This window comes from Janthinobacterium sp. BJB301, assembly GCF_002735685.1.
Lineage (GTDB): Bacteria > Pseudomonadota > Gammaproteobacteria > Burkholderiales > Burkholderiaceae_D > Janthinobacterium > Janthinobacterium lividum.
Map to the genome: position 1 here is coordinate 115,344 of NZ_PDZJ01000002.1, position 115,343 is coordinate 230,686.

General features: G+C 63.1%; 93 protein-coding genes (2 of these 93 cut by a window edge). 38 read left to right on the plus strand and 55 right to left on the minus strand.

Going from position 1 to position 115,343, the window contains the following annotated elements; all coding sequences use genetic code 11:
• The 7 genes from truA to leuC form a co-directional block, all read right to left on the minus strand.
• Positions 1-535, minus strand: the 5' portion of a protein-coding gene (gene truA, locus CSQ91_RS13865) for a tRNA pseudouridine(38-40) synthase TruA (protein ID WP_099388743.1). 269 nt of this gene lie to the left of the window's left edge; only the first 535 of its 804 coding nucleotides appear in the window; the start codon lies at positions 533-535; its stop codon lies off the left edge, out of view.
• Between the two features lie 173 nt (positions 536-708).
• Positions 709-3,192, minus strand: a complete 2,484-nt coding sequence (locus CSQ91_RS13870; RefSeq protein WP_257217343.1) for a FimV/HubP family polar landmark protein — start codon at positions 3,190-3,192, stop codon at positions 709-711.
• Between the two features lie 244 nt (positions 3,193-3,436).
• Positions 3,437-4,564, minus strand: a complete 1,128-nt coding sequence (gene asd, locus CSQ91_RS13875) for an aspartate-semialdehyde dehydrogenase (RefSeq protein WP_071653756.1) — start codon at positions 4,562-4,564, stop codon at positions 3,437-3,439.
• 45 nt (positions 4,565-4,609) lie between these two features.
• On the minus strand, positions 4,610-5,680 hold the full coding sequence (gene leuB / locus CSQ91_RS13880; protein WP_099388745.1) for a 3-isopropylmalate dehydrogenase: 1,071 nt from the start codon (positions 5,678-5,680) through the stop codon (positions 4,610-4,612).
• A gap of 11 nt (positions 5,681-5,691) precedes the next feature.
• A complete protein-coding gene (leuD, locus tag CSQ91_RS13885; RefSeq protein WP_034783435.1) occupies positions 5,692-6,339 on the minus strand; it encodes a 3-isopropylmalate dehydratase small subunit in 648 nt (215 codons plus the stop codon).
• Between the two features lie 51 nt (positions 6,340-6,390).
• Positions 6,391-6,513: a lipoprotein gene (locus CSQ91_RS13890; protein ID WP_010400408.1), complete on the minus strand. Its 123-nt coding sequence runs from the start codon at positions 6,511-6,513 to the stop codon at positions 6,391-6,393.
• A gap of 68 nt (positions 6,514-6,581) precedes the next feature.
• Positions 6,582-7,985 carry a 3-isopropylmalate dehydratase large subunit gene (gene leuC, locus CSQ91_RS13895; protein ID WP_099388746.1) on the minus strand — a complete coding sequence of 468 codons (1,404 nt, stop codon included), beginning with the start codon at positions 7,983-7,985 and terminating at the stop codon, positions 6,582-6,584.
• Between the two features lie 328 nt (positions 7,986-8,313).
• On the opposite strand from leuC, the gene CSQ91_RS13900 reads away from it, so the two are divergent.
• The gene (locus tag CSQ91_RS13900; RefSeq protein WP_099388747.1) at positions 8,314-9,444 is read left to right on the plus strand and encodes a S41 family peptidase; all 1,131 of its coding nucleotides are present in this window, start codon (positions 8,314-8,316) and stop codon (positions 9,442-9,444) included.
• Between the two features lie 186 nt (positions 9,445-9,630).
• On the opposite strand, the gene CSQ91_RS13905 is transcribed toward CSQ91_RS13900, so the two are convergent.
• Entirely contained in the window at positions 9,631-11,520 is a 1,890-nt protein-coding gene (locus CSQ91_RS13905; protein WP_099388748.1) for a chemotaxis protein CheA, read from the minus strand.
• A complete protein-coding gene (locus CSQ91_RS13910) occupies positions 11,520-12,386 on the minus strand; it encodes a protein phosphatase CheZ (RefSeq protein WP_099388749.1) in 867 nt (288 codons plus the stop codon). Before CSQ91_RS13910 ends, CSQ91_RS13905 begins: the two co-directional genes overlap by 1 nt.
• 478 nt (positions 12,387-12,864) lie before the next feature.
• Between CSQ91_RS13910 and CSQ91_RS13915 the strand changes: the two genes are divergently transcribed.
• The 6 genes from CSQ91_RS13915 to CSQ91_RS13940 all read left to right on the plus strand — a co-directional run bounded on the left by CSQ91_RS13915 (position 12,865) and on the right by CSQ91_RS13940 (position 17,406).
• The gene (locus CSQ91_RS13915; protein WP_070260284.1) at positions 12,865-13,332 is read left to right on the plus strand and encodes a universal stress protein; all 468 of its coding nucleotides are present in this window, start codon (positions 12,865-12,867) and stop codon (positions 13,330-13,332) included.
• 155 nt (positions 13,333-13,487) lie between these two features.
• Complete coding sequence (locus tag CSQ91_RS13920) at positions 13,488-14,132, plus strand: response regulator (protein ID WP_034783426.1); 645 nt, start codon at positions 13,488-13,490, stop codon at positions 14,130-14,132.
• Positions 14,133-14,472: 340 nt separating this feature from the next.
• Entirely contained in the window at positions 14,473-15,279 is an 807-nt protein-coding gene (locus tag CSQ91_RS13925; RefSeq protein WP_034783488.1) for a Crp/Fnr family transcriptional regulator, read from the plus strand.
• A gap of 251 nt (positions 15,280-15,530) precedes the next feature.
• The gene (gene hemP, locus CSQ91_RS13930) at positions 15,531-15,728 is read left to right on the plus strand and encodes a hemin uptake protein HemP (RefSeq protein WP_034750559.1); all 198 of its coding nucleotides are present in this window, start codon (positions 15,531-15,533) and stop codon (positions 15,726-15,728) included.
• Positions 15,729-15,813: 85 nt separating this feature from the next.
• The gene (locus CSQ91_RS13935) at positions 15,814-16,140 is read left to right on the plus strand and encodes a hypothetical protein (protein ID WP_099388750.1); all 327 of its coding nucleotides are present in this window, start codon (positions 15,814-15,816) and stop codon (positions 16,138-16,140) included.
• A gap of 39 nt (positions 16,141-16,179) precedes the next feature.
• Positions 16,180-17,406: a DUF2325 domain-containing protein gene (locus CSQ91_RS13940; RefSeq protein ID WP_099388751.1), complete on the plus strand. Its 1,227-nt coding sequence runs from the start codon at positions 16,180-16,182 to the stop codon at positions 17,404-17,406.
• A gap of 3 nt (positions 17,407-17,409) precedes the next feature.
• Here the strand turns inward: CSQ91_RS13940 and CSQ91_RS13945 are convergent, their stop codons facing one another.
• The 6 genes from CSQ91_RS13945 to CSQ91_RS13970 form a co-directional block, all read right to left on the minus strand.
• Positions 17,410-17,961 (minus strand): glutathione peroxidase, encoded by a 552-nt coding sequence (locus tag CSQ91_RS13945; protein WP_099388752.1) that lies wholly within the window; start codon positions 17,959-17,961, stop codon positions 17,410-17,412.
• Positions 17,962-18,030: 69 nt separating this feature from the next.
• Complete coding sequence (locus CSQ91_RS13950) at positions 18,031-19,395, minus strand: sulfite reductase subunit alpha (protein ID WP_099388753.1); 1,365 nt, start codon at positions 19,393-19,395, stop codon at positions 18,031-18,033.
• Positions 19,396-19,407: 12 nt separating this feature from the next.
• Entirely contained in the window at positions 19,408-20,448 is a 1,041-nt protein-coding gene (locus tag CSQ91_RS13955) for an FAD:protein FMN transferase (RefSeq protein WP_099388754.1), read from the minus strand.
• A gap of 30 nt (positions 20,449-20,478) precedes the next feature.
• Positions 20,479-21,303 (minus strand): DUF4198 domain-containing protein, encoded by an 825-nt coding sequence (locus tag CSQ91_RS13960; protein ID WP_034783418.1) that lies wholly within the window; start codon positions 21,301-21,303, stop codon positions 20,479-20,481.
• 10 nt (positions 21,304-21,313) lie between these two features.
• The gene (locus tag CSQ91_RS13965; protein WP_034783417.1) at positions 21,314-21,829 is read right to left on the minus strand and encodes a DUF2271 domain-containing protein; all 516 of its coding nucleotides are present in this window, start codon (positions 21,827-21,829) and stop codon (positions 21,314-21,316) included.
• A gap of 32 nt (positions 21,830-21,861) precedes the next feature.
• On the minus strand, positions 21,862-22,515 hold the full coding sequence (locus CSQ91_RS13970) for a PepSY-associated TM helix domain-containing protein (RefSeq protein WP_070281139.1): 654 nt from the start codon (positions 22,513-22,515) through the stop codon (positions 21,862-21,864).
• A 280-nt stretch (positions 22,516-22,795) separates the two neighbouring features.
• Here CSQ91_RS13970 and CSQ91_RS13975 point away from each other — a divergent pair, with 280 nt between their 5' ends.
• Positions 22,796-23,293, plus strand: a complete 498-nt coding sequence (locus CSQ91_RS13975) for a pyridoxamine 5'-phosphate oxidase family protein (RefSeq protein ID WP_070260468.1) — start codon at positions 22,796-22,798, stop codon at positions 23,291-23,293.
• Between the two features lie 133 nt (positions 23,294-23,426).
• Here CSQ91_RS13975 and CSQ91_RS13980 read toward each other — a convergent pair whose 3' ends face one another.
• From CSQ91_RS13980 to CSQ91_RS14040, 13 genes are all read right to left on the minus strand, one after another.
• On the minus strand, positions 23,427-23,690 hold the full coding sequence (locus CSQ91_RS13980; RefSeq protein ID WP_034783412.1) for a hypothetical protein: 264 nt from the start codon (positions 23,688-23,690) through the stop codon (positions 23,427-23,429).
• 206 nt (positions 23,691-23,896) lie between these two features.
• Positions 23,897-24,259 carry a KGG domain-containing protein gene (locus CSQ91_RS13985; RefSeq protein ID WP_070260302.1) on the minus strand — a complete coding sequence of 121 codons (363 nt, stop codon included), beginning with the start codon at positions 24,257-24,259 and terminating at the stop codon, positions 23,897-23,899.
• A 193-nt stretch (positions 24,260-24,452) separates the two neighbouring features.
• The gene (gene pdeM, locus CSQ91_RS13990; RefSeq protein ID WP_099388755.1) at positions 24,453-25,127 is read right to left on the minus strand and encodes a ligase-associated DNA damage response endonuclease PdeM; all 675 of its coding nucleotides are present in this window, start codon (positions 25,125-25,127) and stop codon (positions 24,453-24,455) included.
• Complete coding sequence (locus CSQ91_RS13995; RefSeq protein WP_099388756.1) at positions 25,124-27,583, minus strand: ligase-associated DNA damage response DEXH box helicase; 2,460 nt, start codon at positions 27,581-27,583, stop codon at positions 25,124-25,126. Before CSQ91_RS13995 ends, pdeM begins: the two co-directional genes overlap by 4 nt.
• A gap of 7 nt (positions 27,584-27,590) precedes the next feature.
• Positions 27,591-29,222: an ATP-dependent DNA ligase gene (locus CSQ91_RS14000; RefSeq protein ID WP_099388757.1), complete on the minus strand. Its 1,632-nt coding sequence runs from the start codon at positions 29,220-29,222 to the stop codon at positions 27,591-27,593.
• Complete coding sequence (locus tag CSQ91_RS14005) at positions 29,215-30,255, minus strand: ligase-associated DNA damage response exonuclease (RefSeq protein ID WP_099388758.1); 1,041 nt, start codon at positions 30,253-30,255, stop codon at positions 29,215-29,217. The genes CSQ91_RS14000 and CSQ91_RS14005 overlap by 8 nt, the downstream gene beginning before the upstream one ends.
• A gap of 89 nt (positions 30,256-30,344) precedes the next feature.
• Positions 30,345-32,036, minus strand: coding sequence for a RecQ family ATP-dependent DNA helicase (locus CSQ91_RS14010; protein ID WP_373630492.1), 1,692 nt, complete (start codon positions 32,034-32,036; stop codon positions 30,345-30,347).
• A 113-nt stretch (positions 32,037-32,149) separates the two neighbouring features.
• Positions 32,150-32,548 carry an MAPEG family protein gene (locus CSQ91_RS14015; protein WP_099388760.1) on the minus strand — a complete coding sequence of 133 codons (399 nt, stop codon included), beginning with the start codon at positions 32,546-32,548 and terminating at the stop codon, positions 32,150-32,152.
• 48 nt (positions 32,549-32,596) lie between these two features.
• Positions 32,597-35,980, minus strand: a complete 3,384-nt coding sequence (locus CSQ91_RS14020; protein WP_099388761.1) for a hybrid sensor histidine kinase/response regulator — start codon at positions 35,978-35,980, stop codon at positions 32,597-32,599.
• Entirely contained in the window at positions 35,977-37,101 is a 1,125-nt protein-coding gene (locus tag CSQ91_RS14025) for a hybrid sensor histidine kinase/response regulator (protein WP_070281153.1), read from the minus strand. Before CSQ91_RS14025 ends, CSQ91_RS14020 begins: the two co-directional genes overlap by 4 nt.
• A gap of 108 nt (positions 37,102-37,209) precedes the next feature.
• On the minus strand, positions 37,210-37,818 hold the full coding sequence (locus CSQ91_RS14030) for a chemotaxis protein CheB (protein ID WP_099388762.1): 609 nt from the start codon (positions 37,816-37,818) through the stop codon (positions 37,210-37,212).
• 1 nt (position 37,819) lies between these two features.
• Positions 37,820-38,644: a CheR family methyltransferase gene (locus CSQ91_RS14035; RefSeq protein ID WP_200880276.1), complete on the minus strand. Its 825-nt coding sequence runs from the start codon at positions 38,642-38,644 to the stop codon at positions 37,820-37,822.
• A gap of 138 nt (positions 38,645-38,782) precedes the next feature.
• Complete coding sequence (locus CSQ91_RS14040) at positions 38,783-39,769, minus strand: aldo/keto reductase (protein WP_099389266.1); 987 nt, start codon at positions 39,767-39,769, stop codon at positions 38,783-38,785.
• A 94-nt stretch (positions 39,770-39,863) separates the two neighbouring features.
• On the opposite strand from CSQ91_RS14040, the gene CSQ91_RS14045 reads away from it, so the two are divergent.
• Both CSQ91_RS14045 and CSQ91_RS14050 read left to right on the plus strand, forming a co-directional pair.
• Entirely contained in the window at positions 39,864-40,754 is an 891-nt protein-coding gene (locus CSQ91_RS14045) for a LysR family transcriptional regulator (protein ID WP_257217347.1), read from the plus strand.
• 68 nt (positions 40,755-40,822) lie between these two features.
• Entirely contained in the window at positions 40,823-41,332 is a 510-nt protein-coding gene (locus CSQ91_RS14050; RefSeq protein ID WP_070281162.1) for a GAF domain-containing protein, read from the plus strand.
• 4 nt (positions 41,333-41,336) lie between these two features.
• Here CSQ91_RS14050 and CSQ91_RS14055 read toward each other — a convergent pair whose 3' ends face one another.
• Together CSQ91_RS14055 and CSQ91_RS14060 are read right to left on the minus strand one after the other, a co-directional pair.
• On the minus strand, positions 41,337-41,933 hold the full coding sequence (locus tag CSQ91_RS14055; RefSeq protein WP_180278435.1) for an O-methyltransferase: 597 nt from the start codon (positions 41,931-41,933) through the stop codon (positions 41,337-41,339).
• A 38-nt stretch (positions 41,934-41,971) separates the two neighbouring features.
• A complete protein-coding gene (locus CSQ91_RS14060) occupies positions 41,972-42,862 on the minus strand; it encodes a DMT family transporter (RefSeq protein WP_099388764.1) in 891 nt (296 codons plus the stop codon).
• Between the two features lie 101 nt (positions 42,863-42,963).
• On the opposite strand from CSQ91_RS14060, the gene CSQ91_RS14065 reads away from it, so the two are divergent.
• On the plus strand, positions 42,964-43,743 hold the full coding sequence (locus CSQ91_RS14065) for an AraC family transcriptional regulator (RefSeq protein ID WP_034783391.1): 780 nt from the start codon (positions 42,964-42,966) through the stop codon (positions 43,741-43,743).
• Between the two features lie 80 nt (positions 43,744-43,823).
• The gene (locus tag CSQ91_RS14070; RefSeq protein ID WP_099388765.1) at positions 43,824-46,286 is read left to right on the plus strand and encodes a tetratricopeptide repeat protein; all 2,463 of its coding nucleotides are present in this window, start codon (positions 43,824-43,826) and stop codon (positions 46,284-46,286) included.
• Between the two features lie 138 nt (positions 46,287-46,424).
• Here CSQ91_RS14070 and CSQ91_RS14075 read toward each other — a convergent pair whose 3' ends face one another.
• The 4 genes from CSQ91_RS14075 to CSQ91_RS14090 all read right to left on the minus strand — a co-directional run bounded on the left by CSQ91_RS14075 (position 46,425) and on the right by CSQ91_RS14090 (position 49,089).
• A complete protein-coding gene (locus CSQ91_RS14075; protein WP_070260323.1) occupies positions 46,425-47,069 on the minus strand; it encodes an FABP family protein in 645 nt (214 codons plus the stop codon).
• A 78-nt stretch (positions 47,070-47,147) separates the two neighbouring features.
• Positions 47,148-47,672: a hypothetical protein gene (locus CSQ91_RS14080; RefSeq protein WP_099388766.1), complete on the minus strand. Its 525-nt coding sequence runs from the start codon at positions 47,670-47,672 to the stop codon at positions 47,148-47,150.
• Between the two features lie 2 nt (positions 47,673-47,674).
• Positions 47,675-48,478 (minus strand): type I methionyl aminopeptidase, encoded by an 804-nt coding sequence (map, locus tag CSQ91_RS14085; protein WP_052140206.1) that lies wholly within the window; start codon positions 48,476-48,478, stop codon positions 47,675-47,677.
• A 14-nt stretch (positions 48,479-48,492) separates the two neighbouring features.
• Positions 48,493-49,089: a TetR/AcrR family transcriptional regulator gene (locus CSQ91_RS14090; protein WP_034783384.1), complete on the minus strand. Its 597-nt coding sequence runs from the start codon at positions 49,087-49,089 to the stop codon at positions 48,493-48,495.
• Between the two features lie 122 nt (positions 49,090-49,211).
• Between CSQ91_RS14090 and CSQ91_RS14095 the strand changes: the two genes are divergently transcribed.
• Positions 49,212-50,726, plus strand: a complete 1,515-nt coding sequence (locus CSQ91_RS14095) for an AMP nucleosidase (protein ID WP_034750639.1) — start codon at positions 49,212-49,214, stop codon at positions 50,724-50,726.
• 507 nt (positions 50,727-51,233) lie between these two features.
• The gene (locus tag CSQ91_RS14100; RefSeq protein WP_180278436.1) at positions 51,234-53,687 is read left to right on the plus strand and encodes a TonB-dependent receptor; all 2,454 of its coding nucleotides are present in this window, start codon (positions 51,234-51,236) and stop codon (positions 53,685-53,687) included.
• A 135-nt stretch (positions 53,688-53,822) separates the two neighbouring features.
• On the opposite strand, the gene CSQ91_RS14105 is transcribed toward CSQ91_RS14100, so the two are convergent.
• Together CSQ91_RS14105 and CSQ91_RS14110 are read right to left on the minus strand one after the other, a co-directional pair.
• Positions 53,823-54,293 carry a cyanophycin metabolism-associated DUF1854 family protein gene (locus CSQ91_RS14105; protein WP_099388768.1) on the minus strand — a complete coding sequence of 157 codons (471 nt, stop codon included), beginning with the start codon at positions 54,291-54,293 and terminating at the stop codon, positions 53,823-53,825.
• Between the two features lie 2 nt (positions 54,294-54,295).
• Positions 54,296-56,566, minus strand: a complete 2,271-nt coding sequence (locus tag CSQ91_RS14110; RefSeq protein WP_081345909.1) for a cyanophycin metabolism-associated ABC transporter — start codon at positions 56,564-56,566, stop codon at positions 54,296-54,298.
• A 467-nt stretch (positions 56,567-57,033) separates the two neighbouring features.
• Here CSQ91_RS14110 and CSQ91_RS14115 point away from each other — a divergent pair, with 467 nt between their 5' ends.
• From CSQ91_RS14115 to CSQ91_RS14165, 11 genes are all read left to right on the plus strand, one after another.
• Complete coding sequence (locus CSQ91_RS14115; RefSeq protein WP_099388769.1) at positions 57,034-59,211, plus strand: cyanophycin synthetase; 2,178 nt, start codon at positions 57,034-57,036, stop codon at positions 59,209-59,211.
• Positions 59,212-59,288: 77 nt separating this feature from the next.
• Entirely contained in the window at positions 59,289-61,859 is a 2,571-nt protein-coding gene (cphA, locus tag CSQ91_RS14120; protein WP_099388770.1) for a cyanophycin synthetase, read from the plus strand.
• Positions 61,860-62,053: 194 nt separating this feature from the next.
• Positions 62,054-65,200, plus strand: coding sequence for an EAL domain-containing protein (locus tag CSQ91_RS14125; RefSeq protein ID WP_257217348.1), 3,147 nt, complete (start codon positions 62,054-62,056; stop codon positions 65,198-65,200).
• 226 nt (positions 65,201-65,426) lie between these two features.
• A complete protein-coding gene (locus CSQ91_RS14130) occupies positions 65,427-68,090 on the plus strand; it encodes a TonB-dependent receptor (RefSeq protein ID WP_257217349.1) in 2,664 nt (887 codons plus the stop codon).
• Positions 68,091-68,394: 304 nt separating this feature from the next.
• Positions 68,395-68,706, plus strand: coding sequence for a hypothetical protein (locus CSQ91_RS14135; protein WP_180278437.1), 312 nt, complete (start codon positions 68,395-68,397; stop codon positions 68,704-68,706).
• Positions 68,707-68,750: 44 nt separating this feature from the next.
• Positions 68,751-69,638 (plus strand): MurR/RpiR family transcriptional regulator, encoded by an 888-nt coding sequence (locus CSQ91_RS14140; protein WP_099388772.1) that lies wholly within the window; start codon positions 68,751-68,753, stop codon positions 69,636-69,638.
• Positions 69,639-69,718: 80 nt separating this feature from the next.
• The gene (locus CSQ91_RS14145) at positions 69,719-71,041 is read left to right on the plus strand and encodes an aspartate aminotransferase family protein (protein ID WP_099388773.1); all 1,323 of its coding nucleotides are present in this window, start codon (positions 69,719-69,721) and stop codon (positions 71,039-71,041) included.
• Between the two features lie 200 nt (positions 71,042-71,241).
• Entirely contained in the window at positions 71,242-73,479 is a 2,238-nt protein-coding gene (locus tag CSQ91_RS14150) for a serine/threonine-protein kinase (protein WP_099388774.1), read from the plus strand.
• A 29-nt stretch (positions 73,480-73,508) separates the two neighbouring features.
• Complete coding sequence (locus CSQ91_RS14155; protein ID WP_143450364.1) at positions 73,509-74,033, plus strand: hypothetical protein; 525 nt, start codon at positions 73,509-73,511, stop codon at positions 74,031-74,033.
• Positions 74,034-74,383: 350 nt separating this feature from the next.
• Entirely contained in the window at positions 74,384-77,086 is a 2,703-nt protein-coding gene (mutS, locus tag CSQ91_RS14160) for a DNA mismatch repair protein MutS (protein WP_099388775.1), read from the plus strand.
• The gene (locus CSQ91_RS14165; RefSeq protein ID WP_099388776.1) at positions 77,083-78,120 is read left to right on the plus strand and encodes a hypothetical protein; all 1,038 of its coding nucleotides are present in this window, start codon (positions 77,083-77,085) and stop codon (positions 78,118-78,120) included. The genes mutS and CSQ91_RS14165 overlap by 4 nt, the downstream gene beginning before the upstream one ends.
• Positions 78,121-78,310: 190 nt before the next feature.
• On the opposite strand, the gene CSQ91_RS14170 is transcribed toward CSQ91_RS14165, so the two are convergent.
• A complete protein-coding gene (locus CSQ91_RS14170) occupies positions 78,311-78,856 on the minus strand; it encodes an FKBP-type peptidyl-prolyl cis-trans isomerase (protein ID WP_034783360.1) in 546 nt (181 codons plus the stop codon).
• A 93-nt stretch (positions 78,857-78,949) separates the two neighbouring features.
• Here CSQ91_RS14170 and CSQ91_RS14175 point away from each other — a divergent pair, with 93 nt between their 5' ends.
• On the plus strand, positions 78,950-80,071 hold the full coding sequence (locus CSQ91_RS14175) for a cupin domain-containing protein (protein WP_034783359.1): 1,122 nt from the start codon (positions 78,950-78,952) through the stop codon (positions 80,069-80,071).
• Between the two features lie 354 nt (positions 80,072-80,425).
• Complete coding sequence (locus tag CSQ91_RS14180; RefSeq protein WP_034783358.1) at positions 80,426-80,680, plus strand: hypothetical protein; 255 nt, start codon at positions 80,426-80,428, stop codon at positions 80,678-80,680.
• A gap of 279 nt (positions 80,681-80,959) precedes the next feature.
• Here CSQ91_RS14180 and bamC read toward each other — a convergent pair whose 3' ends face one another.
• The 8 genes from bamC to CSQ91_RS14220 all read right to left on the minus strand — a co-directional run bounded on the left by bamC (position 80,960) and on the right by CSQ91_RS14220 (position 88,142).
• Entirely contained in the window at positions 80,960-82,153 is a 1,194-nt protein-coding gene (gene bamC, locus CSQ91_RS14185; protein ID WP_099388777.1) for an outer membrane protein assembly factor BamC, read from the minus strand.
• 80 nt (positions 82,154-82,233) lie between these two features.
• Positions 82,234-83,112 (minus strand): 4-hydroxy-tetrahydrodipicolinate synthase, encoded by an 879-nt coding sequence (gene dapA / locus CSQ91_RS14190; protein WP_099388778.1) that lies wholly within the window; start codon positions 83,110-83,112, stop codon positions 82,234-82,236.
• An 84-nt stretch (positions 83,113-83,196) separates the two neighbouring features.
• A complete protein-coding gene (locus CSQ91_RS14195) occupies positions 83,197-83,769 on the minus strand; it encodes a class I SAM-dependent methyltransferase (protein WP_070281200.1) in 573 nt (190 codons plus the stop codon).
• A 42-nt stretch (positions 83,770-83,811) separates the two neighbouring features.
• Complete coding sequence (locus CSQ91_RS14200; protein WP_034783349.1) at positions 83,812-84,489, minus strand: site-2 protease family protein; 678 nt, start codon at positions 84,487-84,489, stop codon at positions 83,812-83,814.
• A 93-nt stretch (positions 84,490-84,582) separates the two neighbouring features.
• Positions 84,583-85,206 (minus strand): L-threonylcarbamoyladenylate synthase, encoded by a 624-nt coding sequence (locus CSQ91_RS14205; RefSeq protein WP_099388779.1) that lies wholly within the window; start codon positions 85,204-85,206, stop codon positions 84,583-84,585.
• A 38-nt stretch (positions 85,207-85,244) separates the two neighbouring features.
• Complete coding sequence (gene htpX / locus CSQ91_RS14210) at positions 85,245-86,129, minus strand: protease HtpX (RefSeq protein ID WP_035821167.1); 885 nt, start codon at positions 86,127-86,129, stop codon at positions 85,245-85,247.
• A 213-nt stretch (positions 86,130-86,342) separates the two neighbouring features.
• Entirely contained in the window at positions 86,343-87,176 is an 834-nt protein-coding gene (locus CSQ91_RS14215) for a 3',5'-nucleoside bisphosphate phosphatase (RefSeq protein WP_070281204.1), read from the minus strand.
• Positions 87,177-87,266: 90 nt separating this feature from the next.
• Complete coding sequence (locus tag CSQ91_RS14220; RefSeq protein WP_099388780.1) at positions 87,267-88,142, minus strand: alpha/beta fold hydrolase; 876 nt, start codon at positions 88,140-88,142, stop codon at positions 87,267-87,269.
• A 206-nt stretch (positions 88,143-88,348) separates the two neighbouring features.
• Between CSQ91_RS14220 and CSQ91_RS14225 the strand changes: the two genes are divergently transcribed.
• From CSQ91_RS14225 to CSQ91_RS14245, 5 genes are all read left to right on the plus strand, one after another.
• Entirely contained in the window at positions 88,349-88,873 is a 525-nt protein-coding gene (locus CSQ91_RS14225; RefSeq protein WP_099388781.1) for a gamma carbonic anhydrase family protein, read from the plus strand.
• A gap of 4 nt (positions 88,874-88,877) precedes the next feature.
• Complete coding sequence (gene hslO, locus CSQ91_RS14230) at positions 88,878-89,858, plus strand: Hsp33 family molecular chaperone HslO (RefSeq protein WP_099388782.1); 981 nt, start codon at positions 88,878-88,880, stop codon at positions 89,856-89,858.
• A gap of 138 nt (positions 89,859-89,996) precedes the next feature.
• On the plus strand, positions 89,997-92,411 hold the full coding sequence (locus CSQ91_RS14235; protein ID WP_257217352.1) for a TonB-dependent receptor: 2,415 nt from the start codon (positions 89,997-89,999) through the stop codon (positions 92,409-92,411).
• Positions 92,411-93,541, plus strand: coding sequence for a glycerophosphodiester phosphodiesterase (locus CSQ91_RS14240; RefSeq protein WP_099388783.1), 1,131 nt, complete (start codon positions 92,411-92,413; stop codon positions 93,539-93,541). Before CSQ91_RS14235 ends, CSQ91_RS14240 begins: the two co-directional genes overlap by 1 nt.
• 152 nt (positions 93,542-93,693) lie before the next feature.
• On the plus strand, positions 93,694-93,972 hold the full coding sequence (locus tag CSQ91_RS14245) for a hypothetical protein (protein ID WP_034783329.1): 279 nt from the start codon (positions 93,694-93,696) through the stop codon (positions 93,970-93,972).
• Positions 93,973-94,311: 339 nt separating this feature from the next.
• Here the strand turns inward: CSQ91_RS14245 and ftsB are convergent, their stop codons facing one another.
• The 3 genes from ftsB to CSQ91_RS14260 all read right to left on the minus strand — a co-directional run bounded on the left by ftsB (position 94,312) and on the right by CSQ91_RS14260 (position 97,775).
• Positions 94,312-94,635, minus strand: coding sequence for a cell division protein FtsB (gene ftsB / locus CSQ91_RS14250; RefSeq protein ID WP_010400534.1), 324 nt, complete (start codon positions 94,633-94,635; stop codon positions 94,312-94,314).
• 62 nt (positions 94,636-94,697) lie between these two features.
• Complete coding sequence (eno, locus tag CSQ91_RS14255) at positions 94,698-95,981, minus strand: phosphopyruvate hydratase (RefSeq protein ID WP_034750709.1); 1,284 nt, start codon at positions 95,979-95,981, stop codon at positions 94,698-94,700.
• Between the two features lie 141 nt (positions 95,982-96,122).
• Positions 96,123-97,775: a CTP synthase gene (locus CSQ91_RS14260; protein ID WP_034783327.1), complete on the minus strand. Its 1,653-nt coding sequence runs from the start codon at positions 97,773-97,775 to the stop codon at positions 96,123-96,125.
• 246 nt (positions 97,776-98,021) lie between these two features.
• On the opposite strand from CSQ91_RS14260, the gene CSQ91_RS14265 reads away from it, so the two are divergent.
• Positions 98,022-98,429 (plus strand): PRC-barrel domain-containing protein, encoded by a 408-nt coding sequence (locus CSQ91_RS14265; protein ID WP_035821190.1) that lies wholly within the window; start codon positions 98,022-98,024, stop codon positions 98,427-98,429.
• Positions 98,430-98,499: 70 nt separating this feature from the next.
• Here the strand turns inward: CSQ91_RS14265 and CSQ91_RS14270 are convergent, their stop codons facing one another.
• From CSQ91_RS14270 to CSQ91_RS14290, 5 genes are all read right to left on the minus strand, one after another.
• Positions 98,500-100,758: a TonB-dependent receptor domain-containing protein gene (locus CSQ91_RS14270; RefSeq protein WP_099388784.1), complete on the minus strand. Its 2,259-nt coding sequence runs from the start codon at positions 100,756-100,758 to the stop codon at positions 98,500-98,502.
• Between the two features lie 52 nt (positions 100,759-100,810).
• Positions 100,811-101,584 (minus strand): energy transducer TonB family protein, encoded by a 774-nt coding sequence (locus CSQ91_RS14275; RefSeq protein ID WP_099388785.1) that lies wholly within the window; start codon positions 101,582-101,584, stop codon positions 100,811-100,813.
• Positions 101,581-102,006, minus strand: coding sequence for a TonB system transport protein ExbD (gene exbD / locus CSQ91_RS14280; RefSeq protein ID WP_052140202.1), 426 nt, complete (start codon positions 102,004-102,006; stop codon positions 101,581-101,583). Before exbD ends, CSQ91_RS14275 begins: the two co-directional genes overlap by 4 nt.
• A 3-nt stretch (positions 102,007-102,009) precedes the next feature.
• A complete protein-coding gene (gene exbB / locus CSQ91_RS14285; RefSeq protein ID WP_099388786.1) occupies positions 102,010-102,771 on the minus strand; it encodes a tonB-system energizer ExbB in 762 nt (253 codons plus the stop codon).
• Positions 102,772-102,914: 143 nt separating this feature from the next.
• Positions 102,915-103,832: a ChaN family lipoprotein gene (locus tag CSQ91_RS14290; RefSeq protein WP_034783320.1), complete on the minus strand. Its 918-nt coding sequence runs from the start codon at positions 103,830-103,832 to the stop codon at positions 102,915-102,917.
• A gap of 189 nt (positions 103,833-104,021) precedes the next feature.
• Here CSQ91_RS14290 and CSQ91_RS14295 point away from each other — a divergent pair, with 189 nt between their 5' ends.
• Positions 104,022-105,431: an FAD-binding oxidoreductase gene (locus tag CSQ91_RS14295; RefSeq protein ID WP_092606577.1), complete on the plus strand. Its 1,410-nt coding sequence runs from the start codon at positions 104,022-104,024 to the stop codon at positions 105,429-105,431.
• On the opposite strand, the gene CSQ91_RS14300 is transcribed toward CSQ91_RS14295, so the two are convergent.
• Entirely contained in the window at positions 105,432-105,905 is a 474-nt protein-coding gene (locus tag CSQ91_RS14300; RefSeq protein ID WP_071653754.1) for a GNAT family N-acetyltransferase, read from the minus strand. It abuts the gene before it with no gap.
• A gap of 39 nt (positions 105,906-105,944) precedes the next feature.
• On the minus strand, positions 105,945-109,091 hold the full coding sequence (locus CSQ91_RS14305) for an error-prone DNA polymerase (protein ID WP_099388787.1): 3,147 nt from the start codon (positions 109,089-109,091) through the stop codon (positions 105,945-105,947).
• Between the two features lie 96 nt (positions 109,092-109,187).
• Between CSQ91_RS14305 and CSQ91_RS14310 the strand changes: the two genes are divergently transcribed.
• The 4 genes from CSQ91_RS14310 to CSQ91_RS14325 all read left to right on the plus strand — a co-directional run.
• Positions 109,188-109,973 (plus strand): PhzF family phenazine biosynthesis protein, encoded by a 786-nt coding sequence (locus CSQ91_RS14310; protein ID WP_099388788.1) that lies wholly within the window; start codon positions 109,188-109,190, stop codon positions 109,971-109,973.
• Between the two features lie 177 nt (positions 109,974-110,150).
• A complete protein-coding gene (locus CSQ91_RS14315; RefSeq protein WP_034783316.1) occupies positions 110,151-112,553 on the plus strand; it encodes a TonB-dependent receptor plug domain-containing protein in 2,403 nt (800 codons plus the stop codon).
• 456 nt (positions 112,554-113,009) lie between these two features.
• Entirely contained in the window at positions 113,010-115,208 is a 2,199-nt protein-coding gene (locus CSQ91_RS14320; protein ID WP_099388789.1) for an OsmC domain/YcaO domain-containing protein, read from the plus strand.
• An 86-nt stretch (positions 115,209-115,294) separates the two neighbouring features.
• Positions 115,295-115,343, plus strand: the 5' end (the start) of a protein-coding gene (locus tag CSQ91_RS14325; RefSeq protein WP_099388790.1) for a 2-hydroxychromene-2-carboxylate isomerase. The gene runs 551 nt beyond the window's last position; 49 of the gene's 600 nt are visible here — the first part of the coding sequence; its start codon is at positions 115,295-115,297; its stop codon lies beyond the right edge, outside the window.

Here is a 115,343-nt window from a genome sequence, read left to right on the forward strand (position 1 = left end):
TGTCATGCATCAGCTTGACGGGCGACTTGGCCTGGCATTGCGCGGCGCGGAAAGCCGTGAAATCGTGCCAGCCCAGCAGCGGCTGCACGGCTTGCCGCATCAGTTCCACGTCCAGCGGACGGAAAAAGAAGCCGGCGCGCCCTTCCACCAGCGGCGAACGGGTGGCGTTGTTGTACAACACATAATGATAGGTACGCGCGCGGGCGCTGAAGCGGGCGTGGAAGAAGTCATTGACCGTCGGATCGCCTTCAAGTTCCTTGGCCCAGCGCACGGCGATGGATTTCGGCAGGAAGGCGTTGACGCCGCGCACCCACGAGTGCACGTCGCGGTTCAATTCCGTATCGAAATGCACGACTTGCTCGAGCGCATGCACGCCCGTATCCGTGCGGCCGGCGCACGTGGTGGCCAGGCGCACGCGGGCAAACTGTTCCAGCGCGTTTTCCAGCTGGTCCTGCACCGTTTGCCCGTCTTCCTGTTTCTGGTATCCATGCCAGGCCGTGCCGTCGTACTGCAGGCCGAGGACGATACGCTTCAATGGCGTTGCTGTCGTAATATTTTGCATCGAAGCATTATACCGGCGCGCAGACGGCCCCGCCTCCCGACGACGCAAGCGCCTGAGACGGCGTTCAGGGCAAGGCGCACGGTCGAAGACAGTACGACCAGTTCGGCGAGACCGTGCAACGCAGCCATGGACGTCGTATCAGGTGCTTAGCTCAGCAAAGCTCTCATGGTATTCGCTTTCTTCACCTGCTCTTCGCTGCCGCCCTTGATGACCTCATCGATCAGCTCGCGCGCGCCTTCCTTGTCGCCGATTTCCTGGTAAGCGATCGCCAGGTCCAGCTTGGTATCCATTTCCATGTGGATGGCCGACAGCGGGTCGTCCACGCCCACGCTGGCCGTCTTGCCGTCGTTGAGGTCCAGGTCGATGCCGGACAGGTCGAATTCCTGTGCCGGCGGTATGGCTTCCGGCAAGGTGGCGGGCGTTTGCGCGTCGTCGAACAGGCTGTCGAGGGAAGGCTCGGCCGCCGCGACCGGCGCGGCAGCGGGCGCCACGGGCTCGTCGAGGTCGAAATGGGCCAGATCGACATCCTTCAATGGATCAGGCAAAGGCGTCAAGCCGGCGCCCACGCCATTTACGGGACCGGCTGGCGGCTCCAGATCCAGGCCGAAATCCATGCTGGCGTCATACTGCGCATCCTGCGCGGCGGAGACCGGCTTGCTGTCCGGTCCCGGCATGACGATCGGGTCGCTGGTGGAAACGGGCTCGAAATCGAGGCTGTCGAGGTCGAAGTCGAGGGGCGCGCGCGTATCGCGGGCCGTCACGGAGGACACGGGCTCGGCGGGCGCCAGGTCGGCCGCCGGCGCTGACTCAGGAGCAGACAGATCGTCGGACAAGTCCATGCTCTGGCCATGCAAGTCGTCGCCCGCAGCCTTGCTCAGGCTAACGACAGCATCGTCTTCCGTATCGCCATACAGGGGATTGGTGGGATCGAGCGCCAGGCCCAGCGCGGCCGCCTGCGGCCACTCTTCGCCCTGGCCACGCGTCAAGCTGTACAGCTCGCTGGCCTGGTCTTCAAATGCGCGCACGTCGTTGCGGGCCGAATAGATTTCCAGCAGCTTCAGGCGGGCCGCATGGCGCTCCGGGTGGATACGCAAGGCTTCCTTGAGGATATCTTCCGCCTGGCCATCGCGGCCGTAGGCGATATACACGTCCGCTTCGGCGACCGGGTCCGTTTCATTCGCATCGAGCATGCTGGCGCCCGCTACGGCGGCGACGCCAGCAGCGGCGGCACCCGTGCCGAACAGGTGGTTGCTCGCTTCGGACTGCTGGTCTTCCGGCGCCAGGCCGGCCGGCGGCGTCACAGGCGCTTCCGGCTCGAACACGGGGGCGACATTGTCGGCGGGCGGCGGCGTCTCCTTGCGGCGGCGCGCGATCACCAGCGCGGCCACGGCGGCCAGCAGCGCGGCCAGGCCGATGCCGATGGCACCCAGATGGTCATTGAACTTGTCGGCGAAGGTCGGTTCCAGCGGCGACGGTTTTTTCACCAGCGGCACCGGTTTCGCCTTCGGCACGGGCGGCTGCGCCTCGGCGGCCGGGGCAGGAACGCTGGCCGGTGCGCTGGCAGCGGTCTCGGCCGGCTTGGCGGGCGCCGGGGCGCTCTTGTCCGCCATGGCCTTGCTCTTGACCGCCATCAGCTTTTCCAGGTCGCTGACGTTTTTTTCCAGCTCTTTGACGCGTGCGGCAGCTTCATCGACCTGCTTCGCCTTGGCGATCTTGTCTTCCTCGCTGGCGACGGTGCTCTTGCCGGCCGACTTGGCCGCCGGCTCCGCCTTCGACAGTTTCAGCTTGTCTTGCGACTCGCTCACGGCCGTCGGCTTTTCCTGCACCTTCGTCGCGCCGATCTTGCCAGCCGTGCTTTGCGTCGCTTGCGCCGCCTTGGCCGGCTTGCTTTGCGACACCTGGCCCGCCAGCTTGTTGCGGTAGGCTTCGAAATCGATGGCGTGCGCCGTCACGATGCCCTTCGCTTCAGCCGCGCCCGTGGCGCGCACGGTATCCGCGCCCGGCACGGCCAGGATGCGTCCGGCCTGCATGCGGTTCATGTTCTCGCCCTTGAAGGCATCGGGATTGGCGCGGTACAGGGCGACGAGCATCATGTCGAGCGAAACGCCCGAAGGCTTCAGCTCGCTGGCGATGCGGCTCAGGGTATCGCCCGCCTTGACCTTGTATTCGCCTGCCGCCTTTTTCGCGGCCGGTGGCGCAGCATCGGCCGCGGCGGCAGCCGGCTTGGCCTTGCCTGGCTCGACTGGCGCCGTCACTTGCGCGCCGCGCGTCTGGCGCGCTTCGGGCGTGTCGAGCACAAACGCATATTCGCGCACCTGGCGACCGCTCTTGCTGCTCAGCTCCAGCAAAAGATCCACCATGGGTTCGGCCACCGGTTGCGCCGAGCTGATGCGGATGAAGGGCTTGCCATTGCGGTTTTCCACGGCAAACGTCAGCGCGTTCAGGGCGGGATTGAATTCCACGTTGGCCTGGCGGTAGGCGTCCGGCGGCGCCAGCTTGGCCAGCAGGTTCGCGGCCTCGCCTGGCTTGACGGCCGATAATTCGACCTCGGCGCGCAGCGGCTGGCCGGCGGCGGACAGCACCGTGATCTTGCCCAGCTCGGCTGCGGATGCCGCCGGTGACAATAACACCGCACAGGCGACAGCGCTGCTGAGTGTTTTAATGGCAAGGGAGGCGACCCGGGGACGAGTGTGTACAGGCATAGTTGGCGGCATCTTAGTTGACATGGGAAAACTGTTACTTTTCCAGAGGTATCAACATATCATCATGCCCAGAGCTATGCAAGCTCCGCATGGTTGAGCCTTGAGGGGCTCAGGACGAAAAAAAAGCCGGGAAAACAGCCCCGGCTTGATCTGGATCAGCAATTTATTGCCATTACGCGTCCAGCAGGATGCGCAGCATGCGGCGCAGCGGCTCGGCCGCGCCCCACAGCAACTGGTCGCCCACGGTGAATGCGGACAGGTATTCGCCGCCCATGCTCATCTTGCGCACGCGGCCGACAGGAATCGTCAGGCTGCCCGTGACGGCCGCCGGCGACAGGTCGCGCACGGACGCTTCGCGCGTGTTCGGCACGAATTTCACCCATTGATTGTTGCTGGCGATGATGTCGTTGATTTCATCGAGCGGCACGTCTTTTTTCAGCTTGATGGTCAAGGCTTGCGAATGGCAGCGCATGGCGCCGATGCGCACGCACAGGCCGTCCACCGGAATTTCCTTGGTGCCAAAGTCGATGCCGCGGCCCAGGATCTTGTTCGTTTCCGCGCCCGCTTTCCACTCTTCCTTCGACTGGCCGTTGCCCAGGTCCTTGTCGATCCACGGGATCAGGTTGCCGGCCAGCGGCGCGCCGAATTGCTTGATTTCATCCGGGGAATAGCCGTGCTGGGTGGCCAGCACCTGGCGGTCGATTTCCAGGATGGCGGAAGCCGGGTTGTCCAGCAGCGCCTTGACGGAACCGTTGATGGTGCCAAATTGCGTCAGCAGTTCGCGCATGTGCTGCGCGCCGCCGCCCGATGCCGCCTGGTAGGTCATCGACGTCATCCAGTCGATCAAATCGTGCTGGAACAGGCCGCCCAGGCCCATCATCATGCACGATACCGTGCAGTTGCCGCCGATGTAATTCTTGACGCCCTTGCCCAGCGCATCCTTGATGACGTGCAGGTTGACGGGGTCGAGCACGATGACGGCGTCTTTTTCCATGCGCAAGGTCGATGCCGCATCGATCCAGTAGCCATTCCAGCCCGCTGCGCGCAGCTGCGGGAAGACAGCGCTCGTGTAGTCGCCGCCCTGGCAGGAAATGATGATGTCGCACTTGGACAGTTCGGCGATGTTGTTGGCATCCTTGAGGATGGTTTCATTCTTCGCCATGGCCGGCGCCGCGCCGCCCGTGTTCGAAGTGGTGAAAAACACCGGTTCGATATGGGCGAAATCGCCCTCTTCCTGCATGCGCTGCATCAGGACCGAACCGACCATACCGCGCCAACCTACCAAGCCAACTAATTTCATTACCATTCCTCAAGATGAGACGGCGACTGCCGTCATTAGACTATTTTATCCCAGCGCTTTTACAACTGCATCACCCATCGCCTCGGTACCGACCAAAGTCGTGCCCGCTTCATGGATGTCGGCCGTGCGCAGGCCCTGCGCCAGCACTTGCTTGACAGCAGCCTCGATGCGGCTTGCCTGCTCTTCGCGGTTGAGCGAATAGCGCAGCATCATGGCGGCCGACAAGATCGTCGCCAGCGGATTGGCGATGCCCTTGCCCGCGATATCGGGCGCGGAGCCGTGCGACGGTTCGTACAGACCCTTGTTGTTGGCGTCGAGCGAAGCCGACGGCAGCATGCCGATCGAGCCCGTCAGCATGGCGGCCGCATCCGACAGAATGTCGCCGAACATGTTGCCGGTCACCATGACGTCGAATTTCTTCGGCGCCCGCACCAGCTGCATGGCCGCGTTGTCGACATACATGTGATCGAGCGCCACATCCGGGTATTCCTTGTGCACGTCGGTGACGATGTCTTTCCAGAACTGGAAGGTTTCCAGCACGTTCGCCTTGTCCACGCTGGTGAGGCGCTTGTCGCGCTTTTGCGCGGCCTGGAAAGCCACGTGGGCGATGCGGCGGATTTCCCCTTCCGCATAGCGCATGGTGTCAAAACCTTCGCGCTGGCCCTTGAACGGACCATCCGGGCACTCGCGCACGCCGCGGGGCTGGCCGAAATAGATGTCGCCCGTCAGTTCACGGATGATCAAAATGTCCAGGCCGGACACCACTTCCGGCTTCAGGGTCGAGGCGCCCGCCAGCTCCGGATACAGAATGGCCGGACGCAGGTTGGCGAACAGGCCCAGGTTCTTGCGCAAGCCCAGGATCGCCTGCTCGGGACGGAACTGGCGTTCCAGATTGTCGTACTGGTAGTCGCCGACAGCGCCGAACAGCACGGCATCGGCCGCTTTCGCCAAGGCCAGGGTGCCTTCCGGCAAAGGGTGGCCATGGGCCGCATAGCCGGCGCCGCCCACGGGCGCCGTTTCCAGCTCGAACGATTCGCCCAGCACATTCAAGACCTTGACGGCTTGCGCGACGATTTCAGGACCGATGCCGTCGCCGGGTAAGATTGCAATTTTCATATTTTAATCGTTTAAATGACGTTGGCCAGCCAGGGCTGAGCAGAAAGATGGCGTTCTTCGAAGGCGCGGATATCGTCGGCGTGGCGCAGGGTCAGGCCGATATCGTCGAGGCCATTCATCAGGCAATATTTGCGGAAGGCGTCGATCTCGAACGGATACGAGACGGAACCGTTGCTGGTGCGCACGCATTGCTGCTCCAGGTCCACCACCAGCTTGAAGCCGGGGAAAGCCTTGACTTCATTGAACAGGTGCTCGACCTGGCTTTCCGACAGCACGATGGGCAGCAAGCCGTTCTTGTAGCAGTTATTGAAGAAGATATCGGCAAACGATGGCGCGATGATGGCGCGGAAGCCATATTGATCCAGCGCCCACGGCGCGTGTTCGCGCGAGGAGCCGCAACCGAAGTTCTTGCGCGTAAGCAAGATCGAAGCGCCCTGGTAGCGTGGCTCGTTGAGCACGAACTCCGGATTCAGCGGACGGCGGCTGTTGTCCTGCCCAGGCTCGCCATGGTCGAGGTAGCGCCATTCATCGAACAGGTTGGGGCCGAAGCCGCTGCGGTGGATCGATTTCAGGAATTGCTTCGGGATAATCGCGTCGGTGTCGACGTTGGCGCGGTCCAGCGGGGCGACCAGGCCTTCGTAAATCGTAAATTTATCCATGCTGTTTCTACTCGGTAGGACGCGCGGCGCGGGGCGCCGGCACGTCGCGGTTTATTTTCCGCCGGCGCCAGTGACGACCTGGCCGACTTTCTGCACATCGCGGCCGATGCCGGAGACGGTGTTGCAGCCAGACAGGATGACGGTGGCGATGAGGAGGGCGAAGAGTTTTTTCATGATGATTTCTTGATAGTAAGTAAGGGACCGGGAACGCTAGTGTAAACCAGCGGCGCCGGTCCCTGCCGTCATCGCAATCCCCGCACGTCGACAAAGTGGCCGGCGATGCCTGCCGCCGCCGCCATCGCGGGCGACACCAGGTGGGTACGGCCGCCCTGCCCTTGCCGGCCTTCGAAGTTGCGGTTCGACGTAGACGCGCAGCGTTCGCCCGGCTCCAGGCGGTCCGCATTCATGGCCAGGCACATGGAGCAGCCCGGCTCGCGCCATTCGAAGCCGGCATCCTTGAAGATGCGGTCCAGTCCCTCGCGCTCGGCCAGGTCCTTGACGAGGCCGGAACCTGGCACCACCAGCGCCAGGGTGACGTTCGAGGCGCGGTACTTGCCGCGCACCACGGCGGCGGCCGCGCGCAAATCCTCGATGCGCGAATTGGTGCAGGAACCGATGAATACCTTGTCGATGCGGATGTCTTCGATGGCCGTGTTGGGCTTGAGGTTCATGTAAACCAGCGCCTTTTCCATCGCATCGCGCTTGACGCTGTCTTTTTCCAGGTCGGGGTCCGGCACGCGGCCATCGACGCCGATCACCATCTCGGGCGAGGTGCCCCAGGTCACCTGCGGCACGATTTCTGCCGCGTTGAGCGTGACGACCAGGTCGAAGCGGGCGCCAGGGTCCGAATGCAGGGTGCGCCAATAGGCCACGGCGCGCTCCCAGTGCGGACCGGCCGGGGAAAACGGACGGCCCTTGACGTAATTGATGGTGGTGTCATCCACGCCGATGATGCCGGCCCGTGCGCCCGCCTCGATGGCCATGTTGCACACCGTCATGCGGCCTTCCATCGACAGCGCGCGGATGGCCGAGCCGCCGAACTCGATACAGTAGCCCGTGCCGCCGGCCGTGCCGATCTTGCCGATGATGGCCAGCACGATATCCTTGGCCGTCACGCCGGCAGGCAAGGCGCCGTCGACTTGCACCAGCATGGATTTGGATTTCTTTTGCAGCAAGGTTTGCGTGGCCAGCACGTGTTCCACTTCGGACGTGCCGATGCCGTGCGCCAGCGCGCCGAAGGCGCCGTGCGTGGACGTGTGCGAGTCGCCGCAGACGACCGTCATGCCGGGCAGGGTCGCGCCCTGTTCGGGGCCGATCACGTGCACGATACCCTGGCGCTTGTCGTTCATGTTGAAGTAGGTCAAGCCATAATGCTTGGCGTTCTTGTCCAGCGTTTCCACCTGCAGGCGCGAGACCGGGTCGGCAATGCCATCGACGCGGCTGGTGGTGGGCACGTTATGGTCGGCCACGGCCAGGTTGGCGGAAATGCGCCACGGCTGGCGGCCCGCCACGCTGAGGCCATCGAAGGCTTGCGGGCTGGTGACTTCGTGCAGCAGGTGCCGGTCGATGTACAGAATTGTCGTGCCATCATCTTCGGCCCGAACAACGTGGGATTCCCAAAGTTTGTCGTAAAGCGTCTTCATCATGATTTATGCAGCGTTGCCACAGCCTGTTTAAGTGATCAAGTGATACCAGGTCATACGGTGATCCACAAGGATTATGCCATATATTGGGGAATACAGAACCGAAACAGGCAAAAGCGTGGGATTGGCGATACAAAGTTTGGCCGCATTGTTCGATATGAGCTGGAAATTGCCGATATCGGCTTATCAGCGCCATCACAAGCCCATCCGCACGCGGCTTGCCGAAGGACTGACGGCGGCGGCAGAAAGGCATGTTTTTTTCCTCAATCTTTCGTGTATTGTGTTTCGACAATAATGACCGGCGCACGCGCGCCACCACACTGGGACTTCGATGAAACTGAACTTGTTGGCACTAGCCGCCCTGACCCTGGCCGGCGCCCATGCGGCGGCCGCCACGCCGGGAGAAACATGCGTACAGGACTTGCGCGCCATTGCGCCCTTCCTGCTGGAAAATGACACGGGCGCGCGCCAGCACCTGGAACAAAAGGGACAGGCGTATTTCGACCTGGCGCTGGCCACGGCCACCACGGCGGCGGCCGGCGCGGCCGATGGCCAGGCCTGCGATGCGGTCCTGGAAAACTATGCGCGCATGTGGCGCAAGGGCCACCTGCATGTGAAGCCGGGCAGCGCGCTCGATATCGCCAAACCGGCGCCGGCACGGCCCGCCGCGCCGGGACAGGCGGCAGCATCGAAGGAACCGGCGCTGCGGATATTGTCGGACTCGACTTTGCTGCTGACCTTGCCCAGCTTTCACGGCAGCTACCGCGCCGCCATGGCCGCCCTGCTCGATACGCATCGCGCGGCACTGGCGGCGCGCCCCAACTGGATCCTCGACGTGCGCCGCAACGGCGGCGGCAGCGACAGCACGTATGCGCCGCTGCTATCCTGGATCAGTTCGGGAGAGATCGTCCGCATGGGCGCCGAATGGCTGTCCACGCCGGCCAATATCGCAGGCCAGGAAAACGTCTGCGCGCTGCTGGCGCCCGGCGACCAGGCATGCGCCGCCTTTGCGGCCCAGGCCGTGACGCAGATGCGCAGCGTCAAGCCGGGCCAATACGCGCCGCAGCACGGTAGCGGCACCATCAACTATGTGCGCGCGGACACGCCGGAACCGCGCCGGCCGGCGCGCGTGGCCGTGCTGGTCGACCGCGACTGCGCCAGCTCCTGCGAAGAATTCCTGCTGGCGGCGCGGCAAAGTTTTCATGTGAAATTAATCGGCCGCAACAGTTACGGTGCACTCGACTATTCCAACCTGCGCCTGCACGCCCTGCCATCGGGACAGCGCCACCTGCAATACGCCACCTCGCGCTCGGCCCGCTTGCCGCAGCTGCAGGTGGATCTCGATGGCATCATGCCCGATATCTACCTGCCGCCACCGAAGGACGAGGCGGAGCGCGCTCAGGAAGTGCTGCGCGTGCAGCGCTGGCTTGAAGGGGGAACTTTACGCCCCGGCGGCGTTTGATTACCCAATGAAAAAGCCCACTACGCATAGTGGGCTTTCAATGAATAAAGCAAATACTTACTTACGGAGCCTGACAAAACCGTAGCGAGCGGAAGGGAGAGGTGGCTAAGAAGCGCAACCGTACTCTAGTACGGTGAGCATCGCAGGCCGCCTATACCGACGCGCAGTAGGTTTGGTCAGGTGCTCTCATGCAGCCAAACGCACGCTCCCCCGGCACCCATCCATCAGGAACGACAGGCCGACAACCAGCACCAGCTCGCCCTCGGCCGAGCGGGCCGTACCCGTGATGCCTTCCACGGTGATGGCCGTCATCGGCTTGATCACCAGGTCGGCCGTGCCATCGACGGCTTCCACGGCCAGAATGTAAGGCTGTGGCGCGGCGACCACGATGCCGACGCGCTCGCTGCACGATTCGTAACCCAGGGAGCCGGCCAGCGACCGCACGGGCAATGGACGGCCCTGGTCTTTCAGCACAGGCGCGCCGCCCACTTCCATGAAGGTTTCCGGCAATTCGACGACGCGTTGCACCACCGCCATCGGCAGCGCCAGCGCGGCACCCGACGTTGACACCAGCATGGTCGGCACGATCGACAGTTCGATCGGCAGGCGGATGGCAAATTTCGTGCCCTTGCCCAGCGCCGACTCAATATGGATGGCGCCGCGGTTTTTCTCCACGGCCGTTTTCACCACGTCCATGCCCACGCCACGGCCGGAGACGCTGGACGCGACTTCCTTGGTCGAGAAGCCCGGCAGGAACACCAGCTGGAAGCATTCGTCGTTGCTCAATTGCGCGTTTTCGCTGATCAAACCCTTTTGCTGGGCCTTGCTGCGCAGGAAGGCCGGATCCATGCCCTTGCCGTCATCCTGCAGCACGATCATGACACTGTTGGCTTCCTGCCATGCCTTCAGTGAAATATACGATTTGGCAGGCTTGCCGGCAGCCAGGCGCGCTTCCGGCGATTCGACGCCATGGTCGAGCGAGTTGCGCAGCATGTGCACGAGCGGATCGTACAAGCTGTCGACCACCACGCGATCGACTTCCGTCTCCGCGCCCTCGATGGTCAGCTCGACATCCTTGCCCAGGTCTTTCGCCAGCTCGCGCACCAGGCGCGGGAATTTCTGGAACAGACGGCCCACGGGCTGCATGCGCGTGGCCAGGGTGGCCCGCTGCAGTTCCGTCGAGTAGCGCGAAGCGCGTTCCAGGGTTTCCGCCAGAGTCGCCATCAGGGTAGCGGCCTGGCCTTCGAATTTGAATTGCAGCAAGCGCTCAAGCAACACGGCAGCCTGGTTGGCGGCCTGCACGGATTCGCCGGCCACTTCCAGCAGGGCGTCGAGCTTGACGGCGTCGACGCGGATGCTGTCTTCCTTGACGGGCGCGGCATGGCGCACTTCCGGACGCTCTTCGCGTCGTTCGGCGCCATCCCAATTCTTGGCGGCCGGCTTGGCGGCAGCGGCAGCGGCCGGCGCGGCGGCCACGACGGCAGGGGCAGCGGCGACGGCGGACACCGGCGCGGCAGCGACGCGGCTGCCCTCGGGCACGACGGCGTTATACATGCCTTCCCAGTCCAGGCCATCGGCGCCGGCGGTGGAAACGGCGGCGGCGGGCGCGACCACGGCAACTTCTGCGACCTCGGCAACGACCACGGCCGCTTCCGCCACCACGGCGGCGGCCGGCGCAGGCGCGTCCATGCCCTTGCCTTCGATGGCGTTCGTCAGGATATGTTCCAGCTCTTCCGGCATGGCCGGCAAGCTTTCCGGCGCGGCGCCATTCGCCAGTTCCGTCAGCTGGTCGGCGACGAAACCGGACGCTTGCAGCGCCGCCTCGATGGCGATGGGGGTTACCGGCGCGGCGCCCGTGCGCAAGGCGTCAAACAGGTTTTCCGTCAGATGGCAGGCCGCCACCAGCGCGGGCAAGCCCATGAAGCCGGCACCGCCCTTGATGGTGTGGAAAGAACGAAACACGGCATTCAGTGTTTCCTTGTTGTCAGGATCACGCTCGAGGCGCAATAAGTGCTCTTCAACATTAACCGCAAGATCCATCGCCTCAACGACGAAATCCTTGAGCATATCGTCCATTAGAATCCCAAATCCGCAAGAAGGTCGTCTACATTATCCTGGTCCAGCGCCACCGACGGCACGGACGGGCCCTGCATCAGCGGCACCGGCTTTTGCGCCAGCTTTTCGCGCACCTCGGCCGGCGCGTTGTCGCGCAGCAGCTGAGCCAACTCGTGCTCCACCGTCTTGGTGATGTTGACCACTTTTTTGATCAGCTGGCCCGTGATGTCCTGGAAGTCCTGGGCCATCATGATTTCCAGCAAGCGTGCTTTTTCCGCTTCCGTTGCTTCGGCAACGGCTTGCGCGAACTGGCGTGAATCGCCGGCCAGGGCCTTGAATTCTTCCAGGCTCAGCTTGCCATCGAACAAGGCTGTCCAGCGGCTGTCCATGTCCTTGGCTTTCTTCGACAGCACGTCTTGCGCCGGCATGCCTTCGTCGAGCGTATTCAGGACCTTGTTGGCGGCCTGCTCCGTCAGGGTGGCGACATATTCCAGGCGGTCCTGGGCGTCGACGATCTGCGACGACGCTTCCGTCAATGCCTTGTCGTAGCCCAGTTCGCGCAGCGAGTCGTGCAGCAGGCGCACGATGCCGCCCAGGCGCTCGAACATCGGCTTGTCGGACTGGTCGACCGGATCGGCCGCTTCGCCAGGCGCGTCGGCGCCGGCCACGGGGGCCGCTTCCGCTGCGGCTGGCGCGGCAGCCACCGGCGCCGCTGCGGCTGCCGGTGCGGCGGCACTGGCCGACACGGAGTCGAACAGCGCGTCAAAATCGTCATCCGCGATCACGGCGGGAGCGGGCGCGGCGGCAGGCGCCGGCGTGGCTGCGGCCGCGCTTTGCGCGGATACTTCATCGAATAATGCATCGAAATCATCAGCGGCGTTGGTCATATCCCTGCTTCTCCATAATTTGTCAAAATTCCGCCTGAACTGTGCGTTTTACAGACTGATACCCACAATTTCTCGATTAAGATGATTTGAGGCAATACCGCTGCGATGGTGCGAGTGTAGCAGGGCGCCGCCCTGTTGGTAAATCTCAAAACGCGCTTCCCGGTGCAAAGCTGGCCCACAAGAGCTTTTCCGCCAGGAAATAAGTGTTCCTGCTGTTGTATTTTGAAATACTACCATTGGCGTGCGTGCAAGACCACGCGCCGCACAAGAAATCCTGCCCGCGGGCGCCTGCGCAACAGCGCCATATGGATATCGCTGGGACATCGTTGCACCTTAAACACGATCTTTCTGCCAATGTTGTCTATACTGAAGGTGCAGTAGTATTGACAATTATCAAGTCTTTACATGAATACAATGCTGCCGCCACGTCTACAATAAGAGGCGTTGCGCGCGCTGAGTCATCGCCAAAGGACCTGCCATGTATAAGAAAATTCTGATCGCCACGGACGGCTCCACCGTCTCCAACTTGACGGCCTGCGCCGGCGTTGCCTTTGCCGAACAGATGCACGCCGACATCCTTGCCGTGTACGTGGCACCCGAGTACCAGTACCCGGTGTATATCGAAATCATTCCGCCAAGCTATCCCAGCGAAGAGGAATACCGCATCGCCATGCGCAAGGCGGGCGCCGACCACTGGCAGCCCATCCTCGACGCGGCTGCCAAGCGGGGCCTGCAGGCGACGGGCTTGACGGCCTTTTCCGACAGCCCGGCCCTGAAAATCGTGGAAGTGGCGCAATTGCAGCAATGCGACCTGATCTTCATGGGCTCGCATGGCCGCAGCGGCTGGGGCCAGTTGCTGCTGGGTAGCGTCACCAACAAGGTGCTGTCGCACTCGAAATTGCCCGTGCTCGTGCATAGGCTGATCAAGGAACCCCCGGCAAAATAAGGGGTCACATGGCCACGGAGGCCGCCGTTGCCGGCACAGCAAGAAAAAGGCAAACGTGCGGCCACTTCAGTTAAAATGACAACATTTCTCGTTTCTTAACATTTGATTGTCCGGTAACGGACACAGCAGATTACACGCCACCAGATTGCCCGCCTATGATACGTATTGTGATTGCCGACGACCACACCATCATGCGTGAAGGATTAAAGCGCATCCTTGACGGCGCGCCGGATATCGACATCGTGGGTGAGGCCATCGACGGGTTTGAAGTCCTCAACCACGTGCGCCAGGGCGGCTTCGACCTGCTGCTGCTCGACCTGTCGATGCCGGGCCGCAGCGGCGTCGACCTGATCCGGCAAATCCGCAGCGAGGCGCCCAAGCTGTCCATCCTGATCCTCACCATGCACGAGGAAGAGCAATATGCGGTGCGCGCCATCCGCGCCGGCGCGCAAGGCTATCTGACCAAGGAAAGCGCGGGCACCCAGCTCGTGGGCGCCATCCACAAGGTGGCGTCGGGACGCCCCTACATCAGCGCCGAGGTGGCGGAGCAGCTCGTGCTCAACATCATGATGCCGAATGAAAGCTTGCTGCATAAACAGTTGTCGGACCGCGAGTTCGAAGTCTTTTCCCTGCTGGTGGCCGGCAAATCGATCACGGAAATTGCCAACAACCTGCATCTGAGCGTGAAGACGGTGAGTACGCACAAGACGCGCATCATGCAAAAGATGGGCATGAGTTCCCTATCGGAAATGGTCCAGTATGCCGTCGCGCACCGCCTGCTATCGCCCTTCAAGACGTGATCCTCCTGGCGCGCGCCCGCGCGCCAACTGTAGGAACAATCCTACCTCACCTACCGCAGCTCCTACTGCCATATTCAGCCACTGCTGATATTAATTGCATACGCTTGTTGGCATACTGAAACCAGTCATCAAGTTGCTGGAAAGTTATTTCATCACACAGCAAGTCTTCAGCGAATTGAGCATTACCTGCCTGGACGCGCGCCGCCGACCCTTGCCCGCCCGCCGCCCCGAGCACCCCGTCATTCAACTCTGAACTACCTGTCACCAGGAGATGAACATGCTGTCCACGCAAACGCCCGACACCCGCGCTGCCTCACCGTCGCTGGCCCCCTCCTCCCCGATGGAAGCGGGACGCCAGCGCCAGGGCCGGCTCTGGTCGAACCTGAAGGAGGTGTGCGACCTGCTGCATATCTCCAGCGCCTGCACCATCGCCGCTGACGAACTGCTGTTCCAGCACGTGCAATTCAAGACGGGCCAGCGCGTGCATACCATCGGCCAACCGTTCGACACCCTGTACATCGTCAATTCGGGCTTCCTGAAAACCGTGCTCATCGATGAATTCGGCAATGAGCAGGTACTCAGCTTCCCCATGAAGGGCGACATGCTGGGCGTCGACGGGATCCACTCGCGCCATTACTCCTCGGAAGCGGTGGCCCTGTCCGACTGCGACCTGATCCTGCTGCCGTTCAAGAAGCTGACGGCGCTGGGCAGGGTGCACCTGGAACTGGAAAACGTCATGTATGGCGTGATGAGCCGCGAACTCGTGCGCGAGCAAGCCATGATCGGCATGCTGGGCGCCCTCAGCGCCGAAGCCCGCGTGGCGCGCTTCCTCGTCTCGCTGGCCGACCGCTTCGCGCAGATGGGCTATTCGAGCAAGCTGTTCAACCTGCGCATGACGCGCCATGAAATCGGCAGCTACCTGGGCCTGACCCTGGAAACGGTCAGCCGCACCTTGTCCGCATTCAATGAAATTGGCCTCATCACGGTTGACCAGCGCACCATCGGCATCAAGGATCCGGACGCCCTGAAAACCCTGCGCCGCCTGCCGCCGTCGCGCTCGCGCGCCAAGCAGCTGGCCGCCGCCAAACTCAAGGCCGATACCACCGCGGCCGCCACCGCCTCGGCGCAATTGCTGGCCACCATTTAGCGCCATCCCGATTTCTTCAAGCTTGGCACAGGCTTGGCCCGGCCAAGGCGCGCAACGCCTTGCCGGGTCTTTTTTGCGGCCACTCCCCTTCCGCGCCGCGCCAGCGGCCACCTTTGCGCAGCAGCATCTTCCACGCTGCCATCTCGCCGCAAAAAAGCGCGGATTCCACACAAATAAGCCTTGCTTTTCGGGCCACATTCAACAATAATGCAAATACGAATCATTCTCAACTGAGATAAAGAAAGCCCAACATGCAAAGCTCAAAACCAGCCTTGATCCAGGATGCCGCTACCGCCCACGTCCGTCCTCCCGTCAGCATGGCCCAGCCGGCGCGCCGCATCACCAGCGAAGCGCTGCTGCAGCAGGGCCGCGAAGTGGAGATTGAGCACAGCGGCAAGATCTATCGCCTGCGCGTCACCCAGTTGAACAAGCTGATCCTGACTGCCTGAAGCAGCACGGCAGCCAGTCACCACACTCGCCAGCCAGTCGCGCTCCGTGCGCGCAGCCAGCCAAACCACCGCACAGGAGTGTTTGATGGCGAACGACCGACCTTCCACGACGTTTCCTTCCCCGCAAGGCCAACAGCCTGAATTGCTGCTGTCGGCCGTGCTGCATCTGATGTCGCACTACCATGCGGGCAGTCCCTGCGAGAAACTGGCCGGTGTCATCGAACGCCATCTGCAAGTGCTGTCGAATTCGCCCGGCCTGGGCCCCGTGCTGCAAGCGACGTGCCAGCAACTGTCGCAGCAGTGGGCCGCCGTGGTGGCGCTGCACCGGCCCGCGCCGCCGAAGACCACATTGCTCGAGCGCCTGGCACGCATGCTGAGCGCCAAGCGCCCTGCCTCGCCCCTGCCACAATAATTTCTCTTCAACACTGCCACCGCCCAACAGGATACCGCCATGTGTGACAAAGACCAGTCCTTGCCCGTCATCAGCAATTGTTCCAGCGACGGAGCCGAAACGGCCGCGCTCGCTTCGCGCCGCCGCCGGCTGTGGGAACTGTCGCATACCTGCCATTGTCCTCTGGTCGGCGTGGGCTTGCCATTGGGCTACCTGCGCAAGCTGGTGGGCAAGATGACGGGCGGGCGCGTGCTGGCAGACGACTACGAAGTGCACGTGGGCGCCGTGACGGAATGCGGCGCGCGCAACCGCCTGTCCGAAGCGCTGCAAAAGGAACTCGAACGCCGCTACGCTCCCGTCATCCTGCGCTTTCGCGGCGCCAAGACCACGGAGCAGGTAGCGCAACTGTGGCGCACGGCCGTCGCCAACGGCGACGTGTCGGGCGCCTTCTGGGCTGGCCTGACGCACCCGCGCTGCGATGCCGAGCTGGAAGAGCAGATGTGCAGAGACTTGCACATGATCCAGCACCAGGCCGGCGCCTGCGTGCGCGCCGACATGGGCAAATTTACGGCCTTGCAGGAAGAAAACGCGCGCCTGGCGCACGAACTGGCCAAGCTGCAACAGCGCAGCCAGGCCGCACTGATGGAAAAAACGGGCGAGCTGGAGCGCCAGGAAGCCATGCTGCTGCGCACGCGTGCCGAGGCCATCGGCAAGGATAGCGTGATCGATGGCTTGCGCGCGGAACTGGCGCAATTGCAGGCCGCCATCCCGGCGCTGGAATCGCGCACGCGCCTGGTCGAGCGCCTGGCGCAAATGGATGAGCGCGAAAAGGAATTGCGCCAGCAAATCGCGGAATTGAAACAGGCTCAGCCACGCCCAAGCGCGGCCGTGCCGCCACCGGCGCCGAAGCTGGAAGTACCGACCGGCGGCAAGCTGAAAATGCCGATCCGCCTGGTCGACCAAAGCGTGCTGTGCGTAGGTGGGCGCAGCGGCAATGTCGCCACCTACCGCGCCCTGATCGAGCGGGTCGGCGCACAGTTCGCCCACCACGACGGCGGCCTGGAAGACAATGCCAACCTGCTCGATTCGAGCCTGGCAGCGGCCGACCTGGTGATTTGCCAGACGGGCTGCATCAGCCACAGCGCCTACTGGCGCGTCAAGGATTATTGCAAGCGCACGGGCAAGCGCTGCGTCTTCATCGACAACCCCAGCATTTCCAGCCTGGCGCGCGGCTTGCAGGAAGTCAGTGGCGAGATGGAGCCAGCCGCACTGGACGCCTCCGACTAAAACCTAGGCCTGCAACTCGCGCGCGATGGCTTCGCGCAAGAGCGCATCATCTACCGTGGTGTCGGGCGCAAAACGCCCCACCACCTTGCCGTCCTTGCTGATCAAAAACTTCTCGAAATTCCACAGCACGTCGCTCGGCTGCTCCTGCGTGATGCCGTAACCGGCCAGCTTGGCGCGGAAATCGCTGCCCGGCTTTTCCTGCGCCCGCGGCTGCTCTTGCACCAGGCGCTGGTACAGCGGATGCTGGCCCGGCCCCTTGACGACGATTTTCTCAAACATGGGAAATTGCACGCCAAACGTGCCACGGCAAAAGTCCGCGATCTCGGCATTGGTGCCCGGCTCCTGCGCACCGAATTCATTGGCGGGAAAACCGGCCACCACCAGGCCCTCGGCCTGCTTGTCGGCGTAGAGTTTTTCCAGTCCTTCGTACTGCGGCGTCAAGCCGCAGGCGGAGGCCACATTGACCACCAGCACGACCTTGCCGCGATAAGCGTCCAGGCTGGTGGGTTCGCCATTGATGCGGCGCAAGGGAATGTCGTAAATGCTGTCGCTCATGATGTGTCTCCTCGGATGAAACAATCATGATAGCCGTGTGTGCGCGAACGCGCTGGCGGCGTCAAAAACTCAATACACGTCGCGCCGGTAGCGCCCTTCGGCCGCCAGCGCGTCGAGCGCGGGCCGGCCCAGCATTTCCTGCAGGGCCTGGTCGACGCCGCCCGCCATGCCAGCCAGGCTGCCGCAAACGTAGATGGCGGCACCCTGCTCCAGCCACAGTTTCACCTCGTCGGCATTGCCGCGCAGGCGGTCCTGCACGTAGGTCCGCTCCGCCTGGTCGCGCGAAAACGCCAGATCCAGGCGCGGCAAGTCGCCGCTGGCGTGCCACTGTTCAATTTCATCGCGATAATGGAAATCGTGGGCCAGGTTGCGCTCGCCAAAGATCAGCCAGTTGCGCCGCTGCCCCGCCATCACGCGGCTCTTCAGGTGGCCGCGCAAGCCGGCGATGCCGCTGCCGTTGCCGATCAGAATTAATGGCCGCCGGGCATTGTCTTCCAGGCGGAAGCGTTTGTGCTGGCGCAGGCGCAACTGCACCACGTCGCCGACCTTGGCCTGCGCCGTGAGCCAGCCCGAGGCCAGGCCCAGGCTGCCATCGGGATGCGCATGCTGGCGCACCAGCAAGTGCACGCTGCCATCATGCGGAATCGAAGCGATCGAGTATTCGCGCGGCTGCGACGGGTCGGCCGGGGCGGTCACCTGCACCAGGTCGCCCGATTGCCAGTCAGGCAAGCTGCCCGCCACCGGCGCCAGTTCCACGTGGTAGATGGCGCCGCCGGCGCTGCCAGGGTTGAGGTGACGCCGCTGCGTCAAACGCCAGTCGCCGAAGGCGGGCGCGCTCCAGTCGGGCGCGTCGCTGGTGCCGGCCAGGTGGCTCAGGTGCTGGAACCATTGCTCGATGGCGGCGCTGGCACTGCGGTCGACTTCGATGCGCTCGAACAGGCGCAACCCGCCCTGCGCCGCCAGCCAGGCATCGAGCGCGCGGCCGAAGCCGCAATAATGGCCATAGCTGCGGTCGCCCAGGGCCAGCACGGCGTAATGCAATTGCGGCAGCGCCAGCTCGCCCGTCATCAGGCGGCCCATGAAGGCGGCCGCATTGTCAGGAGCGTCGCCTTCGCCATACGTGCTGACCAAAAACAGGGCCCGCTCGGCTTGTTGCAGATCAATGGCCGTGAGGTCGGCCAGCGCACACAGGCGCACGGGGATGCCGGCCAGTTGCAGGCTCTGCGCCGTTTGCGTGGCCAGTTCCTCGGCATTGCCCGTCTGGCTCGCATACGCCACCAGCCAGGCAGGATTGTTGGCCAGCGCCGCCCTGGCGGCATCGGACGCGCGGCGCTTGGCGCGCGCGCGCAGCCAGGGCGCCAGGCACACGCCCGCATAACTGAGGGACAGGGCCGCCAGCAAGGCCAGCCGCGTCGTATCGTGCGTAAAAATCATGAAATCAATCGTTCATTCGTCGAGCATGGCCAGCATGTGGCTGCTCAGCGTTTCGTGGTAGCCCTCGCCGTCGCGCTGCAGGAAGCGCGCGGCCAGGCCCTGCTCTTCGGCCAGCGCCATGCCGGCTTCCGGCCCCAGCACGGTCAGGGCCGTCGACCAGGCATCGGCCGCCATGCATTCGGCATGCACGACGGTGACGGAAGCGAGTTGGTTGGCGATCGGCATGCCGCTGCGCGGATCGATGGTGTGTGAGAAGCGAACTGTGCCGTCCTGGAAGAAACGCCGGTAGTCGCCCGAGGTCGCCACGGACAAGCCGTGCAGCGCCAGCAGCATTTCCGCCGGATGCTGTGCATTATCGGCACTATCGGCGGCGCCATCGGCCTGCTCCAGCATGACCCACCACGGCTGGCCATCGGGCTTGCTGCCGGCGCCGCGCAGCTCGCCACCCACTTCCACCAGGTAATGGTGGATGCCTTGGCTTTCCAGGTAGCGGGCCAGGCGGTCCACACCGTAACCCTTGGCCACGGCGGACAAATCGAGCTGCAAGCCGCCCGGCTGGCGCGCGCGGCGGGCCGGCAAGTCCAGCTCCAGGCGACGGCGCTGGCGCTGCGCCAGCAGCAGCGCCACGGTATCGTCTTTTGGCGGCAGGAAGCCAGGCTCGTCATAACGGTTGCGGGGGCCGAAGCCCCACAGGTTGACGAGCGCGCCCGCACACGGGTCGTACGCGCCGCCGGACGCTTGCGACACGTGCATGGCAAAGCCCAGCACCTCGCAAAACGCGGCGGGCAGGCTGTGCCAGCTGCCAGGCTCGGCCCGGTTGAAGCGGCCCAGGTCGGACTCGTCGCTCCAGTGGCTCATTTGCGCTACAACAAGATCCAGCTGCTGTTGCAAGCCCTGCTGCAAGTCGGCGCTGCCCGCGCGTCCCGGCATGGCGGACTCGAGCAAGCGCACCGACCAGCTGGTGCCCATCGACAGGCCGCGCAAGTCCCGGAGCGCGGCGCCGGGCGGCGCGACCTGATCGGAAATATGCTGCGGCAGCAGGACCCGGCGCATCGGCGCTCTCGCTCGCGAAGATGCCGCCGCTTACTGCGGCAACACTTCCACGGTGGCCGCGTACGTCATGCGGCGCTCGGGCATGGCTGGCGGCTGGCCGGCCACGGCCGGTGCGGCCGCTGGCCAGGTGCTGCTCAGGTAGTACATGCCGGCCGCCGGGACCGTAAACGTGATTTCGCCCTTGGCGTCCGTGCTCTGGCGGATTTCACCGAGCACGCCACGGTAGCGCACGCCGCCTGGCACCAGGCTGAAGGCCTGGTTCGCCGCCGGCTTGCCGTCGACCAGGAAGCGCCAGGTGGCTTTCTCGCCGGCGCGCAAGTCGTTCGGGTGCGTCACCGGCACGAATTCCAGGCCCACGCCTGTCGGCTTGAACACTTCCGTGCTGGTTTCGCCATTGCTGAAGAAGGTTTCCAGGCGCGCTGCCGTGCGCGTGATTTTCAGTTCTTGCGCGTCAGCCGGCACTTCCTTCTTGAACGTTTCCTCGTTGCCACGGAAACGCTTCTGCTCGCCATTGAGCTTGTAGCTGCCCATCACATTTTGCGACACGATGGCCGCTTTATACGTGCCAGGCTTTTCCATTTTCACATCGAAGACGCTGCGCAAACGGCCCGTGACCGTGTTCGCCGGCGTGACTTTGGCGCCGTCCGGACCGGTGACTTGCAGCGCGTCCAGGCGCAGCGGCTGGTGGTCGATCTCGAACAGGCCGTCGGAGACGGCTGCGTCCACCGTCACCCAGGCGTCCTTGCTTTCCACCATCGTGCTCGATGGCACCATCCAGCCGCGGTGGGCGTGGGCGTTCATGGCCAGGCCGGCCAGGGCCAGGGCGATCAGGGATTGGTTGAATCGATTGAACATGATGTGCGCCTTATGGTTTGAGTTGGACGACGACATTGCCGAGTTCTTCCTTGCCTTTGGCAGGCACGGACTGGGCCGACTTCAGCGGCCACTGGAACGGTACGCGCACCAGCTCGCGTCCACCCGCTTCACGCGCCGCTTCCACCACCACCTGGTATTCGCCGGCCGGCAGCTTGTCGAGCAAGGCCTTGGCACCGGGGAAAGTCAGGGTATGTTCGCCCGGCGCACGCGTGGCGCCGCTGACGCCGTCAACGGGCATGGCCAGGTCGCGGCCACTCTTGCGCCACCATTGACGCATGTCCTTCAGCCATTTTTCGCCGGCCTTGTCCTTCTTTTTCACGTCATACAGCACCGTCAGATTGCCGACGACCTTTTGATCGGCCGTTTCCAGCCATGCCGCCACGTAGGGACGGTGGTACTCCGCCACGTTCAGTTGCGGGATTTCAATCTTGAGGGCCAGGTCGGCCGCCATCGCCGAAGTGCCGATCAGGGGAAGGCCAAGCGCCAGGGAGTAGCGTAATTTCATGGTGTGCCTGTAAAAAGGAAAAATAAAAACGATCAGTGAATAAACAGCAAGGCGATCGCGCAAGGTATCAAGATACCGAGACCAACCATCGGCCAGGTAAATGGCCGGTTGGCCGCGTGGAACTTCAAAATCAATAGCCCCGTCAGGCAAAACACGATGCAGGCGCCGGCAAAGATGTCGATGAACCAGCTCCAGGCCACGCCCGTGTTGCGGCCCTTGTGGACATCGTTGAGCCAGGATACCCAGCCCCGGTCCGTCAATTCATATTCGGCGGCCCCGTCTTCCAGGCCGATGCGCACCCAGGCATCGCCGCCCGCCTTGGGCAGCGGCAGATACACTTCGTCGAGCGACCATTCGGCGGGACGGCCGCCCGCATTGAGCGACCATTGCTGCTTGAGCCAGTCTTCGGCGGCGGCCGGCATGGGCGCATTGGCGCCATCATGCTTGGCGGCATACGCGGCCAGTTCCGTGACGAGGGGTGCCGGCAACGCCGCCTTCTGGCGCGTGATCGCCGGCTTGGATTCGATCTGGCCAGCGTGGTTCAGGGTGATGCCGGTGATGGCGAACAAAAACATGCCCAGCAGGCAAAGCGCTGAGCTGATCCAGTGCCATTGATGCAAGTTCTTCAGCCAGACGGCGCGGCTGGCGTTGTTCTTGGCCTTGTCTGCGGCGCCCGCATTACCCATAGCCCGCTCCCGGCAAGGAGCGTGCCAGGTGGCGCGACAAGTCAGTGTGCTTCATTCCCATCCTTCAATCAAAGTTCATGCCGACATTTTCAAACAAATGATAATGATTATCATTTATTAAGTCAATACATGGGGCGCCCCGCCGGGCCAGCGTTTTGTAACAGCTTTGAAACATGCACAACACGACAGGGCCATGCGCGCCGCTACGTAAGCTGCCGTACAGAGCCGCGAGCCATGCCCGCCTATGCTGTTGTTCAGGACAATCAAACAGGAGCACAACATGCAAGCGTATTCCAGCGAACAACTGGCCAGCATCGCGGCCAAGATCAAGGATGTCAAATTCGGCATGCTGACCACCAGCGACGACATGCGCACCCTCACCAGCCGGCCGCTGACGCAGCAGCAGGTCGACAAGGAAGGGCAAATCTGGTTCTTTGTCTCGGATGAGGCCGCCTACACGCGCGACTTGCTGAACAATCCACAAGTCAATGTCAGCTTTGTCGACACGGGCGACAGCCTGTATGTATCCGTCTGCGGCCACGCGCAGCTGTTGAAGGACCGCGCCAAGGCGGAGGAATTGTGGAACCCTCTGGTCAAAGCCTGGTTCCCGGGCGGACTCGACGATCCGAAGCTGTCGCTGATCAAGGTGACGATCCAGTCGGCAGAATACTGGGATAGCAGCGCCAGCAAGATGATGCAATTCTATGAAATGGCCAAGGCCGCCATTACGGGCGAGCCGCCGAAGGACTTGGGCGAACACGGCAGGGTCGATCTGTAGCCGAGTCGCCAATGTTACCCGCGCCGGCAAGCAGCCGGCGTTACTCCCCGTATGGAGGAATGGCCAGCCGGCGTGCGCGAACACGTCCAACGGCTGGCCCTGCGGGGATTACCAGACAGTCAAGAAGGGAAGCTCAGACGCCGGTACTGCCCGTGGTATCCGGCCCATCGTCGGCACTCTGCCTGCTTTGCCCGGCGGAACCGGACTGGTGATGGGGCAAGCGGTCGGCGCGCCGCACTTCGCCGATGGAAAACAGATCGTCGCCGATATCGAGACCTTGCTCGCTATCGACCAGCACAAAGTTTTCAGCCGAGTCGGCCGTGCTTTGCTTGCTGCCCGCCGTGGATGGCGTGCCGCCCTGGCTATTGCCCGGTTGCGGCGTATTCGAGTTGCCCATTATCTTCTCCCTGATCATCGATGCGGTTGACTGCGAGGTGATTGCCAGGTGATCGCACATTGCCGGCGCAGCTCATTCATCATAGTCCATGCCTGCTGCATTGCATCAAAATTTTGCGGCTGCCGGACAGATGCGGCCATGGCCAGCGGCGTGCCTGCCTGCCGCTGGCCATGATCACTTGCTACTGCTCATGACTACTACTTGCACTACTGCTTGTTGCGCGAGCCCGAGCTCGATCCCGAACCGCCGCTTTGCTTGTTGCCACTGTCGCGGTTGCCTTCCTGGTTCATGCTGGCATTGTCGCGCGAGCCGCTGGAGCTGGTTGCGCTTTGCCGACTGGCATCGTTCTTGTGACTTTGGCTGCCTGCGCGGCGGGCCTCTTCCGAGGTGAATTCATGCGCCGTGCCTTTTTCATGCGCGGCACGCCCCCCTTCGCTGGCGATTTCGCGCTGCTGGGCGGGGTCCATGGAAGCGAAACCCCGTTTGCTGGTATCGCTTTGCTTGTTGCCGCCGCTACTACTGCTACTGGTTTTACTACCTTGCTGTTTATTGTCGCTCGATGTGGCCATGATGATCTCCTTGATCGATGGAATCAGAAACAGTGCAAACCATGCAATTCTTCCCCCTCGCATGGCAAGGGAACAGTCATCTTAGTGCGCACATGGGGCACAAGAAATAGGAGGATGGCAAGAGCGTATGTAGGATGTGTCCCGCCTACGGTAACGCAGTTACTTTCAGTTTTCCACCAAAAGTACCAGACACTCAGCAGTTAGCGGGTAGTGCGAAAATCGCCGCGTCGGCCGTCACGTAGACGCGCTCGCCAGCGGCTGGCCGCACCGCATGGCCGCCCGTGAATGCGCCAAACGAGGGCAGGATAGCGCGATGCTGGCCCAGCAGGAAACACGGCAGGCGCAAGCCGCCTCTTTCAGCGCGCAAGTGAAACACGGGATGCACGTGGCCGGCCAGCACATAACCGGGCGCGGCGATGTCCGGGTGATGGCAGAACGACAGATTGCCCACCTGATGCGGCTCATCGACCATGCGGATCCCCAGCGCGGCGGCCGGGTCGCCCGCATGCGCATCGTGGTTGCCGCGCACCACCGTCAATCGCACGTCCGGATGGCGCGCGCGCCAGGCCAGCATGGCGGCCACGGTGGCGGCCCCGTGCGCGGCGCGCGCGTGCAAAAAATCGCCGAGAAAGACGATTTCCTCACAAGCGTAACTGGCCAGCAAGGCGTCGAGCGCCAGCAGGTTTTGCGTGGTGGTGCCGCGCGGCACGGGCACGCCCAGCGCGCGAAACGCGGCCGCCTTGCCGAAATGGATGTCGGCGATGACCAGCATCCTGCGCGCGGGCCAATACACGGCCTTGTGCGCCAGCAGCCACAGAATCTCGCCGGCCAGTTCCACCACGCAGTGCGCTTGCTGCGGGCCGCTCATGCGGCCGCCTTTTCCAGCGCGCTGACCAGGCGCGCCACCCGGTCCGACAGCTTTTCCGTCGTCAGCTGTTCGCGGAAGCGCTCGACCATCAGGCCGAAGGCAAAGGGCGATGCCCGCTCCAGCGCTTGCAGGGAAATCTGCCGGCCATGCAACTCGCGCAAGGTGGCGCGCAAGCGCGTCAATTCCAGTTCCTGTTCCAGCACTTCGCGCTGCGCCTGCGTGAGCAGCAAATTGGCCGCGTCGTGCTTGCGGAACACTTCAAAGAAGAGCGAGGAAGACGCCTGCAGCTGGCGCGCGCTTTTCGGCTGGCCCGGATAGCCCTGGAACACGAGGCCGGCGATGCGGGCGATTTCGCGGAAGCGCCGCTGCGACAATTCCGTCGCGTTCAGGCTGGCCAGCACGTCTTCCAGCAGATTGTCCGTGCTGAACAGGGCAATATCGGCGCCGCTGGCGGCCGCCAGCAGCGGCGCATAATCGATGTCGTCCGCGCCCAGCAATTCAAAGCCGTAGTCGTTGACGGCAATCGACAAAGTCGCCGGCTGTACGCGCGCGATGCGGTACGCCAGCAGCGACGCCAGGCCCAGGTGCACCGAGCGCCCGGCAAACGGATACACGAACAGATGATGGCCTTCGCGGCTGGACAAGGTTTCAAGCAAGAGGCTGGCGCGCGTGGGCAGGCTCGACCATGCCTGCTGAATGGCCAGCAGCGGCGCCAGCGCGCGCATTTCCGGCCCGCTGGCCTTCCCTTCTTGCGCCAGCTGCAACTGGTCCAGCACGGCATGCGCAAGTTCCGACGATAGCGGCATCTTGCCGCCCTGCCAGCGTGGCACGGCGCCGCGGCTGCCTGTTGCACGCCGCACGTAGGCCGTCATCTCGTGCACGCGCACGAATTCCAGGATGCGCCCGCCAAACAAAAAATGGTCGCCCTGCTTCAGGCGCGCGATGAACGATTCCTCGATGCTGCCGATGCGCGCGCCACCGAGAAACTTGACCTGGATCGCCGCCTCCGACACGATGGTGCCGATGCTCATGCGGTGGCGCCGCGCCAGGGCCACGTCCGGCACGCGGTACACGCCCTCATCGTCCGGCAGCACTCGCCGGTATTCCGGATACACGGTCAGGCTTTGCCCGCCGCGCGCAACGAAGTCGAGCGCCCATTGCCACTCATCCAGGGTCAGGTGGCGATACGACCAGGCGGCGCGCACTTCCTCATACAATTGAGCCGACTGGAAACCGCCACCCAGCGCGATCGTCACCAGGTGCTGCACCAGCACGTCGAGCGGCTTGTCCGGCACGGGCCGCGCTTCCAGGTGGCCCTGCGCCAGGGCGGCGCGGGCAGCGGCCGCTTCCAGCAATTCCAGGCTGTTGGTGGGTACCAGGGTGACGCGCGAGATGCGTCCCGGCGCGTGGCCGCTGCGCCCGGCCCGCTGTACCAGGCGCGCGATGCCTTTCGCGCTGCCCACCTGCAAGACCCGTTCTACGGGCAGAAAATCGACGCCCAGGTCCAGGCTGGACGTGCACACGACGGCTTTCAGTTCTCCCGTTTTCAGGTGCTGTTCGACCCACTCGCGCACTTCACGGTCCAGCGAACCGTGGTGCAGGGCAATCAGTCCCGCCCAGTCGGGCCGCGCATCGAGCAAATGCTGGTACCACAGCTCGGCCTGCGAACGCGTGTTGGTGAATACCAGGGTGGTGGCGCTGCCCTCGATCTCGGCGATCAGGGGCTGCAGCATCTGGATGCCCAGGTGGCCGCCCCAGGGAAAGCGCGTGGGATTGACGGGGATCAGGCTGTCGACAAGGATGCGCTTCTTAATTTTACCTTCCACCAGCACGCCGGCGTTTTCCTCGCCCAGCAAGACGTCCTGCGCCTGCTGCAAGTTGCCCAGGGTAGCCGACAAGCCCCACGTCATCAGGTCTTCCTGCCAGCGGCGCAAACGGGCCAGGGCCAGCTGCACCTGCACGCCGCGCTTGCTGCCCATCAATTCGTGCCACTCGTCGACGATCACGGTTTCCAGCAGGCTGAAACGTTCCCGGGCGTCCGCCTGGCTCAGCATCAGGGACAGGCTTTCCGGCGTCGTGACGAGCACCTCGGGCCAGGCCTTCGCCTGCCGCGCCCGCTGCGCCGCGCTCGTGTCGCCCGTGCGCGCCTCGATGCGCCAGCCGGGAGCGAGCTCCGCGCTGGAACCTTGCAGCGCGCGCACAGTGTCGGCGGCCAGTGCCCGCATGGGCGTGATCCACAGCACGCGCAAGCCCTGCTTTCTCCCCTTGCGCGCCAGCCGCTCGGCGCGCAGCAAGGCGCCGAACCACACGGCATACGTCTTGCCGGAACCCGTGCTCGCATGCAGCAGGCCGGAACGGCCCTGCGCGCCAGCACGCCAGACGGCGCGCTGGAACGGAAACACCGTCCAGCCGCGCGTGACAAACCACGCATCGATGCGCTGCGCCAGCGTGCTCATCGCTTGCTCATGTGGCCTGGGCCAGCATGGCCTTCAGGGTGGCCAGCGTGTCCGCGTCGGCGATGGCCTTGTCTTCGCGCCGGCGCAGGATGCGGGGAAAGCGCACGGCGATGCCCGCCTTGTGGCGGCTCGACGCAGCGATGCCTTCGAAACCGATCTCGAACACCATCGTCGGCCGCACGCTGCGCACGGGACCGAATTTTTCTATCGTCGTCTTGCGGATGGCGGCATCGACCTGGCCGATCTCCGCATCCGTGAGGCCGGAATACGCCTTGGCGAACGGCACCAGCTTGCGCTCCTCGCCCCCATCCTCATCCCACACGGCAAACGTGTAGTCCGTGTACAGCGACGCGCGCCGGCCGTGGCCCGCTTGGGCGTAGATCAGCACGGCGTCGATGGCATACGGGTCGATCTTCCACTTCCACCAGGTGCCCACATCCTTCGTGCGGCCCACGCCATACGCGGCCGACACGGCCTTGAGCATCAAGCCTTCCACGCCGCGCGCCCGCGATTCTCTGCGGATGGCCGCCAGCGCCTCCCAGCTTGCCGCCTCGATGCGCGGCGACAGGCGCAGCGCGGGAGAATTCACGCCGGTCACCACGGTTTCCAGCAGCGCGCGGCGCTCCAGCTGGGGCAACTGGCGGACATCGACGCCATCGATTTCCAGCACATCGTAGGCCACCAGTACGGCAGGCAGCTCGGTCAGCAGCTTGGGCGACACCGTCTTGCGGCCCATGCGTTGTTGCAAGTCGGCAAATGGCGCAGGCACGTCACCCGGCTGCCAGATGAGGATTTCGCCATCGAGCACGGTCCCCTCGGGCAAGGCCAGCTGCGCCAGTTCGGGAAAGCGCTCCGTGATCAATTCCTCGCCGCGCGACCACAGCCAGTTCACGCCCTCGCGGCGCAGCAACTGGGCGCGCATGCCGTCGTATTTCCATTCGGCCAGCCAGCCGCCGATGTCGCCCAGCGTCTCCGGCCCCGCCTGCAACGGGTGCGCGAGGAAGAACGGGTAAGGCTGGCCGCCGCGCAGCGCATGCTCGCCCTCCGACTGCGCGGCGATCAGTTTGAGAAAGCCCGCCCCCGTGGGGCTGACCTTGCCATCGGTCCAGCCCATCAGGCGCTGGGCGATCAGCTTGCTGTCCACGGCCGCGATGGATGCCAGCGCGCGCGTCACCAGCAATTTTGACACGCCCACGCGAAAGCCGCCGCCTATCAGTTTGATCAACAAAAACCGTTCGCGCGTTTCCAGCTCGTCCCAGTAGGCCAGCAAGTCGGCGCGGATGGTGTCGGGCGCCGCGCCGCGCAACGGTGCGATGCGCTGCTCGACCCACTCGGCCAGGCCGATGTCGCTGCGCCTGACGGGCGCGGGCAGGATCAGGGCGATGGTTTCGGCCAGGTCGCCCACGGCGTGGTAGGCCTCGTCGAACAGCCAGGCATCGAGGCCCGCCCGCTCGGTCGCGTACTCGCGCAACAACCTGGTGGGCACGGCCTGGCGCGGCTTGCCGCCGGCCAGGAAATACACGGCCCACGCCGCATTGTCCGGCGAGGCGCCGCGAAAATAGGCTTGCAGCGCCGCCAGCTTGCGGCTGGTGGAGGTGGTTTCGTCGAGTTCCGCGTACAGCCGGGCAAAGTCACGCATGGGTGACGTCCTCCGCTGCCGTGGACGCACCGGGCGCAATGTCATCGGCCTCGTCGTCGCCATATTCCGTCTCGAAGCCGCCCGCCTGCCAGCCGTTCTGCTGCAGCCAGCGCACCATCACGGGAATCGAGCCATGCGTGACGATGATGCGTTCAGCCTGCGTAGCCCGGATGGCTTGCATCAGGCCGGGCCAGTCGGCATGGTCGGACAGGACAAAACCCCGGTCCACGCCACGCCGCCGGCGCGCGCCGCGCAGCAGCATCCAGCCACTGGCAAACGCATCGCTGTAGTCGCCGAAACGCTTCATCCATGGCGAGCCGGCGGCCGATGGCGGCGCGATCACCAGCGCCGTCTTCATGGCCGCCTTGTCCGTGACCTCATCGACCATGACGGTGGCGGGCAAGGCCACGCCGCACTCGCGGTAGACCTGCGTCAATGCCTGCGCCGCGCCATGGCAGATGATGGGACCGATGGTCGCGTCCAGTCCCGCCAGGATGCGCTGCGCCTTGCCGAAGGCATAGCAGAACAGCACGCTGGTGCGTCCCTCGGCCGCATTCCTGCGCCACCACTGGTTGATATCGTCATAAACCTCTTGCGGCGCCTGCCAGCGGTAGATGGGCAGGCCGAAGGTCGATTCCGTGATGAATGTATCGCAGCGCACGGGCTCGAACGGTGCGCAGGTGGGGTCGGGCTGCAGCTTGTAGTCGCCGGACGCCACCCACACTTCACCGCCGTACCGCATGCGCACTTGGGCCGAGCCCAGCACGTGGCCGGCCGGATGCAGCGACACTTGCACGCCGTGGTGTTCGATCGTGTCGCCATACGCGAGTGCCTGGATGGAAACGGCGCCCATGCGCGCGCGCAGCACCTGCTCGCCGGGAGCGGCGCACAGGTAATGCCGGTGTCCGACTCTCGCATGGTCGGCGTGCGCGTGCGTGATGATGGCGCGCTCGACGGGGCGCCATGGGTCGATGTAGAACTGACCCGGCACACAATACAAGCCTTCCTTGCGCACCACCACCATGTCTGCCATGCCCTGCTCCCTGCGTTAAAAAAGCGCGTTGGAATGGGCTGATTCTAGCGCGCTTGCGCCAGATCACTGTTCGGCAGCGCACCATGGCTTCATGCGGGGACAACAAATTCCGCCATGAAGGTACGCGTGGTGTTTTCTGGAAAGGCAATGGTGACCTGGTCGCCCGCCACGGACAGCACGGTGCCGATCTGGTAGCGGGGCACGCGCACGCGGCTGCCGACGGCGATCTGGGGCGCCGGTGCCGGCACAGGTACCTGGACAGGCGCCGGCGGCAACTCGTCCAGGGTGATGGGCGCGGCCAGCGCGGGCGGCGACTGGCAATTATCGCAAGTGCAGCAGCGCTCGAAATCGCCAGCATCGCCAAAGTAATCGAGCAGCAGTTTCCAGCGGCACAGGCCACTTTGCGCATACGCCACCATCTGCTCGAGCGCCTGTTTGTCGCGCTCCTGCTTGTCGACATAGACTTGCGCCAGCTGCGCAAACGAGGGCGTGGCGGCCGAGGGGGCTTTCAAGCTGTAGCCCAGCTTGCGGTCCTGGCGCAGCAGCTTGCCGTCTTTCAACAGTTTCAGGCACACCTTCAGGTGGCCGTCGGAAAACTCGGGCAGGCTGGACGCCAGCGCAGCGAAAGCAAACGTGGCTGGCAAGTCTTGCGCCGCGGCGACGATGGCAGCAAGCTCCCCGGCCGTGGGATAGTGCTTCGCCAGAAAGAATTGCTGCACCCGCTTGTCTTCCTGGAAATACAGCAAGGTACAGTCGGCGGGCAAGCCGTCGCGCCCAGCCCGGCCCGACTCCTGGTAGTACGCTTCCAGGTTGGCCGGCACCTGCAAGTGGATGACGAAGCGCGTGTCGGGCTTGTCGATGCCCATGCCAAAGGCGTTGGTGGCCACCATGATGCGGCGTTCGCCATTCATGAACAAATCCTGGTTGTGCTTGCGCTCGCGCGCCGCCAGCTTGCCGTGGTAGCACGTAACGCTCTCGCCCAGTTCCGCCAGCCGCGCCGCCAGGTCCTCGACGGCCTTGACGGTGGCCGCATACACGATGCCCACGCCCGCCGTCTCGCGCAGCAGGCGCAAGACTTCGTCCTGTTTCTCTCCGGCATTCGTGACCTGGATCACGCGGTAGCGCAAATTGGCGCGGTAGATGCCGGTATTGATGACCTGCAGCTTGCGCGCTTCCAGTTGCGCGTCGATATCGTCTACCACTTCGCCGGTGGCCGTGGCCGTCAGCGCCAGCACGGGCGGACGGCCCAGCGCGCGCAGGGCGGCCGCGATTTCCAGGTAGGCGGGACGGAAGTCGTGGCCCCACTGGGAGATGCAATGGGCTTCATCGATGACGACCAGGCTGGGCGGCGAGGCTCCCAGCAGGGACAGGAAGGCGGCACTGGTCAGGCGTTCCGGCGTGCAAAAGATGATGATCCTGCCGCCCTGGCCGATGCGGGCGATGGCCTCGTCCTCTTCCGCGCGCGACAGGCTGCTGTTGAGCTGCACGGCTGTGATGCCCAGTTCTTGCAGCTTTTCCAGCTGGTCTTTCATCAGCGAAATCAGCGGCGACACGACCAGGGTCGCGCCGGGCAACAGGGCGGCGGGCAACTGGTAGCACAGGGACTTGCCGCTGCCGGTGGGCATGATGGCCAGGGTGTCGCGCCCGGCCAGCACGCTGTCGATGACTTCCTGCTGGCCCGTGCGCAGCCGCGCCACGCCAAAGACCGAGCGCAGCAGGCGCTGGATATGCTTGCCGGGCTTGCCGGGCTGGCCGGATTGGTTCGCTGCACTGCTCATCATTGTCGTCCCGAAAGTAACACTGCGATGCCGGCGCCCCAGCGCCCAGGTGCAGCTACTTTACGGCCGGGCCTGGCGCACCGCCATAGGACGGGCGCCACAGCCGGCGTAGGAATTCAGGAAGCAAACAGGATGGCCCAGAACAGCATCAGCAGACCGGCAATCGACACGCACCAGACGAGCGTGCGCACGACAGGCACGCCAAACGCATACAGGGGCAAATACAGCACGCGCGCGGCTAGGTACAGGGCGGCGCCGTACAGGGTCAGCGCGCTTTCCTGCGCCGTCACGTGGGCGATCAGCACGGCGGCGGCGAACAGGGGCAGGGTTTCGAACAGGTTCGCCTGGGCCCGCCGCAAGCGGCCCGTGATCTTGCCCACGGGCGGCCCGTCGCCATCGCGCGCGCTCACGTTATAGGTCGTGCCTGTTTCGCGCGTGCGAAACAGCGCGGGCAGCAGGATTTGCAGCAGCGCCAGCACCAAGGTACAGGCCAGCATCGTCAATTCAGGGGTCATCCTTTACCTCTGCGGGTGAGACAGGCAAGCCGTGCCGGCGCATGCCCGTCAGGGTTGGTCGAGTGCCGCTTGCAACTCCATCAAATCATAAGGCTTGCGCAAGACGCTGGCGGAAAAGCCCAGCTCATCCATCGATTCCTTGCCATAGCCCGTGGAAAAGATGATGCGCATGTCCGGTTTATCGCGCAGCACCATGCGTGCCAATGCGATGCCGGACATGCCGGGCAGGCTGACATCCGTAAACAGGATATCGAAGTCTTGCTCGTTGAGCAGATCCCACGCCGCCTCGCCATCGGATACGCCGCTGACCGTGTGGCCCAGCATACCCACCAGTTCGCACACCATCAGCTGCGAATCGAGATTGTCTTCCACCACGAGTATTTTCATCGATGTCGGCATGTCACCCTGCGGTGTTGGCGCATGGCCCGTCAAGTCCAGCCCCGGCGTGCCGCTTCCCCGCACGCTGGCCGAGGTGCTGCCGGCCACCGGCGCGCCGGACCGTTCAAACTGGCGCGCGCGCATTTGCTGCTGGCGGTTGGCCAGCACATGGCGCAGCTTGCGCGCCAGCTCTTCGCGCCGGTACGGTTTGCTGAGCAATTCCACCCCCGCATCGAGACGCCCTTCGTGCACGATGACATCCTGCGCGTAGCCCGAGGTAAACAGCACGGCGATATCGGGCTGCAACTCGCGCGCCTGGCGCGCCATCTCCGTGCTGCTGACGGGACCGGGCATGATCACGTCCGTAAACAGCAAGTCGATCTGCGCGCCGCTGTGCAGCACGGCCAGCGCGCTTTCGCCATCCTCGGCCTTGAGCACCTTGTAGCCGAGCGCCCCGAGCATGTCGACCACGGTGGTGCGCACGCCCACGTCGTCTTCCACCACCAGCACCGTTTCCGTGCCGCCCGTGACGACGCCGCTCAGCTCCAGTTCCTCGTCCGCTTCCGCCATCAGCGAGCGGGGCAAATAGATTTTGACTCCCGTACCCACGCCAGGTTCACTGTAGATGCGGATATGGCCGCGGCTTTGCGTGACAAAACCATACGCCATCGACAGGCCCAGGCCCGTGCCTGCGCCTTCCGGCTTGGTCGTGAAGAACGGCTCGAACGCGCGCTGCAGCACGGGGCCGCTCATGCCGCGGCCCGTATCCGTCACCGACAGCATCACGTACTGGCCTGCCGGCACGTCGACCAGATTATGCACATACTGTTCGTCGAGCACGACGTTGCCAAGCTCGATGGTCAGCTTGCCCACGCCATCCATGGCGTCGCGCGCATTGATGGCCAGGTTGAGGATGACGTTCTCGATCTGGCTGCGGTCGATCAGGGTATTCCACAGTCCGCCGCCGCCCACGAGCACGATGTCGATCGCTTCGCCCAGGGCGCGCCGCAACAGCGCATCCATGTTGCGCACCACGCGCGCCAGATCGGCCACCACGGGTTGCAAGGGCTGGCGCCGCGCAAATGCCAGCAAATGCGACGACAGCTTGGCGCCCCGCTCGACGGCGGCAATCGCCGTGTCCAGGCGCTGGCGCATCAAGCCATCCGTGCCCGCCAGGTGATGCAGCAAATGCAAATTGCCGGAAATGATTTGCAGCACATTGTTGAAATCGTGCGCGATCCCCCCCGTCAGCTGGCCCACGGCTTCCATCTTTTGTGCCTGGCGCAAGGCGTCTTCGGCCTTGGTGCGCTCACCCACTTCTTGTTCGACCCGGTGTTCCAGCGTTTCGTTCAATTCATGCAGCGCTTTTTCCACGCGGCGCCGGTCCGTGATATCCGTCTTGACGGCGATCAGGGAACGCGTATGACCCTGCTCATCGACCAGGCGGCTGACATTGCTCGACACCCACACTTGCGAGCCATCGGGCTTCAGGTAGCGCTTTTCCAGCGAGAACGACTCGCCCGTTTCCACCAGGCGCTGGAACAGCACGCCGTTGCCAGGCACGTCTGCCGGATGCATGATGTCGTTCATGTTCAAGCTCAGCAGTTCTTCGGCGGAACGGCCCAGCATGCGGCACAGGGCGCCGTTGACGCGCTGGAAGCGGCCATCGAGGCCCAGCTCCGACAAGCCCACCGAGGCCTGGCCGAAAATGGCGGCCATGCGCTCTTGGCTGGCGTTCAGTTCATCTTCGATGTGGCGCCGCTCCGTCACGTCGAACGACACGCCGACATAGCGGCGCTGGCCCGGCACGCGGCCGGCCACCACCTCGCCCTGGCGCGCGATCCAGCGCAGCGCGCCATCGGCGGGACGGCGGATCCGGTACTCCACGTATTCGAGGGGATTGGGCGCCAGATCCAGCTTGCTGGGTCCGACCTTTTGCTGGTCGCGCGCATCGACCAGGCTCACCAGCAGGCGTTCCGTCACCACTTCCTCGTCGGCAATGCCCCACAGGCGGCGGAAGGTAGGCGACACCACCATCGCGCCCGTATCGGGGAACCATTCGAAGGTGCCGATGCCGCCCGCCTGCTGGGCCAGGCGCAGCCGCTCCTCGCCTTCCATGCGCTCGGTGACGTCGATGCCTTCGACGAGGATGCCCGTGACCACGCCCTCGTCATCCTTGATGGGCTGGTAGACGAAGTCGATATGGCGCTGGCCCGTCAGCCCGTCCGCCGTCTGCAAATCCACCTTCACCTGGCGCCCTTCGAAGGGCACGCCCGTGCGGTAGACCTGGTCGAGCAGCTCGATGAAACCTTGCGCCTTGACTTCGGGCAAGGCCATTTCGACTGTCTTGCCGAGCAAATCGCGGTGCCCCACCAGGCGCAGATAATGCTCGTTCGCCAGCTCGAACACGTGCTGCGGCCCGCGCAGCATGGCCATGAAGCTGGGCGCCTGCTGGAACAGGGCGCGCAGCAGCGCGCGCTCCTCGGCGAGACGGCGGTTGGCCTCGCGCACGGCCTCGCCCTCGGCCTGCAAGGTGGTGTTGAGTTCGCCCAGTTCGGCCGTGGCCAGCTTCAGCTGGCGCCCCTCCTCCATGCGCGCCGTCAATTCCAGCGCCGTGCACAGTACGCCATCCACCTGGCCGTCGGCGCCATGCACGGGGGTGTAATACAGGTCGAAACAGACGTCCGTGCGCTGTCCGTCACGCAACAGCGGCAGGCAGCACTCGCGGTGCACCTGCGTCTCGCCGCGCAGCCCCGCTTCGAGGATGCGCGCGTTCCAGTCCCATATCTCGGGCCAGACGGCCGGCACCGTGCCGCCCAGCGCAGCCGGATGGCGCTCCCCGGCGATCTGGATGTAGTCGTCGTTGTAAATCATCACGTGCTGCGGCCCCCACATCAGCACCATCGCCATCGGCGAATGGAGCACGATGTCGACGCTGGTGCGCAAATTCGCGGGCCAGCCATCGAGGGCGCCCAGGCTGGTGGCGGACCAGTCGCGCCGGCGCAGCAGCTCGCCCATGCTGCCGCCGCCGCGCGGCCAGGCTGGCGCGCTCATGTGGACAGTCCCGCTTGCACGCGCACCTGGCACTGGCGCGGGATGCGCACCGTCGCCACCGTGCCCTGCGTCGCCGTCGAACTGAGCTCGACCGTGCCACCGTGGGCCTTGACGAACATATTCACCGTGTACAGGCCCAGCCCCAGGCCCTGCCCCGTCCTGCGTTTCTCGCCCGCCTGCTGGAACGGTTCGAACAGGGTCGGCAGCAAGGCGGCAGGGATGACACCACGATTGGCGATGCGCAATTCAATGCTGTCGGCGTCGCGTCCGTCCAGGGCCAGTTGCACCGGCGTGCCCGCCTCGCCATGCGTGATGGCATTGCATAACAGATTCGAGATGACTTGCGACAACAAGCCCGCATCACATTGCCCGTGCAGCTCGCCCACGCTGCTGATCTCGACCAGCGGGGCCTGGCCCGCCGTCTCGAACTCGTCGACGATGGCGCGCGCCAGCGCCAAGTAGTCGTGCGTGCTGCTGCGCAACTCCATCGTGCCCGAGCGGATGCGCGCCAGGTCCAGCAACTGGTCGACCATGCGGCCCATGCGCTTGGCGCTGCTTTCGATGCGCTGCGCCGTGACGACCACTTTCGGGTGGTCGCTCATCATCGGCAACAGCATGGCGCCGTTCATCACCACCGACAGGGGCGTGCGCAAGTCGTGGCCCAGCACGGCCGTGAACAGTTCATTGAGGTGCAGCGCATGCTTGAGCTCGTCGAGCTGGGCCGACAATTCGCGTTTCTGCTGGTACAGCTGGACCAGCACGGCCACCTTGCTTTGCAAGGCTTTCACGTCGATGGGCTTGTACAGGAAATCGACGGCGCCCGCCTCGTAGCCACGGAAACTGTAGCTCGGTTCACGCGACGCGGCCGTGAGGAAAATTAGGGGAATGCTGCGCGTGCGCTCGCTGCCGCGTATCAATTCGGCCAGCTCGAAACCATCCATCTGCGGCATTTGCACGTCGATCAGGGCCAGCGCCACTTCATGCGTCAACAGCAATTCCAGCGCTTGCGCGCCCGAGCTGGCCTTCAGGATGATAATACCGGGCCGTGCCAGCACGGCTTCGGCGGCGACCAGGTTTTGCGCGATGTCATCAACGACGAGGATATGGATAGGAGCGGTCACGGATCGGTCTTCAGGCATCGTCACGGCAAAATGCCATAATGTTTTGATATGGAAATTAATATTGTTTCAGTCTTTGCATATATATTACACGCACTGTCATGCCGCCATTCACTTGTCCTCCCCGTTGTCCAGCAGAGCCAGGCTGGCGGCCATCTGCGGCAAATCGAGCACGCGGTCGGCGCCGGCCCGCTTGAGCGCGGCGGCCGGCATGATGCCATAGCTGGCCCGCTGCGGGTCTTGCACCCAGGCACTGCCGCCCAGCTGCCGCACGCGCGCCAGGCCCGCCGCGCCATCGGCCGAGGCACCCGTCAGGATGATGGCCAGCATGGCGCGCCGGTAGGCGTACGCGGCTGTTTCCAGCAAGACATCGATGGACGGGCGCGAAAAATACACGGGTGCTTCCTGCGACAGGGAAAAACAGCCATCGGGTTCGACTTGCAGGTGGTAATCGGGTGGGGCGAAATACACGACCCCCGTCTCCAGAGGTTCCTTGTCCTGCGCCTCGCGCAAGGGCAAGTGGCAACGTTCCGCATACAGATGCGGCAACTGGCTCGAGCGGCCCGGCGCCAGGTGCAGCACCACCACCACGCTTGCGCGGCAGGTGGCGGGCAAGGCACGCAGCACGATGCCCAGCGCTTCCACGCCGCCGGCCGAGGCGCCGATGGCGATCAGGCGCAGGCCGGCGGGTGGTGGCGCGACGTCGCTGGTCGGCAACATGTCAGGCACGCTGGAAGATGCGTTCAGCCGGGCTCAGCTCGTTGAAGCTGGCCGCATGGCGGCTGAAGTGCAGGCTTTCCTTCATGCCCAGGCCCAGGAAGCCCCGGTTCACCAGCGCTTCGTGGAACAGGCCCAGGCTGCGGTCTTGCAAGTCTTTATTGAAGTAAATCATGACGTTACGGCAGGAAACCATGTGCACCTCCGAAAACACGCTATCCGTCGCCAGGCTGTGGTCGGCGAAAACGAACTGGCGCCGCAAGCGCCGCTCAAAGATGGCGCCCTTGTAGGCGGCCGTGTAATAGTCGGACAGCGAGCGCTTGCCGCCCGCCAGCTGGTAATTCTCGCTGAACTGGGCGATGCGCTCGATCGGATAGATGCCCGCTTCGGCCGCAGCCAGCGCTTCCACATTGATATCGGTCGCGTAAATCATGCTGCGCTCAAGCAAGCCCTCTTCTTCCAGCAAGATGGCCAGCGACCACACTTCTTCCCCGCTGCTGCAGCCGGCCACCCAGATCTTGATGGAGGGATAGGTGTGCAGGATGGGCACGACTTTTTCGCGCAAGGCGCGGAAATATGCGGGATCGCGGAACATTTCGCTCACTTGCACGGTGAAAAACTGCAGCATCTGCGCGAACATGGCCGGCTCGTGCAAGATACGGTCCTGCAATTGCGACAGGCTGGCGCAGCCAAAGCGCTCCATGGCCTGGCGCATGCGCCGGCGCAGCGACGCGACGGAATAGTCGCGGAAATCGTGCTGATACCGCAGCAGTATTCCCTCAAGCAATAACTTCAGTTCTATATCGAAAATATCGTCATCTAACAACATCCACCTCATCGGATACCAGACCGTTGAACACAGTGCAACGCACACCATGCAGCACTGCCAAATGCTAGCAGATCACTGGCGATTATCCCGCATGGAAAGTATCAGTTAGGTACGCTGGCGTACACTGCGCCATCTTTTTCAGGCATCCACGCCCTTCATCCCTTCCTCCGTGTAGCGCGCGCCCGCTGCCATGCCCAAGGGAAAGGCGGCATTCATCGCCGCCAGTTCGGCGCCGTCCAGATGCACGGCCAGCGCGCCGAGGTTGTCGTGCAGGTAGGCGATGCGCTTGGTGCCGGGAATGGGAATGATGTCGTCGCCTTGCGCCAGCAGCCAGGCCAGCGCCAGCTGGGCCGGCGTGCAGCCTTTTGCGCGCGCGATGCCCTTGACTTGCGCGACGATGGCCTGGTTGCGCGCCAGGTTCCCGGCCGCGAAACGGGGATTGAACTGGCGAAAGTCGCCCGCGTCGAGACTGGCCGCATCGGCAATGGCACCCGTCAGGAAACCGCGCCCCAGCGGGCTGTAGGCAAAGAAACTGGCGCCCACTTCGCGGCAGGCGGCCAGCACACCCTGCTCCGGTTCGCGCGTCCACAGCGAATATTCGCTCTGCACTGCGGCCACGGGGCAGAGCGCCGCCGCGCGCAACAGGGTGGCGGCACTTACTTCGCACAGGCCCACGGCACGGATCTTGCCCTCTTGCAGCAGCTGCGCCAGCGCGCCCATCGATTCCTCCAGTGGCGTCTCCAGGTTCAGGCGGTGCAGGTAGAACAGGTCGATGCTCTCCACGCCCAGGCGCGCCAGCGACGCTACACATGCCTGGCGGATGTAGGCGGGGGAATTGTCGACGCGGCGCGCATAACTGCCCGCCTCGCGCGCCAGGCCGCACTTGGTGGCGACCAGGGCCTGTCCGCGATGGGCTGCCAGGAAGCGCCCCAGCAATTGCTCGTTGTGGCCGAAACCGTAGGCGTCGGCCGTGTCGAACAGGGTCACGCCCGCCGCCAGCGCCGCTTCTAGGGTGGCCAGCGATTGCGCCTCGTCCGTCGCGCCATAGAATTCCGACATGCCCATGCAGCCCAGGCCCAATGCCGAGCTGGTCAAGCCGCTATGGCCGATCCGTCGTTGTTGCAGTTGCATGTAGATCTCCCTCACGTTGACTCAATGCAGCCAGTCTAGGCCGCACCGGCTGGCAAGGGAATGCGCGATTTCGTGATACCTTTCTGGTATGAGAGCCCTCGACACCCATGCCTTGACCCTGTTTTGCGCCGTCGCCCGCTGCCTGAACTTCCGCCAGGCAGCGGAACAGTTGCACATGACCCAGCCGCCCTTGTCGCGCGCCATCAAGGGGCTGGAAGAGCGGCTGGGCGCGCGCCTGTTCGAGCGCGACACGCAGGGCGTGGCCTTGACGCAGGCGGGCCGCACCCTGCTGCCGCAGGCGCTGCACATCCTCGATTTGCTGGAGACGGCGCAAGAATCGCTGCAGCGTGACAGCGCGCCCGCGCGCCTGCGCCTGGGCCTGACGAGTGCCGTGGCGGCCGGCCTGTTCCGCCCGCTGCTGGCGGCGCTGGAGGGGCAACTGGGCAATATACGCCTGGAACTGACGGCCGCACCGTCGCCGCGCCTGGTCGCGGCCGTGCGCAAGGGCCAGCTGGACGCGGCCCTGCTAGCCTTACCCAGCTCCACCTTCGAGCTGGCCGTGCAGCCGCTGGCGCGCCAGCCCATGATGCTGGCTTTGCCCGCCGGGCACCGGCTGGCGAAAAAGCGCAAGCTCAGCCTGGCCGACATCGCGGCAGAATCGATTTACTGGTTCGAACGGGCGCGCCAGCCCGCCTTCTTCGACCATTGCCAGGTAGTTTTCCGCCGGCATGGTTTCGCGCCGATATTCCTGCGCGAAGCCCCCGACCACCATGTGCTGCTCGGCGATGTGGCAGCCGGCAAGGGCATGGCCCTGCTGGCCGATTCCTTCCGCGCGCTGCGCCTGGCCGGCGTGGTCTACCGGCCATTGCAGGAAGGCGAGGAATTGGCGGCCGGCATCGGCCTGGCCTGGCGGGAAGAGCACGGCCATGCGGCCCTGCCCCTGCTGCGCCAGCTGGCGCAAGAACATCTGAAAAAATGAGGGCCGGGCACGGATGCGCCAGACGCGCTACCATGGCGCCTTCCCCATTTTCGAGCGCCACTAAGACCATGACGTTTACCATCAGCGACGCCGCCTACGGCACCGATACTCCCGCAGCCAAGCAAGCCATGTATGCGGACCTGCGCTCCCAGCTGCAAGGCTTGCTGTCGGGCGAGAGCGATTTCATCGCCAATACGGCCAACTTCAGTTCGCTGGTCTTCAACACGATGCCGGGCCTCAACTGGGCCGGCTTTTACTTCCTGAAAGGCGAGGAACTGGTGCTGGGACCGTTCCAGGGCAAGCCGGCCTGCATCCGCATCAAGAAGGGCCGCGGCGTGTGCGGCACCACCGTGGTCGAAGGCAAGTCCATCGTCGTGCAGGATGTGCACGCGTTTCCCGGCCACATCGCCTGCGACGTCAATTCCCGTTCTGAACTGGTGGTGCCCGTATTTGCGCAGGGTCAAATCATCGGCGTGTTCGACCTCGACAGCCCCTTGCCCGGCCGCTTCGACGATGTCGACGCGCAAGGCGTCGAATCGCTGGTGCGCGTGCTGGAAGCGGCTATCGTCGCCGAGTAATTAACTAGTTGCCCGCCTTGACGGCGATGAATTCGCCCTTGCCGACCGTCGCCAGGCACGCCGTGTAGCGGCTGTCGGCGCGGATGGCCTCGATAAAACCGGCCATGTCCGCGTAGTGCGAACTGGCGTTGTCGACCACCAGCACGCCGCCGGCCGCCAGCACGCGGTCCAGCTGCGGCCACCAGGACTCATATTGCTGGCGCGCGGAATCGAGGAAGATGAAATCGTAGGCGCCGTCGGCCGCATCGCGCAGCACGTCGCCCGCGTCCGCCAGCAATTGCCCGATCACGCCCTGCAATTGTGCGCGCACAAAGTTGGCATGCGCCATGTCGAACTTGTCCTGCGCCTTTTCCACCGTCACCACGCTGCCGCCCAGCGCCTGTACCGCGCGCGCCAGCCACAGGGTGGAATAACCGTTCGAGGTGCCGATTTCCAGCACCCGCCGCGCACCGCGCGCGCGCACCATCACGGCCAGCAATTCGCCCGTGTCGCGCGTGATATTGAGCATGCGGCTGGCCCGCTCCACATGCGCCGCGTCATTGGCGTTGCCGAATGCTTCCAGTTCGCTTAACAGGGTATCGAGGGTATCGATGCTGTGCATGCCGCCTCCTTGTGCAAAGCATCAGCATAGCAAGAAAACTAGGCTTTGGCACGGCGCAGGGGGCGCTTCAGATATTGCACCATCACCACGCCCAGCAGGGTCACGCCGCCGCCGATCACATCGTAGCTGTGCAAGGTTTCACCGAGGAACAGCATGGCGATGATGACCGTGAACACGGGCAGCAGATTCATCAGCGTCGTGGCGCGGCTCGGTCCCAGCTTGGCCAGGCCATGCATCCACAAGAACGGCGCGATGATGGACGCGGGGATGCCGGCAAACAGCACCAGCGGCAAGCCGGCGCCGGTCACGGGCGGCGCGGACTGGCTCAGGTAATACACGAACAGCACGGGCACGGCGCACCACACCTGGATCAGCAGCGAGTGCCAGTTATTCAGGGGAATCCTCCAGCGCTTGAGCAGCACGCCATAGCCCGCATACGACAGGCAGGCCAGCAGCATCAGGGCGTCGCCAACGGCCGCGCCATGGGAGATCAGGGCGGCCGGATCGCCATGGCTGAGCAGATAGCCGAGTCCCAGCAGCGACACGAGGCCGCCAAACACGCCGCCCACGGTGGGCGCCTCTTTCAACAACAGCACGGACAGGCCCACGGCCAGCAGCGGCATCAGGGAGGCGAGGATGCCCATATTCGTCGCCGTCGTCGTTTGCGCGGCGATGTAGGCGAGGCACTGGTACATGACCATGCCCAGCATCCCCAGCACAAACAGTTTTCCCAGATACTGTTTTACGATGGCCCGCTGCTTCCACACGGCGCGGCTGAAGACCAGCGCCAGCAGCACGCCGGCCAGCAGCCAGCGGTAGAACGAGATGGCGGCCGGATCGATCACGCCCACGGCCATCTTGCTGACGATGGTATTGATGGCCCAGATCAGCACGGCGATCACGGGAAACAGGTAATGCCTGGTTTGCATGCAAAGAACTCCAATATTCAAGACCGTCATTTTCGCATGGTCTGATTCCATGGATATAATGAATACCGGACAAATGATGCGAAGAACAGGACAAAGACACCATGGCCAGCAACCAGCATTTCCCCGCCGTTTCCGACGCCTTGCCCTATCCCGTGTATTTCCGTCTCGACGACTATCACGCGCACCAGCAATTCGATTACCAGAGCCATCCGTGGGGCCAACTCACGTATTGCTCGACGGGCGTGATGGAGATCATGGTGGCGGGCCAGCGCTATCTGTCGCCGCCCCAGTACGCCGTGTGGATACCGCCCGAGACCTTGCACGACGGTTATATCCGCCAGGATGTCGTATTTCACTCGGCCTATATCGATGCCAGCCTGTGCGCACAGTTGCCGGCGCAGCCGTGCGCGCTGGTATTGAGTCCCTTGCTCAAAGCCATACTCGGCGACTTTGCCGAACGCGGCGTCACCACGCCCGCCACCCTGGCCGACCAGCGCCTGGCGCAAGTGCTGGTCGACCAGTTGCAGCTGGCGCCGTGCAGCCGCAACTACCTGCCGGGCAGCGACGAGCCCGTCATCGCAGCGCTGCTGGCGGCCCTGCAGGCGGAACCGGGCAGTAACCGCTCACTGGCAGAGTGGGCCGCGCAACTGCATGTCACGGAGCGCACCCTGGCCCGGCGCTGCCAGCGCGAACTGGGCATGCCGTTCGGCGAATGGCGCCAGCGCCAGCGCTTCCTGGCCGCCCTGCCCCTGCTGGAACAGGGAGACACCGTGCAAGCGATCGCGCTGGAACTGGGCTACAGCACGGCTTCCGCTTTCATCGCCATGTTCCGGCGCCAGAGCGGCGGCACGCCCGACCAGTTCCGCCGCGGCCTGCGCTGAAAAAGCGGACCAGGGCTGTCGGCTTTGTCATATGGGGATGCTAAAATTCAAACATCTTTCCAGAGAGCAAAAGGACGCGCATGAACCCCAGCACCGACACGGCCACCGATACCCAAGGCAGCGAGGACATGCCCCAGGCGTCAGCAACGGCCGTAACGGCGCCAGCGCCCATCAAGCTCGACAAGGAAGAGATACCCACCGTCCTGGGCAAGCTGCGCAGCCTGGTGCAGGACAAGACGCGTTTCGAGCCGCACGACATCACGCCGCTGGGCGAAGAAGACGTGCTGCAGGATTTTTCCCTGCAAGCCAATTACGCACTGGAAGCGCGCTTCGAGCAGCGCGTCATCAATGGCTATTTCGCGCCAGCGGGCAATGACTGCCACTGTGGCTCCCACGAGGTGGGAGCACTCGCTCACGCGCAGGAAAAGGAACGGCTGCGCCGCGCGGCGGGCAAGCTCGACAATGCATTGCGCCAGGCGGGCCAGGCCTACAACGGCGTCGAAGCGGGCGTCTACCTGCCGCATGCCGTCAAGTACTGGCACCTGGACACTTGCAGCAACTGCATCGGCAAAGGCCGCATCAGCTGCCACACCTGCCACGGCGCGACGACGGAAACCTGCTGGAGCTGCCACGGCGGGCGCACCGTCAGCTGCGACGCCTATGGCTGCTACGGCAGCGGCAAGGTATCGTGCTCGTATTGCAGCGGCAGCGGCACGGTGTCCGAGCAGGTCACCGACTACATCACGGTGCAAGTGCCCACTACCACCTACAGCAACGGCAGCTCGCACACCAGCTACCACAGCGAAACGCGGCCCCAGTACCGCACCGAATACCGCTCTTGCTACCATTGCAGCTACGGCAAGGTCAGTTGCAGCACCTGCCATGGGTCCGGCAACATCAATTGCGCCACCTGCCGCGCCAGCGGCAGCGTCACCTGCCGCACCTGCAGCGGCGTGGGCGACTTGCGCTGCAACCCCTGCGACGGCTCCGGCAAGGTGGGCAAGGCGGCCTGGGTCGACGTGCACGTGGCGCCCGGCTACAGCGTCAGCCTGCCCAAGCAGGCGCCCGACGACGCGCGCCGCATCCGCGACAAGGAAAGCGTGCACTCACTGGCCGCCATCGCCAGCAGCCTGGCCCTGGCGAAAGTGAGCATTTACAATGAAGACCAGCCGCAGGAAGTCGACGCCCTGTATGCGGCCAAGCTGCGCATCGTGCGCCTGGACGCATCGTGCAACGCAGAAAAGCACCACCTGGTGGCGTACGGCACGGACTTGCGCTGGCTGACCCTGGACGACATCGTGGAAAAGCTGCTGCGCGGCGACCTCAAGGCGCTCAGCGATGCGCTGGCCGGCAGCGCCGACGACGGCCTGTTCTCGGCCCACGTGCAGGGTTTATTGACGCCGCTGCGCGACGTGGCCGCCTCGGAACTGAATGCGGACGTGATCGAATCGGTCCTCAGCGGCGACGCGGACCACGCGCACGTCGATGTCGTCTCCGCCGACTATGCGCAGAATGTGCGCACCTGCGTGCTCGGCGCCCTGCGCCAGGTCTACACGCGGCTGGCCAAGCAATTCTGGTGGAAAAGCGCGCTGGCCGCCTTGGCCGCCGCCATCGCCACCTGGTTCTTCGCCGGTCGCGGTGCGGCCGCCATCGCCGGCTTGCTCGTCACGGGCGCCGGCTACTGGCTGTTCAACCGCAAGGTGAAGGCCGTGCTCAGCGAGGCGCTGGGCGGCGAACAGCAAGCCGAACGCGCCATGGGCATCGCCGGCAAGGGCCGCCGCAACCAGCTGGCGCAAGTGCTGATCCTCGTTCCCGCCAGCCTGGCCGTGCTGGCCGCCAGCTATGGCTTGCCCGTGCGCGTGCGCCCGGTTTCCGCGCCGCCACAGGCGGCCATGGCGTCCGTGCCTGTCGCGCCCCATGCGCCGGCCGCCGTGCCGCCGGACGCCAGTAGCGCCAAAGCCGTCAAGCTGTACGAAAATGGCGACAAGGCGCAGGCGCTGGCCATGCTGGAAAGCCTGGTCGGCAAGGGCGACGCCGGCGCGTATGGCCTGTATGGCTGGATGCTGCTGATGGGCGAAGGCAAGCCCGGCCCCGTCACGGCACCGACGGCGCAGCAGCGCGAAGCGCGCCAGGTGGCCGCCAAGCCCCTGATCGGCAAGGGCCTCGTGAAGAACGACAGCTATGCGCTGACGGCGAAGGGCGTGATGCTGGCCGAGGGCTGGCAGGAACCGCGCAACATGGCGCGCGGACTCGACCTGCTGAAACAGGCCGCGAACAAGGGCAATGCGCAAGCCATGCACTTATTGGGGCTGTACCATGTGCGCGGCTACCAGATCCCCGTCAACCACAAGGAAGCGCGCAAATGGTTCACCCTGGCCGCCGACAAGGGCAGCGCGGGCGACATCTACAACCTGGGGCTGATGGACTGGGAAGGCGCGGGCTTGAAACGCCCCGACCGCGCCAGCGCCATGCAGCGCTGGAAGATCGCCGCCGCCATGGGCGAAGAGCGCGCGGTCAAGGCCGTGGCCCAGGGACAGCCTTAAGGAGCACCTGAGAAAAAGCCCATGGCGTTGTTGCGTTGCCTGGCCGTACGTTCGTACTGCCTGCGGCAACGCGCCTAGCCCTGAGCATTTTTCAGGCGCTCCAGCAGAGCGGCGGAAAAAGTCGCCGCTTTTTGATTTTTACACCGCCGCCAGCGCCTGCAGGGCCATCGGGTTCGGCGTCGGCTCGCCGACTTTGGTCAGCAGGTTGCGGTCCGTATGGTGGAACGGTTCATCTTTGCCACGGATCAGCATGACCGTGTCTTCGTCGTAGCCCCAGGTGCCATCGGCGTGGATATCGACCTTGATGCGGTATTCGACGGTGGTGAACGCATGTTCGAGGAAAGGGTTCGAGCAGATGCCGTACGCCGTCGAATCGCGCTTGGCCACCAGTTCGAAACTGGTGGCGTCCGCCGTCGTCGTGCCGGACGCCATGGCGATCTGGCCGCGCGGGATGGCCAGGGTCTGGATCACGGCGCCCGTGGCCGGCTCCCACAGCCAGTAGCCCACCTGTTCATGATACGTTTTGACCTGATCCGGCTTGGTGATGTGGATGTAGTAGCGCAAGCCGTAGAACAGTTGCGGGCCGTTGGTGACGGGGTCGATCGGTTGCAGTTCGATGCGCTCGACGAAAGCCTGCTTGCGCGGGCCATCGGCCTTCGGCTTGACGTCCAGGCCACGCGTGCCTGTCCAGATGCCGGCCATGCCGGTCAATGGGCCCAGGTTGTTCAGGGTGTGCACGTCGGCGGACGGCTCGGTATAGATATCTTCGGGAAAATCGCTCATGCGGAAATCTTCAAAATGGGGCAACAGTGCTTGCCACCATTGTAAGATGCGCGCCGCCCGGCGGCAAAGCGCCAGCCGTCAGGGAAACTGCGTAGTGTGGCGCTCGATAAACAGCAGGGCCGCGGCAGCCAGCGCGGGGCGCTGCGTTTCAAACACGGCTTCATCGCGCGTTTGCAGCAGGTTGGCGGCCACCTCGGGCAGGCCCAATGCACCGGCGATGATCGCCGCCACCGCGTCGATATTCGCGTACAGGGCGCTGTCGAAGCCTTCCCAGTCCACATAGGCCAGCCACTCGGCCAGCGTGAGCACGCATGCCACTTCCGGCGCCAGGGCCGCGATACGTTCGGCACGCAGCACGCTGTCGCTGCGGATGCCTTCGTGCTGCAGCACGGCCAGCGCCACGTGCTGCAGCGCGTCTTCCGGATCGCGCCGGTACTTGTTCAGCAGACGCTGCGTCAGCGTGTAGCGTTCCACGTCGATGCCGCGCAGGGCGGCCGCCACGTCGCCATCATGCAGCGCCAGGTGGCGCGCCGCGCAAGCGACATCCACGCCGGCTTTCGCGGCGACGATATCGGTGAGCTGCTGCCGGCGCGCGTCATCCATGCTTACACCAGCGGCGCGGTCGAACCGGTCAGGGTGAAGATTTCAAAGCCCGTTTCCGTCACGGCCAACGAGTGTTCGAACTGCGCCGACAGCGAACGGTCTTTCGTCACCGTCGTCCATTTGTCCGGCAAGACCTTGACCTGGTAGCTGCCCACGTTGAGCATCGGTTCAATGGTAAAGATCATGCCCGGTTCCAGCACGATGCCCGTGCCGGCGCGGCCATAGTGCAGCACTTGCGGCGTGTCGTGGAAGACCTGGCCCACGCCATGGCCGCAGAAATCGCGCACGGAAGAAAATCCCTGCGCCTTGGCCACCGCTTCAATGGCGGCGCCCACGTCGCCCAAGGTAGCCCCGGGACGCACGGTGTGGATGCCGGCCATCATGGCTTCGTACGCCGTGTTGACGAGGCGGTTGGCCAGGATGGAGACGGCGCCCACCTTGAAGGTGCGGCTGGTGTCGCCGAACCAGCCGTTGAACTTCGGCGTCACGTCGATATTGAGGATGTCGCCCACTTTCAGGATCTTCGTTTCGGACGGGATGCCGTGCGTGACCACGTGATTGACGGAGATGCAGCTGGCGTGCTTGTAGCCGTGGTAGTCGATGGTGCCGGGGATGGCGCCGGCGGCGCGCATGAACTCTTCGCACAGGGCGTCGAGTTTGGCCGTCGACACGCCAGGCTTGACGAAAGGCGCGATGTAGTCGAGCGTGTCGGCGGCGATGCGGCCGGCCGCGCGCATGCCGATGAAACCTTCTTCGTCGTGCAGGGGGATTTTCTTGCCGTGTTCAAGCTGGGTGGAATAGCGCATGGTTTTCTTCTTGGTTAGTGTGTGGTGTGGGCGGCCCAGCCGCGCACGGCATCGTGCGAGGCGCGCAGCATGGCGTCGACGCTGGCAGGTATCGGCCGCTCCTGGGTCAGGTAAGGCTTGACGACGGCCACGGGGGCGTCGATCAGGACGAATTTGAGCAGCATGTGATCGAGGTCCAGTTCCGTGGTGGCGGGCATGGCTTCGGCGCAGCGGACAAAGCAGGCGTCGAGCGCGGCCTGCTCTTCTTCGACGGCGGCCAGCAACTCCTCGCTGAGGCCACTGCTGAAATCGGGGCTATCCGCGCATTGCAGCAGGAAGCGCGCATACACGGGCTTGCGCCGGCACCAGTCCAGCAAGCCGTGCACGCCGGCCCAGGTGTCGCCACCGAGCCAGCGGCTGGCCACTTCCTCGCGGAAGTCGCTCTTCACGCGCAGCCAGGCGCGCGCCAGGATGGCGTTGCGCGAATCGAAGCGGTGATACACGGAGCCGATGGGCGCACCGGCCTTGACGGCGATGGCGGCCATCGAGACGGCACCCACGCCGCACTGGGCGGCGACGGCAATCGCGCTGTCGATGAAGTTGTTTTCGTTGAATTTGGCTAGTCTGACCATTCAAATAGAATACAGATTCTATTTGAATCCGTCAAGCGCTCCCGTTCGGCGAAGACGGGACAAACAAGAGTTGCCTCGCTGCCTTACAATGGTATGCACGAACCGCCACAAGGAGAATCCGCTTGCTTACGCCCCCCTTCATCGCCTCCTCCCGCTTCGACGATCCACGCCTGGCGCTGGAACAAGTGCAAGCCATCTACCGCAGCAGCATCGAACACTTGCGCGATGCGCTGCAGCGTTTTGTCGCCGGCGAAGACATGCACGAAAGAGTGCGCGCCTGCTACCCCTTCGTGCGCATCCAGACGGACACCGTGGCGCGCGCCGACTCGCCGCTGGCCTACGGTTTTGTCGCCGGCCCCGGCGTATTTGAAACCACCCTGACGCGCCCCGACCTGTTCGGCGATTATTACCTCGACCAGTTCACCCTGCTGCTGAAAAACCATAACAGCGGCCAGAAGGTGCACCTGGAAGTGGGCGTGAGCGCCCAGCCCATTCCCGTGCACTTCTCGTTCGCCGAGCATGACCATATCGAAGGCAATATGGACGCGGGCCGCCGCCTGGCCATGCGCGACCTGTTCGACCTGCCCGACCTGTCGGCCATGGACGACGGCATCGCCAACGGCACGCACGAACCGGCGCATGGCGAAGCGCAGCCGCTGTCGCTGTTCACGGGGCCGCGCGTGGATTACTCGCTGCAGCGCCTGCGCCACTACAGCGGCACGTCGCCGCAGCATTTCCAGAACTTCGTCCTGTTTACCAATTATCAGTTCTACATCGATGAATTCATCCGCCTGGGCCACGCCATGATGGACCGCGCGCCCGATGCGGCCGCGCCATCGGACGACGATGGCTATATCGCCTTTGTCGAACCGGGCAACGTCGTCACGCGCCGGGTCGGCCAGACGGTCGAAAGCGAGGATGCGCTGGGCGCCGCGCCGCCGCGCCTGCCGCAGATGCCCGCCTACCACCTGCTGCGCGCGGACGGCAGCGGCATCACCATGGTCAATATCGGTGTCGGTCCCGCCAATGCCAAGACCATCACCGACCATATCGCCGTGCTGCGCCCGCACGCCTGGCTGATGCTCGGCCATTGCGCGGGCTTGCGCACTACGCAAAGCCTGGGCGACTACGTGCTGGCGCATGCGTATGTGCGCGAAGACCATGTGCTCGACGAAGACTTGCCGCTGTGGGTGCCGATCCCGCCGCTGGCGGAAATCCAGCAGGCGCTGCAAACGGCCGTGGCGGAAATCACTCAGCTGACGGGGCACGATCTGAAACACATCATGCGCACGGGGACCGTGGCCAGCACGGACAACCGCAACTGGGAACTGCTGCCGCAGCGCACGCCGGAGCGCCGTTTCAGCCAGAGCCGCGCCATCGCGCTGGACATGGAAAGCGCGACGATCGCCGCCAACGGCTTCCGCTTCCGCGTTCCCTACGGCACCCTGCTGTGCGTGAGCGACAAGCCGCTGCACGGCGAAATCAAGCTGCCCGGCATGGCCAATCACTTCTACCGCGAGCGGGTCGACCAGCATCTGCGCATCGGCATCCGCGCCGTGGAACTGCTGCGCCGCCAGGGCGTGGACCGGTTGCACAGCCGGAAATTGCGCAGTTTTGCCGAGGTCGCGTTCCAGTAACACCCGCCATGCGCCACGTCAGCCGCCCTCGCCGGGCGGCTTTTTTTTGGCCACGCCCCCCAGTCACGGCAATGCCGGCCCCCTGCCTTATACGACGAAAATATCGTCACAAAAAAACAACAGCTGTCTAGACAGGCAACAGGCAAACACCGAACTTTCAACGATCATTTTTCCTAATGGCAAATTTAATTTATTTAACAATTGGAATTTAATACTTTCCTGCTCATCACAAATTCAATTCATGTCTCGTCATTCTGGCGTGTGCCATGCGCATGCACAAATACCCGGCAGTTCTTGACAGTCAAGATCAAAAAATGGTCTGATGAATTGCAAATTTAAAATACTAAATTTGTAAACATGGTAACTTTGAAAATAATTTCAAATAGCTAAATAAAACCCTAAGGAAACTAAAGTTTCCTAGTTGGAGGACAGACAATGATTGAAAAGAAATTAAGCAAATCCTTGCGCATGATGTTTGCCGGTACCTTGGTCATGAGCGCAGGTTTCATGCACCAAGCCGCCCAAGCGCAGGATGCCAAGGCTGGCGAGGAAAAACTGCAACGCGTAGTCGTCACCGGTTCCGCCATCAAGCGCGTGGACGCGGAAACCGCCGCGCCAGTGGAAATTTACAGCAAGAAAGATATCGAGCGCACGGGCGCCACCAGCGTCGCCGAGCTGGTACGCAACCTGGCCTCCATCGACATCAATGACCAGGGCGAACTGAGCGCCAGCTCGCCTTCCGGCTCCGGCACGACCAACATCAAGATGCGCGGCTTGAGCGAGCGCAACGTGCTGATCCTGTTGAACGGCCGCCGCCTGCCGACCAATGCGCTGGCTGACGGTTCGGGCGCGGGCGCCGCAGTCGACGTCAACGCCATCCCGCTGAGCGCGCTGGAACGCATTGAAATCCTGAAAGACGGCGGTTCGGCCATTTATGGCGCCGATGCGGTGGCCGGCGTGATGAACTTCATCACCAAAAAGAACTACCAGGGCCTGGAAGCGAAAACCAGCTACGGCCAAAGCTCGCGTTCGGACGCCAAGGAAAAGACGGCTAACCTCGTCTACGGTTTTGGCGACTATGACACCCAGGGCTTCAACGTGCTGGCCACGGTCGACGTGTTCAAGCGCGATCCGATCTACCGCAAGGACCGCGACCTGACCCGTTCGGCGGACTTCCGCCGTTTTGGCGGCCCCGATGGCCGCAGCGGCTTCCATCCTAGCGGCAATATCGCTGGCGGCGGCACCCTGGTGCCATGCCCACCGGGTGATCTGAGCGCCGGCTCCTGCCGTTTCGACGTCAACAAGACCTTGCTGACCTCGACCAATGGCGCCGACCGCGCCAGCGGCATGCTGATCGGCAGCCTGAAAATCAGCGACAGCATCCGCGCGTTTGCGGAATTTACGTATTCCGAAAGCAAGGATGACTTCGAATCCCAGGCCGCACCTGGCAATTTCCAGGTCAACGGCAAGACTGTTGCCGGCCGCTTCATGCAAATGGGTCCGCGCAAGACCAACCGCAAGGGCACAATGACCCAGTTCTCGACGGGCCTGGAAGGCACGACGCGCGGCATCGACTGGGATGTAGCCATCGGCAAGGGCGTGAGCAAGGCTACCAACCGCGATTCGAACTACGCGCACTATGATCTGTTCAACGAAGCGATCAAGAATGGCTCGATCGACCCGACCCGTACCGACAACGCGCAGGCAGCCGTCGACAAGATCCGCCTGACGCCTACGCGCGCCGGCAAGTCGGAACTGACCTTCTTCAATGCCAAGGCTTCCGCGCCGATCATGGACCTGGCAGGCGGCGCGATGGCTTACGCCGTCGGCGTGTCGTACAACAAGGAAACGCTGAGCGACCAACCGGACCAGAACCAGATCGATGGCGTGGTCTTCGGCAGCATCCAGCAGGCTGCCGTCAAGGCGGACCGCAATTCCAAGGGCATCTTCGGCGAACTGTCGATTCCATTCCTGAAAAACGTCGAAGCACAGGTCGCCGTGCGCTATGACGACATCTCGAATGTCGGCAGCAAGACCAGCCCTAAACTGGCTTTGCGCTACCAGCCGCTGAACAACCTGATGTTCCGCGGCTCGTATGCGGGCAGCTACCTGGCGCCATCGCTGAAACAGATGTTCGGCGGCGTCGATGCGGGCGCCTACACGACGAACGACAAGGATATCTGCAATGCCTTCCCTTCGATCTCGGGTAACTGTACCAACTTCTCCTACTACCAGGTCTCCGGCTCCAACAAGGACTTGAAACCGGAAACGGGCAAGACCTACAACCTGGGCATGGTGTTCTCGCCAGTGAACTCGCTGACGGTCAGCATCGATTACTTCAAGATCGACAAGAAGAACGAAATCGGCACCCTGTCAGAACTGAAGGCCATCGAGCGCGGCAACGTCGAAATCAAGAATGGCGACGCCCGCATCCTGCTGAACAACCAGAACCTGGCCACCACCGAAGTGCGCGGTTTCGATACGGACCTGCGCTACACCTCGCCGCAAACGATGTTCGGCAAATTCACGATCCGCAATGCGTCCACCATCTACACCCGCATGGAAACGCAGGATACGGAAACCGATCCGGTGCAAAGCACGCTGAAGACGTTCATGAATCCGAAGTACCGCAACACGTTCACGGCCAGCCTGGAAAAGGACAATATGTCCGGCTCCCTGGTGATCCGCACGACAGGCGACATGATCGACTCGGACTTGCGCCGCGACGAAATCAAGCCTGGCACCCGCACGATTCCTTCGCACACCGAAGTGGATCTGACGGGCCAGTACGTGGCGATGAAAAACCTGACCTTCACGGCCGGCATCAAGAACCTGTTCGACAAGATGCCGCCGTTTAGCATCATGGGCGCAGGCAACCAGTACGGTACCCTGGGCTTTGCCCAGCTGTACAACGTGCGTGGCCGTTACTTCTACATCGGCGCAGGCTACAAGTTCATGTAATGTAGCGCAATCCCCGGCGGCCTGAAATGGCTGCCGGCACGCCCCCCGAAAGCCGCATTCTTATGCGGCTTTTTTCATGTCCGGCAGGCGAAAAAAAAGCCGCTGCAGGCAGCGGCTTTCGGACAGCTCTGGCGCCTACAGGAAGCGGTCGAGTATCTTCCGTGTCGTCTTGTCGATATTAAACATGTCGCGAATCAAAAAGTGGATGCCGTGGTTATCTGCGATCAGCAGCGAAGTGGCGCCGATGCGGCGGATGTCTTCCTCGCCCTTCAGCACGAATTGCGTCTCGCCCCGGTCCGTATCGACATGCCAGGTGCACGGCGTGGCGAAGCTGCTGACGCTTTTCACGCGCGCGATCTCGGGCATGAATTCGCGCCCTTCCAGCTCTTCCTGCAGCAGGCTGCGCGCCGGCTCCGGCAAGGCGTCGATGCGATCGATCCACGCCACTTCCTTGCCATTGCCCAGCACCAGCGAAATGCCTTCGTCGGGTGACTGGATGGGAAAGGCGCGCACGGGCGCCACGCCCTCAAAGACCTGGCCGTCCGCGTCCGTCATCACCAGCTTGCCGAAGGTGTCGCGGCTTAATGTAAAAGTTTTACTGGCCATGCTTATTCCTTGTCATCCAGGGCGAGTTCGTTGTTGCGCGCCTGTGCTTCGTAGAGGCGGAAATAGGCGCCCTCTTTCGCCATCAGTTCATCGTGGCTGCCCACTTCGACGACCTGGCCGCGATCCAGCACCACCAGGCGGTCGGCCCGGTGCAGGGTCGACAGCCTGTGCGCGATGGCGATCGTCGTGCGGCCCTGCACCAGGTTGTCCAGCGCCTTCTGAATTTCCTTCTCTGTTTCCGAGTCGACCGACGATGTGGCTTCATCCATGATCAGGATGCGCGGGTCGATCAGCAGGGCGCGGGCAATCGAGATGCGCTGGCGTTCGCCGCCGGACAAGCCCTGGCCACGCTCGCCCACCATCGAATCGTAGCCTTGCGGCAAGCGCAGGATGAATTCGTGCGCATGCGCGGCGCGCGCGGCGGCGATGATCTCCTGGCGCGTCGCGTGCGGCTTGCCATAGGCGATATTTTCCGCGATGGTGCCGAAGAACAGGAACGGCTCCTGCAGCACCAGGCCGATGTTGCGGCGGTAGTCGGACACGGCAAACGAGCGGATGTCGACGCCATCGAGCAAGATCGCGCCTTCCGACACGTCATAGAAACGGCAAATCAGGTTGACCAGCGTGCTCTTGCCCGAACCGCTGTGGCCCACCAGGCCGATCATCTCTCCCGCCTTGATGTTCAGGGTGATGCCGCGGTTGACGGCCCGGTTGCCATAACGGAAACCGACTTCGCGCAAATCGATGCGTCCTTCGATCTTGTCCAGTTTGACGGGCTGCGCCGGTTCCGGCACGCTCGACACGTGGTCGAGGATGTCGAAGATGCGCTTGGCGGCGGATGCCGATTTCTGCGTCACGGAGACGATGCGGCTCATGGAATCGAGTCGGCCATAGAAACGCGTGCTGTAGGCGATGAAGGCGGTCAGCACGCCGACGGTGATTTCGCCGCGCGACAATTGCCAGATGCCGAAGCACCAGATGACCAGCAAGCCCATCTCCGTCAGGAAGGAAACCGTAGGCGAGAACAGCGACCAAACCTTGTTCAGCTTGTCGTTGACGGCAAGGTTGTGCGCGTTGGCGTCGCGGAAGCGGGCCGCTTCGCGTTTTTCCTGCGCAAACGCCTTCACGACGCGGATGCCGGGGATGGTATCGGCCAGCACGTTGGTCACTTCGCTCCACACGCGGTCGATCTTTTCAAAGCCCGTGCGCAAGCGGTCGCGCACCAGGTGGATCATCCAGGCGATGAACGGCAGCGGCGCCAGGGTCATGATGGCCAGCCACGGGTTCATCGACCACAGGATCACGCCTGTCATGATGATCATCAGCACGTCGGACGCGAAATCGAGCAAATGCAGCGACAGGAAGACGCAGATACGGTCGCTGCCGCTGCCGATGCGCGCCATCAGGTCGCCCGTGCGCTTGCCGCCGAAAAATTCCAGCGACAGCTTCATCAGGTGTTCATAGGTGGCCGAGCGCAAGTCGGCGCCCATGCGTTCGGACACCAGGGCCAGCACATAGGTCTTGCCCCAGCCCAGCAGCCAGGCCAGCAGGGCCGAACCGAGCAAGCCGCTCATGTAGTACACCACCAGCCAGGGGTCGATATGCTTGCCGTTCTGATACGGGATCAGCACATTGTCCATCAGCGGCGCCGTCAGGTAGGGCGGAATCATGTGCGCGGCCGTACTCAGCAGCATCAGCATGAAGCCCAGGGCCAGCTGGCCACGGTAGGGGTGGGCGAAGCGCCACAGGCGGAACAAGGTCCAGGTCGATGGCGGCGTGTGCAGTACCTTGGCGCAGATCGGGCATTCTTCCTGCTCCGGTTCCAAGGGCGCCTTGCAGCTGGGGCACACTTCCTGCTCCGCTTCCAGCACGGGCTGGCCCGTCAGGTGGCTGTCGAGGCGCTCGACGAACTGTTCCAGCACGCGGATCGCATGCAGGTTCTGGCCCAAAGTGAAGCGCCACGACGCCAGGCGGCCGTGGTCGTCAAACAGTTCCAGGTGGCCGACACCGGCGTGGTCATGGTGCGTCAGGCGCAGTCCGGGGCGGAAAGACCAGCTTTTCCAGACGGTATCGCCCGGGGAACGAGCCAGTAAACGCTTCTCTGTGACAACAATTATGCCTTTTGTGAAACGTAATCGCGCATCGAGGTCAACCTCAACGCTACTTAAAACGTTCTCCCCTGGAGAAAGATTGCTTTCCACTTCCGCCAGCCAGTGTTCCGGCAGCGAAGTGAGGGGAATAGTTGTTGCAGGAACACTCAGTTCAGTTGTCATCGTAAAGCATACTCCGGCTCGAGGCCAAGCCCTTCAGGGCGGGATTTGGGGGATGGGGCAGACGCCCGATCAATGTTTGTGTACTGCGCGATGGCGAGGCAGATGCACCAGTGGCAATTTCCTGTATTGTATCGAATGGATGCCTGCCGGTAAGGAATGATGGCAAAACGGAGCAAAAAAATGAGCGGCCATCGACCAGCGGCAAGTATACAACAGCCCGCTGTTGCGCAAATGCTCCAGCTTAGCCCAGAGTCGGTATCTTTATAACAAGTATGGCAACAATTAGTAACAATTAGAATGACAACACCAGCAGAATACGAGAAGCAAACGCGACAAGAGGCCGCTAAAAGTGGCACACTGCGCATACCCGGGATAAAGAACCAAGCACGAGCCTGAAAAGACTCTGTAGAGCCAACATAAAGTATCTGGCGCCCAGACGCCTGGCTTGTTATCAAGAAACCACTTACATGATCAAGAAGAAGAACATCGAATTTGCCCGCGTCACCCACTTGCGCGGCCCCAACATCTGGACTTACCGCCCGGTGATTGAAGCCTGGGTCGACATCGGCGAACTGGAAGACTATCCATCCAATACCTTGCCCGGCCTGTACGAGCGCCTGGTGGCGTGGCTGCCCGGCATGATCGAGCACCGCTGCGGCGTGGGCGAACGGGGCGGCTTTTTCGAGCGCCTGCGCGAAGGCACGTGGTCGGCCCACATCCTCGAACACGTCGTATTGGAACTGCAAAACCTGGCAGGCATGCGCACGGGCTTCGGCCAGACGCGCTCGACCAGCCAGCGCGGCGTCTACAAGATGGCCTTCCGCACGCGCGAAGAGCACGTGGGCCGCGCCGCCCTGGCCGCCGCGCGCGAACTGCTGATGGCTGCCATCAACGATGAAACCTACGACCTGGAAGCGGCCCTGGCGCCCCTGCGCGACATGGTCGACGCGCGCTGCCTGGGCCCGAGCACGGCCAGCATCGTCGATGCGGCCACCGAACGCGGCATCCCTTCGCTGCGCCTGAACGACGGCAACCTGGTGCAACTGGGCCACGGCGCCGCGCAGCGCCGCATCTGGACGGCCGAAACGGACCGCACCAGTGCGATCGCCGAAGGCATCGCCAGCGACAAGGACCTCACCAAATTCCTGCTCAAATCGTGCGGCGTGCGCGTCCCCGAAGGCAGCCTGGTACGCAGCGCCGAAGCGGCCTGGGAAGAAGCGCAGGACATCGGCGTGCCCGTCGTCGTCAAACCGTATGACGGCAACCATGGCCGCGGCGTATCCCTGAACCTGATGACGGAAGCGGACGTGAAGGCAGCCTACGAACTGGCCGCGCGCAAGGGCGACAGCTCGGCCGTGCTGGTGGAAAGCTTCATCACGGGCGATGAACACCGCCTGCTCGTGGTCGGCAACAAGCTGATCGCGGCCGCCAAGGGCGAATCCCTGTGGGTCGACGGCGACGGCGTCTCCACCGTGCTGGAACTGGTCAACACGCAGATCAATACCGACCCGCGCCGCGGCGAAGGCGAAGATTTCCCGCTGGGCACCGTCAAGCCGCATGAATCGGGCGAAATCGTACTGGAACTGCAGCGCCAGGGCATGACCGCCCTGTCCGTGCCGCAGGCGGGCCAGAAAGTGCTGATCCAGCCGAACGGCAACGTGGCCATCGACGTCACGGACGACGTGCATCCCTCCGTCGTGCATGCGGCCCTGCTGGCCGCGCGCGTGGTTGGCCTGGATATCGCCGGCATCGACCTGGTCACCACCGACATCACGCGTCCGCTGGAAGAGCAGCGCGGCGCCATCATCGAAGTCAATGCCAGCCCTGGCCTGCTGGCGCACATCAAGCCGGGCGTGGGCCAGCCCCGCCCTGTCGGCGCGGCCATCGTCGACCACCTGTTCGCGCCCGAGGAAACGGGCCGCATTCCGCTGATCGGCGTGACGGGCACGCGCGGCGCCAGCCTGATCGTGCGCATGCTGTGCAAGCTGCTCAACCTGTCGGGCCTGCACACGGGCGCCGTCTGCAGCGAAGGCATGTATCTGGACCAGCGCAGAGTCGTCAGCAGCGATTGCGTGAACTGGGATGCGGGCCAGCGTTTGCTGCTCAACCGCACCGTGCAGACGGCCCTGTTCGAGAGCAATCCGCGCATGATCCTGGCCGAAGGCCTGGCTTACGACAAGTGCCAGATCGGCGTCGTCACGGACATGGGCAGCCTCGATAGCGTGAAGGATTTCGACGTGCTGGACGAAGCGGGCCTGTACAAGGCCGTGCGCAGCCAGGTCGACGTGGTGGTGCCGACGGGCGTGGCCGTGCTCAATGCCGCCAACGCGCACGTGCTGGAACTGGCCGAGCTGTGCGACGGCACGGTGACCCTGTATGCGCAGGATGGCAGCCTGGCCGCCATCGCGGCGCAACTGGCCGCCGGCCAGCGCGCCGTATTCGTGCGCGGCAACCACATCGTGCTGGCCGAAGGCGGCATCGAAACGGTCTTGCTGTGCCTGGACCTGCTGAAACCGGCCACAGCCGGCAATGTCGACAGCGTGCTGGCCGTCGCGGCGGCCGCCTGGGCCCTGAACCTGCCCGTCGATCTGATTTGCGCCGGACTGCGCACCTTCGACGCGGCCCCCGGCTGCATCGGCAACTGACAGCACAGGCAAAGCAGCACTCAAGCCCGGCCATGACGGCCGGGCCCACAAGAACACAACAGGATTACGGTTTAATTATGGAAGTATCTCGCGTACGGGCCTTGCGGGGCCCTAACCTCTGGAGCCACGACACCGCCGTGGAAGCCATTGTTTCCTGCACCACGCAGGAACTCGACATCGCCCAGCTGCCCGGCTTCGAAGCCCGCCTGCGCGCGCGCTTTCCGCAACTGAGCCCGCTGCAACCGCTGGGCAATTACAACGCCGCGCCGATGGCGCAGGTGCTGGAACTGGCGGCGCTGGGCCTGCAGGCGCAAGCCGGCTGCCCCGTCACCTTCAGCCGCACCACGCCGACCCTGGAAACGGGCATCTTCCAGGTCGTCGTCGAATACTCGGAAGAAGCCGTCGGCCGCCTGGCGCTGGAACTGGCGCAGCAGCTGTGCCAGGCCGCGCTCGACGATGCGCCGTTCGACCTGGCCGGCGCGCTGCACCAGTTGCAGGAACTCGATGAAGACGTGCGCCTGGGCCCATCGACAGGCGCCATCGTCAACGCCGCCGTGGCCCGCAACATCCCGTTCCGCCGCCTGACCGAAGGCAGCCTGGTGACGTTCGGCTGGGGCAGCAAGCAGCGCAAGATCCAGGCCGCCGAAATGGACGGCACCAGCGCGATTGCCGAAGCCATCGCGCAGGACAAGGAACTGACGAAAAAACTGCTGGACTCGGCCGGCGTGCCGGTGCCGCACGGGCGCGTCGCCGTCGACGCGGACGATGCCTGGGCCGCCGCATGCGAGATCGGCCTGCCTGTCGTCGTCAAGCCGAAGGACGGCAACCAGGGCAAGGGCGTGACCGTCAATGTCACCACGCGCGAACAACTGACGGCCGGCTTCCTCGCGGCGCAGGAATTCCGCGACGATATCCTCGTCGAGCGCTATCTGCCGGGCCACGATTTCCGTTTGCTCGTCATCGGCAACAAGATGGTGGCCGCCGCCCGCCGCGACCCGCCGCAAGTGGTGGGCGACGGCCAGCACACGGTGCGCGAACTGGTCGACCAGGTCAACCTGGATCCGCGCCGCGGCAGCGGCCACGCCACCTCGCTGACGAAAATCCGCTTCGACGACATCGCCCTGGCCAGCCTGGCCAAGCAGGGCTATGTGGCCGAATCCGTGCCGCCCGTGGGCCAGCGCGTGATCTTGCGCAATAACGCCAACCTGTCGACAGGCGGCTCGGCCACCGACGTCACCGTCGATGTGCACCCTGAAGTGGCGGCGCGCGCCGTCGCGGCCGCGCACATGGTGGGCCTGGACATCTGCGGCGTGGACGTGGTCTCCGAAAGCATTCTGAAACCGCTGGAAGAGCAGAACGCCGGCATCGTGGAAGTGAACGCCGCACCGGGCCTGCGCATGCACCTGGCGCCGTCGTTCGGCAAGCCGCGTCCCGTGGGCGAAGCCATTATCGCCGCCATGTTCGCCGAAGGCGACGATGGCCGCATTCCCGTCGTCGCCGTCACGGGCACCAACGGCAAGACCACCACCGTGCGCCTGATCGCCCACCTGCTGACGGCTTCCGGCCTGCGCACGGGCATGACCAACACGGATGGCGTGTATATCGAAGGACGCCAGATCGACAGCGGCGACTGCAGCGGCCCGCGCAGCGCGCGCAACGTGCTGCTGCACCCGGACGTGGACGCGGCCGTGTTCGAAACGGCGCGCGGCGGCATGCTGCGCGAAGGCCTGGCCTTCGACCGCTGCCAGGTCGCCGTGGTGACCAACATCGGCGCCGGCGACCACCTGGGCCTGAACTACATCACCACCGTGGAAGACCTGGCGGTCCTGAAGCGCGTGATCGTGCAGAACGTGGCCGACAGCGGCGTGGCCGTGCTGAACGCCACCGACCCCGCCGTGGCGCGCATGGCCAAGAATTGCAGCGGCACTGTGACCTTCTTCGCCGCCGACAAGACGCATCCCGTGATGGCCACGCACCGCGCACAGGGCAACCGCGTGGTGTACGTGGAAGACGGCAAGCTGGTCGCGGCGCAGGGCAAGGAACGCCACGAAATCGCCCTGTCGCAGGTGCCGATCACGCGCAACGGCGCCATCGGCTTCCAGGTCGACAACGTCATGGCGTCGCTGGCCGCCGCCTGGGCCGTGGGCCTGGACTGGAAAACCATCGCGCTGGGCCTGAAAACCTTTGCCAATGAAGCCGACAATGCGCCGGGCCGCTTCAACGTCTTCGATTATCGGGGAGCCACGCTGATCGCCGACTACGGCCACAATCCGGACGCCATTCTGGCGCTGGTGCAAGCCGTGGAGAGCATGCCGGCCAAGCGCCGCTCGGTGGTCATCAGCGGCGCCGGCGACCGCCGCGACGAAGACATCCGCCAGCAGACGGAAATCCTCGGCGCCGCCTTCGACGATGTGCTGCTGTACCAGGATCAATGCCAGCGCGGCCGCGCCGACGGCGAAGTCGTGGCGCTGCTGCGCCAGGGTCTGGACGGCGCCAAGCGCACCAGCCATATCGATGAAATCAACGGCGAATTCGTCGCCATCGACAAGGCCATGGCGCGCTTGAACGAAGGCGATCTGTGCCTGATCCTGATCGACCAGGTGGAAGAAGCGCTGGCGCACATCGCCAAGCGCGTCGCCGAAGCATAAGCGCAGTATCATCGCGCACAAGGGCGGCCTGCGGGCCGCCCTTTTTTATGCGCGCGCGCCGCCTCCCTGCACGCACCCGCATGGTGCAAATGCCCCCTTGCAAGCTTGTAAATTCAGGCATGGAAATTGCTCATAAGAAAACATAAATGGGCTGACAAGAAGGTGGGGCACGCATGGTGGGCAGAATCTCGCGCATGATCGGGAAATTGACGGTGGGGCGCAAACTGGCGCTGATCTATTTGCTCGACCTGTCCGCCGTCATCTTCATTTCCGGCATCCTCATCAACGAAAAATACATCGCCATCGATTTCTCGCGCAAGGAGATGGCGGGCAACGACTACATCGCCGCGATCCGCGATGCGCTGCTGCCCCTGGCACGCGCGCAAGCCGATGCAGCCGGATCGGCAGCTGCCATCGAACTGGCCGAGCGCCAGTTCGGCAGCGATATGCGCAGCGTGGAATTGAGCAGGGAATTTTCCGCCCTGCTGCGCCAGTCCGGCAGTACGACCTTTGCGACGGACGACGGCATCGCGCCCTCGCCCGCCTTCGTTGCCGGACGCGCACTGCTCACGCGCGTGGGCAACCAGTCGAACCTGATCCTCGACCCGGACCTGGACAGCTACTACACCATGTCGCTGGTGATCCTGCGCTTTCCGGAACTGCTGGAAGTGATCAACAGCACGCGCGCCCTGGCCCTGCAACTGGCGACGGCCGAAGGCGCGCAGCGCCAGCGCCTGCAAACCCAGTTCCTGATCCTGGAAGGACGCATGGACGCCACCATGGGCGGCATCGGCAGCGACTACACGGAGGCGTTCGCGGCCAGCACGCCGCTGCTGCGCCAGCACCTGGACGGCTCGCGCGCGGCCCTGCAGCAAGCCGTGGCGCAGTTTCGCGCCAGCACCCAGGCGCTGGCCGGCGCGCCTGTCCGTGCCGCTGGCAGCGCAGCGCTGCTGCGCCACGATGCAGCCGCCTCTGCGGCCCTGCTGCATGCCTGGCGCGAAGCGGAAGGCGAATTGCACCGCCTGATCCAGCTGCGCGTGGACGGCTTCTTTACGCGCATGTGGCTGCACCTGGGCACGGCCGTGCTGCTGCTGGTAATGATATTGGGCCTGGTGTTTTTCGTCGCGCGCCAGATCGCCCTGCCCATCCGCCGCCTGGCGCGCGTGGCGCAGGAAGTGCGCGAAACGGGCGACCATAGCCTGCGCGCCATCTGGGACAGCGAAGACGAAACGGGGCGTCTGGTCAGCGCCTTCAATACCATGCTGCAGCAGCTCGATTTCCAGCGCATGGCGCAGCAGGAACTGGTGGCCAGCGCCAGCGCGGCCGATGCGCAGCGCCAGCTGGTCGACGCCATTCCCATCCCGCTGATGGTCACCTCGATCCCCCATCACCAGGTACTGCAGGCGAACCAGGCCGCGCACGCGTGGCAGGGCGGCCTGGAACTGGACCCGTGGGTGGGCGGCATGAGTCCGCAAGCCCGTTCGCGCTTCTTCCAGCGCTTGAGCGACCTGGGCGCCGTCGATGAATTCGAAGTGTGCTGGAGCGGCAGCGGCACGCCAACGTGGGCCCTGATTTCCGCGCGCCTGATCGACTACCAGGGCCAGCGCGCCGTGCTGTCGACCTTCACGCCGATCAACAAGATGAAGCTGATGGAGTCGCGCCTGGAACTGTGGGCCAAGGTCTTCGAGGCGTCCGCCGAAAGCCTGATCGTGATGGACGCCGGCATGCGCATCATCACCGTCAACCAGGCCTTCCGCCGCCATTCGCTGTACGACATGGTGGAGCTGATCGGCAAGCGCCCGGCCTTTTTGCTCGCCCCCGACAACAGTCCCGAGCAGCTCGACAGCCTGCGCCGGACCCTGGCGCGGCGCGGCTACTGGCAGGGCGAGATCCGGGTGCAGCGCAAGTCGCTGGAAAGTTATCCCGCCTGGCTGGTGATGAACGCCGTGCGCGACCTCGATGGCGTCACCACGCATTTCATCGCCAGTTCGCTCGATATCAGCGAACGCAAGGCCAGCGAGCGGCAGATCGAGCACATGGCCCACCACGACGCGCTGACGGGACTGGCGAACCGCCACGTGTCGAACCTGCGCCTGGCGGCAGCCATCGCGCAGGCCCGCCGCAGCGGCGAAAAGGTGGGCGTGCTGTTCGTCGACCTGGACCGCTTCAAGCACGTCAACGACGCACTGGGCCACCACGTGGGCGACGCGCTGCTGCAATCGGTGTCGGCGCGCCTGCTGCAGCTGGTGCGCGAAGGCGATACCGTCAGCCGCCTGGGCGGCGATGAATTCGTCGTCATCCTCAATGGCATCGGCGACGCCGCATCCATCGCCGCCCTGCTTGACACGCGGCTGATACCGGCCATGCGCCAGCCGCACCAGGTGGAAGGCAACGAGCTGTATGTCTCGTGCAGCGTGGGCGTGGCCATCTATCCGGACCACGGCGGCGACATGGATACCCTGATGCGCCACGCCGATGCGGCCATGTACCAGGCCAAGAGCGGCGGACGCGATCACGCGCGCATGTTCACGCCGCAGATGCAGGAGCAGCAGTTGCAGCAGCTGCACCTGGAAAGCGATCTGCGTCACGCCATCGAACGGCAGGAACTGGTGCTGTACTACCAGCCGCGCATCGATGCGAAAAGCAGCCGCCTGAATGGCGTGGAAAGCCTGATCCGCTGGCAGCATCCGCAGCACGGCCTGATCGCGCCCGACAGCTTCATCCCCGCCGCCGAGGAATCGGGCCTGATCGTCTCCATCGGCGCGTGGGTCATCCGCGAGGCGTGCCGCCAGCAAGTGGCCTGGCGCGAGGCGGGCGCGGGCGACATCGCCGTGTCGATCAACCTGTCGGCCATCCAGTTGAAAAGCGGCGGCCTGGTGGCCACCTTGCGCGAAGTGCTGCGCGAATTTCCCGTCACGCCGGGACAGATCGAATTCGAGCTGACCGAGTCCATCCTGATGGACAACGTGGATGACACCATCGCCACCCTGCACGCCATCAAGGCGCTGGGGTTTGCCCTGTCGATCGACGATTTCGGCACCGGCTATTCGAGCCTGAACTATCTGTGCCGCTTCCCGCTCGACAAGCTGAAAATCGACATGAGCTTCGTGCAGGATATCCACGGTTCGCCGCAGAATCTGGCGGTGACGAAAACCATCATCGGCCTTGGCCATACCCTGGGTCTGACGGTCACCGCCGAAGGCGTGGAAAGCGTGGCCGATGCCGACGTGCTGCGTCATGCCGGCTGCGATGAATTGCAAGGGTATTACTTTGCCCGCCCCATGCCGCAGGCGCACTTCATGGCCTGGCTGGCGCACAGCGCCGCGTCCTGCGCCGCCTGACACTTCCTGTGGAGCGCCCGCAACGCGCAGGCGCCAGGTTCGACAACGCGCGGCGGCCGCCAGGGCGCATGAATGCAGCAGGGATACCGGAATTGGTATTGACATCGCAAAAGAAGTCATTTGTGGGGCAAAGTCATTCCCACCTACCATGTTTCTGAGCAAGTTCCAGCTCTGGCGGCGACTGCCGCAGCGTTCTCAACATAACTAAAATACAGGTGGAGACAAGATGAAGCAATTGATGGCAACGGGCACCCGCACGCCCCGACAAAACACACGGTTGACCTTGAAGGCCACGGTGGCCGCCCTGGCCGGCGCCGGCCTGCTGAGCAGCGCTTCCGTCTGGGCGCAACAGGCGCCCGCCGTGGACACGCCAGTGGAAGAAACGGCACCGGCAGCGGCACCGGCGGCCGACAATGCCGGCATCGCCGTCGTCGCCGTCACCGGCGTGCGTCGCGCGGCGCAAAGCGCACAGACGATCAAGAAAAACAACGACCAGGTGGTCGATTCCATCGTCGCCGATGAAATCGGCAAATTCCCCGACAAGAACGTGGCCGAAATCCTCGGCCGCGTGACGGGCGTGCAGATCCGCCGCGAAGGCGGCGAAGCGGGTACCGTCATCATCCGCGGCTTGCCCGGCGTGGTGACCTTGCTCAACGGCCGCGAAATGTTCACCTCCGTGGGCCGCAGCCTGTACCTGGCCGACATCCCGACGGCCATGCTGCAGCGCGTGGACGTGTACAAATCGCAGGGCGCCGACATGGTCGAAGGCGGCACGGCCGGCGTGATCGACGTGCGCACCAACCGCCCCTTCGACTTCAAGGGCTTTACGGCATCGGGCAACGTGCGCGCCGAGCACCGCGACAAATCCGGCTCGACGGACCCGAACGTCAGCGGCATGGTCTCGAACCGCTGGAAGACCCCGTACGGCGAATTCGGCGCCCTGCTCGGCCTGTCCTACCAGCGCGGCAAATACTATGACGAGACGATCTGGAATGCCGAACCCGTCAAGCGCCCCGAAGCGGGCAATATCACGGGTCCCGATTCCGTCGGCATGATCCCGACCGTGGGTGACCGCAAGCGCTATGCGGCGAATGCCGCCTTCCAGTGGCGCCCGAACTCGCAGGTGGAAGTGTATGCGGAAGGCATGTCGACCCTGATCAAGCATGCGTTCGACAGCCAGTTCTTCGTCGGTTCCCTGCCGTGGGGCCAGAACCCGGACATCACCCTGATCCCCGGCACCAATCAGGCGGCCACGGTGGGCAAGATCGACGGCCCATGGTCGCCGTTCACGCTGGGCTCGACCCAGGCGCGGCGCGACCGCTCGATCGGTTCGCAAGGCGCCATCGGCGCGCGCTGGGACATCACGCCGCAGCTGCGCGCCACCACGGAACTGGCGCGCACCGTCAGCAACTTCGAGCGCGAATTTCCCATCCTCGACTTCCTCGCCCATCCGACCAGCGTGATCGGCAGCACCAACGTCAACGGCGGCGCGCAGATCAGCTACCCCGGCTACAACATGACGGATCCGAAGAACTACACGCTGCTCGGCTTCTACGACAATCACAGCCACGATGAAGGCAGCTCGACCGACTGGCGCGGCGACGTTACCTACGACATGGACAGCACGGGCTTCTTCCGCGAATTCTCGGGCGGCGTGCGCCTGGCCAAGCGCAAGGCGGAATCGATACGCGAAAAGAACGTGCAAGGCGGACTGACGTCGATCATGACTGCCGACGCCCTGCCCGGCCTGGCCTGCACTTCGCACAAGAACACGGGCAATTTCGGCCTGCAAAGCTGGCTCACGCCATGCCGCGACTTCATGCTCAACAACACGGATACCTTGCGCCAGCTGTTTACGGGCAGCAGCGAGCGCAGCCCGGACGATCCGATGACCCACTTCAAGGATGTGGAAAAAACCAATGCCGTCTACGGCAAGGCGCGCATCGGCTTTGACCTGGCGCAAGTACCGGTAGATGGCACCCTGGGCGTGCGCGTGGTGCAGACCAAGCAGGACTTGCAAGGCAATTCCTCGCAAAACGGCATCATCACGCCGGTACGCGTGACGACTTCGGATACGGACGTGCTGCCCAGCATGACCCTGAAAGCCATGCTGCGCCAGGACCTGATCGCCCGCATGACGGCAGGCAAGGCCGTGCAGCGCCCGAACTTCGCCGACTTCAACCCCGGCGTGACCCTGGGCCAGAGCCTGGAGATGGTGCGCCCGACGGGCAACGGCGGCAATCCCGACCTCAAACCAGTGGAAGGCAAGAACCTCGACGTGGCGCTGGAATGGTATTTCGCGCAAACGGGTTCCGTCACGGCCACCGTGTTCCGCCACAACTTCAAGAATTACATCCTGTCCGGTTCGGCCAAGGAAACGTATGGCGGCATCGAGTACGACATCACGCGTCCGCGCAACACCTCGAAGGGCCATCTGCAAGGCGTGGAAATGGCTTACCAGCAGTTCTACGACAAACTGCCAGGCTGGATGAGCGGCCTCGGCCTGCAAGCGAACGCCACCTACATGACGGGCGAGCTGGAAGAATTGAATGGCAGCGTGCATCCGTTCACGGGCATGTCGAAATGGTCGGCCAATATCGTCGGCCTGTACGAACAGGGACCGTGGTCGGCGCGCCTGGCCTACAGCTGGCGCGACAAGTACGTCGACGACTACAACTACCGCGGCAAGGGTATCCACCTGACCGTCGCGCCAACCAAGACCCTGGACGCGTCGGTCTCGTACAAGCTCAACCCTAACACCACGGTGACGCTGGACGCGAACAACCTGCTCGACTCGACCTACCGCGACTACCACGACACGCCCGAGTATGTGCGCGATGTGCGGCGCTATGACAAGGTTGTCGGTCTATCCGTCCGCTGGAGCTACTAAAAACGCCCAGGGCGTTGTTGCCGCGCCTCGCCGTACTGTGCGTACTGTCTTCGGCGCGGCGCCTAGCCCTGGACGTTTTTAGCACCGGCAGCAACACCTGACCAAACCGGCCGCGCGGCGCGCTTTGCGGCCGGCGATGGTTTTGTCAGGCGTCGACGCGTCATTGAAATACATATTCTTTCTTCCTTGAGGGTTTTCAGCGCCAGCCGGCAACGGTTGGCGTTTTTTTGCTTTGCGGAATCTATCCGACAGTGGAATTGATTTAACGCAAAATGGCGCCGCCGGGGGCTTTTATGCTGGCAGCTTGACTAGCGAACCCGGCGGGGACAGCATGCGCAATGCACGGCACGTCGACACACAGTTATTTCAACCCGACATCCCGGTGCGGCTCGACATGCGCACGGCAGCGCTGGTCGAGCATGCGCTGGCCTTGCAGGAAATGGCCGGCACGGGCGCAGCCGCCCTGTTTTTGCACTGTCACGACGTGCCGCTGCCCACCGCCCTGCGCGTGCTGACGACGGGACCGCGCCGCAAACCGGCCGGGCCGCACCTGTTTGCACGCCTGCGCCCGCGCACGGCCGCGCTGGCGCAAGGCTTGCCGCTACCGGCGCGCTGACGAATCCTGTACCATCGCCGCAACCGATCACATGAGGCACGGCGATGCAGGCAGCGACACCCCACGACTCCTATACGGCACTGATGGACCTGATCAAGGCACGCCATGCGGAACTGAGCCCGCAATTCCAGGCCGGCGCCCGCTACCTGGCGGACCATCCGGACGAAGTGGCCGTCTCATCGATGCGCAGCATCGCCGCGCGCGCGCAGGTGCAGTCGGCCGCCCTCGTGCGCCTGGCGCAACAGCTGGGCTTTGCCGGCTGGCCGGAACTGAAAGCCATCTTCGTCGAGCGCCTGCGCACCGCACCGGCCGGCTATGCGGCAAAGGCGGACGCGCTGGCCGGCAAGGACGGGAACCTGATCACCGAAGTGTTCACGGTGCAGCAGCGCAACCTGGCCGCCACGGAAAGTGCCAACCACGCCGCCCTGGATGCCGCCGCCAACCTGCTGCAGGCGGCGCCCCGCGTGCATGTGGCCGGCTTTCGCGCCGCCCACCCCATCGCCTACACCCTGCACTACCTGTACCGATTGCTGCGCCCCAGTGTGCAGCTGCTGAGCGGCCAGGGCGGCACCCTGGAAATGGACTTGCGCGCCCTGCAGGCGGGCGAAGCCATCGTCGTCGTCAGCTTCGCACCCTATTCCAGCGAAGCGCTGCTGGTGGCGCAGACGGCGCGCCAGGCCGGCTGCCAGCTGGTCGCCATCAGCGACAGCCCCCTGTCGCCGCTGGCCCTGCAAGCCGATGCCAGCATCGTCATCGCCGTCGACAGCCCCTCGTTCTTCCCCTCCATCGTGGCCGGCGTCGCCGCCGTCGAAAGCCTGGTGGAACTGCTGGTGGCGCGCGCGGGGCCCGATGCCGTCACCGCCATCGGCGCGGCGGAAAGCCAGCTGCAGGCGCTGGGCGCCTACGCAAAAACATCAAATGGTGTAAATTAAAAACAAATACACCGAACGTTGTAAAGCAGCGCAACGCCTTCTATAATCGGTCTTCCCCTTGCCGATAAGAAAGCGATGCCATGAGCCATGTCTTCCACCGCAGCTTGACCGCCAGCTATCCCGTCGCCACGGGCGGCGATGGCCCCTACCTGATCGACGCCGACGGCAAGCGCTACCTGGACGCCTGCGGCGGCGCGGCCGTCTCCTGCCTCGGCCATGCGGATGCGGCCGTGATCGCGGCAGTGCAGCAGCAGGTTGCCAGGATGGCGTACGCGCACAGCTCGTTTTTCACCACCGAGCCGATGGAGCAGCTGGCCGATTTCCTCGTCGCCCGTGCCCCAAATGGCATCGACAGCGTGTATTTCGTCTCGGGCGGTTCGGAAGCGGTGGAAAGCGCGCTCAAGATGGCGCGCCAGTATTTCGTGGAACGGGGCCAGCCGCAGCGCCGCCACGTGATTGCGCGCCGCCAGAGCTACCACGGCAACACCCTGGGCGCACTGGCCACGGGTGGCAACGCCTGGCGCCGCCAGCAATTCGAACCGCTGCTGATCGACGTGACGCACGTGTCGCCCTGCTACGCCTGGCGCGACCAGCCAGCCGATGAAACGGACGGCGACTACGTGGCGCGCCTGGGCCAGGAACTGGAAGACACTATCGCCGAGCTGGGCGCGGACAAGGTCATGGCCTTCATCGCCGAACCCGTCGTCGGCGCCACGGCCGGCGCCCTGCCCGCCGTCGCCGGCTACTTCCAGCGCATGCGCGAAATCTGCCAGCGCCATGGCATCCTGCTGATCCTCGACGAAGTCATGTGCGGCATGGGCCGCACGGGCAGCCTGTTCGCCTGCGAGCAGGAAGGCGTCACGGCAGACCTGATCTGCATCGCCAAGGGCCTGGGCGCCGGCTACCAGCCCATCGGCGCCGTGATGGTCTCCAAGGACATCCGCGACACCATCCGCGCCGGCACGGGATTCTTCCAGCACGGCCACACGTATATCGGCCACGCCACGGCCTGCGCCGCCGCCCTGGCCGTGCAGCGGCAGATCGAGGAACGCGGTCTGCTGGTCAACGTGCGCGCCATGGGCAGCTTGCTGCAAGAGCGGCTGCTTGCGCGTTTCGATGGCCATGCGCACGTGGGCGACATCCGCGGCCGCGGCCTGTTCCTGGGACTGGAACTGGTGCAGGACCGCGCCAGCAAGCAGCCGTTCGACCCGGCCCGCCGCCTGCATGCGCGCATCAAGGCGCAAGCCATGCAGAACGGACTGATGTGCTACCCCATGGGCGGCACCATCGATGGCCTGCACGGCGACCACATCCTGCTGGCGCCGCCCTATATCATCGACGCCAGCCACGTCGATGAAATCGTCGACAAGCTGGGCACGGCCATCGATGCTTGCGTGGCGTAGCCGCGCATGCCGGCGGCAGAAATGCACCAAGGCCTCGACCAGCAACTTTTGTTCACTCCTTGCCAATATTAATTGACTTATTTTAAACAATCGTTTTAAATCAGGAAGTTACTCAAAATCAATCATCTTGAGCATTCAAACATCGCATTGCCCATTTCGATGCTGGACGCCCACGTTGATGCACTCTGAAGCCAAGGTATATGGAACTGCTCGACTCCCTGCGTCAGCCCCCACTGCAAGACGACACGATCAGCGGGCACTATGAAGTGCGCCGCTTGCTGGGCGAAGGCGGTTTCGGCCATGTATTCGAAGCCTGGGATGCCAAGCTGTGCCGCAGCGTGGCGCTGAAACGCCTGAAACCGCAAGCCGACGTGCTGCATCCGGAAAAACTCATCAATGAAGCACGCCTGGCCGCCTCGCTCAAGCATGCCGCCTTCGTGCGCATTTTCGCCATCGAAGGCCAGGGCACGAGCCAGTCCATCGTCATGGAACTGGTCGAAGGCCAGACCTTGGGCCAGTTCATGCACAGCGGCAAGGCTGGCCTGCAAGCCGCGCTCGACATCGCCTACCAGATCGCCGACGCCATGGACGAGGCGCACGCCATGGACCTCGTGCACGGCGATCTGAAACCGTCGAACCTGATGCTGGAGGCAAACGGCAAGGTGCGCATCCTCGACTTCGGCCTGGCCCGCCACATCGACCCGCAAGCAACGCAAACGACCACCCTGTGCGACTTGCAGGGCACGATTGCCTACATGGCGCCCGAGCGCCTGATGGGCCGCCTGCCCGACACGCGCGGCGACGTATATGCCTTGGGCGCCATGCTGTACGAAATGCTGGCCGGCCAGCGCCACTTCGCCCACCTGAACGGCCTGGCCCTGGCCGCCGCCCACATGCAGGCAACGGAAGCCTGGCCCGACCTGCCGGAAACCGTCCCGCCCACCATCAACGCCCTCGTGCGCGCGATGACGGCGCACGACCCGGCGGAACGGCCACGCACCATGCGCGATGTGCGCGAGGCGCTAGGCGCGCAGCGCGGCGAACCGCTCACCTTGGCTGCGCCCCTGGCCGACGAGCCGCCGGCGAAGGAAGAGCCGCCCGCCAGCGTCTCCATCCGCCTGCCCCTGCCCCGCAAGCGCACCCTGAAATGGGGCGCGGGCGTGGCACTGCTGGCCGTGCTGGCAGGATGGCAGTTGCCCAATATCATTCCTGCCGTCAAATCGTTCGTCACAGGCGAAAAGGCGCCAGCGCCGTATTCGGAAATGGCCAGCATGGCAGCGGGGATGGAGGCGTTGCGGGTGTTTGATCGAGACACCAACCAGCAACTAGCCATCCAGGAATTTACCAAGGTTCTGACACATACTCCAAACCATTCAGCGGCGGCCGCCGGTTTGTCGCTGGCATCCGGCCTGCGCTACATCGGCAATGGCCGCGATCCCACCTGGCTGCAGCGTGCAGATATCAGTGCCAAATTGGCATTAGCAGCGGACAATCAACTTGCACTCGCCCATGTGGCGCAAGCCTGGGTCCTGGAATTTCAAGGAAAACGCGCCGAAGCCATGCAACTGGCCAACGCGGCCCTGAACCTGGAACCCAACAATGTCATGGCGCTGTATGGGAAAGTGCGCCTGTTGATCCATGCACAAAGATTTGAGCAAGCACAGGCTTTGTTGGAACATGCCATTGCGACCTATCCACAGGAGCGTCTCTTCATATCTCAGCTTGGCGCCATGTACTACAAGCAGGCTAACTATATGGCTGCCGAGCAGGCTTTTCGCAAAAGCATCAAAATGGATCCGCAAACGCCCGGCTCCTATGCCCAGCTGAACGCCGTCCTGCTACGCCAGAATCGTCCCGATGAAGCATTGCAAGTATTGCAGCAGGGATTGCAGGTACGTCCTGACTGGGAGCTATACACTAATTTGGGGACATCGCTATTTGCCAAGGGCGACTATTCGGGTGCCGTCCAGGCATTCGAGAATGCCGTTTCCGACAATAAGGGAAATCCCGGTAACTATTGGCTGTGGGCAAATCTGGCCGATGCCCAGCGCTGGGTGCCAGCCCAGGCGAAAGCATCGCAGCGCTCCTACGAACGGGCCATCGAACTATTGACGCCGCTGCTGAAACGCCTGCCCCATGATCCCACATTCAACTCCAGGATGGCATTGTATTGCGCTTACGCAAATATCAAACAGTCAGCCCTAGCTCATGTGAAACAGGCTGTCACGCTGGCGCCCGAGGCGCCCGATATCCATTTTCGCGCCGCCTTGACCTATGAACTCATAGGAAATCGAGCTGAAGCATTCACCGCCCTGACGCATGCGATCAAGCGTGGCTACCCTATCAATCTGATCGAATCCACACCCGATCTGTTGAATCTTCGGCGAGATACTCGCTACCAGCAATTACTTGATATAGAAAGAAACGATAAAAAATGACCTATGTAAGCCCTTGGATGAAATTGTCCGTGCATTTTGACGCAGATCAGATCACCAATCAACTCGACTACAGCTTCACCTCGTGCGATGGTACGGCCGATCCACGTCACGGCCCCTACATGGGCGGCGTGCACTTCCAGAAAGGCCAGCATGTCTATCTCGACGTCACCTGCTGCGGCTCCAAGGAAAGCGGCTTCACCTCGTTCCAGATCGTCGACTGCTGCATCATCAGCGTGCCGCAACTGACACAGATCGGCCCGAAAGTAGCAACCATCTACTCGCCGCCTTCGCCCTTCCTGCAAGCCGTAGGCGCCACTTATAGCTTGCCGCTGGACTTCGAAATCCAGCAAATACTGGGCGAACCGGAACTGCCGGCCCTGCACCGCATCCGCCAGGAATGGAAGCACAATCTGGATGTGGGATATGCAAGCGGCCGCTGGGAATTGTCTTTCGTCATGACAGTGCGCATCATGCGCGGCGAAGGCGTTCAACCAGAGCTACGCGTTTTTTCCTTCGACCCGGAAAGCTCAGTTGGCGGCAATACCGACTGGTAAAACTCCTTGTCCCGCCATATGCCAGCATGGCGGGACTCATCAGCCAAAAACGCATCGGTAAACACAGGCTACCTACAGGCACTCACCGGGGCCAGGGTCAGTTCTGCTATCCAGACACGATCCGTGTCGTCACGCTCTCCGTTGAGCACAGCATAGTCAACTCCCAGGCCCCCACACCGGCGCGGCTTTTTCACATCCGCACGCAATACGCCGCCCCGCCCGCCGAAAGCGGTAAAATGACGGCCTTGAAGCCAAGCTCCGCCCCCTGGCGCGGCCTTGAACGCACTCAGCACCACCCACAGCCCGGCAGGCACGCATTTTCCGGCCGCCGGACCAACGACAAAGAACACATGACCACCGTCCCAAAAGAAATCAACGCCGCCGCGGCAAAGAAAAATTCGGCTGAAAAGCTTACTCCAATGATGCAGCAATATTTAGGCATCAAGGAAAACCACCCGACGATGTTGGTCTTCTACCGCATGGGCGATTTCTACGAGCTGTTTTTCGAGGACGCGGAAAAAGCGTCGCGCCTGCTGGGCATTACCTTGACGGCGCGCGGCGTGGCCAGTGGCAACCCGATTAAAATGTGCGGCGTGCCGTTTCATTCGCTGGACGGCTACCTGGCCAAGCTGGTCAAGCTGGGCGAGTCGGTGGCCATTTGCGAACAGATCGGCGACCCGGCCACCAGCAAAGGCCCCGTCGAGCGCAAGGTCATGCGCGTCGTCACGCCCGGTACCCTGACGGATGCGGACTTGCTGCCAGAGAAGGCCGAGCGCCCGCTGCTGGCCATGTGCAGCATCACGCAACGCAAGACGGTCACCACTGGCCTGGCCTGGCTGTCGCTGGCCAGCGGCGCTTTGAAGCTGATGGAGTTTTCCGGCGACAGCGGCACCGTGGCCGTGCGATTGCAGCAGGAACTGGAACGCATCGTGCCGGCTGAAATTCTCAGCGGCGACAATGGCAACCTGTTCGACGACTACGCGGGCACGCACATCAACCGCGTGCCGGACTGGCATTTCGACGTGGTGGGCGGCCACAAGGCCCTGCTCGACCAGCTGGGCGTGGCGACCTTGACGGGCTTTGGCGCCGATGGCCTCGGCGCCGCATTTGGCGCGGCCGGCGCGCTGCTGCGCTATGCGCAGTCGACGCAGGGACGCGGCTTGCAGCACGTGCGCTCCCTGACGACGGAAACGGAAAGCGAATTCATCGGACTGGACGCGGCCACGCGCCGCAACCTGGAACTGACGGAAACCATCCGCGGCCAGGAATCGCCGACCTTGTTCTCCTTGCTGGATCATTGCCGCACGGCCATGGGTTCGCGCATGCTGCGCCACTGGCTGCACCATGCGCGGCGCGACCAGAACGTGGCCCGCGCGCGCCATGAAGCTATCGCCGCACTGGCGCAAAGCGAAGCGGCCGGTCCGCTCGCCGCCACCCTGGCGCAAGTACCCGACATCGAACGCATCACCACGCGCATCGCGCTGCTGTCGGCGCGTCCGCGCGACCTGGCCGCCCTGCGCGACGGCTTGCTACAACTGCCGGCCCTGCGCGGCGACGTGGTCCGTTGCTATAGGGGTGAACAATGCGGCCAGGGCGGCGAAACCGGTTTGCTGGCCGCCATCCATACGGCGCTGGCCACGCCTGTTGCCTGCCTGGACTTGCTGGTGCGCGCCGTGGCGCAGGAGCCGGCCGCGATGGTGCGCGACGGCGGCGTGTTTGCCACCGGTTTCGACGCCGAACTCGATGAATTGCGCGCCCTGTCGGAAAATGCGGGCCAGTTCCTGCTCGACCTGGAAACGCGCGAACGGGCGCGCACGGGCATCGCCAACCTGCGCGTCGAATACAACAAGGTGCATGGCTTCTACATCGAAGTCACCCACGGCCAGACGGACAAGGTGCCGGACGACTACCGCCGCCGCCAGACCCTGAAAAACGCCGAGCGCTACATCACGCCGGAACTCAAGGTGTTCGAAGACAAGGCCCTGTCTGCGCAAGACAAGGCGCTGGTGCGCGAAAAGCTGCTGTACGACCTGCTGCTGGCCGACCTGGCGCCGCACATCGGCACCCTGCAGACCATCTCGCAAGGCCTGGCCCAGCTCGACACCCTGAATGCGCTGACGGAACATGCGCAGCAACACAACTGGGCCGCGCCGCAACTGGTCGAGGAACCCTGCATCAACATCGTCGAAGGCCGCCACCCCGTGGTGGAAAAGCAGATCGAACGCTTCATCGCCAACGATTGCCGCTTCGTCAACGAGCGCCGCCTGCTCCTGATTACCGGTCCGAACATGGGCGGTAAATCGACCTTCATGCGCCAGGTGGCCCTGATCACCCTGCTGGCCTACGTGGGCAGCTACGTGCCGGCCGCTTCCGCCACCATCGGCCCCATCGACCGCATCTTCACGCGTATCGGCGCCACCGACGACCTGGCGGGCGGACGCTCGACCTTCATGGTGGAAATGACGGAATCGGCGGCGATTTTGAACGGCGCCACCGAGCACTCGCTGGTGCTGATGGATGAAGTGGGCCGCGGCACCTCGACCTTCGACGGCCTGGCCCTGGCCTGGGCCATCGCGCGCCATCTGATCGATACGAGCCGCAGCTTCACCCTGTTCGCCACGCATTACTTTGAGCTGACGCAACTGCCGGACAGCCACCCGAGCGCCGCCAACGTGCATCTCTCCGCCGTCGAGCACAAGGACAGCATCGTCTTCCTGCACGCCGTGCAAGCCGGTCCCGCCTCGCAAAGCTACGGCTTGCAGGTGGCGCAACTGGCTGGCGTGCCGCAGCCCGTGATCAAGGCGGCGCGCAAGCACCTGGCGCGCCTGGAAGCGCAGGCGCTCGACGCCACGCCGCAGCGCGACCTGTTCGCCGCACCGGCAGCCGATTCGTATGCACAGGAGGAAGAAGAGGAAGCGGCGGCGCCGCTGGCAGCGTTGAACGCGGCGCAGCAAGCCTTGCTCGACGCCATCGCCGACCTCGATCCCGATGCGCTCACGCCGCGCGACGCGCTGGAACAGCTGTACCAGTTGAAACGGCTGGCCGCCGCATGACCTGCCGGCGCAGCTCGATACGCCTGCTGGCCGCCGGCTTGCTGACTGCCAGCCTGCCATGGCAAGCGGCGCTGGCCGCTTCGGGCGACCAGGCCGGCTTCGAGTTTGCCGTGCTGGGCCATTCCTTCAACGCGGGGCCGGACGACGGCCCCCTGAAAAAAGCCATCGCCGACACCAGCGCCTTCAATGCCTCGTTCGTCGTGGCCACCGGCATCAAGGCCGCCAGCGAATCGTGCAGCGACAAGCTGTATGGCCAGCGCAAGGATTTGCTGGACGCCAGCGGACCGCCGCTGATCGTCTCGCTGTCGGCCAGCGACTGGGCCAACTGCCGCAATTCGCGCGGCAGGGTCAACGCCATCGAACGCCTGAACCGCCTGCGCGACGTGTATTTTGCCGATGACCAGAGCCTGGGCCAGCGCAAGCTGACTTTGTCGCGGCTGTCATCGACGGCGAAGTTCCGCAGCTATGCGGAAAACGCCCACTGGGAATACGGCGGCGTGCTGTTTGCTACCGTCAACCTGCCCGCGAACAACAACCATTTCTTGCCAGAAGCGGGACGCAACAGTGAATTCGAAGACCGCCTGGTCGCCAACCGCTCCTGGCTGCAGCGCCTGTTCGCCATGGCGCAGCGCAAGCAGCTCGACGGCATCGTGCTGTTTTCCGATGGCGACGCGGGCGTGCTCGATGAAGACGACAATTCGCTGCTGCCCAGCTTTAGTTCGAAACAGGACGGCTTTGCCGGACCGCGCAAGCAGATCCGCACCCTGGCGAAGAAGTTCAGCGGCAAGGTGTTATTGGTCGATACGCAGCGCGATGGCGACACGGATGGCAAGGAGGGGAAAACCAAAAAAGCCGCAGCCAAAACAGGCGGGCCGAAGATCAGCTGGAAAGGCAACCTGGGCCACGTCAGCATCAACAACGACTGGGCCGCCATCGCCGTACGGCCCGGCAAGACGCCATTCTTTGAGGTGCGTCAACGCGCCGTCAGGCCATCGGCGCAAGCCAGGGCCAGGGCGTCGACCGTGCGCCGTTAGCGCATAAGCAAACAGGCCGGCATGTAGCCGGCCTGTTTTCATTCAAGCAGCGTCACGCCCAACAGACGTCACGACGCCTGACAAAACCGTAGCGAGCAGCTGCGCGGCGTGGCCGAGAAGCGCAACCGTACTAGAGTACGGTGAGCATCGCCGGCCGCGCCCCGCTGCGCGCAGCAGGTTTGGTCAGGTGTTAATGAATAGGGTGGGTGCGGAAGTGATCGCCCTCTTCGCCTTCATCATCTTCATCGCCATGGTCATGGCCGTGTGCGCCATGCACGTGGCCATGGGCGATTTCTTCGTCGGTGGCTGCGCGCACATCAGCGACGGTCAGCGAGAAGCGCAGCGCGATGCCGGCCAGTGGATGGTTACCGTCCAGCACGACCTTGTCGTCGGCGATATCAGTGACCGTGAAGATCATCGCTTCTTCATCCGGCGAATCGCTTTCCGGCATGCCTTCGAACTGCATGCCCACTTCCAGCGGCTCAGGCAGGCGATTGCGCGGCTCGACCTTCACCAGGGCTGGATCGTATTCACCGAAAGCATCATCCGGTTCGATCTGGATCGTGTTGGAATAGCCAACTTCCTTGCCGTCGAGCTCTTCTTCGATCTTCGGCAGGGTGTTTTCATAATCACCGTGCAGGTAGACCATAGGCTGACGGCCGTCTTCGATCAGATTGTCTTGCGCGTCTGACAGTTTGTAGTTGACAGTCACGACCGTATTTTTGGCAATCTTCATTATGCTTCCTTTCATTGTATAAGCTGGCAAATTATACCTTCACGCCGCCAACGGCAGGCGCATTCCTGCATTTCCGGTTGTTATAATGGGCGCATGAAAAAATTAACTCTCCTCGGCGATATCACGCCGGCGCAATTCCTGCGCGACTACTGGCATAAAAAACCCTTGTTGATCCGTCAAGCTGTGCCTGGTTTCAAGGCACTGTTCGATTTCAAGGCCCTGGCCGAGCTGGCTACCCTGGACCACGTCGAATCGCGCCTGGTCAGCCATGCGGATGGCCACTGGAACATGCAGCAAGGTCCATTGACCAGCCTGCCCTCGCTGAAACAGAAGGAATGGACCTTGCTGGTACAGGGCGCCAACTTGCACAGCGCCAAGGCCGACGCCCTGCTGCGCCAGTTCCGTTTCCTGCCGGACGCGCGCCTGGACGACCTGATGGTCAGCTTCGCCACCGATGGCGGCGGCGTGGGCCCGCATTTCGATTCGTATGACGTGTTCCTGCTGCAAGGCCAGGGCAAACGCCACTGGCGCATCGGCGCGCAGAAAGACCTGAGCCTGATCGACGGCTTGCCGCTGAAAATCCTCAGCAACTTCACGCCCGACGAGGAATTCACGCTGGAACCGGGCGACATGCTGTACCTGCCTCCCCACTACGCGCACGACGGCGTGGCCATCGGCGACTGCCAGACGTATTCGATCGGCTTCCGCTCGCCATCGTTCCAGGAACTGGGCGAAGCCTTCCTGCAATTCATGGCCGACTCGATCGACTTGCCGGGCATCTATAGCGATCCGGACCTGAAGGCGTCGGGCAAGCCGGCGGAAATCCCCCGTGAAATGCTCAGCACCATCACGGAAGAAATGAACAAGGTGCGCTTCACGGAAGAAGATGTGACCATTTTCCTCGGTGAACACCTGTCGGAACCCAAGCACAATGTATTTTTCACGCCGCTGTCCAAGCCGCTGACGGTGGGCCGCTTCGCGGACGCCGCACAGAAAAAGGGTGTCGTGTTGTCGCGCAAGACGCTGATGCTGTATCGTGGCAAGAATGTCTTCATCAATGGCGAATCGTTTGCCATTGGCAAGGCCGATAAAACGGCCCTGGAAACCCTGGCCAACGAACGCGCCCTTGATGGCACAGCCGTAGCCCAGGCTTCCGATGACGTGATGGATGCCTTATATACCTGGTATCAGGATGGCTGGATCGAACTGGCTTGAATGGGTGCAGCGTAGTAAAAGTGGTATTACAGCAGGGGGAATATCGGCATCTGCGCTAGCGCAATAAAACATATTATTTTTATATCGTTTTGTCGCGCTTTCGCAAATCGCTTACACTTGCTTGCAATTTGCTTCGGCAAATATTGCGATATCACAAAATAGTTGCGAATTTGCCTCTTGCTCCTATTGCGACGCACCAAAAATCGCTATAATATTCGGTTAGGAAGTTTCCGTTGTCTGGCAGGCACCACCTGGTACGAAAAGCCTTCGAAGACGACCTAACGAGCGATAATTACCGGTAATTATTCATCGCAACAATATTGATTTATTTTTTGAAATAATTAAGGAAAACAAATGAAAAAATCCCTGCTGATCGCCTCCCTGATGGTTGTTGCTCTGGCTGCTTGCAGCAAAAAAGAAGAAGCTCCTGCACCAGCACCAGTAGTTGAAACCCCAGCACCAGCACCAGCAGTTGAAGCTGCTCCAGCTGCTGCTGCTGACGCTGCTGCTTCGGCCGCTACCGACGCTGCTGCTGCTGCTTCGGCTGCCGCTTCGGCCGCTACCGACGCTGCTTCGGCTGCTTCGGCTGCTGCATCGGCTGCTAAGTAATTTAGCACCCTGCACTAAAGAAAGCCGGCCTTCGGGCCGGCTTTTTTATTGGGCAAACGCCCAAGCAAACCTACCGCGCCGCGCTTTGCGGCCTGCGATGTTCACCGTACTCAAGTACGGTTACGCTTCTTGGCCACCAATCACTGTCGCTCGCCACGGTTTTGCTGGACGTCGCAAACACCTATTGCACACCCAAAATAAAAAGGCTGACCCGGTTTTTACCGGGCCAGCCTTTTTTATGATGTGTGACAGCTTTTGATAGCCGCCACTCAGCGAACCTTATTTCAACTGGTCGTTCAGCAGACCCAGGATCTTCTCTGCCACTGGCGAGACGTCCGGCTGGCCTTCGTTGCTGAGGATGCTGACCAGGCTGGTCGCGCCATTGCCGGCCTTGACCAGAACGCGATAGCGCTGCGCGCCCTTGTCCTTGTCGGACGACGAGCCCCAGCTGAACAGTTTCGAGAAGAAGCCATCTTTCTTGACGGCATCCGGATCGACGTAACGCACGAAATACGTGCCTTGCGTGCGGTCGCGGTCTTCCACGGTGAAGCCAACGCGGTCCAGTGCCAGGCCGACGCGGCGCCAGGCGCGGTCGAAACTTTCATCGACTTCGATGGCGCGCGCCGGCGTGGCGGCGTCGCCCACCAGCTTGGCGTGTTGCGGCTGCACGATGGCGGCATCGACAGCCGTCTTCGCCTGCGCATCGTCGCTGGCCGCGCCCAGACGCGTCATCAGCTTGGCGAGGAATTGCGCTTCCAGGCCCGGATCGTTCGGACGCGCGGTCCAGGTGGTGGTTTCCTTGTCGCGGCCCGTGACAACCTCTTCCACGCCACGGTGGCTGATGTAGATCTCGGTCGAACCATCGGCCAGGCGCTCCACGCGGGTACGGTATTTATCTTTTTCACCGCTCGAATACAGGCCGTCGAAAGCCTTGCCGATGGTGCTGCGAATAAAGTCCTGCGGGATCTTGGCGCGGTTTTCGTTCCACTCTGTTTCCATGATGCCAGCCGTCGGCTGGTCGATGGCGATGGTAAAGCCCGAATCTTCCCAGAATTGCTTGAGCTGCGGCCACAGCACTTCAGGCGACTGCTTGACGACCAGCCAGCGCTGGTTGCCCGCGCGCTCGACCTTCACGCCGCCTGCCGTGACAGGCACGACGCCCACCACGCCGTCGGCGCCCACGACGACGGGCGTACCGGCCGTGGCGTTGCGCTGCGCGTTGTAGCCGGAAGCCGTGGCCACGCCATTTTTCGAATCCGGCAAGGAATAACGGTTGTCCTGCTGCAATTGCGTCAGGTCAGGCGGCACGTCCAGGGTGCCGGCTTTCTTGACCGACTTGTAGTCGACCTTGTCGCCACCGACTACCGAACTGATCATGCCACAGCCCGCGAGGCTGGCTGCGACGGCGCCGATGACGATGCCGCGGACGGCGATGGTGGCAGGCGCCGATTTGGTTTTCTTGCAATTAGTCATGTCGTAACTGGATAAGAAGCTAAGTAGCAGCTGGAATCAGGGAAGGTCCGGACTGGTCGAGTCCGGGCTTGAAGTTCGGCTTAAGACAGGATGCCAGCGTCGCGCAAGGCATCGCGCACGGTGGCATGGCAATTCTCAGCCAGCGGCACCAGTGGCAAGCGTATGCCGGCTGGCATCAGGCCCATTTCGGCCAGCGCCCATTTGACGGGCACCGGGTTGGGCTCGACAAACAATTTCTGGTGCAAAGGAAAAACTTTGTTATTGATGGCAATCGCCGTGGCGCGTTCGCCCGCCATGGCCGCGACACACATGTCGTGCATGGCGCGCGGCGCGACGTTGGCCGTCACGGAGATATTGCCGTGGCCGCCGCAGAACATCAGCGCCATGGCGGTCGGATCATCGCCCGAGTACACGGCGAAGTCGGCCGGCAAGAGACGCAGCAGGTCGATGCCGCGGCCGATATTGCCGGTCGCATCTTTCACGCCAACGATATTCGGGATGGCGGACAGGCGCACGATGGTTTCGTTGCTCATGTCGGCAACCGTGCGGCCAGGTACGTTGTACAGGATGACGGGGATGTCGACGGCTTCGGCGATGGCCTTGAAGTGCTGGTACATGCCTTCCTGGGTAGGACGGTTGTAGTACGGCACCACTTGCAAGACAGCATCGGCGCCCGCTTCTTTCGCGTAGCGCGTCAGTTTGATGGCCTCGGCCGTGGAGTTGCCTCCGGCGCCGGCGATGATAGGAATGCGTCCCTTGGCATGTTCGACGGTCAACTGGATCAGTTCGCAGTGTTCTTCCACGCTGACTGTTGCCGATTCGCCCGTCGTGCCAACGATGACGATGCCGTCCGTACCCTCGGCGATATGCCAGTCGATCAGCTTGCGCAGGCCTGGAAAGTCCAGACTGCCGTCTGCGTGCATCGGGGTGACGATTGCTACAATGCTGCCCTTGATCATAGTAAGTTTATAGCGCCGATAAATAAAACAACGATTGTAGCGGATAGCCCGCGCCTGTGGTGCATTCTGACATAGTATGGCCGCTCAAAACGTCGGCAGCAGGGCTGCCAACCGTGGAAAATCCGGCCGGACGGCACAAATTCGTTGCACCAGAGCAGCTTTTGGCTGTTCCACGCGCCCATCCTCATACGCTACCACACGCAAGCCGTGCTGGACCGCCCAGGTCAGCATTTCGCCTTCCTTCAGCAGGAACTTCGGATTCGACGGCTTGCCGAACTGCTCATTGCCTTCAGCAAACGTTTCATACAGCAGCACGCCATCGGGCGCCAGGCTGGCAATCATGGCTTCCAGCAGGGGCCGGTGCAGGTAATTGGTGACGACGATGCCGGCAAAACGGCCGGGAGCGAAAGGCCATACGGCGCCCTGCGCTTCCAGATCCACCAGCGACGTGGTGATGCCCGTGCCAGCCGCCTTTTCCAGCATTTCCGGATCATGGTCGAGCGCGATCACGGGGTGGCCCAGGCTTACCAGGTGGCGCGCGTGGCGGCCCGCGCCGCAGGCCAGGTCCAGCACTTCGCCGCCGGGGATCAGGGGCGCCCAGCGGCGCAGCCAGCCGGAAATCGCTTCGGTTTCTAATATTGGTTCAGTTACTTGCATCGGTACTTCCATCAATTATTTGCGTCCATCCAGTTGCTTGCATCAAGTCAACAGGGCCGTCAGGGGCGTGACCAGGGTGACAAAAATGCCAATGACAAATTCGATCGCCGCCAGCAAGGCGCGGTTCAATACGCCCGTGTACATCAGCAGCACCAGGGCGCCGAAGACATACAGGCTGTAGCGCTCGATACTGGCGTAAGGACGCGCCAACTGCATCGGCAGCAAGCCCGTCATGATGCGTCCGCCATCGAGGGGCGGCACGGGAATCAGGTTAAAGACAAACATGGCCGCATTCACGCTGACGCCGGCGCCCGCCATCTTGCGGAAAAACATGCCCATTTCCGTCGGCGGCATCACGCTGAGCACGACAAAGGCGATCATCCAGCCCAGGCCCATGACGAAATTGGCGCCAGGACCGGCAAACGCCACCCAGGCCATCTGCTTCTTCGGATTGCGCAGGCGGCTGAAATCGACAGGCACCGGCTTGGCATAGCCGAACGGCACCTGGATCGTGAAATACAGCATCAGGGGCAGCAAGATCGTGCCGAAAGGGTCGATATGCCGGATGGGATTGAGGCTCAGCCGGCCTTCGTTTGAGGCCGTGGGATCACCGAAATAACGGGCGGCATAGCCATGCGCCGCCTCATGCAGGGAAATGGCAAACAGCACCGGCACCAGGTAGACCGCAACGGTCTGGACTATCGTATTGAAATCGCTCATGACCGCGATTCTACCAGAGGCGAACTAGGCTCTTTCTTACGTTGCCATTAAGAACAGATGAAGAACGGCGCCAGAACAGGCCTGCGATGCCGCCTACAAACCCAGCACGACCGGGTCGCCGCGCCCCACGCGCACCACTTCCGGCTCCGCTCCCGTCAGGTCGATCACGGTGCTGGGGCCATGCGCGCAGACGCCGCCATCGATGATCAGGTCGACCAGTTTTTCCAGTCGCTCGCGGATCGTGTCGGCATCCGTCAGGCTGTCTTCATCGCCGGGCAGGGTCAATGTCGCGCCCAGCAGCGGCTGACCCAGCTCTTCCAGCAGGCATTGCACGATGCGGTGCTGCGGCACGCGCAGGCCGATGGTCTTGCGCGAAGGATGGCTGAGGCGGCGCGGCACTTCCTTCGTCGCTTCCAGGATGAAAGTGTAGGCGCCCGGCGTGGCCGCCTTGAGCAGGCGGAACTGGCGGTTGTCCACGCGGGCATACACGCCCAGCTCGCTCAAGTCACGGCACAGCAAGGTTAAATGGTGCTTTTCATCCACGCCACGGATGCGGCGCAGGCGCTCGACGGCGCCCTTGTCGTCGAGCTGGCACACCAGCGCGTAGCAGGAATCCGTGGGCAAGGCCACGACGCCGCCGGACTGGATGATTTGCGCCGCCTGCTTGATCAGGCGCAATTGCGGATTGTCAGGGTGAATCTGGAAAAATTGACTCATGTGTAAGCGTTCTGGCGAACCAGCTTGTTAAGTTAGCATTATTGTACGCCGCGTAGCGCGGCGATGCGTTGTTCTAGGGGCGGATGGGTGGCGAACAGCGCGCCCCAGCCGCCATTACCGCCGCTGATGCCCAGCGCCTGCATCGATTGCGGCAGCTCGCCCGGCGGCACACCGCCCAGGCGGGCCAGCGCATGCATCATCGGCGTGGGGCTGCCCAGCAGCTTGGCGGAACCGGCGTCGGCGCGGAATTCGCGCTGGCGCGAAAACCAGGCCACGATGATGGAAGCGAGCAAGCCGAAGATCACTTCGCACACCATCACGGTCACAAAGTAACCGATGCCGCGCCCGCCGCCTTCGCGGTTGTTATTTTTCAACAGCACGTTATCGACAAAGAAACCCACCACGCGGGCCATGAAGACGACGAAGGTATTCACCACGCCCTGGATCAGGGTCAGGGTCACCATGTCGCCGTTTGCGACGTGGGCGATCTCGTGGCCCAGCACGGCTTCGACTTCATCGCGGTTCATGCTTTGCAGCAAACCGGTGGAGACGGCCACCAGCGCGGAATTCTTGAAGGCGCCCGTGGCAAACGCATTCGCGTCGCCCTCGTACACGGCCACTTCCGGCATGCCGATGCCGGCCCGCTCGGACAAGGCGCGCACGGTATTGACCAGCCACAATTCCGTCGACGACGTCGGGTTGTCGATCACGCGCGCGCCCGTGCTCCACTTGGCCATCGGCTTGCTGATCAACAATGAAAAGATCGAACCCGTGAAGCCCACCACCAGTGAAAACACCAGCAGGCTGCCCAGGTTCAAGGTGCTGCCGCGTGCCGGATTGCCCACGCCCAGCAAACTGAGTACGAGCGACAGCACCAGCATCACGGCCAGGTTGGTTGCGATAAACAGGACGATACGTTTCATGGGCGATGGCTCCGGATGACTATGTATAACAAGAATAACAAAAAGATATGCGCGCTAACGCAGATTTCAAGCAGCGACACGACGGCGCATCGGCAGCCAGGAAAATCGTCGCGAGCGGCAGTGATTTGTGGCCGAGAAGCGCAACCGTACTGGAGTACGGTGAGCATCGCCGGCCGCAAAGCGCGCCGCGCAGCAGATTTGCCTGGCTGTCAGCTAAAACCAGTCGTGCCAGATCGGGGTGACGCTGGCTGGCAAAGGCGGCAGCATGGCAAAATCCACGCGCGACTCGCCCGGCGCATGGAAATCCGTGCCGCGCGAGGCGAGGAAGCCGTAAGCGTTGGCCAGTTGCGCGTATTCCGGATACTGGTCCGGACTGTGGCTGCCCGTAACGACTTCGATGGCCACGCCGCCGAGTTGTTTGAATTCATCGAACAGCACGCCTTGCGCCATGTCGCTGAAACGGTAGCGGCCCGGATGGGCGATGACGGCCACGCCGCCCGCGCCGCGTATCCAGCCCACCGCTTCGGCCAAGGTAGCCCAGCGGTGCTCGACGTAGCCCGGCTTGCCTTCCGACAGGTATTTCTTGAACACGTCGGGAATGTTCGCGCATTTGCCCATTTCCACGATGTAGCGGGCAAAGTGCGTGCGCGACATCAGGTCCGGGTTGCCGACGAATTTCAAGGCCCCTTCATAGGCATCGGGGATGCCGGCCAGGTCCAGCTGGCGGGCAATCTCGCGGCCGCGCGCGTCGCGCCCGGAACGCGTCTGGTGCAAGCCCTGCACCAGACCCGGATTGTTTTCATCGACTTGCAAGCCGACGATGTGCACGGTTTCGCCGGCCCACGTAATGGAAATTTCCACGCCGGCCACGAAGCGCATGCCCAGGTCCAGCGCGGCCGTGCGCGCGGCGGCGATACCGGACACTTCATCGTGGTCCGTCAACGCCCACACGTCGACGCCCGCCTTGCGTGCGTGCGCAGCCACGGCGGCGGGGGACAGCACGCCGTCGGAGATATTCGAATGACAATGCAGGTCGACTTTAAGCATGTGAAAACAATACCCTGCACGGGCTCAGCATGGAAGAAGTTTTCATTGTACGCTGCTTGTCAAATAGCGCTGCAGCGTTCCCGACACACATCAGGCCAAAAAGGCTTCCACCAGCCTTGCCAGTGCCTGCGGCTGGTCATGATGCAGCATGTGGCCCGCATCGAGCATCATCTCGCAGCGCACATCCTTGATACAGGCCAAACGCCGGTCGATCTCAACGCGCGCCTGCTCCTTGGGCCCCATCCATTGCCACATATTCGTGTCATCGGCCTCCACCCACAGCACGGGCGCCGTGATGCGGCGCCAGCAGGCCATCACCTCTTCCACCTGGTACAGGACGGGATTGACGCGCTTGTGCTGCGGGTCGCCCATGATGTCCCACTCGCCCGCCTCGTTCTGCGCCGACCAATGTTCGGCGAGAAAAGCCGCGCGCTCGTCCGGCAGGCGCGGATTGGTCTTTTGCAGGCGCTCTGCCACGGCCTGTTGCGTGGGATAGCTGCGCATGGCGGGCGGCTCGCGCAATTCATCGAGCCACTTGGCGTAGCGGCCCGGCGCCTGCTCCGGCTTGGTGGCCATCATGCCGAAGCCTTCCAGGTTGATGAAGCGGCTGATGCGCTCGGGCCGCACGCCCGCGTACAGGCCGGCCACGTTGGCGCCCATGCTGTGGCCCAGCAGGTTGACGGGCGCGTCCGGCGAATAGTGCAGCAGCATGGCGTCCAGGTCGGCCAGGTAGTCGGGGAACCAGTAGGTATCCGATTGCGTGTAGTCGCTGAGGCCAAAGCCGCGCCAGTCGGGCGCGATCACGTGCCAGTCGCCCTGCAACTCGTCGACGACGAACTGGAACGAGGCGGCCACGTCCATCCAGCCATGCACCATGAACAGGATGGGCGCGCCTTCGCGGCCCCAGTGGCGCACATGCGTGCGGGCGCCGCGGATGTTGATGAATTCGGAACGGGAAAGTTTCATGGGTTTCATCGGATGCCTGCCTTGAAAGTGGCGCAGATGGCGCCACATGCTGTGTCTGTAGATAGGGCGCGCATAAAAGTACGACCGTTCGATAATTATACCGGATTAACGCCCGGCGCTCGGACTTGCCCTGCAACAGCGTAAAATAGCGCAAAACTTCCGCGTCCGGCCGTGCCCGGCGCTTCCACCACCGCCACAGGCTAACGATGACACTCTACCAATTGGGCGCCGATGCGCCACAGATTGATGCTTCCGCTTTTGTTGCCGACACGGCCAATGTGATCGGCAAGGTGACCCTGGAAGCGAATACGTCCGTATGGTTCGGCGCCACGATTCGCGGCGACAACGAACGCATCACCGTGGGCGCCAACAGCAATGTGCAGGAAGGCGCCGTGCTGCATACGGACCCGGGCTACCCGCTCGACATCGGCCAGAACGTCACCATCGGCCACCAGGCAATGTTGCATGGCTGCACGATCGGCGATGGCGCCCTGGTCGGCATCCAGGCCGTGATCCTGAACGGCGCGAAGATCGGCAAGAACTGCCTGGTCGGCGCGGGCGCGCTGGTCACGGAAGGCAAGGAATTTCCCGACAATATGCTGATCATCGGCTCACCGGCGAAAGCCGTGCGGGCCCTGACGGCAGACGATATCACCAGGCTACAAGGCAACGCCGTGAACTATGTGCAACGCGGCCAGCTATTTAATACGCAACTCAAGAAGATTGGATAAAAGAATGACGACTGAAACCACGGGCGCAGTCAGCGCAGCCCTTACCGGCCAGGATACCCTGCAAAAATTTATTTTCGACAACGCCGCCGTGCGCGGCCAGTTCATCGACGTTTCCGGCACCTGGCAGGAAGTGGTGTCGCGCCACGCCTACCCGACGGCCGTGAAAAAAGTGCTGGGCGAAATGGTGGCTGCCGCCGCCCTGCTGTCGGCCAACCTGAAATTCAACGGTTCCATCATCATGCAGATCCACGGTGACGGTCCCGTGCGCCTGATGGTGGTCGAGTGCGATTCCGACCTGCGCCTGCGCGCCACGGCCAAGCTGGACCCGGACGCCACGATTCCCGACGTGGCCACCGTGCCGCAGCTGCTCAACGCCACGGGCAAGGGCCGCTTCATCATCACCCTGGACCCAGCCGACAAGGTGCCCGGCCAGCAACCGTACCAGGGCATCGTGCCGCTGGACGGCGACGACATGGCCACCGTGATCGAAAACTACATGTTGCGCTCGGAACAGCTCGATACGCGCCTGTGGCTGGCCACGGACGACACCGTCTCGCGCGGCCTGCTGCTGCAAAAGCTGCCGCACCATGGCGGCAAGGCCGAAGCGACGCCCGTCTCGGAAGAAGATGCGCTGGACACGTGGAACCGCGCCGTGATGCTGGCGTCGACCCTGAAAGAGGCGGAAATCCTGTCGACGGACATCGATACCCTGATGCAGCGCTTGTTCTGGGAAGAAACGATCCGCGTCTTCGACCCGCTGCACCCGAGCTTCCATTGCACTTGCACGCGTGAAAAAGTGGGCAATATGCTCAAGATGCTGGGCGAGGAAGAAGTCAACAGCACCCTGGACGAAGTGGGCCTGGTGGGCGTGAACTGCGATTTCTGCGGCCAGCACTACGAATTCGACAAGGTCGATTGCGCGCAACTGTTCATCACGGATGCGCCGGCCGAAGTGCTCATCCCGCCAGCCGCCAGCATTAACTAATTGTAATAATCTCCGCGCCGCCCCTCAGGCGGCGCAATTGTTTCTACTGTCATCTTCCCGTCATCAGTTCGTCATCAGCCCGTCACGCGCCGCCGTTACGCTGCGCAGCTTGTATTACTTCCCACTTTCCACAGGCTGATGATGACCACCCACTTGACGCTGGCCCTGCGCCGCCATTCCTTTCACGTGTTGCTGGGCGCTTGCGTTGCGGGCTTGAGCCTGCCGGCCCTGGCGCAAACGGCCGTCGCCGCCGCCGTGGCGTCCGCCGCCACCGACATGGCCGCTGCTGCTGCCCCGGCTGCCGAAGACAATGCCCCGATCACCACCGTGGAGATTTCCTCGCGCAAGACGCGTTCTTCCGTCGCCCTGAGCAAGAGTGAAATACAGAAAATCCTGCCCGGCACGAATCCCCTGAAAGCCTTGCAAACCTTGCCCGGCGTCAGCTTCCAGACGGCCGATCCATGGGGCAACAACGAGCAGAACCTGTCGCTGTTCGTGCATGGCTTTTCCGGCCAACAACTGGGCTACACCATGGACGGCGTGCCGCTGGGTGACCAGCAGTACGGCAACTACAACGGCCTGTCGCCGCAGCGCGCCGTGATCAGCGAAAACGTGCGCAGCGTCGTGCTGTCCTCAGGCGCGGGCGACCTGGCCACGGCGTCGACCAGCAACCTGGGCGGCACCATCGAAACCTATTCCAGCGACCCGCTGGCCACGCAGGGCGCCAGCGTGCAGCAAACCGTGGGCAGCCACCGTACCTCGCGCACGTTTGCCCGCTACGACACGGGTGCCTTCGGCGACGGCAGCAGCGCCTATTTTTCCATCCTGCACCACGAAGCGCGCGCCTGGGACTTCGATGCGCGCCAGGGCGGCGACCAGTTCAACGCCAAGTACGTCAACCGCAGCGAGGCGGGCAAGCTGACCCTGTTCTTCAATTACTCGGACAAGATCGAACCGAACGAGGACAGCACCGTGCACGTGGCCGGCGAAACGAGCTCGCCATACACGCGTCCCTTCCTGTATCCGGATTTCAAGGCGGCCCTCAACTACCTGTCGCCGACGGGCGCGACGCCTGCCGCCGACGGCAACAATTACCGCAATTACTACAGCGATGCGCAGCGCACCGATTACCTTGCCTACGCCAAGTTCGACGCCAATTTGTCCGAGGGCATGACGTGGTCGAATCAGGTGTATTACCACAAGGATGACGGCGCGGGCGTGGTAGCCGGCCCCATCGGCGTGGCCGGCTTGCCGGGCCTATTCAGCGTGTACTACCCGAAGCAGAACCTGAAGGAAGTCTTCGGCAACTCGGGCTACGCCGTGCGCACGACGGAATACGACATCAAGCGCGGCGGCTTCATTTCCACCCTGCGCAAGGAAATCGGCGAGCACCAGCTGGAAGCGGGCTTGTGGCTGGAACAGAACCGCTCGTCCGCCTACCGCCGCTGGTATGCGCTGGACGTCAACAACCCGACTTCGCCGTACGACCGCCCCAGCAATCCATTGATCACGCAATACGGCAGCGAGATCGACAACAAGGTGGTGCAGCTGCACTTGCAGGATGAATGGCGCATCCGCCCCGATATCGCCCTGCAGGCCGGCTTCAAGTCCAGCCTGCAGTTTGCCGATGGCCAATTCCCCGTGCAGCCGGCCAAGGGCGCCATTTCCGGCGGCTCGACGGCCTTACCGGTCGGTACCATCAACACGAAAAAATGGTTCCTGCCGCAAGTGGGCGCGCGCTGGGACTTCACGCCGCAAGACCAGCTGTACTTCAATATCCAGAAGAACATGCGCCAGTTCGTCACCTACGGCGGCGGCGGCGCCTCGCCGTGGAGCTTGTCGAGCCAGGCCGCGTTTGATTTGTTCAAGCGCGATGCCAAGCCGGAAACGGCCCTCACCTATGAAGTGGGCGTGCGCGGCAGCCACGCCTTGAACCTGGGCGCCATCACGGCCATCGATGGCCAGGTCAATGTGTACCACGTCGATTTCAGCAACCGCTTGCTGCAGATCAGCCCGACGCCCGTGATTTCCTCCATCATTGGCGGCAACCCCGTGCTGGCCAACGTGGGCAGCGTGCGCACGGACGGCATCGATATCGCGGGCACCGTCCACTTTGGCAATAATTTCTCGTTCTACAATGCCCTGTCGTACAACCGCTCGCAGTACGCGGACAATTACAACAATGGCGCCGCGCTGGTGCTGACGGCGGGCAAGAACGTGCCAGGCTCGCCGGAATGGCTGAACAAGTTCGTCGCTTCCGCCACGGTTGGCGATATCGAAGTGCAACTGACGGGAGACTATGTGGGCAAGCGCTACGCGACGTACACCAACGATCTGTCCGTGCCCAGCTATTTCCTGATGGGCCTGGGCGTGTCGGGCAAGCTGCCGGCCATGGCCGGCTGGCTGAAAAATCCGCGCTGGAGAGTGAACGTCAGCAACCTGGCCAACCGCGAAGGTTCGCTGAACGTGGTGGTCGGCGCAGCCGACAAGACGTACAACACCTTCCCGATCGCCCCGCGCCAGGGTTTCCTGACCTTGACGGCGGATTTCTGATGCGCGCGCCCGCTCTACCCCAACGTCACTTTTCGCGCCGCAGCTTCGTCCAGGCGGCCGCCGGCGGCCTGGCGCTGGCCGCCGCACCCGGCTTCGCGGCCGGCCTGCTGGAGACAAAGCCAAGCCGTCCGCTCGTGTTCGCCCACCGGGGTGCCAGCGCCCTGCGCCCTGAACACACGCTGGCATCGTACGCCAAGGCCATCCTCGACGGCGCCGACTACGTGGAGCCGGACCTGGTCGCCACGCGCGACGGCATCCTCGTGGCGCGCCATGAAAGCAACCTGATCGACACCACCGATGTGGCGCGCCGTCCCGAGTTCGCCAGCCGGCGCGGCAAGAAGCTGGTCGATGGCGAATGGCACGAGGGCTGGTTCGTCGACGACTTCACCCTGGCCGAACTGAAAACCCTGCGCGCCATCGAGCGGCTGCCGAAAGTACGCACCGGCAACACCTTATACGATGGACAATTCCAGATCCCGACGTGGGAAGAAATCATCGATTTTGTTGCAGCGCAATCGGCCGCCAGCGGGCGCATCATCGGCCTCGTGCCGGAACTGAAAAGCTCGACCTACTTCCGCGATGCGGGCCTGGCGCTGGAAGACCGTTTCCTGTCGACCATGCTGGCGCACGAGTACACGCGCCGCGCACCGATCGAGATCCAGTCCTTCGAAGTGGCGAATCTGAAATACTTGCGCGAGAAGCTGGGACGGCGCGCCAACGTGCGCCTGATGCAGCTGGTGGTGGGCGGCGATGTGCGCCCGATGGATGTGGCCAAGGCGGGCGGCAAGCTGACCTTCGGGCAGATGATCACGCCGTCCGGCCTGCGCGACATCGCCGCCTACGCGGACGTGGTGGCGCCGCCCACGCGGGGCGTCATCCCATTGGGCGCCGACCAGCGCCTGGCAAAACCTTCGTCCATCGTCGACGATGCGCACCAGGCGGGCCTGCTCCTGCACACGTGGACCTTCCGTCCGGAAAACCGTTTCCTGGCGGCCGACTTCCGCGACGGCAATGGCGAGAATGCGCGCAACGAGGCCGGTTCCGTGGCGGAAATGCGGCGCTATATCGAGACGGGACTGGACGGCTTTTTCAGCGACGATCCGGGTCTGGGACGCATCGCCGTCGGATAAACATTTCGTAACAAATTCATTTTCAGGGCGTGGCCGATGGCTACGCCCTTATTATGCGTTTCTTGAATTTCTGAAATTGGAATTTGAAATTGGACGCATATCGCAAACTCCATTATTGTGCAATGCAACAACAGACCATTCATGGAGGGCATATGTCCACTTTTACCAACACCTACAGCAACGACAACGATAACTACTTCAGCAACCTGGGCCGCGCCACGCGCGCCTTCCTGGGCGCCCTGCTCGCTTCCAAGCCATACAGCGAACTGGCGCAGAAGGAAGTCATCGCCAGCAGCGTCACCGATGAAGAACAGCGCTATGTGCGCCCAAGCAAGCGCGATTTCGCCCTGCTGAACTCGGAAGCGAACCGCTACGAAAAGCTGATGCCGAATCTGGCCGCAGAACTGCGCTTCCTGGCGTCGCGCGGTTAAAAAACGTTCATGGCGGCGTTGCCTGCGCCTCGCCGTACTGACGTACTGTCTTCGGCTTGGCGCCTGGCCCTGGACGTTTTTTTAGCTCACTAAATATTAACAAGGAATTTTTATGATGTTTCTCGAAACCGCATTGATCGCCGTGGCCGTCGTGGTCACCGGCATCCACTTTTACCTGATCACGACCGGCAAGGCCCGTTTCTGATCAGCAAGCAGCAAGGCAGTAGCAGCACGCCGCGCCATGCGTGTGCAGCAGTACAAGGTAATAAGTACAAGGTAGTCACGTGATATGTCAGCCTGGCAATCGGTCCAGGCTGGCAAGTGGGAAGTAATACTGTCTTAATGTGGCGCAGCAGCGTCCACCGGCGTTTCCAGCAGTGGCGGGGTCTGGCCCTTGCGCACGATCTGCACGAAAATCTCATTCTGTTTGACCATGCCCAGCTCATAGCGGGCACGCTCCTCGACGGCGCCCGTGCCATCTTTCAGGTCGCGCACTTCGGATTCGAGCTTGGCGTTTCGCGCCTTCAATTCCACGTTCTTCTTGTTGGCCACCGCCACTTGGGCTTCCATGTCGGCAACACGCAGCCAGCCGCCTTTACCCAGCCAGAGGGGAAATTGTATCAACAGCAGCAGGGCTGCCAGGGCGAGCGTAATCAGGCGCATGGGGCATTCAGTTAAAAAACCGGCCGGAACATCTCCGGCCGGCCAGTGGGTTTTACATCAGCTTACTTCAGATTATAGAACGCATCGCGACCAGGGTAGCTGGCGATGTCGCCCAGGTCTTCCTCGATACGCAGCAGCTGGTTGTACTTGGCCATGCGGTCCGAACGCGACATCGAGCCGGTCTTGATCTGCAGGGCGTTGGTGGCAACGGCGATATCGGCGATGGTCGAGTCTTCCGTTTCGCCCGAGCGGTGCGAAATGACGGCCGTGTAACCGGCGCGCTTGGCCATTTCGATGGCGGCGAAGGTTTCCGTCAGGGTGCCGATCTGGTTGATCTTGATCAGGATCGAGTTCGCGATACCTTTCGAGATGCCTTCTTTCAGGATCTTGGTGTTGGTGACGTACAGGTCGTCGCCGACCAGTTGCACTTTCTTGCCCAGTTCCGCCGTCAGGATCGCCCAGCCGTCCCAGTCGCCTTCATGCATCGCGTCTTCGATCGAGATGATCGGGTACTTGTCGCACCAGGTCGCCAGCAGGTTGGTGAATTCGGTGGCCGTCAGGCTCAGGCCTTCGCCTTCCATTTCATACTTGCCGTTCTTGTAGAACTCGGACGCGGCGCAATCGAGGCCGATGGCGATCTGCGTGCCTGGCTCGTAGCCCGCTTCTTCGATGGCCTGGATGATCAGCTTGATGGCTTCTTCATGGTTGGCCAGCGATGGCGCGAAACCGCCTTCGTCGCCCACGTTGGTGTTCAGGCCCTTCTTGTGCAGGATCTTTTTCAGCGTGTGGAATACTTCCGCGCCGTAGCGGACGGCTTCCTTGAACGACGGGGCGCCCACGGGAATGATCATGAATTCCTGGATGTCCAGGTTGTTGTCGGCGTGCGCGCCGCCGTTGATGACGTTCATCATCGGCACTGGCATCTGCATGGCGCCCGAACCGCCGAAATAGCGGTACAGCGGCAAGCCCGCTTCTTCAGCGGCAGCCTTGGCGACAGCCATCGAGACGGCCAGGATGGCGTTGGCGCCCAGGCGCGATTTGTTTTCCGTGCCGTCCAGGTCGATCAGGGTACGGTCCAGGAAAGCCTGTTCATTGGCGTCCAGGCCCATGATGGCTTCGGAGATTTCGGTGTTGATGTTTTCGCATGCTTGCAGCACGCCCTTGCCGAAGTAGCGCTTGGCGTCGCCATCGCGCAATTCCACGGCTTCGCGCGAACCGGTCGAGGCACCCGACGGCACGGCCGCACGGCCCATCACGCCCGATTCCAGCAACACATCGCATTCGACGGTCGGGTTACCGCGCGAGTCCAGGATTTCGCGACCGATAATATCAACAATAGCACTCATGTCATTCTCCAAAGTTAAGCGTAACAGGGGCTGCACACTGCGTTCTGATGCGCAATTGCACAAAGTGGGCAAAGAAACTCCCGGCGGAGACTATCAGGCCGGGAGCTGTCTTACAGGTAATACTGTCGCTATCGACCGGCGTTATTCAGCGACGGCGTTGGCTTCCTTGTGCGCCAGCGCTGCCTTGATGAACGAGGTAAACAACGGATGGCCGGTGCGTGGCGTCGACTTGAACTCAGGATGGTATTGCACGCCCATATACCATGGGTGGGCATTCTCACCCGTGCGTGGCAATTCCATGATTTCGCACAAATCTTCGCTCGGCGTACGGGCCGACACGATCAGGCCAGCCGCTTCGACACGGGCCAGGTAGTGATTATTGGCTTCGTAGCGATGGCGGTGACGCTCGGTCACCACGCTGCCGTAGATCTCGGCGGCGAGGGTGCCCGGATTGACGGCGCAGGTCTGCGCGCCCAGGCGCATGGTACCGCCCAGGTCCGAGTTTTCATCGCGCAACTCGACTTTACCATCGTGGTTTTGCCACTCATTGATCAGTGCAACGACAGGTTGATCCGTATCAAGGTCGAACTCGGTCGAATTCGCGTTTGGCATGCCTGCCTTGTTGCGCGCGTATTCGATCAGGGCCACTTGCATGCCCAGGCAGATGCCCAGGTAAGGGATCTTGTTTTCACGGGCGAACTGGGCCGCCTTGATCTTGCCTTCCACGCCGCGCTTGCCGAAGCCGCCCGGTACCAGGATGGCATCGTACTTGCCCAGATTGTCGCAACCGGTCGTTTCGATTTCTTCCGAATCGATGTACTCGATGTTGACGCGGCTTTCCGTGTGGATGCCGGCGTGGCGCAGCGCTTCGATCAGCGACTTGTACGACTCGGTCAGCTCGACATACTTGCCGACCATGCCGACGGTGATTTCCGCCTTCGGGTGCTCCATCGTGTAGATCAGCTTGCTCCAGATCGACAGGTCGGCCGGTGCCGGATCGAGGTCCAGCGCGTCGCAGATGATCTTGTCGAGGCCCTGGTCGTGCAGCATTTGCGGCACTTTGTAGATGGTGTCGACATCCCACACGGAAATGACGGCGTCTTCCTCGATGTTCGAGAACAGCGAGATTTTCGCGCGCTCGTCTTCCGGGATGGCGCGGTCGGCGCGGCACAGCAGCGCGTTTGGCAAGATGCCGATTTCGCGCAGCTTTTGCACCGAGTGCTGGGTCGGCTTGGTTTTCAGTTCACCGGCCGAGGCGATGTAAGGCACCAGGGTCAGATGGACGAAAGCCGTGTTCTTGCGGCCGGCGCGCAGGCTCAGCTGACGCGCCGCTTCCAGGAATGGCAGCGATTCGATATCGCCGACGGTGCCGCCGATTTCGCACAGGGCCACGTCGTAGCCTTCGGCGCCACGGCGGATGTAATCCTGGATTTCATTGGTGATATGCGGAATCACCTGCACGGTCTTGCCCAGATATTCGCCCCGGCGTTCCTTGCGGATCACCGATTCATAGATCTGGCCAGTGGTGAAGTTATTCACCTTTTTCATGCGGGTGGAGATGAAGCGCTCGTAGTGACCGAGGTCGAGGTCGGTTTCGGCCCCGTCATCGGTGACGAATACTTCACCGTGCTGCATAGGGCTCATCGTGCCAGGATCGACGTTGATATACGGGTCGAGCTTGAGCATGGTGACTTTAAGGCCGCGCGATTCGAGGATCGCGGCGAGGGAGGCGGCGGCAATCCCTTTTCCAAGGGAAGACACAACGCCACCAGTGACGAAGACAAATTTGGTCATTGCAGATGGTGCCGAACGGCACGTGCGGGAAATTGAAATTATACACTAAAGCCCGCCTGCGTCGCTCCCCGCGCGCGGAAATTTGCGCCAAATGACGACTATCCCTCCCCCTCCTGCTGTCTACGCACAACAAAATTACCCAATAACAATAATTGAAATATTTCCAATTCCATATTTTGTGTGGGAGACCGAACAGACCCTGCCACGGCATACGTCCAGACTGGAATTTTTCAACGGAGGTACATCATGAGCTACGAAGAACGCGACGCCTACGGCATGTATGTCAACCGCGGCCACAAAGGCCCCGGCCCTGAACTGATGGGTGCAGACACCCTGATCGGCGACCATGTGCACAACGCCAAGGATGAACACCTGGGCGAAATCAAGGAAATCATGATCGACATGCGCAGCGGCAAGATTGCCTACGCCGTCATGTCGCACGGCGGCGTCTTCACCATCGGCGAAAAGCTGTTCGCCGTGCCGTGGGAAGCGCTGCTGCTCGACACCGTCAACAAGCGCTTCACCCTCAACGTCGACAAGGAACGCATCGAAAACGCGCCCGGCTTCGATACGGATAACTGGCCGAACATGGCCGATACCACATGGGTCAATTCCATCCACAGCTATTATGGAACGACACCGCGCGAGTATTAATTAACCCCTAAGCGGAAGGCCGGGGTCGTACCCTGCAGGGTACGACCCCAGTATTTGCACTGGGGTTTAACTAAAACCGGTACTCCAGTCCCGCCACATACGTCCTGCCCCGCGCCGTACTCATCGGCGTATTGTCGTTCGACTGCGACGGCATCGAGTTCAAGCGGTTCAGCGCTTCCGAGTAATTCTTGTCCATGGCGTTCTGCACCGACAGGCGCAGGAACAGGTTTTTCGTCACCTGGTAACTCGCATACAGGTCGATCACGGCCGGGATCTTCGGATTGTCGGCCTTGAGTACTTCGCCCGTCGCTTCATCGGCTTCATTCTCCGGCGACAAACGGCGGTTCGAGCCCGTGTGCTTGAGGATGGCGCCCACTTCCAGCTTGTTGTCCAGCAGGCGCGTGCCCACGTCGAGGTTGTAGTACACGCTGGGCAGCTCGCTGATGTCGGCCGCGCCAAACCAGGCGCTGGCGATCGACGTGGGCTGGCGCGTCGTTTCGCGCGTGTACGACAGGCGCGCATACGCCGGGCCCAAGTGATATTGCGCCTCCAGCTCCCAGCCGCGCGAATACACGGGCGTGGCCGAGTTAATGTAGATATACATATTGGTCACATATTCATCCACATTCTGCCAGTCCTTAGCGATCACTTCCGCGATATTGCACTTGCGCCCGCTGTCGCACACGAGGAAAGATTGGCTGGTGATATAACCGTCGATCTTGCTCTTGAAATACAAGGCCTTGAAGTTCAGCACATCGTTCTTGCTCAGCAAGCCATGCAGGCTGGAATTGAAACCCAGCTGGTAGGTGCTGGCCCGCTCGCCCTTCAGGAAGGGGTTCATCGACGCCCCGCCGTCATTCGAGAAAAACACTTCCTGCGGATTCGGCCCGCGCATAGTGCGCTCGGCGCTGGCAAACGGCTGAAACCATGGCGTCACCTGCGCGGAAACGAGCAGCGAGGGATTGATGCCATGCTCCTTGAGCGCAATATTGCTTGCCCCTTGCGGGAAGCACTGCACGCGCAAATCGCAGGCGGGCTTGTGGCCCGTCAAATCAAAGTGCGTGTAGTTGAGGCCCGCATTGACTTGAACAATGCCGCGGTTGTATTGCAGGCCCGCATACAGGCTGTTGATCTTTTGCACGCCCTCGGGGCCGAACGTATTGTTTTCAATCGATTGCTGGTTCGCATCCGGGTTGTCCGGATCGTCGACCAGGCTTTCCACGTGCTTGCTGTATTTATTACGCATCAGCTTGCCGCCAATGGTCACCAGCGCATCGCCGCCGGCCAGTCTGAAGCTGCTGGTGTTGTTGATGTCGAAGGCGTCGGCGCGGTTGGCCGCATTCGTGTTGATGAAATTGGTCAGCGCCTCGGGCATGTATTTCTGGTTGCCGCGACTGCTGCTGGCCACCACATTGAGATCGATCAACTCGGAAAACGGCGTGTAGTGATATTTTACGTAGTAGTCATCGCTGTGGATATCGCGGCGCGTAAACGTGCTGCGGTAATCGCGCGCCGACAGTTCCAGCGCATGGAAGTCGCTCAATTTGAGGTCCAGCTTGAGCAATTGCGACTTGGGTTTTTGCTTGTAATAGCGGTTGTAGCCAAAACCGAATTCCTCGCTGTTGACGCCCTTCGCATTCTTGTAGTTGTTGCCGATCACGCTAGCGCTGGTGGCGGCCATGAAGCCCACGCTGCCGCCATCGAAGGCAGGGTTTTTCATGCCCACGGCCAGCATGGCGCTGCGGCCCACGCCGTTATTGCCGGTCCACATCTTCGTACGCGCCCCCGTTTTTTCCCCGGCGAAGACGACGTCATCGACGCCGATGGTGCGGAAATTGGCGCTGCCGGCCAGCGCATTGACGCCGTCGCCGCCGACGACATTGCCACGCGACACATCCACGCCGATGATGAAATTCGGGTCGATCAGGGCGCCGAACTGGCTGCTGGGCACGCCTCCGTGCGACACGGACGAGGGTGCGCTGCCATAGTAATTCTGACTCACGCCATCGACCATCATGTTGACGCGCCCCAGGCCCGACAAGCCGCGGATGTTGACGCTGACGGCGCCCTGCGCCGGATCGATCTGGGTAAACGTGCCCGGCATGCTGCGCACGATCTGGTCCACGGGCTGCAAGCGCGTGTCCGGCCCGCGCGCACTGACGGCGCCCGGTTTTTCCAGCGCCTGCTGTTCCGCCGGCACCGTTTCACCCGATACATTCAATGGTGGAAATTCCACCTTGCCACTGTCTTGGACTTGTTGCGCCCATGCCTGCTGCGCGAGCAAAGCCATGCAGATGCCCACGGCCTGCGTCATTGTCTTGATATGCATACACCCTCGATTTGTTATGGATAGATTTTTGAATGAAAAACAATCGGCATCCTCATGCCTTGTCCTGTCCTGGCTCCAGCTTGAATGAGACGGGCAAGGTGACGGTCACCGTGCCCTGGTGCAGGACGTTATCGGGTGGCGCCGGCAACGGTTGCGCGCGCTCAAGCACTTGCAGCGCTTCGCGGTCGAGCAGCACCGTGCCCGATGAAGTGACCAGTTCGCTGGCCAGCAATTTGCCCTCGCGGTCCACCTGGAAGCGCACCCAGGCGGCGCCAGCCCGCTTGCGCTGGCGCGCATCGCCCGGATAGCGCTTGAAGTGGGCCAGATGGCTGAGCACGCGGCTTTGCCAGCTGGCCGGCGCCGCGCTGCTTGACGGCGTGTCGCTATTGAACGGCGCCGCCTGCGGACCGCGCATGGCGGCGGGCGCCGGCGTGGCGCTGCTGCTGGCTTGCGCCGGCAAGGATGCTTCCTGCGCGGCATCCCTGCCCGGCTCCGTCGATGGGCTGGCAGCCGCCTTTTCCTCTTTTTCCGCCGCGACGATCTCCGGCGCGGCGGCGCGCGCCAGCACGGGCAACGCCTCTTGCGGGATGGCGCTCCTTGGCGGCCGGGCCGAGCTGGAGGCAGCCGACTGGCGCGCGCCCACAGCATGCGCGACCTGTGTTTCCGGCGACATCGCTTGCGCGGCAAACACCACCATCACGCTGGCCGCCGGGCTGGCGGGCGCCACGGTAACGGAATGCCAGCTGGCCCACAGCAGCAACGCCAGCATGCCCGCTACCACCAGCGCCGTGGCGATGCCCCAGTTCAATACGGGGCGCGGATTCACCCACCCTCCCGGCCGACCAGGCCCACTTTCAGATAACCGGCCTGGCGCAGGGCATCCATCACGCCCAGCACGTCTTCATACGCCGCTTGCTTGTCAGCCTGGAAAAACAGGGTGCGCTGGCGGTCGCCGCCCGTCTGGGCGTCAAGCAAACCGCCCAGCTGCTCGCGCGCCACGGGCGACTCGCCCAGATACAGGCTGTGGTCCGCTTTCAGGGAAACGAACAGGGGCTTTTCGGGGCGCGGTTCCGGCTTGGCTGTGGCGGCCGGCAAGTCGATTTTCAGGTCGACCGTGGCCAGCGGCGAGACCACCATGAAGATGATCAACAGCACCAGCATCACATCGATGAAGGGCGTGACATTGATCTCGCTCAACTCAGGCATGTCGGCCGTGTCGTCGTCCGGGGAAGGAAAGAGGCTGGCCATGGCTCAAGCCTGCTTGCGGGTGTCGAGGTCGCGGCTCAGCATCAGCAGCACTTGCGCGGAAGCGGCCCGCAGCTGCGCCTTGTACTGGTTGATGCCACGGCTGAGCACGTTATAGATGACGACGGCGGGAATCGCCGCCACCAGGCCCAGCGCCGTCGCCAGCAAGGCTTCCGCGATGCCGGGCGCGACGGTTGCCAGATTCGTGCTCTGGCTGACGGCGATGCCGATAAAGCTGTTCATGATGCCCCACACGGTGCCGAACAGACCGACGAACGGCGCCACGGCGCCGATGCTGGCGAGCAGGCCGATGCCTTGCGTCATGGCGCGCACCTGCTGCGCAATGAACTGTTCCTGGCGAAAACCGGCCCGCTCTTTCAGGGCCGCCGCCGGCGCGCTGGCGTGCGACAGATTCAGTTCCTGCTGCACATCGTCGAGCAACTGCTGCGCCAGCGAAGTGCTGCCTGCCCCCTCCACTTTGGCGGCCGCGTCAGGCAGCGAGGTGGCCGTCTTCAGCATGGCGACGGCTTGCGCCGCCGCGCGCCGGGCTTGCAGCAAACTGGCGCCCCTCACCAGCAAGACCACCCAGGTGGCCAGCGCGGCGACCAGCAAGCCGATGAGCACGCTTTTGACAACCTGGTCGGCGGCGAAAAACATGCCCAACGGCGACATATCGTGCGGCAAGGCGGACGCTTGCGCGGTGGCGTGGAACAGGGAAAGAAACATACCGCCAGCGGCGGCTTTGATACGGAACAAGGGGATACGCATGGGAGCTTCAACAGGTAACAGGCATGGCTGCGCCAACGGCGCGCATGCGCATGCAAAAAAAAATCGGACGGACTACCTGGCTGCTGCGGGGAAGCTTGCTGGGGGAGAATGCCGGGCTGACCGCCCGGCGGAGGTGAAACGGCTTACTTGGCGCTGGCGATGGCGGATGCGGCAACCGGCGTGAACCAGACGAAATCCGCCTGCGGCGCCAGCACCGTGGCGCCCTTCTGCGCCAGGACCAGCACCAGCGGCGCAGGGCCGCCCGTCAAGTCCTGCACGTGCAGCGGCACGCCCAGGTCCTTGTGCGCATGATAGGCGCCGGCGATCAGCACGGCCGGCGCGGGCGCGGCCAACAGGCGCTCGGCCATGCGGCGGTCGCGCTGCTGTTGCACCGACAGCATGGCGGCCAGGCGCGGTTCGTCGATCTGGTTGTCATGCATGACGCGGATGATGTCTTTCAGCTTGGCATGCACCTTGCCATCGTTGGCCAGGTTCGAGTGCTTGCCCTGCACGGCCGGCTTGTCGACAAACATTTGCTTGATCTCGCTGCGGTCCAGGTTGGCCGACCAGACGGGATACGGCGCGCGCATCACGGTCATGACCAGGTCGCCATACTGCTCCCACTTCCAGCTGGGCTGCCAGGCCAGCAACTCGGCCACGTGCTCGGGGCGCACGACGGGATCCGTCTGCAGCCACGGCTTGACCTTGTCCACCTTGGCTTGCTGGTCCGGGTTCAGCATTTCCAGCAGCACGCTGCCTTGCGGGCGCCGGCCCTGCAACTGCTGCAGCAGCCATTGCTCGATCTGATGATGGCTGAGCTGGTCATGCTGTTCGCCCACGATGATCCTCGGCGCAGCGGCCAGCTGGGCCAGCAGTTGTTCGGCAGTCACGCGCTGGCCGCTGCGCAAGTCGACGATCTCGCCCAGCTGGCGCACATCCTGCGCGGCGGACGTCGCGGCGGCGCCGGTGGCCGCGCCAGTTACGGGGGCGACACTGCTGCAGGCGCTCAGGGCCAGCACGCAGGCGGGCAGGACGGCAGCGATGGACAGGGAGAATTTCATGGGCATGGCCTTTCGGGTCTAAGCACGCATTGCAAAATAACTACTGGCGGGCATTTTAATAGAAATGATTCTCATTTACAACCAATGCATGGCGAACCATACAGATTTTTTTACTACTGGCAAAAACCAATATGCTGCTTCGGTGAAATCCCCGGGCGCGGAGTAGAATAAAAAAAACGGAGGACTCGCGTGAATCAAACTGACCAGTTGGCGGTACTGAAAAAACCGCTGCCAGTATCCCTTGCTGCCGTACTTTCTCTGATCTTTGCCGACCGCTTTTCCATGACGCAAGCCATGCGCGAACACCATGGCCGCGACGAGTCGAGCTATCCTCCCATGCTGCCGGACGCCGTCATCTTCGCCCATTCCACCGAGGAAGTGGCGGCCGCCGTCAAGCTGTGCAGCGCGCACGACGTGCCCATCATCGCCTACGGCAGCGGCACTTCGCTCGAAGGCCACGTGCTGGCCCTGCATGGCGGCGTGACGATTGACCTGTCGCAAATGCACCAGATGGTGGCGGTGCATGGCGAAGACTTGACGGCCACCGTGCAGGCGGGCGTGACGCGCAAACAGCTGAACGAGGAAATCCGCGACACGGGCCTGTTCTTCCCCATCGACCCGGGCGCCAATGCGTCGCTGGGCGGCATGGCCGCCACGCGCGCCTCGGGCACGAACGCCGTGCGCTACGGCACCATGCGCGAAAACGTGCTGGCCCTGACCGTGGTGACGGCCGATGGCCGCATCATCAAGACGGGGACCAGGGCGAAAAAATCGTCGGCCGGCTACGACCTGACGCGCCTGTTCGTCGGCAGCGAGGGCACCCTGGGCATCATCACGGAAGTAACCGTAAAACTGTATCCGCTACCGGAAGCCATCTCGGCTGCCGTGTGCTCGTTCCCCGGCACGGGCGAAGCCGTCAGCGCCGTGATCCAGACCATCCAGATGGGCATTCCCGTGGCGCGGGTCGAGTTTCTCGATGAAAATGGCGTGAAAGCCATCAATGCCTACGACAAGATGGCGCTGCCGGAAAAGCCATTATTACTGTTTGAATTTCACGGCACGCCGGCCAGCGTGGCCGAGCAGGCGCAGCTGGTGCAAGCCATTACGGCGGAGCATGGCGCCAGCGATTTCGAGTGGGCCAGCCGTCCCGAAGACCGCTCGCGCCTGTGGGCCGCGCGCCACAATGCGTATTTCGCCCTGCTGCAACTGCGCCCCGGCAGCCGCGCCATCTCCACCGATTGCTGCGTGCCGATTTCGCGCCTGGCCGAATGCATCCTGGCCACCAAGGCCGATTGCGAAGCGCAGGGGCTCGTCTACGCCATCATCGGCCACGTGGGCGACGGTAATTTCCACGTGCAGATGCTGGTCGACCCGGACGACCCGGCCGATATCGCGCGCGCGGAAAAGGTCAACAGCGACATGGTCACGCGCGCCATCGGCATGGACGGCACCTGCACGGGCGAGCACGGCGTGGGCATGCACAAGATGGCCTTCCTCGTGGAAGAACATGGTGCAGGCGCGATCGACACCATGCGCGCCCTCAAGCACGCGCTGGATCCGAAGAACATCATGAATCCGGGGAAGATCGTGCGCTGGTAACTATAATGCCATGCGCATCGGCACGAAAGCGATACCGCCCTCCTCCACCTTCGGCCCCGTGGCGACAAAGCCCAGGCTTGTGTACAGGGGCAAGGCGTACAGGGAGGAATTGACGGTAAACGCCGTCACATCGCCTTTGGCCAGCGACGCATCGCGGGCTGCCTGCCACAGGCGGCGCGCCATGCCGCGCCGGTGCCAGGCGCGCGGCACGAACATGTGGAACAGATGCGTGTTGTCGCGCATGGCCACCACACCGGCCAGTGCACCGTCGATATGCGCGAGCTGGTAGGCATAGCGAGTCTGCGACAGATAGCCTTCGATGGCCGGCTGGCGGCAATGTTCGATGAATTTTTCCGCCCCCGCGCCATCCGGGTGCAGGGTCAAAAAAGGCATCAGGTCGTCGATCAGGGCGACGATGGCGGGCGCGTCGGCGACCAGGGCGGGACGCAGTGTCGGTTCGGGCAAGGTTGTCATCTTCAAATAATGCCATGGCCTCCTCCCCGCCGGCAACTCTCAACAGAAATCGCGGCTGCTGGTCCGCAAGCGTCCCAGCAAATGCGACATGTCGACCAGGCGCTTGGCCACCAGGTTGCGCACGATGCCTTCGCGCTGCCACACGCCGTACACGCCCAGCAGCGGCGCACTCAGCACTTCGCGCCGCTGGCTTTCCACCAGGTCGGGCCAGACGATGACGTTCACCGTGCCCGTCTCGTCTTCCAGGGTCATGAAGATGACGCCCTTGGCCGTGCCCGGCCGCTGGCGCACGGTGACGATGCCGCAGGCGCGCGCCAGCTGTCCGCTCGTGTAAGTCATCAAGGTGGACGCGGGCAGGAAACGCTGCTCCAGCAATTGCCTGCGCAGCAGCGCCAGCGGGTGGCGGCCCAGGGTCAGGCCTTGCGCGCGGTAGTCGCTGACGATGCTCTCGCCTTCCGTCGGCGCGGCCAGTACGGGCAAGTCTTCCTCTTGTGTGGTGGCGCGCAGCAAATCCCTGTCGGGCACGGCGCCGGCCGCCTGCCATAGCGCCGCGCGCCGGTGCCCGGCCAGCGCGTGCAGGGCATTGCCGGCGGCGAGCACCTGCAAATCATGACGATCCAGGCCGCCACGGAGGGCCAGGTCGGCCACGTCGGCGAAAGCAGCGATGGCGCGCGCATCCTCGATGCGCCGGGCCGCCTCCGCGCGCATGCCGAACAGGCTGTTCAAGCCCAGACGCACGGCGGGTGCGACACCCCGCCCCCCCTGCTCTTCCAGCTCCGCCTCCCAGCCGCTGATCGCCACGTCGACGGGCAGCACTTGCACGCCGTGCCGGCGCGCATCCTGCACCAGTTGCGAGGGACTGTAAAAGCCCATGGGCTGGCTGTTGAGCAAGGCGCACAGAAAGGCGGCCGGTTCGTGGCATTTCAGCCAGGAACTGGCATACGTCAGCAGCGCGAAACTGGCCGCGTGCGACTCGGGAAAACCGTATTCGCCAAAGCCCTCGATCTGGCTGAAGATGGCTTCCGCAAACGTCCGATCGTAATCATTTTTGACCATCGTTTCGACGATGCGTTTCTTGTAATTGTTCATGCCGCCCTTGCGTTTCCAGGCCGCCATGGCGCGCCGCAACTGGTCCGCTTCGCCGGGTGTGAAATCGGCCGCGATAATGGCCACCTGCATTACCTGCTCCTGGAAGATCGGGATGCCCAGGGTGCGTCCCAGCGCCTTTTCCAGGCCCTTCGGATAATCGATTGGCTCCTTTTTCTGGCGCCGCTGCAGATACGGATGCACCATGCCGCCCTGGATGGGGCCGGGGCGCACCAGCGCCACCTCGATGACGAGGTCGTAGAATACCCGGGGACGCAGGCGCGGCAGCATGCTCATCTGGGCGCGCGACTCGATCTGGAACACGCCGATGGTGTCCGCCTCGCACATCATGTCGTAGGTGACGGGGTCTTCCGCGGGAATATCCTGCAGGCGGAATTCCTCGCCGCGCCGCGCCCCCACCAGTTCCAGCGCACGGCGCAGGGCCGACAGCATGCCCAGCGCCAGCACGTCGACCTTCATCAAGCCCAACTCTTCCAGGTCGTTCTTGTCCCACTCGATGACGCTGCGCTCGGCCATGGCCGCGTTTTCAATCGGCACCAGGCGCGACAACTTGCCTTGAGCAATGACAAAGCCGCCCGGATGCTGCGACAAATGACGGGGAAAGCCCAGCAACTGCTGCGCCAGGCCAGCCCACTGCTGCGACAATGCCGCTTCCGGGTCGAGTCCGCATTCGGCCAGGCGCTCGAGCAGATCGCGCTTGCCATCGAACCAGCGATGCGCCTTGGCCACTTTTTCCACGATGGCCAGGTCGATCCCCAGCGCCCGGCCGCTGTCGCGCAAGGCGCTCTTGGGCCGGTAGCTGATCACCACGGCCGCCAGCGCGGCCCGTTCGCGGCCATATTTGCCATAGATATATTGAATCACCTCTTCGCGCCGCTGGTGCTCGAAATCGACGTCGATATCGGGCGGCTCGTTGCGCTCGCGCGACATGAAACGCCCGACCAGCGAGTTGCCGCGCGCCGGGTCCACTTCCGTGATGTGCAAGCAATAGCAGACGGCCGAATTGGCGGCCGAGCCCCTGCCCTGGCACAGGATGTTTTGCGAGCGGGCAAAGCGCACGATGTCGTACACGGTCAAAAAGTACGCTTCATACGACAGCTCCGCGATCAGTTCCAGCTCCTGCTCGACCTGCTCCTGCACGTTCGCCGGAATGCCCAGCGGAAAGCGGATACGCGCGCCCGCATACGTTTCTTCGCGCAGATACGTCGCCGGCGTGTGGCCGTGCGGCACCAGCTCGATTGGATAGTCATAGCACAGGCTGTCGAGCGAGAATGTGCACAGCTCCGCGATGCGCAGGGTTTCCGCCAGCGCCTGCGGCGGATACACATTGGCCAGGCGCAAGCGCGCGCGCAGATGCTGCTCCGCGTTTTGCGCCAGCGCATAGCCGCACTCATCCACGGGCTTGCCCACGCGGATCGCGCACAGCGTGTCGAGCAGGGGCTTGCGCGAACGCACGTGCATGCACACGTGGCCGACGGCCACCACGGACAAGCCCTGCGCTTGCGCCGCCTCCTGCACGGCGCTGCGGTGCGCGTCATCCTGCGCCCGCTGCAGCAGGTTCAAGCCTATCCAGCTGCGCTCGCTGCCAAAGGTTGCTGCCATCCATGCCCCCTGTGTGCGCAGCGCCTCGGGCTGGGCCGGATAGCTGGGCAGCAAGATCATCAAACAGCCCGGCAGCCCCCGCAAATGGGCAAACTCTGGCGATGGCGCGGCGAAATCATCGGGCGTCAGCAAATAGCGCCCCTTGGCCGCCCGCGTGCGCGCCATGGTGATCAGTTCCGACAAGTTGCCGTAACCATCGATGTCTTGCACCAGCGCCAGCAAGGACAGGGCCGGACTGCCATCGGACTGCATCAAGTGAAAGTGCGCACCGATGATCAAGGGAAAACCGGCCCGCTTGGCCACCGCATGGGCACGCACGACACCCGCCAGAGAGCACTCGTCGGTAATGGCCAGCCCCCTGTAGCCAAGCTGGACGGCGCGCGCCACCAGCTCTTCCGCATGCGAGGCCCCATGCAGGAAGCTGAAATTGCTCAGGCAGTACAACTCAGCATACTCGGGTAAGACTGCGCCCCACATGATCCACCCCAATACTGTATATAAACACAGTATATTATACTTATCTGGAATCGGGCTTATCGTTTATGCTGGTGTTTTACCTCCACATCGACCGCCATGATCGTCCATCTCTTGAAATGTTTCGGCGCCGCACCCGGTGGCGGCAATGCGGCACTGGTCGTGGAAAACGACCACGGCAGCGAAACGGCGCGCCAGCAATTCGCCCAGGAGCGGCAAGTGAGCGCCTGCGTCTTCCTCGACCCGCAAGCGGACGGCAGCATCGTGCTCGACTATTTTTATCCGCACACGCGCAGCCCCCTGTGCCTGCACGCCACCCTGGCGGCCGCGCATGTGCTGCTGACGGCGCCGGGCGCGCCGGCAACCCTGACGGTACGCACCGCCATGCGCGGCCAGGCCTTGCAGCTGGTGCGCCGCGCGGAGGGATTATTCATCGGCCTGGCGCCGCAGCCGGCGCCTGCCGTCCTGGTGGAAAAGTATGTGCCGTCCGAGCTGATGGGCCAACATATGCACTTGCTGTCGCCGCCCGTGGTCGCCTCCGTCGGCAGTCCGAAGCTGCTGCTGGAAGTGGCCGACCGCACCACCCTGCGCGCGCTGCGGCCGAACCTGGAACTGATCGCCGACTGGAGCGCCTTGCATCAGGTCAGCGGCTGCTATGCGTATTGCCGCACGGGCGAGCACGCGTATGAGGGGCGCAACTTCAACCACCTCGATCCGGCGCTGGAAGACAGCGCCACGGGCGTGGCGGCGGGCGCGCTGGCGGTGCATCTGCAACAGTCGCTGCGTCTGCACCAGGGCCACGTGACGCAGCAGCCGTGTTTGATCGAGGTGCAATACAGCGCGCAGACCATCTGGGTGGGCGGCATGGTGCAACGCAGCACCTGAATGGGGCGCGCCGCACCAGCACAAGGCAAGCCAGGCAGCGGCCAAAAGATAATCAACCAGGAAACAACAGTTACAGCAAATTTGTAATAACAAAACAAAGTATCGCTGGTGAATGCTGAAATGATGGCACTAGAATCAAGTCACGAATCTTGCTCATCAGCCACTTGGAGATACTGCGTGCCAACCCTCACCACCTTGCGTAAAGCAGTCCTCATCAGCCTGTACGGCAGCGCCGCCCTGGCCGCCTTCAGTCCCGCCGCCATGGCCCAGAGCACGGAAGCGGCCGCCACGGACGGTCCCGTGCAAACGGTCAGCGTGGTCGGTTCGCGCCGGGTCGCCAGTTCCGCTACCGATACCATGGTGCCGGTCGATATCATTCCCATTTCCAAGGTGGCCGAGCAAGGCGGCCAGTTTGACCTGGCGCAATCGCTGCAATACATCTCGCCCTCGTTCAACTCCACGCGCCAGACGGGCGCCGACGGGGCCGACCTGATCGATTCGGCCGCCCTGCGCGGCCTCGGCTCGGACCAGACCCTCGTGCTGGTGAATGGCAAGCGGCGCCACACGACGGCCCTCGTCAACCTGTTCGGTGCGCGCAACCGCGGCAACACGGGTACGGACATGAATGCGATTCCTTTGCTGGCGATCAAAAACGTGCAAGTGCTGCGCGACGGCGCCGCCGCCCAGTACGGCTCGGACGCCATTGCCGGCGTGATCGACATCGAACTCAAGAAAAGCCTGGGCTGCGAAGCCGTGGCCGGCTACAGCCAGTATTCCGAAGGCGATGGCAAGAATTACATGACCTCCGCCTACTGCGGCATCGCGCTGGGCGACAAGGGCACCCTGGCCATCACGGGCGAATACCTGGACCGGGGCCGCTCGAACCGCGCCGATTCCGACAGCATGCGCATCATCGGCGACACCAAGTCCAAGAACAAAACCCTGTATATCAATGGCGACTACGCCACCAGCGGCGCGGGCAAGCTGTACTTCACTGCCGGCGCGCAGACGCGCGACGCGTCCAGCGCCGCGTTCGGCCGGGGCGGCATCGGCAGCGACGACATCCCTGCGCGCAATTCGGCCGCCATGTACCCGGACGGGTTCGTGCCTTTCATCAATGGCAAGATCGACGACCAGTACGCCACCATCGGCCACCGCAGCCAGATCGGCGAATGGCATGCTGACTTTTCGCAGACCTATGGCTACAACAAGATGCGCTACGACATCAGCAACACGCTGAACGCATCGATCGCCAACCTCGACCTGATGAACGGCGGCAAGGGTGTCAGCGCCAGCAGCTTTGACGCGGGCGGCTTCTCGTTCCAGCAACTGACCAGCAATGCCGATTTCAGCCGCTATTACGATACGGTGATGCGCGGCATGAACGTGGCTTTCGGCGCCGAATACCGCAGCGAGGAATACAAGATCATGGCCGGCGAACCGGGCTCCTACATCGATGCCGACGGCGTGGGCACGGGCGGCAATGGACGCAGCCAGGGCTTTCCCGGCTTCCAGCCCAGCGACGTGACGAAAGCGAAACGCCACAGTATCGCCGCGTATGGCGACGTGGAACTGGACTGGACGGAACGCCTGAAAACCCAGGCGGCTTTACGCTATGAAAAATTCAGCGACTTCGGTTCCACCGTGACGGGCAAGCTGGCCGCCAGTTACAAAGTGGCACCAAATGTGCTGCTGCGCGGCTCGGCCAGCACGGGTTTCCGCGCGCCATCGTTGCAGCAAGTGTATTTCTCTTCCACCTTTACCGACTTCGTCAGCGGCGTGGCCACCGACGTGGTGCTGGCGCCGAATGGCGGCGTCGTCGCCAATGCGGCCGGCATTCCCAAGTTGAAAGAGGAAAAATCCACCAGCTTTACGCTGGGCACCACCTGGACGCCGACGCAAGCCATTTCCGTGACGGCCGACTTGTACAACATCAAGATCAAGGACCGCATCGTGCTGTCGGGCCGCTTCAATGCCGACAACTACCCGGACCTGGCCGCGCGCCTGGCCCTCCTGGGCGTGACGGAAGCGCAATTTTTCGTCAACTCCGTCGACACGCGCACGCGCGGACTCGACTTGACGGCCTCGCACAAGGGCGAGCTGGCCGGCAACCGTCTGAACACCTTCCTGGCCTTGAATTTGAGCAAAACGGAAGTGACGAAAGTCAAGACGCCCGCCTCGCTGACGGGCTTCGAGGATGTCCTGCTGTCCGAACGCGAACGCCTGTTCATCGAACAGGGCGGCCCGCGCGCGAAAGCCACCCTGGGCTTCGACTACATCACGGGCAAGCTGGAATCGGACTTGCGCATCATCTACTTTGGCCCGCAAACCCTGGGCACCTTCAGCGGCACGGCTGAAGGCGTACCGAACGCCCGCTACAAGGCCAAGACGTCCGCCGACCTGAGCTTTACCTACAGCATCAGCAAGAACACCAAGCTGACCTTTGGCGGCAACAACATCTTCAACGTCAAGCCCACCACGCAGAACGCGGACGAAACGGATAACGGCTTCAAATACGACAGCGTGCAGTTCGGCCTGAACGGCGCTTCGTACTTCGGGCGGCTGTGGGTGAAGTTCTGATCACCGTGTCCGCATAAAGACAGCGGCTGCGCCAGCTTGGGCAGCCGCTGTTTTTTTATGTCGGCATCAATGCATGGTCAGATGGCAGGAGCTTGATTGGATAATTGCATCAGCTCATCCTTGCATCAAGTTAGGCAAAGCGAAAGTGACGCAGTGTAACGGGCAGGAGATTCAGATGCTGTCAACCGACCAGTAGTGGCTGCAGGCAGCCCCCATGGAGGATAGCCAATTATCAATCCGAAAAACTCCTGCATTGTCACGGAAACACCGGTGACCGCCGATGGGCGATCGCCCGCATGCACGGAGAAGGCATCAGCCCCATGTTTTTCGCACACATTCGCTTTTCCGCCCCCCGGCGGGCTCCCCGCCAGCCCGGCCGCAGCGAACAATCTTTGCCCTGCGGCGGAAAGCACGGATAATAGCGGCTAACTTATAAGCACAGTATTGGATTACCTCATGGAAATTAAAGTCAACTTTCTCGACAAGCTGCGTCTCGAAGCCAAGTTCGACGATTTTACGGTCATCGCCGACCAACCCATCCGCTACAAGGGCGATGGTTCGGCGCCCGGCCCGTTCGATTACTTTTTAGCATCATCGGCACTCTGCGCGGCGTACTTCGTGAAGTTGTATTGCGATACGCGCAATATTTCCACTGAAAATATCCGCCTGTCGCAAAACAATATTGTCGATCCTGAAAACCGTTACCAGCAGATTTTCAAGATCCAGGTCGAGTTGCCGGCCGATATCTCGGCCAAGGACCGCCAGGGCATCCTGCGCTCGATCGACCGTTGCACGGTGAAAAAAGTGGTGCAAACGGGTCCCGAATTCGTGATTGAAGAGGTAGAAAACCTGGACGCCGACGCCCAGGCCTTGCTGGCCCTGAATCCCGCCCCTGGGGCGAATACCTATATCGTCGGCAAGGACTTGCCGCTGGAACAGACCATCGCCAATATGTCGGGCCTCCTGGCGGGCCTGGGCATCAAGATTGAAATCGCCTCGTGGCGCAACATCATTCCGAATGTATGGTCGCTGCATATCCGCGATGCGCATTCGCCCATGTGTTTCACCAATGGCAAGGGCGCGACCAAGGAAAGCGCGCTGGCGTCGGCCCTGGGCGAGTATATCGAGCGCCTCAGCAACAACCATTTCTACGCGGGATCGTTCTGGGGTAACGACATCGCCAACGCGGAGTTTGTCCATTACCCGAACGAGCGCTGGTTCAAGCCGGGCCGCAAGGATGCGCTGCCGAAGGAGATTCTCGATGCCTACTGCCGCGACATCTATGATGCCGATGGCGAGCTGCGCGGCTCGCACCTGATCGACACCAACTCCGGCAATGCCGAGCGCGGCATCTGCTCGCTGCCGTATGTGCGCCAGTCCGACGGCGAGGTCGTGTATTTCCCGTCCAACCTGATCGAAAACCTGTACGTCAGCAATGGCATGAGCGCCGGCAATACCCTCGTCGAAGCACAGGTGCAATGTCTGTCGGAAATTTTTGAGCGGGCCGTCAAGCGCGAAATCCTCGAAGGCGAAATCGCCCTGCCCGACGTGCCGCAGGAAGTGCTGGCGAAGTATCCGGGCATCCTTGCCGGCATCGTCGGCCTGGAAGAACAGGGTTTCCCCGTGCTGGTCAAAGATGCGTCGCTGGGCGGCGTGTACCCGGTGATGTGCGTCACCCTGATGAACCCGCGCACGGGCGGCGTGTTTGCCTCGTTCGGCGCGCACCCGAGCCTGGAAGTGGCGCTCGAGCGCAGCCTGACGGAATTGCTGCAGGGCCGCAGTTTTGAAGGCTTGAACGACTTGCCGCAACCGACGTTTGCCAGCGAAGCCGTCACCGAGCCGAATAACTTCGTCGAGCACTTCATCGATTCCAGCGGCATCGTTTCGTGGCGCTTCTTCAGCGCCAAGGCCGATTACGATTTTGTCGAGTGGGATTTTTCCGGCCACGGCGAGAACTCGAATGCCGAGGAAGCGGCGACCCTGTTCGGCATCCTCGCCGGCATGGGCAAGGAAGTGTACACGGCCGAGTATGACCAGCTGGGCGCCAAGGCCTGCCGCATCCTCGTGCCCGGTTATTCCGAGGTATATCCGGTCGAGGATTTGATCTGGGACAACACCAACAAGGCGCTGCTGTTCCGCGCCGACATCCTGAACCTGCATGGCCTGGACGATGCCAGCCTGGAAGACCTGCTTGACCGCCTGGAAAACAGCGAGCTCGACGAGTACGGCGACATCGCCACCCTGATCGGCATCGAGTTTGACGAAAATACGGTGTGGGGCCAGCTGACGACCCTGGAATTGAAGCTGCTGATTCATCTCGTCCTGCAGCAGTTCGAGGAAGCGAAGGAGCTGGTGGAAACCTTCCTGCAGTACAACGACAACACGCTCGAGCGCAAACTGTTCTATCAAGCCTTGAACGTGGTGCTGGAAGTGGAACTGGACGACGAGCTGGAGCTGGACGATTACGTCGTCAATTTCCGCCGCATGTTTGGCGACGCCCGCATGGACGCGGTGCTGGGCTCGGTGGACGGCAGCGTGCGTTTCTTCGGCCTGACCCCGACCAGCATGCAACTGGAAGGCCTCGACCGGCACCAGCGCCTGATCGACAGCTTCAAGAAATTGCACGCGGCGCGCGCCAAGGCGGCGGCCCGCTAGGACGACAAGCGGGGGCCGGCGCGGCAGTCGCGCCTTCGCGCCCCGGCGCAGGAGTCAACCCTGCGCGACCGCATGGAAAAGAGACCATGGCCACACTGGAATTCTGGTTCGATTTCGGCAGCAACTACAGCTACC

Bases quoted from the DNA above. Each gene is read 5' to 3' on its own strand.
- asd (WP_071653756.1), bottom strand. From the start codon at position 4,564: ATGAAATTAGTTGGCTTGGTAGGTTGGCGCGGTATGGTCGGTTCGGTC.
- leuB (WP_099388745.1), bottom strand. From the start codon at position 5,680: ATGAAAATTGCAATCTTACCCGGCGACGGCATCGGTCCTGAAATCGTC.
- leuD (WP_034783435.1), bottom strand. From the start codon at position 6,339: ATGGATAAATTTACGATTTACGAAGGCCTGGTCGCCCCGCTGGACCGC.
- CSQ91_RS13890 (WP_010400408.1), bottom strand. From the start codon at position 6,513: ATGAAAAAACTCTTCGCCCTCCTCATCGCCACCGTCATCCTGTCTGGC.
- leuC (WP_099388746.1), bottom strand. From the start codon at position 7,985: ATGATGAAGACGCTTTACGACAAACTTTGGGAATCCCACGTTGTTCGG.
- CSQ91_RS13900 (WP_099388747.1), top strand. From the start codon at position 8,314: ATGAAACTGAACTTGTTGGCACTAGCCGCCCTGACCCTGGCCGGCGCC.
- CSQ91_RS13905 (WP_099388748.1), bottom strand. From the start codon at position 11,520: ATGGACGATATGCTCAAGGATTTCGTCGTTGAGGCGATGGATCTTGCG.
- CSQ91_RS13910 (WP_099388749.1), bottom strand. From the start codon at position 12,386: ATGACCAACGCCGCTGATGATTTCGATGCATTATTCGATGAAGTATCC.
- CSQ91_RS13915 (WP_070260284.1), top strand. From the start codon at position 12,865: ATGTATAAGAAAATTCTGATCGCCACGGACGGCTCCACCGTCTCCAAC.
- CSQ91_RS13920 (WP_034783426.1), top strand. From the start codon at position 13,488: ATGATACGTATTGTGATTGCCGACGACCACACCATCATGCGTGAAGGA.
- CSQ91_RS13925 (WP_034783488.1), top strand. From the start codon at position 14,473: ATGGAAGCGGGACGCCAGCGCCAGGGCCGGCTCTGGTCGAACCTGAAG.
- hemP (WP_034750559.1), top strand. From the start codon at position 15,531: ATGCAAAGCTCAAAACCAGCCTTGATCCAGGATGCCGCTACCGCCCAC.
- CSQ91_RS13935 (WP_099388750.1), top strand. From the start codon at position 15,814: ATGGCGAACGACCGACCTTCCACGACGTTTCCTTCCCCGCAAGGCCAA.
- CSQ91_RS13940 (WP_099388751.1), top strand. From the start codon at position 16,180: ATGTGTGACAAAGACCAGTCCTTGCCCGTCATCAGCAATTGTTCCAGC.
- CSQ91_RS13945 (WP_099388752.1), bottom strand. From the start codon at position 17,961: ATGAGCGACAGCATTTACGACATTCCCTTGCGCCGCATCAATGGCGAA.
- CSQ91_RS13950 (WP_099388753.1), bottom strand. From the start codon at position 19,395: ATGATTTTTACGCACGATACGACGCGGCTGGCCTTGCTGGCGGCCCTG.
- CSQ91_RS13955 (WP_099388754.1), bottom strand. From the start codon at position 20,448: ATGCGCCGGGTCCTGCTGCCGCAGCATATTTCCGATCAGGTCGCGCCG.
- CSQ91_RS13960 (WP_034783418.1), bottom strand. From the start codon at position 21,303: ATGTTCAATCGATTCAACCAATCCCTGATCGCCCTGGCCCTGGCCGGC.
- CSQ91_RS13965 (WP_034783417.1), bottom strand. From the start codon at position 21,829: ATGAAATTACGCTACTCCCTGGCGCTTGGCCTTCCCCTGATCGGCACT.
- CSQ91_RS13970 (WP_070281139.1), bottom strand. From the start codon at position 22,515: ATGGGTAATGCGGGCGCCGCAGACAAGGCCAAGAACAACGCCAGCCGC.
- CSQ91_RS13975 (WP_070260468.1), top strand. From the start codon at position 22,796: ATGCAAGCGTATTCCAGCGAACAACTGGCCAGCATCGCGGCCAAGATC.
- CSQ91_RS13980 (WP_034783412.1), bottom strand. From the start codon at position 23,690: ATGGGCAACTCGAATACGCCGCAACCGGGCAATAGCCAGGGCGGCACG.
- CSQ91_RS13985 (WP_070260302.1), bottom strand. From the start codon at position 24,259: ATGGCCACATCGAGCGACAATAAACAGCAAGGTAGTAAAACCAGTAGC.
- pdeM (WP_099388755.1), bottom strand. From the start codon at position 25,127: ATGAGCGGCCCGCAGCAAGCGCACTGCGTGGTGGAACTGGCCGGCGAG.
- CSQ91_RS13995 (WP_099388756.1), bottom strand. From the start codon at position 27,583: ATGAGCACGCTGGCGCAGCGCATCGATGCGTGGTTTGTCACGCGCGGC.
- CSQ91_RS14000 (WP_099388757.1), bottom strand. From the start codon at position 29,222: ATGCGTGACTTTGCCCGGCTGTACGCGGAACTCGACGAAACCACCTCC.
- CSQ91_RS14005 (WP_099388758.1), bottom strand. From the start codon at position 30,255: ATGGCAGACATGGTGGTGGTGCGCAAGGAAGGCTTGTATTGTGTGCCG.
- CSQ91_RS14010 (WP_373630492.1), bottom strand. From the start codon at position 32,036: ATGATGAGCAGTGCAGCGAACCAATCCGGCCAGCCCGGCAAGCCCGGC.
- CSQ91_RS14015 (WP_099388760.1), bottom strand. From the start codon at position 32,548: ATGACCCCTGAATTGACGATGCTGGCCTGTACCTTGGTGCTGGCGCTG.
- CSQ91_RS14020 (WP_099388761.1), bottom strand. From the start codon at position 35,980: ATGAGCGCGCCAGCCTGGCCGCGCGGCGGCGGCAGCATGGGCGAGCTG.
- CSQ91_RS14030 (WP_099388762.1), bottom strand. From the start codon at position 37,818: ATGTTGCCGACCAGCGACGTCGCGCCACCACCCGCCGGCCTGCGCCTG.
- CSQ91_RS14035 (WP_200880276.1), bottom strand. From the start codon at position 38,644: ATGTTGTTAGATGACGATATTTTCGATATAGAACTGAAGTTATTGCTT.
- CSQ91_RS14045 (WP_257217347.1), top strand. From the start codon at position 39,864: ATGAGAGCCCTCGACACCCATGCCTTGACCCTGTTTTGCGCCGTCGCC.
- CSQ91_RS14050 (WP_070281162.1), top strand. From the start codon at position 40,823: ATGACGTTTACCATCAGCGACGCCGCCTACGGCACCGATACTCCCGCA.
- CSQ91_RS14055 (WP_180278435.1), bottom strand. From the start codon at position 41,933: ATGCACAGCATCGATACCCTCGATACCCTGTTAAGCGAACTGGAAGCA.
- CSQ91_RS14060 (WP_099388764.1), bottom strand. From the start codon at position 42,862: ATGCAAACCAGGCATTACCTGTTTCCCGTGATCGCCGTGCTGATCTGG.
- CSQ91_RS14065 (WP_034783391.1), top strand. From the start codon at position 42,964: ATGGCCAGCAACCAGCATTTCCCCGCCGTTTCCGACGCCTTGCCCTAT.
- CSQ91_RS14070 (WP_099388765.1), top strand. From the start codon at position 43,824: ATGAACCCCAGCACCGACACGGCCACCGATACCCAAGGCAGCGAGGAC.
- CSQ91_RS14075 (WP_070260323.1), bottom strand. From the start codon at position 47,069: ATGAGCGATTTTCCCGAAGATATCTATACCGAGCCGTCCGCCGACGTG.
- CSQ91_RS14080 (WP_099388766.1), bottom strand. From the start codon at position 47,672: ATGGATGACGCGCGCCGGCAGCAGCTCACCGATATCGTCGCCGCGAAA.
- map (WP_052140206.1), bottom strand. From the start codon at position 48,478: ATGCGCTATTCCACCCAGCTTGAACACGGCAAGAAAATCCCCCTGCAC.
- CSQ91_RS14090 (WP_034783384.1), bottom strand. From the start codon at position 49,089: ATGGTCAGACTAGCCAAATTCAACGAAAACAACTTCATCGACAGCGCG.
- CSQ91_RS14100 (WP_180278436.1), top strand. From the start codon at position 51,234: ATGCACCAAGCCGCCCAAGCGCAGGATGCCAAGGCTGGCGAGGAAAAA.
- CSQ91_RS14105 (WP_099388768.1), bottom strand. From the start codon at position 54,293: ATGGCCAGTAAAACTTTTACATTAAGCCGCGACACCTTCGGCAAGCTG.
- CSQ91_RS14110 (WP_081345909.1), bottom strand. From the start codon at position 56,566: ATGACAACTGAACTGAGTGTTCCTGCAACAACTATTCCCCTCACTTCG.
- CSQ91_RS14115 (WP_099388769.1), top strand. From the start codon at position 57,034: ATGATCAAGAAGAAGAACATCGAATTTGCCCGCGTCACCCACTTGCGC.
- cphA (WP_099388770.1), top strand. From the start codon at position 59,289: ATGGAAGTATCTCGCGTACGGGCCTTGCGGGGCCCTAACCTCTGGAGC.
- CSQ91_RS14125 (WP_257217348.1), top strand. From the start codon at position 62,054: ATGATCGGGAAATTGACGGTGGGGCGCAAACTGGCGCTGATCTATTTG.
- CSQ91_RS14130 (WP_257217349.1), top strand. From the start codon at position 65,427: ATGAAGCAATTGATGGCAACGGGCACCCGCACGCCCCGACAAAACACA.
- CSQ91_RS14140 (WP_099388772.1), top strand. From the start codon at position 68,751: ATGCAGGCAGCGACACCCCACGACTCCTATACGGCACTGATGGACCTG.
- CSQ91_RS14145 (WP_099388773.1), top strand. From the start codon at position 69,719: ATGAGCCATGTCTTCCACCGCAGCTTGACCGCCAGCTATCCCGTCGCC.
- CSQ91_RS14150 (WP_099388774.1), top strand. From the start codon at position 71,242: ATGGAACTGCTCGACTCCCTGCGTCAGCCCCCACTGCAAGACGACACG.
- mutS (WP_099388775.1), top strand. From the start codon at position 74,384: ATGACCACCGTCCCAAAAGAAATCAACGCCGCCGCGGCAAAGAAAAAT.
- CSQ91_RS14165 (WP_099388776.1), top strand. From the start codon at position 77,083: ATGACCTGCCGGCGCAGCTCGATACGCCTGCTGGCCGCCGGCTTGCTG.
- CSQ91_RS14170 (WP_034783360.1), bottom strand. From the start codon at position 78,856: ATGAAGATTGCCAAAAATACGGTCGTGACTGTCAACTACAAACTGTCA.
- CSQ91_RS14175 (WP_034783359.1), top strand. From the start codon at position 78,950: ATGAAAAAATTAACTCTCCTCGGCGATATCACGCCGGCGCAATTCCTG.
- CSQ91_RS14180 (WP_034783358.1), top strand. From the start codon at position 80,426: ATGAAAAAATCCCTGCTGATCGCCTCCCTGATGGTTGTTGCTCTGGCT.
- bamC (WP_099388777.1), bottom strand. From the start codon at position 82,153: ATGACTAATTGCAAGAAAACCAAATCGGCGCCTGCCACCATCGCCGTC.
- dapA (WP_099388778.1), bottom strand. From the start codon at position 83,112: ATGATCAAGGGCAGCATTGTAGCAATCGTCACCCCGATGCACGCAGAC.
- CSQ91_RS14195 (WP_070281200.1), bottom strand. From the start codon at position 83,769: ATGCAAGTAACTGAACCAATATTAGAAACCGAAGCGATTTCCGGCTGG.
- CSQ91_RS14200 (WP_034783349.1), bottom strand. From the start codon at position 84,489: ATGAGCGATTTCAATACGATAGTCCAGACCGTTGCGGTCTACCTGGTG.
- CSQ91_RS14205 (WP_099388779.1), bottom strand. From the start codon at position 85,206: ATGAGTCAATTTTTCCAGATTCACCCTGACAATCCGCAATTGCGCCTG.
- htpX (WP_035821167.1), bottom strand. From the start codon at position 86,129: ATGAAACGTATCGTCCTGTTTATCGCAACCAACCTGGCCGTGATGCTG.
- CSQ91_RS14215 (WP_070281204.1), bottom strand. From the start codon at position 87,176: ATGCTTAAAGTCGACCTGCATTGTCATTCGAATATCTCCGACGGCGTG.
- CSQ91_RS14220 (WP_099388780.1), bottom strand. From the start codon at position 88,142: ATGAAACTTTCCCGTTCCGAATTCATCAACATCCGCGGCGCCCGCACG.
- CSQ91_RS14225 (WP_099388781.1), top strand. From the start codon at position 88,349: ATGACACTCTACCAATTGGGCGCCGATGCGCCACAGATTGATGCTTCC.
- hslO (WP_099388782.1), top strand. From the start codon at position 88,878: ATGACGACTGAAACCACGGGCGCAGTCAGCGCAGCCCTTACCGGCCAG.
- CSQ91_RS14235 (WP_257217352.1), top strand. From the start codon at position 89,997: ATGATGACCACCCACTTGACGCTGGCCCTGCGCCGCCATTCCTTTCAC.
- CSQ91_RS14240 (WP_099388783.1), top strand. From the start codon at position 92,411: ATGCGCGCGCCCGCTCTACCCCAACGTCACTTTTCGCGCCGCAGCTTC.
- CSQ91_RS14245 (WP_034783329.1), top strand. From the start codon at position 93,694: ATGTCCACTTTTACCAACACCTACAGCAACGACAACGATAACTACTTC.
- ftsB (WP_010400534.1), bottom strand. From the start codon at position 94,635: ATGCGCCTGATTACGCTCGCCCTGGCAGCCCTGCTGCTGTTGATACAA.
- eno (WP_034750709.1), bottom strand. From the start codon at position 95,981: ATGAGTGCTATTGTTGATATTATCGGTCGCGAAATCCTGGACTCGCGC.
- CSQ91_RS14260 (WP_034783327.1), bottom strand. From the start codon at position 97,775: ATGACCAAATTTGTCTTCGTCACTGGTGGCGTTGTGTCTTCCCTTGGA.
- CSQ91_RS14265 (WP_035821190.1), top strand. From the start codon at position 98,022: ATGAGCTACGAAGAACGCGACGCCTACGGCATGTATGTCAACCGCGGC.
- CSQ91_RS14270 (WP_099388784.1), bottom strand. From the start codon at position 100,758: ATGCATATCAAGACAATGACGCAGGCCGTGGGCATCTGCATGGCTTTG.
- exbD (WP_052140202.1), bottom strand. From the start codon at position 102,006: ATGGCCAGCCTCTTTCCTTCCCCGGACGACGACACGGCCGACATGCCT.
- exbB (WP_099388786.1), bottom strand. From the start codon at position 102,771: ATGCGTATCCCCTTGTTCCGTATCAAAGCCGCCGCTGGCGGTATGTTT.
- CSQ91_RS14290 (WP_034783320.1), bottom strand. From the start codon at position 103,832: ATGAAATTCTCCCTGTCCATCGCTGCCGTCCTGCCCGCCTGCGTGCTG.
- CSQ91_RS14300 (WP_071653754.1), bottom strand. From the start codon at position 105,905: ATGACAACCTTGCCCGAACCGACACTGCGTCCCGCCCTGGTCGCCGAC.
- CSQ91_RS14305 (WP_099388787.1), bottom strand. From the start codon at position 109,091: ATGTGGGGCGCAGTCTTACCCGAGTATGCTGAGTTGTACTGCCTGAGC.
- CSQ91_RS14310 (WP_099388788.1), top strand. From the start codon at position 109,188: ATGATCGTCCATCTCTTGAAATGTTTCGGCGCCGCACCCGGTGGCGGC.
- CSQ91_RS14320 (WP_099388789.1), top strand. From the start codon at position 113,010: ATGGAAATTAAAGTCAACTTTCTCGACAAGCTGCGTCTCGAAGCCAAG.